101 protein-coding genes (2 of these 101 running past the window's edge) are annotated in these 115,343 nt (G+C 48.7%); 80 read left to right on the top strand and 21 right to left on the bottom strand.

Going from position 1 to position 115,343, the window contains the following annotated elements; translation table 11 throughout:
- Both QP794_RS09855 and QP794_RS09850 read left to right on the top strand, forming a co-directional pair.
- A protein-coding gene (locus tag QP794_RS09855) for a rhamnogalacturonan lyase family protein (RefSeq protein WP_285076043.1) crosses the window boundary here: on the top strand, positions 1–1,565 show its 3' portion. It extends 3,631 nt beyond the left edge of the window; only the last 1,565 of its 5,196 coding nucleotides appear in the window; its start codon lies off the left edge, out of view; the stop codon is at positions 1,563–1,565.
- Positions 1,566–1,909: 344 nt separating this feature from the next.
- Positions 1,910–2,086 (top strand): aspartyl-phosphate phosphatase Spo0E family protein, encoded by a 177-nt coding sequence (locus tag QP794_RS09850; protein WP_024629767.1) that lies wholly within the window; start codon positions 1,910–1,912, stop codon positions 2,084–2,086.
- Positions 2,087–2,205: 119 nt separating this feature from the next.
- On the opposite strand, the gene QP794_RS09845 is transcribed toward QP794_RS09850, so the two are convergent.
- On the bottom strand, positions 2,206–3,135 hold the full coding sequence (locus tag QP794_RS09845; RefSeq protein WP_285076041.1) for a response regulator: 930 nt from the start codon (positions 3,133–3,135) through the stop codon (positions 2,206–2,208).
- A 384-nt stretch (positions 3,136–3,519) separates the two neighbouring features.
- Here QP794_RS09845 and QP794_RS09840 point away from each other — a divergent pair, with 384 nt between their 5' ends.
- Positions 3,520–4,938: an alanine/glycine:cation symporter family protein gene (locus tag QP794_RS09840; protein WP_285076039.1), complete on the top strand. Its 1,419-nt coding sequence runs from the start codon at positions 3,520–3,522 to the stop codon at positions 4,936–4,938.
- Positions 4,939–5,185: 247 nt separating this feature from the next.
- A complete protein-coding gene (locus QP794_RS09835) occupies positions 5,186–5,878 on the top strand; it encodes a Crp/Fnr family transcriptional regulator (RefSeq protein WP_285076038.1) in 693 nt (230 codons plus the stop codon).
- A 118-nt stretch (positions 5,879–5,996) separates the two neighbouring features.
- On the opposite strand, the gene pepT is transcribed toward QP794_RS09835, so the two are convergent.
- Positions 5,997–7,235, bottom strand: coding sequence for a peptidase T (gene pepT, locus QP794_RS09830; protein ID WP_285076037.1), 1,239 nt, complete (start codon positions 7,233–7,235; stop codon positions 5,997–5,999).
- Positions 7,236–7,543: 308 nt separating this feature from the next.
- Here pepT and QP794_RS09825 point away from each other — a divergent pair, with 308 nt between their 5' ends.
- From QP794_RS09825 to QP794_RS09775, 10 genes are all read left to right on the top strand, one after another.
- Positions 7,544–7,738: a tautomerase family protein gene (locus tag QP794_RS09825; protein WP_079348050.1), complete on the top strand. Its 195-nt coding sequence runs from the start codon at positions 7,544–7,546 to the stop codon at positions 7,736–7,738.
- A gap of 42 nt (positions 7,739–7,780) precedes the next feature.
- Positions 7,781–8,815, top strand: coding sequence for an NADH:flavin oxidoreductase/NADH oxidase (locus tag QP794_RS09820; protein ID WP_285076034.1), 1,035 nt, complete (start codon positions 7,781–7,783; stop codon positions 8,813–8,815).
- Between the two features lie 422 nt (positions 8,816–9,237).
- Positions 9,238–9,660 carry an SRPBCC family protein gene (locus tag QP794_RS09815; protein ID WP_459279690.1) on the top strand — a complete coding sequence of 141 codons (423 nt, stop codon included), beginning with the start codon at positions 9,238–9,240 and terminating at the stop codon, positions 9,658–9,660.
- Positions 9,661–9,889: 229 nt separating this feature from the next.
- Positions 9,890–12,985 (top strand): ATP-binding protein, encoded by a 3,096-nt coding sequence (locus QP794_RS09810; protein ID WP_285076032.1) that lies wholly within the window; start codon positions 9,890–9,892, stop codon positions 12,983–12,985.
- Between the two features lie 99 nt (positions 12,986–13,084).
- Complete coding sequence (locus tag QP794_RS09805) at positions 13,085–14,245, top strand: response regulator (protein WP_285076030.1); 1,161 nt, start codon at positions 13,085–13,087, stop codon at positions 14,243–14,245.
- 27 nt (positions 14,246–14,272) lie between these two features.
- Positions 14,273–15,625 carry a cryptochrome/photolyase family protein gene (locus tag QP794_RS09800; protein ID WP_285076027.1) on the top strand — a complete coding sequence of 451 codons (1,353 nt, stop codon included), beginning with the start codon at positions 14,273–14,275 and terminating at the stop codon, positions 15,623–15,625.
- A gap of 301 nt (positions 15,626–15,926) precedes the next feature.
- On the top strand, positions 15,927–17,102 hold the full coding sequence (locus QP794_RS09795; protein WP_024629778.1) for an acyltransferase: 1,176 nt from the start codon (positions 15,927–15,929) through the stop codon (positions 17,100–17,102).
- A 402-nt stretch (positions 17,103–17,504) separates the two neighbouring features.
- The gene (locus QP794_RS33310; protein WP_483311889.1) at positions 17,505–19,184 is read left to right on the top strand and encodes an HNH endonuclease; all 1,680 of its coding nucleotides are present in this window, start codon (positions 17,505–17,507) and stop codon (positions 19,182–19,184) included.
- A 277-nt stretch (positions 19,185–19,461) separates the two neighbouring features.
- Positions 19,462–20,121 carry a TVP38/TMEM64 family protein gene (locus QP794_RS09780; RefSeq protein ID WP_285076025.1) on the top strand — a complete coding sequence of 220 codons (660 nt, stop codon included), beginning with the start codon at positions 19,462–19,464 and terminating at the stop codon, positions 20,119–20,121.
- A gap of 88 nt (positions 20,122–20,209) precedes the next feature.
- Positions 20,210–21,283, top strand: a complete 1,074-nt coding sequence (locus QP794_RS09775) for a DUF1835 domain-containing protein (RefSeq protein WP_285076023.1) — start codon at positions 20,210–20,212, stop codon at positions 21,281–21,283.
- A 54-nt stretch (positions 21,284–21,337) separates the two neighbouring features.
- Here the strand turns inward: QP794_RS09775 and QP794_RS09770 are convergent, their stop codons facing one another.
- Positions 21,338–21,856, bottom strand: a complete 519-nt coding sequence (locus QP794_RS09770; RefSeq protein WP_285076021.1) for a cupin domain-containing protein — start codon at positions 21,854–21,856, stop codon at positions 21,338–21,340.
- A gap of 149 nt (positions 21,857–22,005) precedes the next feature.
- Between QP794_RS09770 and QP794_RS09765 the strand changes: the two genes are divergently transcribed.
- On the top strand, positions 22,006–23,013 hold the full coding sequence (locus QP794_RS09765) for an NAD-dependent epimerase/dehydratase family protein (RefSeq protein ID WP_094938761.1): 1,008 nt from the start codon (positions 22,006–22,008) through the stop codon (positions 23,011–23,013).
- A 161-nt stretch (positions 23,014–23,174) separates the two neighbouring features.
- Here QP794_RS09765 and QP794_RS09760 read toward each other — a convergent pair whose 3' ends face one another.
- Positions 23,175–23,348: a CsbD family protein gene (locus QP794_RS09760; RefSeq protein WP_285076017.1), complete on the bottom strand. Its 174-nt coding sequence runs from the start codon at positions 23,346–23,348 to the stop codon at positions 23,175–23,177.
- 855 nt (positions 23,349–24,203) lie between these two features.
- On the opposite strand from QP794_RS09760, the gene QP794_RS09755 reads away from it, so the two are divergent.
- The 6 genes from QP794_RS09755 to QP794_RS09730 all read left to right on the top strand — a co-directional run bounded on the left by QP794_RS09755 (position 24,204) and on the right by QP794_RS09730 (position 31,449).
- Complete coding sequence (locus QP794_RS09755) at positions 24,204–24,650, top strand: DUF1641 domain-containing protein (protein ID WP_024629786.1); 447 nt, start codon at positions 24,204–24,206, stop codon at positions 24,648–24,650.
- A 23-nt stretch (positions 24,651–24,673) separates the two neighbouring features.
- The gene (locus QP794_RS09750) at positions 24,674–25,855 is read left to right on the top strand and encodes an NAD(P)/FAD-dependent oxidoreductase (RefSeq protein ID WP_024629787.1); all 1,182 of its coding nucleotides are present in this window, start codon (positions 24,674–24,676) and stop codon (positions 25,853–25,855) included.
- 348 nt (positions 25,856–26,203) lie between these two features.
- Positions 26,204–26,848 carry an SDR family oxidoreductase gene (locus QP794_RS09745; protein WP_094938757.1) on the top strand — a complete coding sequence of 215 codons (645 nt, stop codon included), beginning with the start codon at positions 26,204–26,206 and terminating at the stop codon, positions 26,846–26,848.
- Between the two features lie 389 nt (positions 26,849–27,237).
- Positions 27,238–28,740 (top strand): RICIN domain-containing protein, encoded by a 1,503-nt coding sequence (locus QP794_RS09740; protein ID WP_285076010.1) that lies wholly within the window; start codon positions 27,238–27,240, stop codon positions 28,738–28,740.
- Positions 28,741–28,994: 254 nt separating this feature from the next.
- Positions 28,995–29,780, top strand: a complete 786-nt coding sequence (locus tag QP794_RS09735) for an ABC transporter ATP-binding protein (protein ID WP_285076008.1) — start codon at positions 28,995–28,997, stop codon at positions 29,778–29,780.
- Position 29,781: 1 nt separating this feature from the next.
- Positions 29,782–31,449 (top strand): hypothetical protein, encoded by a 1,668-nt coding sequence (locus tag QP794_RS09730; RefSeq protein ID WP_285076006.1) that lies wholly within the window; start codon positions 29,782–29,784, stop codon positions 31,447–31,449.
- Positions 31,450–31,708: 259 nt separating this feature from the next.
- On the opposite strand, the gene QP794_RS09725 is transcribed toward QP794_RS09730, so the two are convergent.
- Positions 31,709–32,992: a Leu/Phe/Val dehydrogenase gene (locus QP794_RS09725; RefSeq protein ID WP_285076004.1), complete on the bottom strand. Its 1,284-nt coding sequence runs from the start codon at positions 32,990–32,992 to the stop codon at positions 31,709–31,711.
- A gap of 340 nt (positions 32,993–33,332) precedes the next feature.
- Here QP794_RS09725 and QP794_RS09720 point away from each other — a divergent pair, with 340 nt between their 5' ends.
- Positions 33,333–33,848, top strand: a complete 516-nt coding sequence (locus QP794_RS09720) for a DUF2179 domain-containing protein (RefSeq protein ID WP_079348022.1) — start codon at positions 33,333–33,335, stop codon at positions 33,846–33,848.
- Positions 33,849–34,094: 246 nt separating this feature from the next.
- The gene (locus tag QP794_RS09715) at positions 34,095–35,522 is read left to right on the top strand and encodes a pectate lyase family protein (RefSeq protein WP_285076002.1); all 1,428 of its coding nucleotides are present in this window, start codon (positions 34,095–34,097) and stop codon (positions 35,520–35,522) included.
- Positions 35,523–35,673: 151 nt separating this feature from the next.
- Here QP794_RS09715 and QP794_RS09710 read toward each other — a convergent pair whose 3' ends face one another.
- From QP794_RS09710 to QP794_RS09700, 3 genes are all read right to left on the bottom strand, one after another.
- A complete protein-coding gene (locus QP794_RS09710; protein WP_285076000.1) occupies positions 35,674–36,687 on the bottom strand; it encodes a LacI family DNA-binding transcriptional regulator in 1,014 nt (337 codons plus the stop codon).
- A 203-nt stretch (positions 36,688–36,890) separates the two neighbouring features.
- Positions 36,891–38,075, bottom strand: a complete 1,185-nt coding sequence (locus QP794_RS09705) for a glycoside hydrolase family 130 protein (RefSeq protein WP_285075998.1) — start codon at positions 38,073–38,075, stop codon at positions 36,891–36,893.
- 2 nt (positions 38,076–38,077) lie between these two features.
- Positions 38,078–39,259 (bottom strand): AGE family epimerase/isomerase, encoded by a 1,182-nt coding sequence (locus tag QP794_RS09700; RefSeq protein WP_285075997.1) that lies wholly within the window; start codon positions 39,257–39,259, stop codon positions 38,078–38,080.
- Positions 39,260–39,482: 223 nt separating this feature from the next.
- Here QP794_RS09700 and QP794_RS09695 point away from each other — a divergent pair, with 223 nt between their 5' ends.
- The 10 genes from QP794_RS09695 (at position 39,483) to nikE (ending at position 50,359) form a co-directional block, all read left to right on the top strand.
- Positions 39,483–40,796: an extracellular solute-binding protein gene (locus QP794_RS09695; RefSeq protein ID WP_094938747.1), complete on the top strand. Its 1,314-nt coding sequence runs from the start codon at positions 39,483–39,485 to the stop codon at positions 40,794–40,796.
- 141 nt (positions 40,797–40,937) lie between these two features.
- On the top strand, positions 40,938–41,825 hold the full coding sequence (locus QP794_RS09690) for a carbohydrate ABC transporter permease (RefSeq protein ID WP_285075993.1): 888 nt from the start codon (positions 40,938–40,940) through the stop codon (positions 41,823–41,825).
- Positions 41,822–42,661, top strand: coding sequence for a carbohydrate ABC transporter permease (locus tag QP794_RS09685; RefSeq protein ID WP_379437339.1), 840 nt, complete (start codon positions 41,822–41,824; stop codon positions 42,659–42,661). Before QP794_RS09690 ends, QP794_RS09685 begins: the two co-directional genes overlap by 4 nt.
- A 23-nt stretch (positions 42,662–42,684) precedes the next feature.
- The gene (locus QP794_RS09680) at positions 42,685–43,722 is read left to right on the top strand and encodes a glycoside hydrolase family 130 protein (protein WP_285075992.1); all 1,038 of its coding nucleotides are present in this window, start codon (positions 42,685–42,687) and stop codon (positions 43,720–43,722) included.
- A 236-nt stretch (positions 43,723–43,958) separates the two neighbouring features.
- Positions 43,959–44,900 carry a glycoside hydrolase family 113 gene (locus tag QP794_RS09675; RefSeq protein ID WP_285076479.1) on the top strand — a complete coding sequence of 314 codons (942 nt, stop codon included), beginning with the start codon at positions 43,959–43,961 and terminating at the stop codon, positions 44,898–44,900.
- Between the two features lie 227 nt (positions 44,901–45,127).
- Complete coding sequence (gene nikA / locus QP794_RS09670) at positions 45,128–46,765, top strand: nickel ABC transporter substrate-binding protein (RefSeq protein WP_285075991.1); 1,638 nt, start codon at positions 45,128–45,130, stop codon at positions 46,763–46,765.
- Positions 46,766–46,834: 69 nt separating this feature from the next.
- Complete coding sequence (gene nikB / locus QP794_RS09665; protein ID WP_079348002.1) at positions 46,835–47,779, top strand: nickel ABC transporter permease subunit NikB; 945 nt, start codon at positions 46,835–46,837, stop codon at positions 47,777–47,779.
- A complete protein-coding gene (nikC, locus tag QP794_RS09660; protein WP_079348000.1) occupies positions 47,776–48,606 on the top strand; it encodes a nickel ABC transporter permease subunit NikC in 831 nt (276 codons plus the stop codon). The genes nikB and nikC overlap by 4 nt, the downstream gene beginning before the upstream one ends.
- Before the next feature lie 39 nt (positions 48,607–48,645).
- The gene (nikD, locus tag QP794_RS09655) at positions 48,646–49,449 is read left to right on the top strand and encodes a nickel import ATP-binding protein NikD (RefSeq protein WP_285076477.1); all 804 of its coding nucleotides are present in this window, start codon (positions 48,646–48,648) and stop codon (positions 49,447–49,449) included.
- 109 nt (positions 49,450–49,558) lie between these two features.
- Positions 49,559–50,359, top strand: a complete 801-nt coding sequence (gene nikE, locus QP794_RS09650; RefSeq protein WP_285075990.1) for a nickel import ATP-binding protein NikE — start codon at positions 49,559–49,561, stop codon at positions 50,357–50,359.
- 152 nt (positions 50,360–50,511) lie between these two features.
- On the opposite strand, the gene QP794_RS09645 is transcribed toward nikE, so the two are convergent.
- Positions 50,512–51,093 (bottom strand): NAD(P)H-dependent oxidoreductase, encoded by a 582-nt coding sequence (locus tag QP794_RS09645; RefSeq protein ID WP_285076475.1) that lies wholly within the window; start codon positions 51,091–51,093, stop codon positions 50,512–50,514.
- A gap of 224 nt (positions 51,094–51,317) precedes the next feature.
- The gene (locus tag QP794_RS09640; RefSeq protein ID WP_285075989.1) at positions 51,318–51,914 is read right to left on the bottom strand and encodes a TetR/AcrR family transcriptional regulator; all 597 of its coding nucleotides are present in this window, start codon (positions 51,912–51,914) and stop codon (positions 51,318–51,320) included.
- A 284-nt stretch (positions 51,915–52,198) separates the two neighbouring features.
- Here QP794_RS09640 and QP794_RS09635 point away from each other — a divergent pair, with 284 nt between their 5' ends.
- From QP794_RS09635 to QP794_RS09520, 24 genes are all read left to right on the top strand, one after another.
- Positions 52,199–53,182 (top strand): phosphotransferase family protein, encoded by a 984-nt coding sequence (locus QP794_RS09635; RefSeq protein WP_285075988.1) that lies wholly within the window; start codon positions 52,199–52,201, stop codon positions 53,180–53,182.
- Positions 53,183–53,200: 18 nt separating this feature from the next.
- Entirely contained in the window at positions 53,201–54,199 is a 999-nt protein-coding gene (locus QP794_RS09630) for a glycosyltransferase (protein WP_285075987.1), read from the top strand.
- Between the two features lie 295 nt (positions 54,200–54,494).
- The gene (locus tag QP794_RS09625; RefSeq protein WP_285075986.1) at positions 54,495–56,519 is read left to right on the top strand and encodes a BglG family transcription antiterminator; all 2,025 of its coding nucleotides are present in this window, start codon (positions 54,495–54,497) and stop codon (positions 56,517–56,519) included.
- Entirely contained in the window at positions 56,482–56,946 is a 465-nt protein-coding gene (locus tag QP794_RS09620; protein WP_285075985.1) for a PTS sugar transporter subunit IIA, read from the top strand. The genes QP794_RS09625 and QP794_RS09620 overlap by 38 nt, the downstream gene beginning before the upstream one ends.
- 63 nt (positions 56,947–57,009) lie before the next feature.
- Positions 57,010–57,327: a PTS fructose transporter subunit IIB gene (locus QP794_RS09615; RefSeq protein ID WP_192271675.1), complete on the top strand. Its 318-nt coding sequence runs from the start codon at positions 57,010–57,012 to the stop codon at positions 57,325–57,327.
- Positions 57,328–57,343: 16 nt separating this feature from the next.
- Entirely contained in the window at positions 57,344–58,435 is a 1,092-nt protein-coding gene (locus tag QP794_RS09610) for a PTS fructose transporter subunit IIC (protein WP_285075984.1), read from the top strand.
- 64 nt (positions 58,436–58,499) lie between these two features.
- Entirely contained in the window at positions 58,500–59,408 is a 909-nt protein-coding gene (locus QP794_RS09605) for a ketose-bisphosphate aldolase (protein ID WP_285075983.1), read from the top strand.
- A 193-nt stretch (positions 59,409–59,601) separates the two neighbouring features.
- A complete protein-coding gene (locus QP794_RS09600; RefSeq protein WP_285075982.1) occupies positions 59,602–59,889 on the top strand; it encodes a YesK family protein in 288 nt (95 codons plus the stop codon).
- Positions 59,890–59,998: 109 nt separating this feature from the next.
- On the top strand, positions 59,999–60,160 hold the full coding sequence (locus QP794_RS09595) for a hypothetical protein (RefSeq protein WP_173405214.1): 162 nt from the start codon (positions 59,999–60,001) through the stop codon (positions 60,158–60,160).
- A gap of 98 nt (positions 60,161–60,258) precedes the next feature.
- Positions 60,259–62,193 carry a ribosomal protection-like ABC-F family protein gene (gene abc-f, locus QP794_RS09590; protein WP_285075981.1) on the top strand — a complete coding sequence of 645 codons (1,935 nt, stop codon included), beginning with the start codon at positions 60,259–60,261 and terminating at the stop codon, positions 62,191–62,193.
- 299 nt (positions 62,194–62,492) lie between these two features.
- The gene (locus QP794_RS09585) at positions 62,493–63,041 is read left to right on the top strand and encodes a hypothetical protein (protein ID WP_285075980.1); all 549 of its coding nucleotides are present in this window, start codon (positions 62,493–62,495) and stop codon (positions 63,039–63,041) included.
- The gene (locus QP794_RS09580; protein ID WP_285075979.1) at positions 63,041–63,316 is read left to right on the top strand and encodes a hypothetical protein; all 276 of its coding nucleotides are present in this window, start codon (positions 63,041–63,043) and stop codon (positions 63,314–63,316) included. Before QP794_RS09585 ends, QP794_RS09580 begins: the two co-directional genes overlap by 1 nt.
- Before the next feature lie 6 nt (positions 63,317–63,322).
- Complete coding sequence (locus QP794_RS09575) at positions 63,323–64,726, top strand: glutathionylspermidine synthase family protein (RefSeq protein WP_285075978.1); 1,404 nt, start codon at positions 63,323–63,325, stop codon at positions 64,724–64,726.
- Positions 64,708–65,112, top strand: coding sequence for a DUF350 domain-containing protein (locus QP794_RS09570; RefSeq protein ID WP_285075977.1), 405 nt, complete (start codon positions 64,708–64,710; stop codon positions 65,110–65,112). Before QP794_RS09575 ends, QP794_RS09570 begins: the two co-directional genes overlap by 19 nt.
- 63 nt (positions 65,113–65,175) lie before the next feature.
- Complete coding sequence (locus tag QP794_RS09565; protein WP_285075976.1) at positions 65,176–66,123, top strand: nucleoside hydrolase; 948 nt, start codon at positions 65,176–65,178, stop codon at positions 66,121–66,123.
- Between the two features lie 226 nt (positions 66,124–66,349).
- Entirely contained in the window at positions 66,350–66,841 is a 492-nt protein-coding gene (gene lspA / locus QP794_RS09560; RefSeq protein WP_285075975.1) for a signal peptidase II, read from the top strand.
- Positions 66,842–67,104: 263 nt separating this feature from the next.
- Positions 67,105–68,343 (top strand): ABC transporter substrate-binding protein, encoded by a 1,239-nt coding sequence (locus tag QP794_RS09555; protein ID WP_483311888.1) that lies wholly within the window; start codon positions 67,105–67,107, stop codon positions 68,341–68,343.
- Between the two features lie 25 nt (positions 68,344–68,368).
- Positions 68,369–69,235, top strand: coding sequence for a carbohydrate ABC transporter permease (locus QP794_RS09550; protein ID WP_024629816.1), 867 nt, complete (start codon positions 68,369–68,371; stop codon positions 69,233–69,235).
- The gene (locus QP794_RS09545) at positions 69,235–70,062 is read left to right on the top strand and encodes a carbohydrate ABC transporter permease (RefSeq protein WP_024629817.1); all 828 of its coding nucleotides are present in this window, start codon (positions 69,235–69,237) and stop codon (positions 70,060–70,062) included. The genes QP794_RS09550 and QP794_RS09545 overlap by 1 nt, the downstream gene beginning before the upstream one ends.
- 287 nt (positions 70,063–70,349) lie before the next feature.
- Positions 70,350–72,140, top strand: a complete 1,791-nt coding sequence (locus tag QP794_RS09540) for a cache domain-containing sensor histidine kinase (protein ID WP_350338856.1) — start codon at positions 70,350–70,352, stop codon at positions 72,138–72,140.
- Complete coding sequence (locus QP794_RS09535; protein WP_024629819.1) at positions 72,106–72,900, top strand: response regulator transcription factor; 795 nt, start codon at positions 72,106–72,108, stop codon at positions 72,898–72,900. The genes QP794_RS09540 and QP794_RS09535 overlap by 35 nt, the downstream gene beginning before the upstream one ends.
- A 118-nt stretch (positions 72,901–73,018) precedes the next feature.
- On the top strand, positions 73,019–74,338 hold the full coding sequence (locus QP794_RS09530) for an extracellular solute-binding protein (protein WP_285075973.1): 1,320 nt from the start codon (positions 73,019–73,021) through the stop codon (positions 74,336–74,338).
- Positions 74,339–74,368: 30 nt separating this feature from the next.
- Positions 74,369–75,250 (top strand): carbohydrate ABC transporter permease, encoded by an 882-nt coding sequence (locus QP794_RS09525; RefSeq protein ID WP_024629821.1) that lies wholly within the window; start codon positions 74,369–74,371, stop codon positions 75,248–75,250.
- 45 nt (positions 75,251–75,295) lie between these two features.
- Positions 75,296–76,168: a carbohydrate ABC transporter permease gene (locus QP794_RS09520; RefSeq protein WP_483311896.1), complete on the top strand. Its 873-nt coding sequence runs from the start codon at positions 75,296–75,298 to the stop codon at positions 76,166–76,168.
- A gap of 48 nt (positions 76,169–76,216) precedes the next feature.
- Here the strand turns inward: QP794_RS09520 and QP794_RS09515 are convergent, their stop codons facing one another.
- Positions 76,217–76,426, bottom strand: a complete 210-nt coding sequence (locus QP794_RS09515) for a hypothetical protein (RefSeq protein ID WP_285075972.1) — start codon at positions 76,424–76,426, stop codon at positions 76,217–76,219.
- A gap of 174 nt (positions 76,427–76,600) precedes the next feature.
- On the opposite strand from QP794_RS09515, the gene QP794_RS09510 reads away from it, so the two are divergent.
- The 17 genes from QP794_RS09510 to QP794_RS09430 all read left to right on the top strand — a co-directional run bounded on the left by QP794_RS09510 (position 76,601) and on the right by QP794_RS09430 (position 96,514).
- Complete coding sequence (locus QP794_RS09510; protein ID WP_285075971.1) at positions 76,601–78,007, top strand: MATE family efflux transporter; 1,407 nt, start codon at positions 76,601–76,603, stop codon at positions 78,005–78,007.
- A 140-nt stretch (positions 78,008–78,147) separates the two neighbouring features.
- Positions 78,148–79,044, top strand: coding sequence for a helix-turn-helix transcriptional regulator (locus QP794_RS09505; RefSeq protein WP_285075970.1), 897 nt, complete (start codon positions 78,148–78,150; stop codon positions 79,042–79,044).
- Between the two features lie 86 nt (positions 79,045–79,130).
- Positions 79,131–79,994 (top strand): Rpn family recombination-promoting nuclease/putative transposase, encoded by an 864-nt coding sequence (locus QP794_RS09500; RefSeq protein ID WP_285075969.1) that lies wholly within the window; start codon positions 79,131–79,133, stop codon positions 79,992–79,994.
- 217 nt (positions 79,995–80,211) lie between these two features.
- Positions 80,212–80,922, top strand: coding sequence for a response regulator transcription factor (locus QP794_RS09495; protein ID WP_285075968.1), 711 nt, complete (start codon positions 80,212–80,214; stop codon positions 80,920–80,922).
- Positions 80,919–82,424 (top strand): sensor histidine kinase, encoded by a 1,506-nt coding sequence (locus QP794_RS09490; protein ID WP_285075967.1) that lies wholly within the window; start codon positions 80,919–80,921, stop codon positions 82,422–82,424. The genes QP794_RS09495 and QP794_RS09490 overlap by 4 nt, the downstream gene beginning before the upstream one ends.
- 55 nt (positions 82,425–82,479) lie before the next feature.
- Positions 82,480–83,589, top strand: a complete 1,110-nt coding sequence (locus QP794_RS09485) for a hypothetical protein (RefSeq protein ID WP_285075966.1) — start codon at positions 82,480–82,482, stop codon at positions 83,587–83,589.
- A gap of 125 nt (positions 83,590–83,714) precedes the next feature.
- Positions 83,715–84,623 carry a LysR family transcriptional regulator gene (locus tag QP794_RS09480; protein ID WP_285075965.1) on the top strand — a complete coding sequence of 303 codons (909 nt, stop codon included), beginning with the start codon at positions 83,715–83,717 and terminating at the stop codon, positions 84,621–84,623.
- A 394-nt stretch (positions 84,624–85,017) separates the two neighbouring features.
- On the top strand, positions 85,018–86,190 hold the full coding sequence (locus QP794_RS09475; protein ID WP_285075964.1) for a M20 family metallopeptidase: 1,173 nt from the start codon (positions 85,018–85,020) through the stop codon (positions 86,188–86,190).
- A 4-nt stretch (positions 86,191–86,194) separates the two neighbouring features.
- Positions 86,195–87,619 (top strand): YfcC family protein, encoded by a 1,425-nt coding sequence (locus tag QP794_RS09470; protein ID WP_285075963.1) that lies wholly within the window; start codon positions 86,195–86,197, stop codon positions 87,617–87,619.
- Between the two features lie 252 nt (positions 87,620–87,871).
- Positions 87,872–88,759, top strand: a complete 888-nt coding sequence (gene trhO, locus QP794_RS09465) for an oxygen-dependent tRNA uridine(34) hydroxylase TrhO (protein WP_285075962.1) — start codon at positions 87,872–87,874, stop codon at positions 88,757–88,759.
- Positions 88,760–88,772: 13 nt separating this feature from the next.
- Positions 88,773–89,420 carry a helix-turn-helix transcriptional regulator gene (locus tag QP794_RS09460; RefSeq protein WP_144424559.1) on the top strand — a complete coding sequence of 216 codons (648 nt, stop codon included), beginning with the start codon at positions 88,773–88,775 and terminating at the stop codon, positions 89,418–89,420.
- Between the two features lie 196 nt (positions 89,421–89,616).
- Positions 89,617–90,558, top strand: a complete 942-nt coding sequence (locus tag QP794_RS09455; RefSeq protein ID WP_285076471.1) for an Rpn family recombination-promoting nuclease/putative transposase — start codon at positions 89,617–89,619, stop codon at positions 90,556–90,558.
- Positions 90,559–90,915: 357 nt separating this feature from the next.
- A complete protein-coding gene (locus QP794_RS09450; RefSeq protein WP_285075961.1) occupies positions 90,916–91,965 on the top strand; it encodes an ABC transporter substrate-binding protein in 1,050 nt (349 codons plus the stop codon).
- 151 nt (positions 91,966–92,116) lie between these two features.
- A complete protein-coding gene (locus QP794_RS09445) occupies positions 92,117–92,977 on the top strand; it encodes an ABC transporter permease (RefSeq protein ID WP_483311895.1) in 861 nt (286 codons plus the stop codon).
- Between the two features lie 2 nt (positions 92,978–92,979).
- Entirely contained in the window at positions 92,980–93,774 is a 795-nt protein-coding gene (locus QP794_RS09440; protein ID WP_024629838.1) for an ABC transporter ATP-binding protein, read from the top strand.
- Positions 93,775–93,918: 144 nt separating this feature from the next.
- A complete protein-coding gene (locus tag QP794_RS09435) occupies positions 93,919–95,097 on the top strand; it encodes a winged helix-turn-helix domain-containing protein (RefSeq protein WP_285075959.1) in 1,179 nt (392 codons plus the stop codon).
- A gap of 73 nt (positions 95,098–95,170) precedes the next feature.
- The gene (locus QP794_RS09430) at positions 95,171–96,514 is read left to right on the top strand and encodes an MFS transporter (RefSeq protein ID WP_285075958.1); all 1,344 of its coding nucleotides are present in this window, start codon (positions 95,171–95,173) and stop codon (positions 96,512–96,514) included.
- Positions 96,515–96,783: 269 nt separating this feature from the next.
- Here QP794_RS09430 and QP794_RS09425 read toward each other — a convergent pair whose 3' ends face one another.
- The 4 genes from QP794_RS09425 to QP794_RS09410 are packed head-to-tail and all read right to left on the bottom strand — an operon-like array spanning position 96,784 to position 101,177.
- A complete protein-coding gene (locus QP794_RS09425; protein WP_285075957.1) occupies positions 96,784–97,455 on the bottom strand; it encodes a class I SAM-dependent methyltransferase in 672 nt (223 codons plus the stop codon).
- On the bottom strand, positions 97,452–98,885 hold the full coding sequence (locus QP794_RS09420; protein WP_285075956.1) for a glycosyltransferase family 4 protein: 1,434 nt from the start codon (positions 98,883–98,885) through the stop codon (positions 97,452–97,454). Before QP794_RS09420 ends, QP794_RS09425 begins: the two co-directional genes overlap by 4 nt.
- 1 nt (position 98,886) lies before the next feature.
- Complete coding sequence (locus QP794_RS09415) at positions 98,887–99,879, bottom strand: glycosyltransferase (protein ID WP_285075955.1); 993 nt, start codon at positions 99,877–99,879, stop codon at positions 98,887–98,889.
- Positions 99,879–101,177 carry a tetratricopeptide repeat protein gene (locus QP794_RS09410; RefSeq protein ID WP_285075954.1) on the bottom strand — a complete coding sequence of 433 codons (1,299 nt, stop codon included), beginning with the start codon at positions 101,175–101,177 and terminating at the stop codon, positions 99,879–99,881. The genes QP794_RS09415 and QP794_RS09410 overlap by 1 nt, the downstream gene beginning before the upstream one ends.
- Before the next feature lie 424 nt (positions 101,178–101,601).
- Here QP794_RS09410 and QP794_RS09405 point away from each other — a divergent pair, with 424 nt between their 5' ends.
- Genes QP794_RS09405 through cydC form a run of 4 tightly spaced genes read left to right on the top strand, consistent with a single transcriptional unit; the run spans position 101,602 to position 107,844 of the window.
- Positions 101,602–103,017, top strand: a complete 1,416-nt coding sequence (locus tag QP794_RS09405; protein WP_285075953.1) for a cytochrome ubiquinol oxidase subunit I — start codon at positions 101,602–101,604, stop codon at positions 103,015–103,017.
- Positions 103,001–104,017, top strand: coding sequence for a cytochrome d ubiquinol oxidase subunit II (gene cydB, locus QP794_RS09400; RefSeq protein WP_285076469.1), 1,017 nt, complete (start codon positions 103,001–103,003; stop codon positions 104,015–104,017). The genes QP794_RS09405 and cydB overlap by 17 nt, the downstream gene beginning before the upstream one ends.
- 1 nt (position 104,018) lies before the next feature.
- A complete protein-coding gene (gene cydD / locus QP794_RS09395) occupies positions 104,019–105,893 on the top strand; it encodes a thiol reductant ABC exporter subunit CydD (protein WP_285075952.1) in 1,875 nt (624 codons plus the stop codon).
- Between the two features lies 1 nt (position 105,894).
- Entirely contained in the window at positions 105,895–107,844 is a 1,950-nt protein-coding gene (gene cydC, locus QP794_RS09390) for a thiol reductant ABC exporter subunit CydC (protein ID WP_285075951.1), read from the top strand.
- Positions 107,845–108,046: 202 nt separating this feature from the next.
- Here the strand turns inward: cydC and QP794_RS09385 are convergent, their stop codons facing one another.
- Positions 108,047–109,006, bottom strand: coding sequence for an MraY family glycosyltransferase (locus QP794_RS09385; RefSeq protein WP_053782675.1), 960 nt, complete (start codon positions 109,004–109,006; stop codon positions 108,047–108,049).
- A gap of 169 nt (positions 109,007–109,175) precedes the next feature.
- Positions 109,176–109,484, bottom strand: a complete 309-nt coding sequence (locus QP794_RS09380) for an ArsR/SmtB family transcription factor (protein ID WP_285075950.1) — start codon at positions 109,482–109,484, stop codon at positions 109,176–109,178.
- 168 nt (positions 109,485–109,652) lie between these two features.
- Here QP794_RS09380 and QP794_RS09375 point away from each other — a divergent pair, with 168 nt between their 5' ends.
- Positions 109,653–110,042, top strand: coding sequence for a nuclear transport factor 2 family protein (locus QP794_RS09375; protein ID WP_285075949.1), 390 nt, complete (start codon positions 109,653–109,655; stop codon positions 110,040–110,042).
- 122 nt (positions 110,043–110,164) lie between these two features.
- Here the strand turns inward: QP794_RS09375 and gntK are convergent, their stop codons facing one another.
- The 4 genes from gntK to QP794_RS09355 all read right to left on the bottom strand — a co-directional run bounded on the left by gntK (position 110,165) and on the right by QP794_RS09355 (position 114,968).
- Positions 110,165–111,715 carry a gluconokinase gene (gene gntK / locus QP794_RS09370; protein ID WP_285075948.1) on the bottom strand — a complete coding sequence of 517 codons (1,551 nt, stop codon included), beginning with the start codon at positions 111,713–111,715 and terminating at the stop codon, positions 110,165–110,167.
- Between the two features lie 133 nt (positions 111,716–111,848).
- Positions 111,849–112,676, bottom strand: a complete 828-nt coding sequence (locus tag QP794_RS09365) for a carbohydrate ABC transporter permease (protein ID WP_285075947.1) — start codon at positions 112,674–112,676, stop codon at positions 111,849–111,851.
- A gap of 21 nt (positions 112,677–112,697) precedes the next feature.
- Positions 112,698–113,564, bottom strand: coding sequence for a carbohydrate ABC transporter permease (locus QP794_RS09360; protein WP_053782902.1), 867 nt, complete (start codon positions 113,562–113,564; stop codon positions 112,698–112,700).
- A 129-nt stretch (positions 113,565–113,693) separates the two neighbouring features.
- Entirely contained in the window at positions 113,694–114,968 is a 1,275-nt protein-coding gene (locus QP794_RS09355; RefSeq protein WP_285075946.1) for an ABC transporter substrate-binding protein, read from the bottom strand.
- 323 nt (positions 114,969–115,291) lie between these two features.
- On the opposite strand from QP794_RS09355, the gene QP794_RS09350 reads away from it, so the two are divergent.
- Positions 115,292–115,343 carry the beginning of a GTP cyclohydrolase II gene (locus QP794_RS09350; RefSeq protein ID WP_285075945.1) on the top strand. The gene runs 716 nt beyond the window's last position, so only the first 52 of its 768 coding nucleotides appear in the window; its start codon is at positions 115,292–115,294; its stop codon lies beyond the right edge, outside the window.

Here is a 115,343-nt window from a genome sequence, read left to right as displayed (position 1 = left end):
ATGGCGATGCCATGCATCTGAGCGATCTGGACCCGACTCGTCCAGGATTGGAAGTGTTCGACGTACATGAACATAAAGATTCGCAGTACGGTATGGAAATGCGTGATGCTGCTACAGGAGAGATTCTCTGGGGTGTGTTCACAGGCATCGATACCGGACGCGGCATGGCCGCCGATGTTGATCCAAATTATCCGGGATCTGAGGTGTGGGCTGCAACGATCACCAATGCTGAGCATATTCCAATCACCGGGCTTTACAGTGCTCAGGGTGAACTGATCACGACGAAGATTCCATCGTCCACGAACTTCGGCATCTGGTGGGACGGTGATCTGCTGCGTGAGCTTCAGGACGATATTCGTATCGACAAGTGGGATTATGCGAACCAAACGACAGTGAATTTGCTGACAGCAACAGGTTCGGCTTCGAACAATGGCACCAAAGCCAACCCGAGTTTGCAGGCTGACCTGTTTGGCGACTGGCGTGAAGAAGTGATGTGGCGCAGTCAGGACAGCTCGGAATTACGCATCTATACGACGACAGATGAGACGGATGTACGTATTCGCACGTTGATGCATGATCCGGTCTACCGACTTGGCGTAGCTTGGCAAAATGTAGCCTATAACCAGCCGCCACATACCTGCTTCCATCTGGGAGTAGGCATGGAGCAGCCAGCAGCACCGAATATTCGTTATGTAGGTGCTCCGCAAGAACCCGAAGATACGACACCTCCGGTCATTACCGGCATGCCTGCGGAACAGATGAGCGAAGAGGATATACTCCAAGTTGATGTGAAGGCAGAAGATCCGGAGTCCGGAATCACTCTTCTGGAATTGACTTGGGACGGTGAGGCCGTAGAACAGGGTGATGAGATTGCACTGACGGGTCTGGTGGGAAAACACATCTTTACAGCTAAGGCGGTTAATGGTGCGGGGCTCATCACCGAGCTTTCCGTGGAAGTGACAGTCATTTCCGCAGACCATGCCACAGGTGCACCAGGTGAACCGTCCTTGTCCGACGATAACCAGCATGGCGATGGTTTGGCGGATGGAACATACACTATCACGATGAATATGTGGTGGGGGAATAACGGTACACAGTATAAATTGTATGAGAACGGTGAACTGATCGATACCCAGAAGCTCACCGTCTCAAGCCCTTCCGCCCAAAAGGCATCTACCAATATTTCGGGCCGGGTAAACGGTACGTATGTATATACTTGCGAATTGATCAATTCAAAGGGAACAACTGAATGTGCTCCCCATACCGTAACCGTGCGTGATGCAGCGCCGGCAAAACCGGTGCTCTCTCATGACAATTGGGATGGAGATGGAAACTATATCATTACGATGAATATGTGGTGGGGCACAAATGCCACTTCCTATCGCCTGTATGAGAATGGTCAAGAGATCGACAGCCAACCGTTGACTGCTGCATCCCCGAATGCACAGACAGCAACAGTGGCGGTCAACGACCGCGCACCTGGAGAGTATAAATACATTGTGGAATGGAGCAATGAAAGTGGATCAGTTTCAAGTGAATTGATTACAGTGAAGGTCACGCATTAATTAAACGGATCAAATGATGAAGCACCTCTCTATCGATATAGGATAACCCCTTGGGTAGCCTGTATATTGAGAGGTGCTTTTTTGTTTTTTTAACATACACAATAATGACACAACTGTTTGATTGTGAAGGTAGTGGGGGAAATTTGCTTGTAAACTTACAATCTTACCATCAATAAGGCGCTCCAGAGCCATTTGTGGATCGCCCTCTAGAGATGGTATCAGTGACTATCAAAATTTGGAGAAGCATACAAAACATCCATGCCAACTATGCCATATGTTAATCCAACTATAGATTGACAGGAAAACCTAAAATGTAACACAGAAATAAGGAGGGATCAGACGCGATGGTTATGAGTTTGGAATTGAAAAATCAAATAGAGAAAGCCAGACATAACCTTCATATGTTGGTAGAGCATAACGAGGGTAGATTTGGACATCCCGATGTGCTACAGCAGTCCATGGTACTGGATGAATTGATTAATGAGTATAATCGAATGAACCTAAGCAAGCCAAGGGCTTGATGGATATAGATGCACTTTTAGGCAATTATGCGCGCATGATAATAGCTGGAATAGACAGCAGGAAGAACGAATGCTGAATCATTCCAGTACGATCATGCGCGCATATTTTTTGTTACTATTTAATGCAACAGCCGCTTGGCTTCCAGATACAGCACCTGAACGAACTTTTTCGTATTAATGCGGGTCTGGGACAAGGAGGGCTCCACATTGTTCTGCAGTTCCAGCATTTTTTTGCGAATTTCCGTAAAATCAAAGAACTTTGACGCATAGTTCTCAAACTTCGGATGTGTATAATCCGTGAGCCCGAGCGATACGACATGGCTTAATGTTTGGAAAATGGCACGGCGTACGCGCTGTTCGGATGCTTTGATCTCCTTTGTCACTTCTGCTGATGAAGCATCGGAGCCCAATTTGCGCAGGGCTACATTCTGGAAGATATCCTTAAGTGACGGGAACGTATATGGAGAGAGCTTATGTTCCTCGGTTTCAATCTGCTCCAGGTATTCCAGCATGTCCAGCAGATCTCTGCTGCCTGCTTCCCCGATCATGCCCATCTCGGATAGCAGGAAATGTCCTGCCGTCGTAATTGTTTTGTCGGGCACCGGTGTTGCATTACGATCGGAAGATTGCAGTCTGGAGAGTCCCTGCAGTGTACGTTGAATATCTGCGATGGATTGCTGCATACGCAGACGTTCGTCCACCAGACGCAAAACAGACAGAATCTCCAACCGATTGATCGGCTTCGTAATATAATATTCAATGCCAAGAGAATAGGCTTCCCCAATCATATTTTTCGATTCTATCTGGGAGATCATCACGATCTTGCCATTGAACCTTCCTTCAAGAGCACGTATGGTCTGAATCCCGTCTCGCTGCGGCATGAGCAGATCAATTAGCAGTACATCCACCTTGTGCAGCTCCAGCAGTTCGGCAGTAATATGAGCTCCATCCTCTGCTTCTCCCGCAATGTCTCCAAGCCCCTCATCTTCAATGATATCCATTAGCATAGATCGAACGCCAGGATCATCATCCACAATAAAATAACGCATTTCAGTGACCTCCTTTCTGATGAAGTAGTCGTTATGAGAAAAATGTATGGGTGAAGACGATTTATCCTGCTTTTAATGTCCTCTATTATCATACTTGGTTGTATATCCCGATGTGAAGACCCGTGTATGCGACCAATATGTCAGATAAAGTAACAGTGAATGGATAAACGTTGCTTATTTATAAAAAAATTTAAATGATTCTGTGTAGGTATTTGTCGATTTCCGTAGATGCCCCTGTAGTATAAGTAACATCCGAAAATGTGGATTCCGAGATGTGCAGAATGGTACAAACGATGCTCTATGAAGTAGTATAAGAATTTTTCGCTTAGTCATACAGCTGGGAAACACTTTTTAATGAACCATCTACGAAAAGGGGCATTGCCAATGGAGCAAACAATACAAGATATTATTGCAGTTTTCAATGATTTTCTGTGGTCCAAGCTGTTAATCATATTGTTGGTGGTATGCGGTCTGTACTTTACGACCAAGACCCGGTTCATGCAATTTCGCATGATTGGAGATATGGTGAAAGTGCTTAGGGAGCCGAGAAGTAAGGAGCCCGGCAAAATTTCGCCGTTTCAGGCATTTTGTATCAGTATGGCAGCCCGCGTAGGTACCGGGAATATTACCGGTATTGCACTGGCAATTGCACTGGGGGGACCCGGGGCTGTATTCTGGATGTGGGTCATCGCGATCTTTGGTTCAGCCTCCAGTTTTGTAGAGAGTACACTTGCTCAAATTTATAAAATCAAAGATAAGGGCGGATTCCGCGGGGGGCCGGCTTATTATATGGAGCGTGGCCTTGGGAAACGCTGGATGGGAATTTTGTTTGCGATTCTTATCACATTGTCGTTCGGTTTGGTCTTTAATGCGGTGCAGTCCAACACGATTACGGTGGCATTCAAAAATTCATTCGGCATCGATCGGTTGACTGTGGGTATTATTATGGCCGTTGTGTTTGCTGGAATCATTATGGGCGGTGTTAAACGGATTGCCAAGGCGTCCGAATACATCGTCGTTGTTCTTGCTGTGCTATACATTGGCGTGGCTGCATTTGTTGTTCTGTCGAACATCACCCAGCTCCCGGCCATGATTGCGCTGATTGTGAAAAATGCCTTCGGCATTGAACAAGTCGCTGGCGGTACACTTGGAGCTGCGCTGATGAATGGTGTCAAACGTGGTTTGTTCTCCAATGAAGCAGGTATGGGTAGTGCACCGAACGCTGCGGCTACGGCGCATACTACACATCCGGTCAAACAAGGACTTATTCAGGCATTGGGCGTGTTGACCGATACGTTGGTCATTTGTACAAGCACAGCTATGATTATTTTGTTATCAGGCGTTTACAAAGGCTCGAATTTGGGTGGAATTGAATTGACCCAGGCGGCATTAAGTGTGCATATTGGTTCATGGGCGTCCGGATTTTTGGCAGTTATGGTGTTTCTGTTTGCCTTTAGTACGCTTATCGGGAATTATTACTATGGGGAAACCAATATTGAGTTTATCAAATCTAATAAAATATGGCTATGGGTATACCGTGTCTGTGTCATCGCAATGGTTCTTTTCGGTGCTGTTGCCAAGGTACAGCTGGTATGGGACCTGGCCGACCTGTTTATGGGGCTGATGGTGGTGGTGAATCTGATTGCCATTCTGATGCTGTCCAAGGTGACATTTGAAGCGCTGAAGGATTATAAGAAGCAAAAGGCCGAAGGGCGTGATCCGATCTTTACGCGGGACCGTATTCACATTCCGGGTGAGGTGGAGTGCTGGGAGTCTGAGGCCGAGGTAGTAGGAAGAAAATGAAATAAAGCTGCCAAATAATAAAGGAATAACAGATTTAGATGATTTAGATAAAACACAAGATACACTTACAGCACGATAAAAAGATATAAAAAGAGGGCTTGGAATTTCCATCATGGGACTTCCAAGTCCTCTTTGTTATATGAGCATTTGGTATAATACGCAGAAGGCCGCTCAGGCTTCTTCTTTATCGGATAAAAGGACCTAGGTCCATTAGTAGACGGTTAAATTTCATTGGGGGTAATCCGAGATGAGAGAAATCATGGACTTTGAATTGCTGCGTCAGCTTGCGCGGGAGCATGGCCTGGATCAGGTGCTCGATGAGCCTGCGCTTGCTGAATTAAGGTTACTTGAAGCCTCCAAAGGCGAGATTATATGTGCCAAAGGTGAACGCCCCGAGCGCTTGTATTTTCTCGTTCAGGGCAAACTCAAGATTTATACAACGCTGCCAAACGGTAAGTCACTGTTGCTACGTTTCAGTATGCCGCCTGCACTCATAGGTGATCTGGAGCTGGTGAATGGCAAGGAAGCCAAAAATACGGTTGAGTCCGTCAACAAGAGCCTGCTGCTCGGTGTAAGCTATCGCTATCTCCAAAATACATATGCGGAGAACCCGAAGTTCCTCCATTTTATGCTCAGTCATGTGACCCACAAGTTGTATACCTTCTCGAATCTGTCGAGTCTCAATCTGCTATATCCGGTCGAGAGCCGCTTTGCGAGTTATCTGTTGTCCACGATGGAACAAGGGGAGCAAGTCACCGAAGAAATCCAGACCTCCAATCTGACAGAGCTCGCCGATATGCTTGGCACGAGCTATAGACACTTGAACCGGGTCATCCATGATCTCTGCGACCGTGAAATCATTCGCAAAGAACAGCGCAACATGGTCATCTGCAATCTGGATCAGCTGCGTGAAATTGCGGGAGGCAATATGTACGAATAAATAAGGGGCACGGGACGGCAAAGACACCCTCAGCTTGTCATATGAAAGAGGGTGCCCGTGCCTTCACCTGTTGGTGAATGATCCATTTTAATTGCTGTGCTGCAGCTTTATGCTTCGATTAAACTTCTCCGCGCTGTTCGAATAATTGAGCAATTTCCACGATGACTTGTGTGGCTTTCACCATATTATCAACCGATACATATTCAAACTTGCCGTGATAGTTCTCTCCGCCAGTGAAAATGTTGGGTGTAGGCATACCCATGTACGAGAGCTGGGAACCGTCTGTTCCTCCACGAATCGGACGGATGACAGGTTCGATATCCAGGCGGGTCATCGCTTCATGTGCAATATCGACGATCTGACGTACAGGTTCGATTTTCTCACGCATGTTATAGTACTGATCATTCAATTCAATGGAGATGCTTTTCTCGCCATATTTGCTCTTTAACTCGTCCACGACACTCAACAAATACGCTTTGCGTTCCTCAAACTTCTCCCGATCGAAATCCCGGATGATGTAGCTCATCTTGGTCAATTCGACGTCTCCCTCGATGGATAACAGATGATAGAATCCTTCATACCCCTCTGTGAACTCGGGAGCTTCCTCCGCAGGCAGACGGCGGTTCAGCTCCATCGCAATTTTGGCGGAATTGACCATCTTATTTTTGGCTGTTCCCGGGTGCACGTTGGTGCCCCGTACCGTGATTTTGGCAGCAGCCGCGTTGAAGCTTTCGTATTCCAGCTCGCCGAGCGGTCCGCCGTCCACCGTATAGGCATATTTGGCTCCAAAAACAGGAACATCGAACTTATGCGGCCCGCGGCCAATCTCTTCATCCGGGGTAAAAGCGACGCGAATCTTCCCGTGTTTCACTTCCGGGTGTTCAATCAGATAAGCCATTGCCGTCATGATCTCGGTAATGCCTGCTTTGTTATCCGCACCAAGCAGTGTTGTGCCGTCTGTTGTGATCAAGGTGTGGCCTTTATATTCACGCAGTTCCGGGAAATCGGTGGTGGATAACACCACATCCAGTTCCTGATTCAGTACAATATCTTGTCCATCATAGTTGTCGATCACCTGTGGTTTTACATCTTTGCCTGTAAAGTCGGTCGCTGTATCCAGGTGAGCGAGAAAACCGATCACAGGAACATCCTTGTCTGTATTGGATGGCAGTGTAGCCATCACATAGCCGTTCTCATCCATCGTCACTTCCTGCAAACCAATGGATTTGCATTCTTCAACAAGGTATTTTCCCAAGACCAGTTGGCCTGGTGTGGAAGGACAAGTTTCACTGTTTTCATCGGATTGCGTATCCATTTGAGCATAGGTTGTGAGTCTTTGAATTAAAATATCTTTCACCAGTAATCGCTCCTTTGGCTTCGGTTTATTATATAAGTTGAATTACTTATTTTACACTGAAACACTATGAGGTCCGTTTTCGTGTAACGCTTAGATACAACTTATATAAAGTGGGTATATTATTTCCAGTATGTCTGTATGGCTATCATATCATGTTTTGGGTCCATTTCGAGTTGTGCCGGACGCATCGGAGGAAAGAAAGGACCAACTAGGTATAAAAAAGGGTACTATCTCACAAAAAAGTACGTACTTGTTTTTCTGTAGGTAAAGTTCATAATAATCAATGATAAAAGGATGTGAATTTAGCCATGCCATTTATAACCGTTAAAGTGCTGGAAGGCAAGACGACGGAGCAGAAACGCCAGCTGATTGAACGGATGACCCAAGTGGCTTGTGAGACACTGGACGTCGATCCGAGCAATGTATTCATTTTCATTGAGGATCTGGAGAAGAGTAACTACGGCAAGAATGGAAAGCTATTTTCCGATCAGCAAAACAAGTAAACGCCTTAACATATACCATATTGAATAGGAGATGTACCTGAAATGACAGAGAAATTATTTTCCCCGTTTCAAATTAAGGGGCTTCAATTAAATAACCGTGTCGTCATGGCGCCAATGTGCCAATATTCCGTAACTGCCAAAGATGGTATTCCGAATGATTGGCACCAGGTTCACTATGTAAGCCGTGCCGTTGGGGGTACTGGATTGATTATAATTGAGATGACGGATGTTGATCCGGACGGACGCATCACCGATAATGACCTGGGCATCTGGTCGGACGATCACATTCCTGCCTTTGCCAAAGTGGTGGATGGCATTCACGCTCATGGCTCCAAAGTGGCGATTCAGATCGCGCATGCAGGACGTAAAGCAGAGGATGCGGCTCGGCCTGTAGCTCCGTCGGTGGTTACCTTCCCTGGAGAAAGCTTCAATACGCCACACGCTTTAACAACAGAGGAAGCACAAGCCATGGTACAGAAGTTCGCGGACGGGGTACGCCGTGCAGTAGCTGCCGGGGTCGACGCCATTGAGCTGCATGGTGCGCATGGTTATCTCATTCACCAATTCCATTCTCCGTTGATGAATCATCGTGAGGATGTGTATGGACAGGATCTTTCCCGTTTTGGCGTTGAGATTATCCGTGCGGCGAAGAAAGAAATGCCGGAAGATATGCCGTTGATTATGCGGATTTCGGCCATAGAATACGCCGATGGCGGATATGATATCGATCATACCATTGAAGTGTCCCGTGCCTATCAGGCAGCCGGCGTGGACATGTTCCACATCAGCTCCGGTGGTGAAGGATCTTCCGGACAACGTAAACCGGGGAACTACCCTGGTTACCAGGTTCCATTTGCCCGTCGTTTCCGTGAAGAATTGAATGTTCCTGTCATCGCGGTGGGAATGCTTGAGGATTCAGCTTTGGCTCAAGCAGTTATCGGCAACGGTGACGCTGATCTGGTTGCCGTTGGCAGAGGCATGCTGCGCGATCCGTACTGGGCTACTCATGCAGCTCTGGAACTCGGCGTCAGCAAAGATAAAGCGGCTATTGCAGAGCAATATTCACGCGGATATTAATCTTGATTTAGAACATTTATATAAATGCAATTGAAAAGGGATGCCCCACAAGTCATGAACATGACGGAGGGCATCCTTTTTTAGTGTAATTTGTAACGAGCCGAGCAAACGCTAATTCGTTAAACTTTGCAGTCCACCCGAATGCTCCTATTGAGGTGATATACTGTTTATCCCTTCCGGCAACGGTTGGAATTGGATTTTTCGGAGCAGACTAACATAGGAATCACGCACCTTTATGTAATATGTTCCAATTATAGATTTGGTTTGAAGGGTTGGTCAACAGAATACCTGTTGTTAGCTGAATATATTTGACACGCATTATTGAATCTTGAACAATAAGTGAAAAGGGCGTTTTGCATAATCCCATGAGCGATCAAATGGAAAGATGAAAAATGCTGATATAGATCTAGGAGGCGATTCGAATGGAATCTTCAAGTGCATTGCCGGATATTAGGGAACAATTGGTGCTTCACGCACCTGTGGAGAACGTATGGGGAATTGTATCGACGTCCAAAGGCTTGGAATCATGGTTTATGCCGAGCAATCTGGAGCCGGTGGAAGGGCATGAATTTATATTGGAGGCAGGACCCTTCGGAAAATCACCATGCAAGGTCACAGAGGTCCAACCGCCACACAAGCTGTCATTCCAATGGGGTAAGGACTGGACACTAACATTTGAACTGACGGAGCAAGGACAAGATACAGATTTTACATTGATTCACAGTGGCTGGGATGCCGACAAACTGACTGAATTTGGACAAGCTCATGCCATGGTTCGTGAACGGATGGAACAGGGCTGGGCCGGAATTGTACAGAAACTGGCCCAAGTGGTTGGGCAAGCGTAAGAAAAAGGGAGAAGTACAACAGAGAAGTAAAGCAGATGGTCAGCAAATTCATATAAGTCACAGGTCTTACTCCGGTCTGCATTCCGGTAGTTAAGCCTGTGGCTTTTTTGGTGTTAAAATATCATAGAAGAACTATTTCCGTCCGCAACAGAAACGTGTAACATGGAGTTATAGATATAAAACGACAAAATTAGACGTCTCTCGCGATGGAGGCGGAAGGATTACATAGATGAGAAAACACTGGATTATGCTCACCATTAGCTTTATATGTATTGTTGTCTTTCCTCTAGGATCCATTCTACAAACGTTATTTTCCGAGCGCGGCAATCCTCATGGGAGGGACGGGGTCCTGGACCTGACCCGCTGGGATTTCGACAGGAAGGGGGCTGCATCCCTGAATGGTAACTGGGATTTCTATCCGGGGCAATTGTTGGCACCCGTTGACTTTGAGGCGCATTTATCTGGACGCAAGCCCCTCTCCGAGCCTTTACCTATCCATGTCCCATCCCGATGGAATGGGACTATGGGAGAGGCGCACGGGTATGGGACCTATCATTTGCGTGTTCGAATTCCCCCGAGAGCAGAGAAGAATGATTATGGGATACGTACCCAAAATATTCGTATGGCCCATCGGATATTTATAGATGGCAAAGAGATTGGCGGCAAAGGGCTGCCAGGCACAACGCAAAATACGGATATTCAGCTCAATTTGCCTTTTACGGGATTTACCTCCATAGAAGGCAACGTTGCAGATATTATCATTCAGGTATCCAATTACAGCTACTCGTCTGGCGGCATCATTGCATCCGTTTTGTTCGGGGACGAGCACAGCATTCTGAAAAGCCAACAGCAGGACTGGCTCCAGGACCTGATGACCCTGTTCGGATTTATACTGCCAGCTGCCTTCTTCCTGATGCTTTTCCGGCTCCGACGCAGTGAAAAAGAGCTTCGGTATCTGGGATTATTCAGCCTGTCCGGTGCGATGTACGCTTTGACTCATGGAGAGAAGTTGCTGGGGACACTGTTACCATTCCTGCCGAATAATGAATTTCTGCGGATTCAATTAATTAGCGCGGCTCTTGCGTATTATTACTTGCTTCGTTATATGGATGCGCTTGTACCTGGCGCGATCCATTCATGGTTTGTTCGCTTGGGTGTGGTTCTGGTACTAGTCCAATGCGCGGTGGGTCTTATATTGTCTCCTATTCTGTTCTCTATGCTGGAGCTGCCTATGCTGCTGATTTCAATTGTGGTCATTGGTTACACGTTGCGAGCCATGCTCCATTGGCTGAAAAAGCGACCGAATGATGGTCATTTTGTCCTGATGAGCATGATGAGTATATTTATGGTGGTTGTGCTGCACACCGTGGGTGCTTTCACCACTGTGGATACGACATTTCTTGCGCTGTACGAGCTGCTGTTATTTGTTTTTGCACAGATGATTCTAACAGCGATCCGGTTCGCACAATCATTTCGTGAAGTTGAAGCGTTGTCTGAACGTTTGCTTGCTATCGACAGTCTCAAGGATGAGTTTATGGCGAATACGTCACATGAACTGAGAACTCCCCTGCATGGCATCATTAATATTGCTCAATCGATGTTGGAAGGGGCGGCCGGGGCGGTAACACCCAAGCAGGCCAAAAATCTGTCCATGATCACGTCAACTGGAAAGCGGCTTTCGCTGCTGGTAAACGATATTCTGGATTTTTCCAAGCTCAAAAATGGTGAAATTGAATTAAAACGGAGTGCTGTTGATCTCGAATCGGTTGCTCGAACAGTCGTTGAAGTCTCTGGTTTCACCTTTGAGGATAAACCGATTGTGCTGATTCAGCAATGGCCTCCAGCGTTACCGTTGGTTGAGGCCGACGAGGATCGACTAAGACAGATTCTGTACAATCTGCTGGGCAATGCGTATAAGTATACGAAGCAAGGGGAAATTCGGCTGTATGCCCGAGTGGATGGAGCTCTGGTGACGGTATCTGTTGCGGATACGGGGGTTGGAATTACTGCGGATAAACTGGAAGACATATTTCAGTCTTACGAACAGGGCAACGGAACAAGTGAGAGGGTTAACGGGGGAACTGGCCTTGGGCTGAGTATTACTCGCAAACTGGTCGAGCTTGGCGGAGGGACCATCTGGGTAGAATCGAAGCCGGGTGAAGGTTCGACCTTTCATTTCACTCTGCCCATTGTGCAATTCCCGCTGCTCCAGGCAAGTTCGAGACCTGTTGCAGCCCAATATGTAGTGGCTCAAGAAATAAAAGCACAGGATACGCCTGCAATCGACTGGGATGAGACAGATGAGATTCTGGAAGCTGAACATACCATTCTAATTGTAGATGATGATCCCGTGAACCGACAGGTCCTGTTCAACCTGTTATCGACGGAACGATATCGTGTCATTGCAGCGGATAGTGGGGCCGCGGCATTAAAACTGCGTGAAGAACACCCATCCATTGATCTAGTCATTACCGATTGGATGATGCCGCAAATGTCCGGGCTTGAACTATGTCGCAAGCTGCGGGAGAACAGTTCCCTGTCTGAACTGCCGATTCTGATGCTGACGGCTCGCGGGATGCCTGAGGATATCAAAATGGGATTCCAGGCAGGAGCAAATGATTTTCTGAGCAAACCTGTAGATGCGGGTGAACTGCGTGCCCGGGTACGGACGTTAATTGAGATGCGTACCTCGGTACAGGAGGTTGTTCGTACGGAAATGGCTTTTTTGCAGGCTCAAATCAAACCGCACTTTCTATATAATGCGCTCAACGTCATTATTGCAACATGCGCTGTCAATCCGGACAAAGCGACCGATCTGCTTATTGAACTGAGCCAATACTTGCGGGGAAGTTTCGACTTCCAGAACCGCGACCAACTGGTTCCGCTTGCCAAGGAACTGGAATTGGTGGAGTCCTATGTACATCTGGAACAGGCGAGGTTTGAGGAGCGTTTGGTAGTCCGTTATGATGTAGACCCGGATGTGCGTCTGTACCTGCCACCGCTCAGTATTCAACCGCTTGTGGAGAATGCAATTCGACATGGGGTGATGGCGCGTGCTGCAGGCGGTACGGTTAACCTTGGCATTCTAAGGGAAGGTGAGCACATCGTCATTCAGGTTCAGGATGATGGAGTGGGCATACCCCCTGAACGTTTGGCTCAGGTACACTCCGGGCGAACGGAAGGTCCTGGAGGTGTAGGGCTGCAGAATATAAATCGGCGTCTGTTGTCCTTGTACGGTCACGGACTGGAGATTCAGAGCCATTCGGGAAAAGGAACGATAATACGGTTCCGCATACCTGTGAAGGAGGGGCTCATCTCCAAATAATGAGCCTGTTGAGTTGAATCTGGTTAAAAAACGAATAAGCGGATGCCAGTATACGCGGTATTCCCATTGAATATATCATGGCAGGAGGCTGGAAGAGCGATGAAAGCCATTGTAATCGATGACGAGAAACCGGCGCAGCTTCATCTGGAGCGCCTGTTAAGATCGGATGGGCGGATTACCCCCGTGCAGTGTTTTTCGACAGCCCGTGCCGGTCTGGATTTTCTGGCAAATGAGCGTGTGGACGTTGTGTTTCTCGACATTGGCATGCCGGAAATGAATGGACTGGAAGCGGCTGAATATATACAGCAATTGGACAGCAGTATTCGCATAATATTTGTAACGGCTTACGCCGATTATGCGGTTGAGGCCTTTGAGCTTGAGGCGCTGGATTATGTGCTGAAGCCGGTAAGTTCAGTGCGACTTGCCAAAACGATTGATCGCATTGCTGCAGGAATGATATCGTCATCCTCTCAGGTTGCTGCGACTGCTGAGGATCAGGAATCTGAGGCCGTGGGAGTGGATACCCATGTACCTGGATTGCTTACTTTCAAACATCTGGATATCTATAGAAGTTTGGAGCCGGAAGCACAGAAGCACAAGTGGCGCACAGCCAAATCGCAGGAACTGTTTGCGTTTTTGTTTCACCATAGAGGGGATTGGGTAAGCAAAGAGATTCTGCTCGATCAGTTGTGGGCAGATGTCTCACAAGAGAAAGGACTAACGCATCTGCATACTTCCGTATATCAGATCCGCAAGCTGCTGAAGGAATGGAGCATGACGGGCAAGCTGGAATACAACATGAACCGTTATCGTCTGTTATCGGGTAATCTGGTCAGTGATGTAGAGCAATTCGAGCAAAGGACGGCATACGCTGCCGTTACGTCAGACAATGTGGATCAGTTGAGGGATATTATCCCGCTCTATCGTGGTGATTATCTGGAGGAGCATGATTATCGCTGGGCTCAATCCAAAGCGAGAGATCTGAGACGTAAATATGTGGGACTGGTTATGGATATCGCCGAATGGGACATGAAGCATGGACGTGGCAAGGAAGCGATAGAGCAATTGAGCGAACTTCAGGAACGGGAGCCCTATGCCGAGGAGATCTGCCGATTAATGATGAGAGTATATGCATCCATGGATGATCAACAAGCCATACTCAGAATATATCATTCATTTACGCTGACCCTGCTTGAGGAACTGGGACATCAACCGGAGTCGGAGACAAGCAGACTATATGAAGAATTAACGGCAAAGTAGGCTGAAGTTCACGCAGGAGGATGAAGCATGAAGTTATTCATACATCGCAAAGATTTGCGTACAGATGATCTGGTCGCATTCGATTATCTGCGGAATCAGGATGCGGAGAGTCTGCATGTGCTCATTTATGATCCTTTCCTGGTGCGGCAGGGGCGTGATCAGGAACATAGCGGAGTGAACTTTCTACAGCATGCTGTAGAGCTTGGTAAGCGGTATCGGGAGTCAGGCCGCAAGCTGCACGTGGCTTATGGCAAACCAGCTGAGGTGACTGATTACATCCTCGAACAAATGCAAAGTCGTGTAGATGAAGTTATTGTTCATCGGGATATGACCCCGTATGCAATCGAACGGGATCGTGGAATACGTAAGGTAACCGAGGAACGAGATGTCACATTTACGCAGCTGACGGATCATTTGCTGATGGATCTGCCGGGGTTCGCTGATTTTACGGGCAAGTCCGAGCCATATAAAGTTTTTGCCGCTTTCCATCGGCGCTGGGTGGAATTCATGAATGAGCATCCCAATCCAGCATCAACCACTACGATTGCGGATGTGAAGGTCAGTGACCAGCAGATAGAATGGCCGGAGACCTTTCAGGTACCTCCACATTTGCTGGCATTTAATAGTTCAGATTTGAATGATCCTCATCTCGTATTGGACTGCTTTTTGTCCGACAGGATTGCTGATTACGGAGACCATCGGGATGAATATGAAGCTTATGAACCGAGCCGTCTCAGTTCTTATGTAGCTGTGGGGGCTGTATCCATCCGCAAGATGTATGATGCTGCGAAACGCACGGACTATTCAAATGAATGGATCAGACAATTATGCTTCCGTGACTTCTACCTGTATCGGGCAGTGTATGAGAGTCATTATTTTACATATGAGAAAAGTTACGATCTGTCGCCGCTCAGTGATTACTACTTCGAACGGTGGTGCAAGGGCGAAACGGGTATTCCGATTATCGACGCAGCGATGACGGAACTGAATGAGACGGGACATATGCCGAATCGGCTTCGTATTCTGACCGCGATGTTTCTTACCAAAAACCTGCAATGCCCGTTTACACTGGGTGAAGCGTATTTCAGACGCAAGCTCAGTGACTATGACAACATTCAAAACCGGGGCAACTGGTTGTGGTGTGCATCACTTGGAGAGAATGCAGCTCCATACTTTCGGGTGAACAACCCCGTGACACAGTCAGAGAAGTATGATCCTCAAGGGGATTATATCCGCAAATGGCTGCCTGACCTGAAGGATTTGCATAGCAAAGAGATTCATCAGCCCCGCCAGGGTGCGATTGTTGATCTGAAAACATCCCGTCAGTCGGCTATTGATGTTTATAAACAAATTCTGGCGAGTCGTCAGACCAATGGTTAAGAAGCTCACCTTAACATATAGGTTGATATAGGAAAGATCCATTTTAGTAGTGGAGTTTACCATTTTCATCCCTGTGACCCAACATTATTTTGGACCCACAGGAACATGCTCACAGGCCGCGTCATAGCGGTCTTTTTTACATATATAGACATGAGAGGACTGTGAAAATTGTTGAAAATTTAGGAACTTTTAAGAAATTGGACTACCCTTCTTAAGCATTATGCTTTTTAATAGATAGTGAGCTTAACGTACTAAGTCACATTAGACATATCAACGAACATAGTAAGGAGAAACGCTAATTATGAGTGAAACCATCAAAAGAGAGCGAATTCCAGAGCTGAATCTCGTACGGGCAATGGCCATCATCGGCGTGCTGTGTGTGCATTCCACTTCATACGCTACGGTGGACATGACAGGTTCAGGGTATTACTGGCTGTACAATTTTATTAATATTTTTATGAAATATGGTACACCCACGTTTATTTTCATGAGCAGTTTTGTGCTGTTCTATAACTATTATTCTCGCCCGCTCGATAAGAAGCTGGTTAGTAACTTTTACAAAAAAAGATTTGTTTATATTTTGCTGCCCTATTTCATATTTTCATTAATGTATTTTGTGATTCTGCACTTCACGCATTATCAGGGCCGTCCATTCGGTGAATCAGCCGTAAGTTTCATAACGAAATTGTTCACGGGCAAGGCGTATACGCATCTGTACTTTGTATTTATTAATATGCAATTTTATCTGTTATTCCCACTGGTCTTGTGGCTGCTCAAGAAATATCCCTCAGTCGTCAAATGGTCAGTACCGATTGGGCTGCTCATTCAGTGGGCATTTATCGTAAGTAACAAATATGGATTCCAGGTGCCGAACAAGGGAAGTTGGGCTTTCTCGTACTTTTCCTACTTCATGCTGGGTGCTTTTATCGGGGTTTATTTTCCGAAGATTAAACAATGGTTTGTCATTAGTCGGGCCAATGCAACCAAAGCTCGTGTAGTTTCATGGATTGTGCTATGGGCAGTATGGATTTTTGCCGGACTCGGTCATGTGTACATTTATTATCTGCTGCGTATGAAGATTGCGACCTATAACACGCTGTGGTATGAGTTCTTCTGGAACTTGCATACGTTCGCCTGTGCACTGGTGCTCATTCAGATCGCGTACCTGCTCTATCGCAAAGGACCATCGCTTATCGTCAAGCCGCTCAATCGGCTGGGGGCACTGTCCTTCGGTATTTATCTGATTCATCCATTTTTCCTGCTGGTCTATCGGAACTTCCCACCACAAACCGGGGTTTCCTGGTTGATTCACCTGTGGTACGCCGGAGGTTTTGGTGTGGCGCTGATTGCATCGTGGATTGTGGTTGGACTCACGGCAAGATTCATTCCGTTTGCATGGGTGATTTTCGGCAATTTGCCCAAACCCAAGCCGCGTCTGGTACCGCAACAAAACTCGGGACAACTCGACGTTCGTTAAAAAAATATTTATGCCAATAAAGGAATAATAAACCGTTTCTTGGTCGACCATTAGGGTTGAGCGGGGAACGGTTTTTTGATTGCCGGTTGGAATCTTATATGGGGAACGGATGTTTCTTTTTCATACTCGAAGGGTAATGAGAAGGCGGAACACCATTTAAATAATTTGATAAGCAGAGAACTTTAAGAACAGGATTAAGGTGAGAACAATGACAACATGTGAACAATGCGGGAAACCGATGCAAGATATATTGGAATACGTGGAACATATCCTTCACGAATGCGTGGGGCAGACGCAGGAGTACAAGACAAAAGACTACGAGACATCTGGCTATGAGTGTGTTAGCGAGCAGATGTGATACAATAGAAAGAAACCGGATTCATACGGAACCGAGGTGACAACATGGAGACGGGCTTGGCCCCTTTCCGGCAGGAAATGACGGAACATGAAGCGCAACTGACCAAGACATGTATGTATTGCGGGCAAAAGCGACCTTTGTCCGAATTTCGACGAAGAACCGGAAAGCGGGCTGGCCCCGGAGCCAGACGCGGCGCTTGTCGCCGCTGTCGTCAGCTCGGTGGACAAGCAGATAACAATAGTGCCCATAACGTCTCAATTCGGCAGACGGATGAGCGTACGGGAAATCAAAATAGTGTAGCACCAGCCCGGCGGCATATAGCTGCCGATGCTTCTTCGTCTGTAAACCACGCAGCAGACCTGATCACAGATGCAGTGGACAGGGGTTCAGGTTCTGTGTCTGTGTCTGCGTCAGACAGACGTATGGATGCTCAGCCTTCAGTGAATTCAACTTCTCCGAGAGAGCGGGACTCTGCTGACTATGGAGAAAATGTTGTCGCAGCTTCTGCTATTACCCCTTCGTCTCCTTCAGGCAACAGGAAGAAGCGGAGAAGAAGGAGGAAAGCGAAGCGTACTGACGTGCATCCGGGTCATGAGCCGACGGAAATGATTTCGCAGACGAACCCCACGAGCGACATTGCAGATCTTCCACAGACCGATGTGCTTCAACAACAAGACAGGGATTCGCAGGTGCATACAGCGAGTGCTGATCCATCTGCGAAGCGTGCCCGCGCGCGCATAGCCGCTGGCACGGATCAGGCCGCCGAGCAGGAAATGGCGGCGGCCAAGAAGGCTCTGCTGCCAGCCAAGCCGCAAGGCCCGGCAGCAGAGCTAGGGGCTGCGGATCAGCCGACCGCAGCCAAGCGCAAACGCAAGCGGCGCCGCAAACGTGCTGCCGCGCTGCCGTCCGGCGCAGAACAGGCCCGCAGCATAGCTGAGGCCAGTGCGCCGGACCTGAGCGACCGTGGCGATGCCAATACGGTCGCTGGACCCACAGCGGCAGTGCAGCCCGCCGCTGCTGCACGGCTCGCGCCCGGCCAAGCATCGGGCGCGGCGATGGAGGCTGCGCCTCCTGCACCCGTGCGCCAGCCAGGCTCGCCCGGGTCGAAGCCGCGCCCGGCACGCAAGGAGCGTGCGCCCAAGGCGGGCAGCGAAGACACCGCCCGTGCCGGAACATCCGGGCAGCGGGCGCCTGCACATTCCAGCCGCAGTCACGGGGCTGGAACAGAAAGCCGTCCCCGCCGTCATACTCCGGCGGCTCCTGTAGCGATTGACCCGGAAGATCCGTCATCGCTTCGGACTAACCGGCAAGGCATGGTGCGCATGCGTGGCAAGACAGACAAAGGGCGGCGCTGGCATCAAGAAGTGGATATGGAGCTGGCGGTCACGCTGGTCAAGGAAAAGGCCGCTGTTGTGGTTAATCGGTACACGATCCGCCGATTGTTCAGTAACAAGGACTTCAAGCGGTTTATTCTGACTCGCGATAACTATACCTGTTATTTCTGTGGCTCGTACGGAGACACGATTGACCATCTTCTGCCGCGAGCCAAGGGTGGACATACCACTCCGCTCAATTGTGTCTGCGCCTGCAATCTGTGCAACCAGTCCAAAGCAGCAATGGATGCCGAGGAATTCATGCGTTCCGGTATTCCCGAGTGGAATGCTGCGCATCAGGAAGAGCTTAATGAATTGGAATTGGATATACAGGAAGCTCAGCTAGAATAAGGGTTAAGCGATATACTGCTCTGAGCTTGTTCCACAATCCGTTTCAGGCGGGGCATTTGATAAGGAGAGCACACCAAGACCGAACAGGTCCGGGTGTGCTTTTTTGTTTTTCAGCGAAGCGGGTGAAATTTCTTCAAATTGACAACGGTACAGCGTTCATATGTACGTTATACTGGGGGGAGTGAGTAGAGATATTTCGGCATCCTTATATTCGAAAGCGGATTTGTTAACAAACATCATAGAAGAAATATCGGACTTATAGATTGGAGGGAAGCAGATGACCCCGGCATCTTTGGACATCATGTCCTATATTACGGAAGAGAATATTCGTTTTTGGCTGGAGAAGTTTCGCTCCCTGGGCCCTTTACCGGGAATTTTGCTTACCTTTATGAAATCGTTCGTGCCCCCGCTGCCTACATTGCTGATTGTTGGCGTTAACGGTGCGGTGTACGGGCTATGGGCAGGGTTTCTATATTCATGGATCGGGATGGTACTCGGCTGTACCGTTACGTTCCTGATTGTCAGGGAGATTGGGAAATCGGCTTTTGTGGAACGTTGGGCGAGTAAACCTCGTGTGCAGCGCAGTATGGTATGGATTCGGCGGAATGCGTTTAGTTATGTGTTTTTGTTGAGTATATTCCCGGTCGGTCCGTTCGTCATTATCAATGTAGCGGCAGGTATCGCGCGGATGAGATTCATGTCTTTCCTGCTTGCGGTAAGCTTTGGTAAAGCCATTATGATCTTCTGTGTGACGTATATCGGTTCCAATGTTGCTCAGTTTATGGAGCATCCTGTGCGGTGGGGCGGCGTTTTGTTGTTTATTGCTGCATCCCTGTGGGCAAGTCGGAAGCTGGAGCGTCATTTTACCCGTTCGTCCTCAAATCGTGAGGAAATGGATGATCTGAGTCACTCCTCTGGAAAGTCTATTTCGTCGTAAACTTACGGAAATGCAAATGCGTACGTTTGATTTTGAATGGTTTAATCGGAGTTGTCCATCTGTTTAGACTGTTTATAGGGGGATAAGCATGATTGACAATGTCTTTGATTTTGAAAAAGAGCTGCACCTTATGAATGAGGATGAGCTGCGTTCGCTATTGCGTATGCTTTATCTTATTGCAGAAAGGGAAGCCAGTGTTCAGCCAGCGGAAGAACATTCTGATCATTTTGCAACGAAAATTCAGTCGATATTTAATACATTGGACGAGAATCGGAACCGGGAGAAAGCTGAGAAACAGGCGTTGATGGCACAGAAACCACGTGAAATTCACATTGCGGTTGGAGAATCGCCGCTAGGCAGCATTAAGGTTGCGATGGGCAAGGTTCCAGGGCGCTCGGAGCGGCGGTTTTTCTCTATGAATGACTACTATGCCATCGGTCCATTGGGCGATTTGACGAACAAGGCGGATTTACACCGCAGGCACCTCTGGCTGCTCGATAAGCTCTATTTGAGTGAACATGGAAGTTATGCCATCCAAGGCATGGATGAGCTGCTTCGATTAAACAGCGTAGTGAGCTCGATTGATGAAGATACGCGAATAACGATCTGGTATGCGAATAATGCTCATGAGAAAACGGGACTTTTATATGCCATGCATTTGCTGCGTAACCGGCTTGGCCCTGTCTATTTGATCGAGACAAGTGCTTTATATCAGGAATTATTTAATAATTCTGAAGTTCAGCATGATGTTCTTAGAACAGGTGGAATTTCTTCTGAGAAGTTGCTAGCGATGTGGGAACACTGCGTGAATGCTGAACCGTTGTCTTTGGAGGAACGCAGACACATGGAGCAAGAGTGGGTGGATTTGGCTGTACAGCCTGGGCTTTTGCGCTTAATGAAGGATGGCGAGATTCAAAGCCTGCCCGAAGACGCGATTGATGAATACATTATGCAAAAAGCCAGAGAGCTTACGTTAATCAGACAGCCTGGTGAATTCATAAAATCAGCCCGTATTGTTGGTGAGGTGCTGGGCCATCTCGAACAAGCTGTCGGAGACGCCTTTATTGAATACCGTATCCGACAGTTGATCATACAGAGACGACTAGAGATGGAAGGAAATCCACATGCCATGCGATTCTACAGTGTACGGCTCCCACAGTGACCGAAATGGACTGTTCACGGTAGTCTTTCATCCGAGAACAGTCCATGCAGTCTTTCAATTCTTTTTCTCATTCCATAACTCCAATAGTGGTCCCTCTTGTCCATATACCGGATCGGTATCCGGGATGGGTACATCTTGAATCTCACGCAGAACCTTGGGTCGCTCTCCCGGTTCACCAGTTCGGGTATTGTAACTTATGCCACCCGGATAGGCCCCGGCTATGCGGAAATCAAGGCTCGCACTCAGCCGCTTATGTCCGGTCCCCGCAGGAAGTACAACGACATCTCCAGCCTGAAGGCGAACGGTCTGTCCATGCTCCCCGCCAAGAATGAGCTGAACCCAGCCGCTGACTACGGCAAGTACTTCATGAGCATTGCTGTGGTAATGATGATAATCAAATACACCGTTAATCCAGCTATTTCCCCATCCGTTACGGTTCAGTAACGACTCCGCACGAGAGGTATCTTTTACCCAAATCCCTTTATACAGAAGTACAGGCAGGCTCGGATGATTGGGTATCACACCATCGTCTTGAAATAACATCGTCTGTACATCATTCATTCGATCCTTCATCGTAAATATCACCTCTCTATGACATTACCCGTTTATTTCTGGAGAAGAACAAAAAACAATGGTAAAATGATACAAAATGTATCACTTTAAGGTTATACTCAGAACATAGACTCTCTTTAGTGAACTTGTTGTATAAATCGCAAGGGGGAATGTGCTTGAACATTGTCATTACAGGGGCTTCTGGATTTGTAGGCTTTAACCTTTCGCAGTATTTAGCGCAAAAAGGACATCGAATCACCCTGGTGGATCAGGATGATTATTGTCAGAGGCTTGTTCACAGCTCCCCACTTCATGACATGGCCTTCATCTGTTGTGACCTCGCTACAGACAGATTCAGCTTGCCACACGAAACAGATTATATTATTCATCTGGCAGCGATGCCACACGTAGACTATTCGTATCATCACCCCGGAGAAGTGTTTCGTAACAACACCCTCAGTACACAGGCCATTCTGCAATATGCATCCGATCATCATATTCCCGTCGTACTGGCTTCATCCGTGGAGGTATATGGAGGGGAGATGGGCAGAGTGTATCATGAAACGGATGATTATGCTCCGGTATCCCCGTATTCCGCGTCAAAGGTAGCCTGTGAGATGCTTGCGCTATCCTATGCTCAATGTTATCAACTTCCTGTCAAAATATTTCGGTTGACCAACCTCTATGGTCCCTGGCAGCTGCCGGATCGGATTATTCCGCGTAATTTTGGGCGAATCATGGACGGCCTGCCGCTGGATATTCAGGGATCGGCGGTACGTGATTTTCTGTATGTGGATGATGCGCTGCGAGCGATTGAACAGATTATGCTGAATGGACAAGATCAGCAGATCTATAACATTTCAACGGGGCAAGGAACGACCATGCAAGAGATAGGGGCGCTTTTGCAAACCATACATGGTTCCCATGGAACGGCGCAGATTCGGGAGCAGGAACCTACCCAATCCAGGGGCTCGAGCCTAGTCGTTCACTCTGGAAAGCTGCGAGCAGAGCTCGGATGGTTCCCCAAGACAACGCTGGAACAGGGGCTAGAGCAGACCTTTCGATGGTATCAGGAACATCCCGATTGGGTAAGGCAATTCAGCCGGGAATATCATACGACAAGGGAGACACGCAGTTTTATTATTGATATGGCCAGATACGCAGTTCCGGCTGTATAAACCAGAACAAAAAAAGCCAGGGAAGGGTGTAGGGAATAACACCTTCCTTGGCTTTTTTGCGCCCCCGTACAATTCCGAATGTTCATTCGGCTTGAACGGTAGGCTGCTTACCTATATCTACTGCACGAATCGTCGTGCGTTTTCACGTTAAACGAATGGATCTAGTGATGCTCTTTCACATCGGCAATTTTATCCTGTACAGCACCTTTGGCCTTATCTTTCTTGCCTTCAGCCTGAAGAGATCTGTTGTTAGTTGCATTACCGACCTGATCCTTCACTTCGCCTTTGGCTTTGTTTACGCCTGCTTTGATTTTATCGCTAGTTGAATTACTCATAATCGAACATCTCCTTCGTTTCTGGTGTAGTCCTTATTAACCGGGATATCCATAGTCTAAACGTTCGCTTTTGGACAGGGGGCAAAAATTCTGCTGGCCATCAGCAAAGCGATGAGCATTCTGGAATTCAGTGTGCGCGAGCGTGTGCAATCACGGGGGACAGAGATGCCTGTAGATGATTTGAAAAACGATCGGGCGAACAGTGAAATAAACCTCAGGAGGCAGGGCGACTCGTCAGGCCTTCTTTGTGTCTTTTTTGCTTTCAAGCCACGATAGGTTCATACTAAGGTAAGAAATGATGTCAATTCAGGAATAAGGCTGTACCCCTAGCTGCATAATAACGACAGTGACCAATTTCGTTGCATGAAATTCATGGTTTTGGAAAACAATTCCTGAAAAATTAAGTTGAAAAATCCTCCCTTGTGTACATATCGCGCATATAGCCATATGGGATCTTGTCTTCATACCACATATGGTAGGATTACGGATCTGGGACAGGATGAAGAACGATTGTAATTCAATTGCAATGCTTGACAAAAAAATCGATTTTGTTACAATGTTCACAATATCTTCACAAGTGTAAAAAATTTCTTTTTCATGTTCATGTGTAAGAGGTGTAATATAGGGGTATAGAGTTCGGTTTCGGCCTGCTTGTCGTTTTGCGTCAACACATGTTGTCCGCAATAGACCCAAGATACAATACATGATGTGGGAGCGGCCCATGGGCTATGCTCATTCTATTGTGTGAAATTTGGTACATTTAGTTGTATTGGATGTATTTGTGGTTCGGCTCTGCATGACAGGCATCATGAAAGTCGCGGACTTCTATCCCAAAGTAAAGGAGGACTTTCTCTTATGTCACAATCGCCTACTCAACAAGAGGTGCCGGTTACAGAAGGTGCCGACGTTTCCCAACGCCAGTCCTTGGACGTACTGGATCAACTGATGAAGCCTGAGGTACAGGAGTCTTTGACCGTTCTGGTGGAGAACCTGCCTAAACTGGCTGAAATGGTCACTGCAATGACCAAAGCTTATGACTTTGCACAAAGCGTAGCTACAGACAAAGTTCTGATCAGCGACACAATGAGCGCAATGGGTGAGTTTGCTAAACCTGTTGTAGACAAAGCTAAAGGTGTAGCTTCTGCTGCCATCGAAGCGAGTGATCGTGCGCAAGCCGAGCAAACTTCGGTTGGTTTGTTCGCTATGCTCAAAATGCTTAAAGATCCAAACGTACAACAAACGCTGCGTTTTGCTCAATCATTCTTGAGCATCCTGAACGAGCGTCAACAACAGCAACGTTAAGATTAGAAGAACGGAGGATGGATATGTCGAAGCAAATTTTGATCTTGGGCGGAGGTTACGGCGGTCTGTTGACTGCGCTGACTGCGCGTCAATACCTGACACCGGAAGAAGCGACTATTACAGTCGTGAACCGTTACCCTACGCACCAAATTATTACGGAACTGCACCGTCTTGCAGCGGGAAGCATTGCTGAAAAAGCAGTGGCCCTTCCACTCGAAAAATTGCTGAGTGGTAAAAACGTGAACTTGAAAATCGATACGGTGGATACAATCAAGCCGGACGAGAAAAAAGTTCTCATGACAAGTGGTTCTACTTACTCTTACGATGCACTCGTTGTTGCCTTGGGCAGTGAAACGGCATTCTTCGGAATTCCAGGATTGCAGGAGTACAGCTTCACGCTGAAATCCGTTAGCGATGCTAACCGCATTCGTGCACACGTGGAAGCTCGTCTGGATGCTTACAAACAATCCGGCAACAAAGCAGACGCTACGTTTGTTATTGGTGGCGGTGGTTTGACAGGTATCGAGCTTGTTGGTGAATTCGCTGACCTTCTTCCGGCTGTATGCCAAGAAAAAGGTATCGACTTCAAAGAAGTTTCCCTGTACACGGTTGAAGCAGGTCCTTCCATCCTGGCAGGATTCCCGCCAGAACTGGTTGAGCGTGCTAAATCAAGTCTGGAAAAACGTGGCGTTAACTTCATCGTTGGCGTAGCGATTACCGAAATGAAAGAAAATGAAGTTCTGCTGAAAGACGGAAGCTCCATCCCTACGAACACACTCGTATGGACTGGCGGCGTTCAAGGTAATGCAGTTGTTGCGGGCAGCGGAATTGAAGTGGATCGTGGCCGTGCGAAAGTTACGGAAGTACTGCAATCCACATCCCATAAAGACGTGTTTGTTGCTGGTGACAGCGCAGTGGTCTTCCCTAGCGAAGGCGCTCGTCCATACCCTCCAACAGCACAATTGGCTTGGCAAATGGGTGAAACCATTGGTCACAACCTGGGCGTAATGTTCAAAGGTGGCGCAATGGAATCCTTCACACCAGTATTCTCCGGTACACTGGGAAGTCTGGGTCGTAAGGATGCTGTCGGCATGATCGGTGGCAACCAGACTCGTCTGAAAGGTCTGCCTGCAACCATGATGAAAGAAGCAAGTAACATCCGTTACCTTGCTCATATTCACGGATTGTTTGCACTGGCTTACTAAGATCTGTTCGCCATGCAGCACACAAAGGTACCCCTCTGGGGGTGCCTTTTTTGTTGTATCCATGCCATGAATACCTTATGGGCATGTAAAAGCATTTTTTAAAGGTAAGGGAGATATATCATATCTATGTTGCTTATCGTAATTATCGAGGACCAAAGGTGCTCAGTATAACTGTATTGGGAGTATGGTATATTAAAGGAGTGCGTGTTATACGCATCACAGGATGCATTGAATGGTAGTAATACATAGCAGCCGGCGCTTAGAAGCGTCGGCTTTCGTTTAAATGAAAGAGAAGTCTGATTTATAAAAAGCTGGTTACAAAAAGGAAAACCGAGAGGAGAATAATATATGAACGTATTAGTTATTGGAGCGAACGGACAAATCGGCAAATTTCTGGTGCAGCAGCTGGCGCAGGAAGGGAAACATCAGGTCACTGCGATGATTCGCAAACCGGAGCAGGCTGATGCATTGAAGCAGCTCGGTGCCAAAGTCGTGATTGGTGATTTGGAAGGCAGCGTGGAAGATCTGGCCGAGGCGATGAAGGATCACAATGCCATCGTGTTTACAGCGGGTTCTGGCGGATCTACAGGCGCGGACAAAACGCTGCTCATTGATCTGGATGGTGCGGTGAAAACGATGGAGGCCGCACAGCAGCAGGGGATTACCAGATATATTCTGGTCAGTGCCTTTGGGGCCGATCAACGGGAGAAATGGTCGGATGCCATTAAGCCGTATTACGTGGCGAAGCATTATGCCGATCGGGCGTTGTTCGCAAGTGATCTGAATTACACCATTATCCGTCCTGGTGGTTTGAAAAATGAGCCAGGCACTGGCAAAATCTCTGTAGGAACAGATCTAAAACCGGGAAGTATTCCACGTGAAGATGTGGCCCGTGTAATCGCTGCTTCCCTTCAGGAGGAGAAGACGTATCGCATGGCTTTTGATCTGATCGCCGGGGATGACTTGGTAGAAGATGCCTTAGGTAATTTGTAATTCGTCTTGTAATAGAACGGGAGAATGGAATGGCTGAATGAAGGAGAGCTCAGCAGGATTGATTCCGTACAGGTGATCAAGGGTGAGCGCAAAGCTCAACTAAAGAGAGAGTTTACATGATAGAGTTAAGCCATGTGTAGCAGGGGCGCTTCGAATGAAGCGTCTTATTTGCTTTTCACTCGCAAGTTCAGTGTGTAATCGTACATGTTCCGCCGTATTGTTCACTATTCGAGCAGGGGCTTGGCGGATACAATCGTAACGAGGAGGTGAGTGCCGATCCAGTCTGAGAAGTAAGTATTTGATGAAATGCATCATCGATCGGAGGAAGAAGAGACGTATCGATTTTAATGTAAGCGCTCTACAAATAAAGTGTGGAGGTGTATTGTTCTATGAATGAGGATTGGTTGAAAAAGAAAACAAATTCACATCGGTTCACTCGTCGCCTTTGTTATCTGCTTGCTCTGATCTTGGCGCTACAATCGCTAGCTATGCTGGTCGCTCCAGGACAACAGGCTTCCGCTGCTCCACTCAGTGTGACCAACGGGGTACAGTTCAAGGATACAAGCGGTAATGTCATTCATGCTCATGGGGGAGGGATGATTAAGGCTAACGGATATTACTACTGGTTTGGAGAGAACCGCAATCCGAATGGAACGTTCAAGGCGGTGTCCGTGTATCGTTCAGCGGATCTGAAAAATTGGGAGTATCGCAATGATGTGCTCACCAGCAGCTCAGCTGTCGAGCTGAACATTTCCAACATCGAACGCCCGAAAGTCATCTATAACAGTACAACAGGTAAATATGTTCTTTGGATGCACAAGGAAAACGGAGTCGATTATGGTGAAGCCCGAGTGGCTGTAGCAACCTCCAGTACAGTGGATGGCAATTATACGTATGTGGGCAGCTATCGTCCGCTTGGCTACGATTCGAGAGACATGACGGTCTACAACGACAATGGCACGGCTTATCTCATCTCAGCGACCAAAGTAAATGCCGACCTGAATATCTACAAGCTGACTCCGGATTTTCTCGGGGTGGAATCACTCGTAACGACGCTGTGGCCGGGGCAATATCGTGAAGCACCTGCCATGTTCAAAAAGGGCGGCGTCTACTTTCTGATCACATCCGGGGCTACGGGATGGAATCCGAATCAGGCCAAATATGCGACTGCCTCCAGCATAACTGGCACGTGGAGCGGCCTGAGCAACTTTGGGGATAGTACAACCTATGGTTCCCAATCGGCATACGTGCTTCCGGTGGAAGGAGCACAGACCACATCCTATCTCTATATGGGTGATCGCTGGGCTGGCGCCTGGAGCGGGCCAGTGCAGGACTCCAAATATGTGTGGCTGCCACTCTCTTTCCCAAGTGCAACCAGTCTGGCGATGAACTGGGCAAGCAGTGTTACCATTGATGCAGCTACAGGTTCTGTAACAGGAGTGGATACGCCTGACGTATGGGATCCCAATGCTTCATATCAGTTGATTAGTCGTAAAAGCAATAAACTGCTTAATGTCATCGGCGGTTCTTCGGATAACGGTGCCGATCTGGAGCAGCGGGCAGATGGCGGCACGACCAGTCAGCAGTGGCAGATCACGGATGCAGGTGGCGGTTATGTCAAAATCATCAACCGATCCAGCAGCAAGCTGATCGGTGTGGAAAATGGCTCCACAGCAGATGGAGCTGTGATTGAGCAGTGGAACGATGGCGGCTGGGCCAGTCAGCAATGGCAGCTCGTTAGTGTGGGCGGAGGTTACTATAAATTGAAAAACCGCAGCACCGGCAAGCTACTTGATATTTCTGGACAATCCCTGGCAGACGGGGCCGCCGCAATCCAGTGGACAGATAATGGCGGTACGAATCAGCATTTTCAGATTGTTAAGGTTCAATAAGGATTTATGTTGAGGTATATGTGTATTCATTAAAAAGATCTTGCGAAGCCCTTGTCCCGCACCTACCTATAGGCGGGACAAGGGCTTTGTGATGTTGTTACCATTGTGCGTGATGCGAGCACAGGGACGATGTCCAGACGATTTTTCGCATCGTGATGTATTTTCAATTATTCTTTAATCATTCTTATTCCAAACTGTGGTAAACTAGTAGAATTGTAGAAATATATACATAGAGACAGGAGCTGGATAACGAAGTGAGTGATAACCAAGTGCTGTCAATTGAAGGCTTGCGGATGAGGTATAACGGCCGTTATGTGCTGAATGGTATTGATCTGGAAGTGAATCGGGGCGAAATGATCGGATATATCGGTCCGAACGGTGCGGGTAAAAGCACGACGGTCAAAATTTTGCTCGGACTGGTTGAGGGATATGTGGGTACGGTTCGCATTTTTGGCAAGGATATCGCGGACGGTGACGTGGAATATAAGCGCAGAATCGGTTATGTGCCTGAAGTGGCGGAATTATACGAACAATTAACCCCGGCAGAGTATCTGACGTTTACAGGAGAATTGTATGGGTTGTCCTATGAAGATGCCGATTATAAGGCGAAATTGCTGATGGACTGTTTTGGACTGGAAAAATCATATCATTCCCGCATCGCTTCCTTCTCCAAAGGCATGCGTCAGAAAGTGCTGCTGATCTCCGCGTTGCTGCATGACCCGGATCTGTTGTTTCTGGATGAACCGCTCAGTGGACTGGATGCTAACAGCGTGATGGTCGTGAAGGAGATTTTGACGCAGCTGTCTGCCAAAGGCACAACCATATTCTATTCGTCACACATCATGGATGTGGTGGAGAAGATCAGCAGCCGAATCGTCCTGATTGCCGAAGGTCGCGTGATGGCGGATGGTACGTTCAGGCAGCTTCAGCAGCAATCCATGGAGGGTTCACTGGAGGAAGTATTCAATCAACTGACGGGTTTCAATGAGCATCAGGCGATTGCGGAACGCTTTGTGTCCATCGTGCAGGAGGTGTACTGATATGGCGGAATCCTCCGACTTCCGCACGCTGAAGATTCTGGATCGTTTTCGACATATCATCGCCAGAACAGGCGCGGATTATGATGTGCTGCGTCTTATTCTACGGGTGAAATTTCAGATGGATCAGCGCAGGGTGCCGACGGTATTGTCAGCGCGCAATGGCAACAAGGAGCAGAAAGAAGGCAATCTGTATTTGCGTTCCCTCTGGTTATACGCACTGATGGGGCTGATTATGGTTCCTTTTGTTGTCTGGGATACGGGACACTATATGCTTCAGATGGGTTTAGTGACCGCCATGCTGATGTTTATGATCATGACATCCATGATCTCTGACTTTTCTTCGGTACTGCTCGATATTCGAGATCGTAATATCATCATGACCAAGCCGGTAAACGGACGTACCGTTGGTATGGCTCGTGCCATCCACGCAGGCGTCTATCTGCTGCTGCTGACAGGTTCCCTGACGGCTGCACCGCTGGTAGCGGGATTGATTGCCCACGGGATCGGATTTTTCCTGCTATTTCTGGTGGAGCTGTTGCTGATGAATATGTTGATTCTGGTGACTACGTCCCTGATCTATCTATTCATGATGAAGTTTCTGGATGGCGAGAAGCTGAAGGACATGATTAATATGGTGCAGATCCTGCTCTCCATCGGGATTGCCGTAGGTTATCAGCTGGTTATACGATCGTTCAGCATTATCGATTTTAATATGGTGTTCACACCTGCCTGGTGGCAGTTGTTGCTGCCTCCGGTATGGTATGCAGCGGCATTTGAGCTGCTGTTCGGCGGTGGTGGAGGCCCCTGGCTGTATGTTTTCTCGGCGCTTGCATTGATTGTGCCAATGGTAAGTCTGTTGGTGTACGTGAAGCTGATGCCTTCCTTTGAATTGTATTTGGAGAAAATGGCACATGCAGGTCAAGCCTCTGGACGAAGACGTGGGGGATGGGATCGCATCATGGCGAAGGTCTTCTCTCGTTCGAGAGAAGAACAGGCGTGTTTTCGGTTGTCTGCCAGTATGATGCGAAATGAGCGGGAATTCAAGCTCAAGGTGTATCCGTCCATGGGATTATCCTTCGTATTGCCGTATGTGTTCTGGTTCACCGAACTACAGAATTCCACATGGGCAGAGTTCAGAGAAAGCTCTTTCTTTTACACGCTGTATATTGTTCTCTTACTGATTGTGACGGTGGTAACCATGCTGAAGTACTCTGGACAATACAAGGCGTTTTGGACGTTCCGGGCGGCTCCTCTGGCTAATGAGGGCGTGCTATATAGCGGAGCGCTGAAGGCTTTCTTATGCAATATGTTTCTGCCCGTATTTATATTAAACGTTATTGTATTTGTGTGGACCTTTGGTCTACGGATTCTCCCTGATCTGGTCATTATATTGTTGGTAGCAACTGCACTTATTCCGTTGTCTGGAAGGCTGTTGCTGCGAAAACCGCCGTTTTCCCAATCCTTCAGTGTGGCCGGGCAGAGTGACGGCTGGCTCATATTTGCTTTCTTTCCGCTCATGGCATTGTTATGGGGATTACATGTATTCATCCACACCATACCAGCAGGTATCTGGATCTATGTAGCGCTTCTGGTGGTGACCAATGTGCTGTTCTGGACGAAGCTGCATCGGCATCGGGTGAAGCGAGAACCTGTAACGGTTGAAGGGTAATGCAGTAGCGGTTGAGGTTCCATGATGAAGGTTGGAAGATGAACGCGTTAAGATAAAGTTGCTTTAAGCCACTCCGGGTCATTGAACCGGAGTGGCTTTTTTACGGTTTTCAAATTCTTTCAGGTTCTCTGGGGCGAGATATGCTGGATCTTAATGCTTGAGAAAATGATAGGGCCAGGGTAACCGTAATCTCCATTTAGGAATATGGATCGCTGGAGACATTGGAGTGTAGTGTTCAATTAGTTGATCAATCGGTATGTTAAGCGTGGGATTTCCCGCTTTGCAGGACAGCTTCTGCGAGTTGATCGGCTGCATCTGCTGTAGACATGGTAGACTGCTTCGCTCTCGCATAGACCTTGGATAGCGTGCCCGCAATCCCCGCCACCTTTTGGCGGATCAGGTCGGGCCCCGCGCCCTCCAGCTCGCAGGCGGTGCTGATGATTCCGCCTGCGTTGAGCACATAGTCAGGCGCGTACAGTATGCCGCGCGCCTGCATGCGGCGAACAACCAGCTCCCGCTCACTGAGCTGGTTGTTCGCCGCCCCGGCAACGATGGAGCAGCGCAGCTCCTCCACTGTTGCCGGGGTCAGTACGCCCCCCAGGGCACAGGGGGCGAACACCTTGCAGTCAGCGGCGTGAATATGGGCCGGATCGGCCGAAATGGCGCCGCTGAACTGCACAAGGGCACGTTGTACACGTTCGGGTACAACGTCTGCCACGATGAGCCGTGCCCCGGCTGCATGCAGGTAACGGCACAGGGCATACCCGACCTTGCCCAGTCCCTGGACGGCAACGGAAATGCCCTGCAAGGCGCCGATGCCCTGGTGACACAGCGATGTCACAATGCCGGTGTACACCCCATAGGCGGTCATCTCGGCTGTGAAGTCATCCTTTGCGCCAAGCGATCCGGTCGTATCCGTCACATGGGCCGTTTCCAGCCGGATCTGATCCATGTCTGCCGCCGTAGTGCCCAGATCAAGCCCAGTGACATAGCGGCCGTTCAGTCTTTCCAGAGAACGACCAAGCGCACGGAAAATCGCTGCACGTTTGGAGGCCTGTAAGCTCAAGGCGATGCTATCCGAAGGTTCCGGATCTCTATTTGTACGTATCACGGAAGTATTTAACGGTCCGTCATTTATGTTGTTTCCGATATCTTTTTTCGTTTCTGCTTCGATTCCCGCAGCTTCTCGATCCCCGTGTGTTTGCCCCTTGGTTTTCTCGTTATTTTTCTTGAGGATTTCGCTGCCTGGACTGTTGCCACCTGTTATACCTCTCAGCTCGGTTGGCACATCCCATACCACAGCTTTACCACCACCATATGGCAGGCCGGATACCGCCGATTTGTAGGTCATGCCTTTGGCGAGTTTGATGGCGTCCCGAACAGCGTCCTCTTCCGATGCATACGTCCAGCAGCGACATCCTCCAAGTGCTGGACCCAGTACCGTACTATGAATGGCAATGACGGCTTTGAGCCCGCTGCGTGGATCATGGCAAAATATGAGTTCTTCCATAGCTTCCCGTTCCATCTCGTGCCACAACTGCATGGCATTTCCCCCTTTTAGTAGCCGTCGTTTCCCGAACCTGCTGCCTAACATTTCGTTCTCATTACTGATGACTCAGCATATTCAGTCCCGCAGGTTTTCGCCCCTGGGTCTCAGGCCGGGTTGATAATGAGCAGAAAGGGCTCTATAATGGCAGTTCCGGCATGCCCGTGGGCAGAAAATGCAGCCGATTGTTATTCAACCGTTTAAAATGACCGTATAACGTCCAATGATGGAGATAGAGTAGACGTACAGACGCGTAAATGACGTGCAAAGGAAACGGAATGAAGGCGCACAACAAACAGCCCGTTCCGGTGTGAAAGTCAGGAAAGAGGGATGGCGATTGTTTAAAATACTGGTATTTATCTTTTTAATCCAGATTGTGTATGTATCCGCGTATACACTTCGGATGATTTTGACGCTCAAAGGACAGAAATATATTGCTGCGCTCATCAGTATGGGCGAGATTGTAATCTATGTACTTGGCCTGAATTTGGTACTCAAATATCTGACTCAGCCTTCTGCGTTGATTGTGTATGCCGTTGGTTATGGGCTAGGGGTACTGCTGGGTGCCTGGATTGAAGAGAAGATTGCGCTCGGTTACGTTACCGTTAAGGTGATTTGTAACCAGATGGGCGGGGATGTGGCGAATGCCTTGCGGGATAAAGGTTACGGTGTTACCGCCTGGGTTGGCAGTGGGCGTGACGGAGATCGACTGGTTATGGAGATTTTGGCGAAACGCAAAAACCAGAAACTGCTGTATCAGACGATTCTGGCGCTGGATCCCAAAGCATTTGTCATTACCGTCGAACCCAAACAGTTCCATGGCGGGTTCTGGACACGTTCGATCAAAAGATAATTAAGGAATATTCCAGATAATAGTAAGCCCCTTCGGGGGCTTTTTCTCATGTACATAAGTTGAAATTGGAATGCTCCAGGTTAAATTGGGTGTTGTATATCGGCTGATGTCAGGATCACGAAACGACCTGAGATAAGGATTATTGTCGTAATCGCTTCCAGCATTTACATTGAGGACATGTCCTTCGTGACATGCGATGGCAGAGATGGACGTGCGTAATCATTATCATTAGGGAGGAATGGTTTTATGAAAAGCAAGATTCGAACATGGTGCAGTGCAGCACTGGCTCTGACGTTGGGTTTTACCCTCCTGTCTGGACCGACAAGTGTACAGGCAGCTGGCAATGCAGATTACAATCTTACAGGTTTCTCCCAAGGGAATACGGGTGGAGGCACCATCAGCGAATCGGATACGTCCAAGTATAAGAAGGTGTACAATGCAACGGATCTGGCTGCCGCTCTGAAAAAGAACTCCGGGGTCAAAGTCGTCGAGATTATGAACGACCTGAACTTGGGATGGAATGAAATTCCGAGCGCTGCTCAGACCTCGCCTTTTGCCAAGCATAATGATGCACTGACTCACCCGGTGCTGAAACAAACGGGCGTCAGCAAGCTGACGATCGACAGCTTCAATGGCCTGACCATTTTCTCAGCCAATGGGGCCAAGATCAAACATGCAGCCTTCAGCGTCAAACGCAGCTCCAACGTCATCATCCGCAACCTTGAATTCGATGAATTATGGGAATGGGATGAATCAACCAAAGGCGATTATGACAAAAACGACTGGGATTACATTACCCTGGAAGAGAACAATAACGTATGGATTGACCACTGTACATTCAATAAAGCCTATGATGGGCTTGTCGACTCGAAAAAAGGAACCAGCGGTGTGACCATCTCCTGGTCCCTCTTCAAAGGAGATGACGGCAGCTCAAACAGCTGGGTCACCCAGCAGATTAACGAGTTGGAAGCGAATAGGGCTTCCTATCCCATGTACAACTACCTGCGCAGCAGCGCTGTTGGGCTCAGCAAAGCCGATATCATTGCCATTTCGTCTCCTCAGAAAAAAGGCCATCTGGTTGGTTCGACCAGCTTCGAATCAGCTAACGCGAATCTGTCCATGACCCTGCACCATAACCTGTACAAGGATATTCAGGATCGGATGCCGCGTCTGCGCGGAGGAAATGCACACGCCTACAATATCGTGATGGATGCGACCGGAGCACGTGCAGCCAAATCCAGAATTACCTCTGCAATGGCAACTGCGATTTCATCCAAAGGATATCATTTTGATATTATCGGTAATGGAGCGATCTCCACCGAAAGCGGCGCAGTGCTGGTCGAAAAGTCGGTGATCAAAGACGTGCAGTTCCCGGTCCGCAATAACCAGACAGATCCGGCCGATGCTACATATACCGGTAAAATTCAGGTGACGGACACGATGTATTCCCTGGATGGAAGCTCATTCCGTGGAAACAGTGATACGTCCGGCAGTCCGCTTAGCCCGGTTCCGGCCGCAGTGAAAGCTTTCTCCTGGAACGGATTCTCTTCCCTTCCTTACAGTTACACGACCGATGATCCAGCGACGCTGAATGCACGTCTTACCGGAACAAGTGGTGCGGGTGCAGGCAAATTAACCTGGTCCAAAGACAACTGGTTGAAGACGAGCTACTAAGTTACAACAAGAGTAGGGTGTTGAAACGAGTGGCCGTGATCTACAGGATTCCTGCTGCTGCTTCCTCGTTTTTTCATAAGCAAAGAGTGCTCCTGCAGCCATAATGGCCGGGAGCACTCTTTTTGTAGAAACAGGGGAACCCTGTTTCTTTTTAAATAGACGCTTCCTCCGAAAGGGCTGGTGCAGCACTCACCGAGTCACGATAAATGATGTTGCCCTTCACGTGTACGCGACCGAAGCTGCGACTCGGGTTATCAATCTTTTTGAGCATGGAATGAACCGCGGTCCGCGCCATCTGTTCCACATCCACCTCAACCGTAGTTAATTTGGGCTCGGAGAGCGTGGCATAGATATCATTATCGAATCCAACGACGGAGCATTGTGCAGGCACCTGGATACCCAGGGAAGTCAGTTTCTGAACAAGCAGATGAGCGACCTGATCGCAGTTGCATACAAAAGCTGTTGGCAGCTGCTCGGGCAGATCAATTTCAATAAACGTTCCTCGCTCATCGCGGTCATTAAGCACAAGATTTTGATCCATCGGCAACCGATGTTCCAGCAATGATTTGTAATAACCGAGGAATCGGTCCTGAATGCTGCTGGTAGAATAGAGATTCCCGACATAAGCGATACGGCGGTGTCCCTGTTGTACAAGAAAGTTTGTCAGCTCATAAGCAGCATAAAAGTTATCGGTGACGACAGAATCGATATCCGAATGCTCATCGTAGAAATCGAGAAACATTTTAGGAACGTCCATCGACTGGACCAGCTCGATATATTCTTTACTGATCTGTCCAAGCACAATGAAACCATCCACCTTGTTGTCACTGTACAGCTTGGGCAGCGTTAATTCCTCTTCGTCCTGAACATTCAGAATATGAAGAATACCGTAGTACCCCTGATCCTCCAGATGTTTGGTGATGCGCTGGAATACACGTACATAGAACGATTGGGTAGGTCCGGTAAAACGCTCCGGGATAATAACGCCAATATTATGAGTCAAGCCTTCCTTCATCGAACGGGCCGCGGCATTATACCGATAGCCCATCTGAACGGCAAGCACTTTGATTTTTTCCTTTAATTCGCCACTGACGCCATCTTTATCATTTAATGCTTTCGAGACCGTCACACTGCTAACTCCGAGCTTGTCGGCGATATCCCGCATGGTGATATTGTTCTTCAGCTTTGGTCGCCTCCTTCAAGCCGGTTTACGTACAATGTGCTGTCATTATGGTTAGCGCTTCCTTCAATCATAATAACAATCCATATTAGTATACATCGTTACCCACATGGAATAAAGAAATTCTGGTTAGCGCTCCGTTAATTTTTCAGCATGCTGCATTTTCCGTTGAAGGCTGTTCTTCGGATTTAAGCCATCTGCTTTTGGAGAAGCTTCTCATTCCGCTCAATCAGATCCCCGCGCTGGCTGGCGCAATCCAGGGAACGATACGGATCGGCCGGGGTATTAAAGGTATAATCGACCAGTTTATCAAGCGTTGTAGTGGCTACATGACAGCGGGTATCACTGGACGCGTAATAGATGAAGACCTCACCCTGTTCGTTGACTACTGCACCATTGCAAAAAATAACATTGGACACATCACCTACGCGCTCGTCGTCATAAGGAGCAATGAAGTGCCCGCCCGGCTTGGCGATGATGCGTGCCGGATCATTCAGATCCGTGGCGAACGTGTACAGCACATAACGCAGGCCAGCTGCAGTGTTGCGTACTCCGTGGGCAATGTGAATCCAGCCGCGATCCGTTTTGAGCGGAGCAGGACCCTGGCCATTTTTCACCTCGTATACCGTATGATATTTGCGTTCATCGATAATGGTTTCTTCATCAATAACTGGATTCATAATATCATCGCACAGACCAAAAGCGATCCCGCCACCGCTTCCAGTGGAGATGAATCCATCTTGTGGACGTGTGTAGAACGCATATTTGCCATCCACGAATTCCGGGTGCAATACAACATTCCGCTGTTGAGGGGAGTTGGTCGTGATGTTGGGCAGACGCTCCCAGCTGACCAGATCACGCGTCCGGACAAGTCCGGCCTGGGCTACGGCACTGGATGTATCAAAAGCCGGAGCTTCCGGGTCTTTACGTTCTGAACAGTAGATACCGTAGATCCAGCCATCCTCGTGCTGTACCAATCGCATATCATACTGGTTGGTCTCGTCGGCATCGATATCTTCCCATACTAATGGTTTGCCCGTGAAGCGGAATCCGTCGATGCCGTTATCACTCTCAGCCAGGGCAAAGATAGATTTGCGGTCCAAGCCCTCGGTTCGGATGACCATCACATATTTACCGTTGAAATAGATGGCCCCCGGATTAAGCGTAGCGTTAATGCCCAGACGCTCCATGAAGTGGGGATTTGTCGTTTCGTCCAGATCAAATCTCCAGTGCAGCGGCACATGATGGCGTGTGATTACCGGATAACGGTACCGATCGTATACGCCGTTGAAGAAGGTGGGATCAATTTCATTTTGACGCGTAAGCAGCTGCTCCTGTTGCTCCAATAATTCATTGTATTTGGGGTGTATCATCGTTATCCCATCCTCTCAATTAGTTCAATGCAGAATCGGCTATTGTGATACGGGCATTTCCACGGTCCGGCGATTTCACTTTGATCCGGTATGCCGTTCCCGTCTACTGACCAGTACCATTCCCCGCCAGCACGGTGATCGATAATATGTTCCTTCGTATACGTCCACAGGCGTTCCACTCTCTCCAGAAACAACGGATCACCTGTACGCTGATAGGCGTTGTAGAAGCCGACCATCGCCTCGGCCTGAACCCACCAAATGCGCGTCTCATCTACAAGGTCACCCTCTTGTTCATTCAACAGCGAACCATCTGTATTCACGGCCACATGGGAAATGTTATAGGCAATATCCGTAACCATTGCGGAATACTCCGGGTGTTGATCCAGACCCAATACTTTCAATGTTTCGTCAATCAGCCAGCTGGCTTCAATGTCATGTCCGAATGAGCGCAGATCGATAATGGAATTCCACTGTTTGTCGAAAAATACCCCGAGAAACTTCGTGTCTTTGTCATACACTCGTTCATACAAAATCCCAAGCAGGCGCTCCAGCGCCGCTTTCACCTGCGGATCAGGCCATACGCGGTAAAGCGTGGTGTAGGCCTCCAGCACATGAATATGCGTATTCATCGTGTAATCCGCAATCACGCCATTTTCGCTCAGCATCTCATTGGGCTGTTCATTCCAGAAGCGGTCGAATTGTTCCTTATATGCAGGTAATTCGGCATTCAGGCCTTGATCCTCAATCAGCGCAAAAAGCGTTTTCGCAAGTTCCAAAGCAGATTCATCCCCGGTTGCGCGATAATACTCGCTTAGTGAATACACCCCAAAGGATTGCGTATACACATGTTTACTTGTGTCCAGCGGTTCCCCTTTGGCATCCACCATCCAGTACAAGCCTCCGTGCTCGGCATCCAGTACATGATCCGCAAGAAAACGGTAGGCATGTTCGGCGTGATCGCGCCAAACTTCATTCCCGGTTACCCGGTAGGCGGCTGCAAAAGACCATAATTGTCGGGCTGTAGCAATTCCGCCTTTGGGAGCGAGGCGATCAACTTGAAGATCATTCCCGACCCGGCCATAGAAGCCGCCGTTGTTATGATCTTTGAGGGCAGACCAGAATGGCAATATATGTGCTTCCCAGTGTTCCTTTACTTCCGTTTTGATGTCATGGGTGTAAGTCATAAGTTAGGGCTCCTTCAAAGTACAGGATTTGAATCAATTTAAGTTATCGTTAACTTTATTAAATAATATTAGTGTCGGATAATAGCATTGTCAACGAGTCATCAAAGAAAAACTTTTTGTTAAGCAATAAATAATTTAATTGACAGGTAAGCGTTACCATAATAAAATTCATTTTGTAACCTTAACGATAACTTAAATTAACTTAGAAAAGGGGTAGAATCAATTGAGAAAAAACAAAGGTTGGATACTGCTGCTTACCATGCTACTCATTACTTCTCTGCTCGCAGCTTGCTCTTCCGGCGGTGGCTCTTCACAGGCAGGAGAGGAAATTAGCACAGATCCGGCGGACATCAAGGGTGAAATTACCGTCCTGACGCAGCGTACAGATATTGTGGATACCGTGTTCAAAGACTATGCCGCGGAATTCAATAAGGAATACCCGGATGTCAAAGTAAACTTTCAGGCACTGGCCGACTATGAGGGACAAGTGAAGATCCGTATGAGCACCAAGGATTACGGCGATGTGCTGATGATCCCCACTAGCGTACCAATTGCGGACATTCCGGATTTTTTTGAACCGCTGGGCACGTACGATGAGCTGAAAGATAAGTACACAGGCATTGAGGAACGTATGGTGGAAGGTCAGGTATATGGCATTCCAACGGTTATTACGTTCTCCGGTATCATTTATAACAAACAGGTATTCAAAGATGCTGGCATTGCGGAAGTTCCGAAAACACCCGAGCAATTCCAGGCTGCGCTTCAGTTGGTCAAAGATAATACAGATGCGGTTCCACTGTACACCAACTATGCATCCGGCTGGGCTTTGACACAATGGGAAGCGGATCTGCCGACGGTTGCAGGCAGTGTCGACTACGTTAACATTGATCAACCGAACACGGATGAGAACTTTGTGGCTGGCAAGCCGCACTACGAATTGTACAAAGTGCTTTATGATGCAGCCAAAAATGGCTTGATCGAGAAAGATCCAACGACAACCGACTGGGAAAGCTCCAAGGCGGATCTGGCGAATGGCAAAATTGCAACGATGGCACTAGGATCATGGGCAATTACACAAATTCAAGGTTTGACGGATACACCGGATAACATCGGATTTTTACCATTCCCTACGAATGCAAGTGATGTGGTCGTTCCGCTGGCGGCAGACTATAACATTGGCATGAACGTAAACAGCGAGAACAAACCTGCTGCAAAAGCCTGGATTGACTGGTTCCTGGCCAAATCGAACTACGCGGTTGAGCAAGGTGGAGGCATGAGCGCAGACAAAAATGCTGAATTGCCACCCATTCTGGACCAGTACAAAGATGTTCAATTCTCCACACTGACTCCAGCCAAAGAAGGACAGGAAGGTCTGGTTGACAAAATCGACAACGAAGGCGAGATCGGTCTCTGGCAGCCTGACTTTAAGAAACGCATTATCGAAGCAGGCATCGGTAACCGCAGCGAATCGTATGACGACATCATGAAGGACCTGAATGACAAATGGGTGAAAGCTCGGGCAGAACTCGCAAAATAAGCCAGTTGCGGCGGATGAGTCGGCCAATAAAAGCGCGATGTATATGGCCGACCACCGTTGACATGCAGCGAAGTACCGCATACTGGATGGGAGTCTTCTTTTGATATAAAAGCGGTAGAACCGCTTGGAGGTGTGGAGAGCGTGAAATACTTAAAGATTTCGAATTGGGGCTATTCAGCGCAACGTATATTTATTATCTGTGCCTTCTCAATCATTCCGCTGGCACTGCTGTTCACGTTTGCTTATTTACCGGTCATTAACATGTTCAAATACAGCTTCACGGATTGGAACGGATACAGCAAAAGGTTCGATTATGTTGGGTTTGAGAACTACACGCGGATATTCAGTGACCCTGAGTATTTTAAAGTGTTTATTGTCAGTTTGTATTATTTTGTGGCTACCTTCGTACAAATGGGTCTGGCCCTCTACTTTGCAACGATTCTGAGCTTCAAAATCCGAGGGAAAAACTTTTTCAAAGGCATATTGTTCTTCCCTTATCTGCTGAATGGCGTAGCCATCGGATTTATCTTCCTCTTTTTCTTTAAACCGGATGGTACCCTCGATACACTCATGCAGGCTGTAGGGCTTGGACAATACACTCAGCTTTGGCTGGGGAATCCGAACATTATTAATGTGTCGCTCGCAGGCGCGTCGGTATGGAGGTACATGGGCTTTAACTTCATCATCTTCCTGGGTGCAATCTCTTCCATTCAGAAGGATGTGTATGAAGCGTCGGATATTGACGGGGCCAATCGCTGGCAGCAGTTCCGGCATATCATTCTGCCGAGTATTACGCGCATCCTGCAGCTCAACCTGATTTTGGCGATTAGCGGCGCAATCAGTGCGTTCGATATTCCATATATTATGACCGATGGTTCCAACGGCAGTGAGACATTTGTCATTCAGACCGTTCACTTGGCATTCAAGTACGGCAAGCTGGGCTTGGCGTCAGCGATGGCTGTTGTGCTGCTGTTTATTGTCATTCTTGTTACGCTGGTTCAGCGTGTCACCATAAAAGGGGAGGAATGAACGTGCACCAATTCAAATACACCCTTGCGAGCATATTTAAATATGCTTCACTCATTCTCGCCGCGTTCATTGCGTTGGTACCCATCGTTGTGGTGCTGTTTGCATCGCTCAAAACCAATGCCGAATATGCGACCAGCAGTCCGCTTGCCCCACCTGCCAACTGGCTGAACTTTGCGAACTATACGAAGGCTTTTGTGGACGGCAACATGCTGGTCGGTTTCAAAAATACAATTATCATCCTGATCATCTCCATCGTGGGCGCCACCCTGACGGGTTCCATGATTGCGTATGTGCTGGATCGTTTCAAATTTAAGGGCAAAAAAATCATGGTCGCAGCATTCCTGCTTGCTACTCTGATTCCGAGTGTGACAACGCAGGTTGCTACCTTCCAGATCATCAACGCACTTGACCTGTTCAACACCCGCTGGGCAGCCATTGTAATGTACCTGGGCACAGATATCATTGCGGTGTATATTTTCCTGCAATTTCTGGGCTCCATCTCCAACGCACTGGATGAATCCGCCATGTTGGACGGTGCCTCCTACTTCACGATCTATTGGAGAATCATTCTGCCACTGCTGAAACCGGCGATTGTAACGGTCATTATCGTGAAGGGCGTCAACATCTACAACGACTTCTACACGCCGTTCCTGTACATGCCCAAGACAGACTTGCAGGTCATATCCACGGCCCTTTTCAAATTCAAGGGACCGTTCGGATCACAGTGGGAGGTTATCAGCGCAGGGATTATGATCGCCATCATTCCAACGATGATCATCTTCCTGCTGTTACAGAAGTACATTTACAACGGCTTCGCACAAGGCTCCGTTAAATAATAAACGAAGGGAGAAATGAAACGATGACAGTTGTCGATACGAAACACGTACACATTGTTGGGGATGCATTGCTGAATATACCTTGGGAGGATAAACCGGAGGGAACAGACGGACCGGTCTGGAGACACTCAGCCAATCCAGTCGTGCCGCGTAACCCGGTCAAGGGAGTTGCCCGTATTTTCAACAGTGCAGTCGTTCCTTATGAAGGGAAATTCATCGGGGTATTCCGTGCCGAAACGATTAACGGACGTCCGCACCTTCATATGGGATCGAGTGAGGATGGTTTGAAGTGGAATATCGAAGAGGAACGTATTGCCTTTGTGGATGAGAATGGCGATCCTTTCATGCCGAATTATGCATATGACCCACGTCTGGTAAAAGTGGATGATACGTATTATATCATCTGGTGTACCGATTTCTATGGTGCTGCTCTGGGCTTGGCGAAAACCGATGATTTCAAAACGTTTGTGCGTCTCGAAAACCCAATGCTGCCGTTTAACCGCAATGGCGTGTTGTTTCCGCGTAAAATCAATGACAATTATGTGATGTTATCCAGACCAAGCGACAGCGGACATACACCGTTCGGAGACATTTTCCTCAGTGAAAGCCCGGATCTTGTGTATTGGGGCAAACACCGTCATGTCATGAGCAAAGGTGGTCAAGGCTGGTGGCAATCGGTCAAAATTGGCGGTGGTCCTGCTCCGATTGAAACGTCCGAAGGCTGGCTGATGTTCTACCACGGTGTAACCGGTACGTGCAATGGTTTTGTTTATAGTATGGGTGCGGTCATTCTGGATCTGGATGAGCCATCAAAAGTAAAATATCGTTCCTCCAACTTCGTGCTGACACCGGAAAAATGGTATGAGGAGCAAGGCTTTGTGGACAATGTCATCTTCCCTTGTGCCACATTGCATGATGCGGAGACAGGACGGATCGCCATCTATTATGGAGCAGCCGACACCTATGTTGGTGTGGCGTATACAACCGTCGAAGAGATCGTGAACTACATCATTGAGACCGACGAAGTTATCGCCGGAGACCGTGAGGAAGGAAAGCTATAAATTGAAGTGAAACAATTTTAAATAAAGCTGAAATTTACACAAAAACGGAGAGTGCAGAACCGATCTGAAGAAACGAAGTGTTCGCATTTATCCTCGGATTTTCCCTTTCATCAGGGAATCAAAAAAATCTGGGGATAACGGCGATCGGAAGATGGTACTGCAATCGTAGTTGGACGTGTAACATTCGGTCATTCATTTTACATTAAGTGAAAAAGGAGCATTGCGGAACAATGCATATGGAATACATCAAGGGATTTACATTTGGCTGGATGAGCGGCAGGGGAGACTTCCGCAAGCTGGAAGCGAAAGAATCCTTGCGTCTGATGGCTAAACGCACAGGCAGTTCGCATGTTATTTTTGCGCTGGCGGCGCAGCAGGATCATCCGCAGGCGGTAGAGGTCAAATATGAGGGTGAACATATGGTGGAAGATGATGAATTGGTGGACATGATACGCTACGCCCGTACGCTCGGACTGCGGGTCATTCTGAAACCGACTGTCAATTGCGCCGATGGCACATGGCGTGCACACATTAACTTCTTTGATATCGATGTACCGTGTGAGCCGAAATGGAAAGACTGGTTCCGCAGTTATACCACGTTTCAGAAGCACTATGCAGCCATTGCAGAGCGCGAGAATTGCGAGATGTTTATTGTAGGCTGTGAGATGGTGCAGTCTGAGCGCCGGGATCAGGAATGGCGTGAAGTGATTGCGGGAGTACGTGAAGTGTACACGGGGCTCGTATCGTACAACACCGACAAGTACCAGGAAGGGCATGTGAAATGGTGGGATGCCGTGGACGTCATCTCGTCAAGCGGGTACTATCCCATCGGAGACTGGGAAGCGCAGCTGGATCGGATTGAACAGGTCATTGCACCCTACGGCAAACCTTTCTTCTTCGCGGAAGCGGGTTGCCCTAGCCGCAGCGGATCGGCGCAGGTACCGAACGACTGGGGCTTGGAAGGTGAAGTGAACGTGGACGAACAGGAGCAGTTCTATGAAGCCATGTTCCGTCATGCCAGTCAGCGGGAGTGGGTACGTGGCTTTGGTCTGTGGGACTGGAGTGCCCATCTGCATCAGGAGCAGGATGCCCTGAGCGACGATGGATACGGCGTTTATGGTAAACCAGCGGAGAAAATCATTCGCCGTTTCTATGAAGGCATTGCGGTGGAAGTTTAAACTGACTGACAAGGTGTTTCAAGAATCGATAAATAAAATTCCATTGAAAAGGTACTCTTCTTTCTTATAATAGGAAGGGTATCTTTTTTAGTATTCACCACCAGGTGTTAAAGTTGACTGTCGAACTGTCGAATTATATTGACAAAAAGTAAGCTCCTGCCTATTCTTAATAGATGAGTATGAGAATCATTATCAAATATAATATAGAGAAAAGGGGTTCCACATCCATGTTTGCATCACATCGAAAATCGTCTGCCTTCCTGCTGGCAACCGCATTATTGCTGCTGCTGGTTATGGTGGGCTGCAGCAATACAGAAAACAAGAAGGCCTCCTCATCGTCTGCCTCGGATCAAGCATCCTCAAGCAAGTCCATTACAATGTCTTGGCCGCGTGATATCGGTACGATGAATCCGCACACATATAATCCTTCACAACTTTTTGCCCAATCCATGATCTATGAGCCGCTGATCAGTTATCAGAAGGATGGGAAGCTCGAGCCTGCACTGGCTGAATCATGGACCATCTCTGAGGACGGTAAAGTGTATACCTTCAAGCTTCGTCAGAACGTTACATTCTCTGATGGCACGCCTTTTAATGCGGAGATTGTGAAGAAGAACTTTGATGCTGTCATGAAAAATAAAGAAACACACAGCTGGCTGGGCGTTGTGAGTGTGCTGGATAAGACGGAGGTGCTGGACGACCATACCTTCCGCATGACTCTCACAGAGCCTTACTACCCTGTGCTTCAGGACTTGTCTGTTGTCCGTCCGTTCCGCTTCCTGGGAGAGGCCGGATTCCCCGATGATGGCGATACGTCCAAAGGCATCAAGGAGCCGGTGGGTACTGGCCCATGGATGCTGGCTGAATACAAACAGGATGAATATGCCGTCTTTAAGCGTAATCCGAATTACTGGGGAACTGCACCGAAGATCGATCAGGTCACGGTCAAAATTATTCCTGATGCAGAAACCCGTGTGCTTGCCTTTGAAAAAGGGGATCTCGACTTGATCTACGGTGAAGGTGTCATCAGTTTGGATGCATTCCAACAGCTTCGCGACAATGACGAATATGTGACTCAATTGTCTGAGCCGGTGGGAACTCGCGATCTGCTGCTGAATTCTTCAAATCCAAAGTTGTCTGATGTGAGAGTGCGGATGGCGCTTCAGCAAGGATTCAACAAAAAAGCAATGGTCGAAGGGATTACTTCCGGTCTGGAAGAACCGGCGGATACTGTGTTGTCCAAAAACTATCCTTACACCAATGTGGACCTGAAACCGGTCGAATATGACGTGGAGCAGGCCAAAGCTTTGCTGGATGAAGCGGGCTGGAAGCAGTCTGCGGGGAATTCAGTGCGTGAGAAGGATGGTCAGCAGCTTGAATTCGAGATGATTTTTGATAAAACAGACCCGATTCAAAAAGCGATGGCGGAGACCATTCAGGCGGAATGGAGCGAGCTGGGGGTCAAAGTGAACCTTACCGGGCTTGAGCTGACTGTGCAGATCAAGCGTTTGAAGGCCAACGACTTCGACCTGTACTTCTGGTATAATTACGGAGCTCCGTATGATCCACATTCCTTTATTAATGTTGTGGCTAGTCCTGGATTTGGAATCTCCGAGACGCTGAGTGCGCTGCCCATGAAAAAGGAACTGGACGAGCAGGTACACGCCGCTCTGTCCTCGACAGACGAGACAAAGCGCCAGGAGCTGTATAGTGCGATCCTGACAACACTTCAGGAGCAATCGGCGATTGTCCCGATCTCCTATATCAAGAAAACGGCAGTATATCAGAAGAGTATTACCAACTTTGTTTTCCCGGCCAATCGTGATGAAAATCCGTTTCCGGGCATTGAAGTGGGAAAACAATAAATAAACACATCAATATGATTTTATACAGGCAGACGATGTAGCTTGATAAAAAAAGGGAGGAACGTTTTAGTGATCAGCTATATTGGTAAACGGATGATCGCGATCATTCCTATCGTTTTTGTCGCTACGCTTGTTACGTTTGCGCTTATTCATATTTCACCGGTTGATCCGGCAGAGGCTTATCTGACTGCGGCACACATCTATCCAACACCGGAGCTGCTGGAGCAGAAACGTCATGAATTTGGTCTGGATCGACCACTGTTTACTCAATATATCGATACGCTTGGGAAGATTTCCAGGATGGATTTTGGTACTTCGTATCTCACAAACAAACCTGTCATTGATGAAGTGAAATCAAAGCTCCCCGCGACGGCTGAATTGGCCTTGTGGAGCATATTGTTTTCCGCACTGGTGAGCATTCCCCTGGGAATACTGGCGGCGGTGTACAAAAATAGCTGGATTGATATGGTCAGCCGGGGGATTTCCTATTTTGGGGCGTCCATCCCGCAATTTTGGCTCGGTTATCTGCTTATCTTTTTTTTCTCGGTGAAGCTGGACTGGCTGCCTGTGGAAGGACGCGGATCGTGGGAGAATCTGGTGCTGCCTACAGTAACACTCTCCTTAATTCTGATTGCCTTATATACTCGGTTATTACGTTCCAGCGTACTGGAGCAATTACAGGAGACATATGTACAGTACGCGAGAACACGCGGGATACGGGAACGGGTGATTATGCTGAAGCATGTCCTGAAAATCGCGATATCCCCCCTTATTACGGGAATGGGGATGAGTATGGGCAAGCTGCTCACAGGAACCATTATTGTGGAGCAGGTATTTTCCTGGCCCGGGTTCGGACGTTACTTTGTCGATGCGATATTTAACCGGGATATTCCGGTTATCCAATGTTACGTCTTTCTTGCGGCATGCCTGTTCATCGTATGTAATTTGCTCGTTGATCTGGTGCAGTTGGCTATGGACCCACGAATTTCAGCGAAAGGACGGGCAGAGCATTGATAAACAAATGGCGTACAGTGTTCAAAGGGCAGAGAGCCATCCTGGTCTGCTCGATTATTATTTTGCTGTTCTTCGTGGTGACGCTCCTGGCCCCGTGGATTGCTCCACATGATCCGGTCAAGGTGAATCTGTTGCAAAAGCTCAAGAGTCCATCTGTGGAGCATTGGCTGGGAACGGACCACCTGGGCCGGGATACCCTATCCCGACTAATCTATGGAGCGAGAGTGTCACTTGGTTTTGCTACTCTTATTTTCCTCTCCTCTCTAATTATTGGTGTGATTGTAGGCTCTGTCTCCGGGTATGTTGGCGGCTGGGTTGACAGTATGCTCATGCGTCTCTGTGAAGGGATTATGGCATTTCCGAATCTGGTATTGGTGCTGGGTATCGTTGGTATTTTTGGCCCTGGATTGATGCAGGTTCTGCTCGCTCTGATGATGGTGCAGTGGGTGTATTATGCCCGGATATGCCGGAATATGGTCGTGAGTCTGAAGGAGCGGAACTTCATCACCGCTGCGCGCATTAGCGGGTCATCCTCCTGGAAGATTATCCGTAAACATATCATCCCGAACGTACAGCGCCCCATCGTTGTGATGGGCACACTGGAGATGGGTTGGGCGATTATGGACATATCCGCGCTTTCCTTTCTGGGGCTTGGTATACAGCCTCCCAATGCGGAATGGGGCGCGATGATTCATGAGGGAACGGGTTACATCCGAAGTCATCCAGAGCTGATGATTTATCCGGGCGTGTTGATTTTGCTGGTGGTTATGACGTTCAATATTCTGGGTGAAGCATTGTCCGAGCGATATGGCATTGCAAAACGTTAGTTGAAATGGGCTGGCAGCCTTACGGGGGTGAACGTGAGTATGGTGGATACAGACAAGGTGCTTGAGGTTCGTGGTCTGCAAGTAAAGCTTAAAACCGGGGATGGTCCGGTCTCGCTGCTTGCTCCGATTGATTTTGAATTGAGAAAAGGCTGTGTGTTTGGTCTGGTCGGCGAGAGTGGCAGTGGCAAAACCATCACTTGTAATGCATTGCTACAGATGCTTGACCCGCGCAGCATGGAAGTATCCGGCAGCATACGTCTACATGGGCGGGAGCTTGGTTCGTTGCCCCGTGAGGAGATGCGCCGCATCCGGGGCAAGGAAATTGGATTCATTATGCAGAATCCGATGAATGCTTTTACACCGGTACATACGGTAGGTTCGCAGTTCATTGAAACCTTGCGTACACATACAGGGATGAACAAGAAACAGGCCCGGGAACAGGCGATTTCAGCAATGGCCGATATGAATTTACCGGAGCCTGCCAAGCTAATGAAGCGTTATCCGTTCCAACTCAGCGGAGGCATGCTGCAACGGGTCATGATTGCCATCTCCATGTGTTTGCGACCGGCCCTGGTTATTGCCGATGAGCCTACTACAGCGCTGGATGTCGTGAATCAGAGTCGAGTGCTGCAAGAGCTCGACCGGCTTCGTTCGGAACACGGGACGTCTATTTTACTTATCTCGCATGATCTGGGCGTTATCTCGCAGATGGCGGATGAAGTGGCTGTCATGCAGAAGGGACGAATCGTGGAGCAGGCAGATATTCACCAGCTCTTCGATCATCCCCGGCATGAATATACACGAATGCTGCTTCATGCCCGGCCGAGGCTGGCTTTGGGCTGATGAGGTATTATCTACGGGCTGCAACGGTATGGAGTGTGTGCAGACTCCGAGAAGTATGGGTAAGGGACAAAGCGGTGTAAGGCCAAGGAATGTGAGAGGATGATGACCTGTGCTTCAAGTATGTGAAGTAAGCCATAGCTATGGCCGACGTAACTGGCTGGATCGCTCGGGTACACCGGCTCCAGTAGTGGCGGATATTTCACTCATGATCGAGCAGGGAGTTTGCCTGGGTCTGCTGGGTACAAGCGGTGCGGGCAAAAGTACGCTGGGCAAAATTATACTGGGTCTGGAGAGACCCCGACAAGGGCGGGTGTTGTTCCAGGGGCAGGATATTTATCAATCAAGCAAGCGTGCCCTCAAGAGTCTGAGACGTGACCTGCAAGTCGTGTTTCAGGATTGCTATTCTGCTGTGAATCCGCTGATGACGGCAGCGCAAATTATTGGCGAGCCGTTGGATAATTATGAGCGAATGTCAACGAAGGAACAGCAGCGGAAGATTAGTCAGCTGCTTGAACAGGTGGGGCTTGCACCTGAGGACAGCAGCAAGCTCCCACATCAGTTCAGTGGTGGACAGCTGCAACGTGTTAACATTGCGAGAGCGATTGCTCTCAAGCCCAAGCTGATTGTCCTGGACGAGTCGGTCAGCAGCCTGGATATGGTGCATCAGACTCAAATTTTATCGCTGCTGGCAGAGCTGCGCGCTTCCTATGGGTTGTCCTACCTGTTTATCACACATGACATTCGAGCGGCGATGACGATATGTGACAGGGTGGCGGTGATGGATCAGGGGCGACTGGTGTTTTGTGGAGACGAAAAGGAATCGATTCTTCAGTCCCAGCATCCGGCTGTACAGCAGTTGGTTTCGTCCATCTTGCCCGAGCATCCGTCTGGACGCCTCGTGTATAGCTAAATAATGTTTTGGTCAGCTTAGAATAAGTTGCTGTTGAACAGATGAATATATGATAAGGTTGCACGCGGGTGCAACCTTATTTTTTGTTCGATCCAATCTTACGTATTAAACGACGCTGTATCCACCTAAAGGAGTCTGGTAATCTGGCCTTTCTACCCCATTTTCCGCCCGAGATGCTCAATCTTCTCCAACCATTTCTTTCTCTGTTCCTCGGACTGTTTTCCCACCAGATCTACAGGTGTTATGCGCACAGGTTTGATGCCTGTCAGAGCAAAGGTGGAGATCTTCATCATTTTGTGTGCGGGCTCACCTTGGAACCATTTGTAGTACCAGTTCGGACCATCCATGGTGGTGATCATGCGAGCCGTACGGCCATTGAGCAGCTGATCCGGGAAAAGTTTACCTTTGTGATATTTGAAGGCATAACCTGGCATGAAGATGCGGTCGATGAATCCTTTGAACAAAGCTGGCGGTCCTCCCCACCAAATCGGGAATATCCATACGAGATGCTCTGCCCATTTAATAGCCTCTTGGGCTTCTAGCAAGTCCGGTTCAAGCGGCAGTTTATTACGATAGCCTCCCTCTAAATTCATGTTGAATTCCAGTTCGTTTAGGGTGATCATGCGAACCTCGGCACCTGCCTGCACAGCACCTTTACGATAAGCTTCGGCGATTGCGCCATTGTAACTTGGGGAAACGGGATTGCCTTGGATGATTAATATTTTTTTCATGATGACGACACGTCCTGTCTATTTTAGTTAATGAACACTAACCTCATGTGCAAAAAGAAAAGGTCACGAATGACCCGGTAATCGTTCAGGAATTTCCTTGAAGGTAGTTGAAGCTGGTTTGCCTATAATTTAAACGAATGATATTACAACGGAACCCATCTTGATCAGAGCCATCTTTTAAAGACTGCGAGATCGGAACGGCTTCAAAATGCCTGTAGTCGTCGGTTCTATCCCAATTCAGCCGATACCTGCCCCAACATCGACGACAGGCGATGAACGGTTTCCCCGGTGTAGGGAACAAGCAGCTCGGGCAGCTCACCTTGCATACTGGAGACGCCCATGCGTGTAATGGCGCCAATAACCAGAACAGCCGTGAGCCGTGAATCTTGATCTGGCAGCTCCCCCCGCATAATTCCTTGATCGACCAGGTCAATTAACGCATCCAGCGGCTGACGGTAATCTTCGCTGCTTCCAGCTTCAATGAAAATCTCATGATTCTGTGAGATCAACAGTAGTCCGTAAGGATCTTCATCATGCAATTGAAGAACCTCGGTAATCAGTTGCCGGAAGCGTTCCAGCACCGGACCTTCCCGGTGAACATAACCGTCAATCAAGGCGGTATAGTCCGCGCAATATTGGGTGAAGGCTTCGAGAGCAACAGCATCTTTGTTCTTAAAATGTTTGTAAATCGCCGCATCGGTTACACCAGCGGCGTCACCGATCTCTTTGACGGAAATGCCGTCAACGCCTTTGGTTGCGAACAAGCGCATTGCCGCTTGTAAGATGTCTTTCTTTTTGCTGTCTACATGAGGTTTGTTCTTCATGATTGTATAGTAAGTGATCACTAACTAAATTGCAAGAGTAATTTATGAATTGCTTGATATTCTGCATCCAGAGTGCTTCTGTTCAAAAGCTTGCAGCTTGGTAGGTGTCAACGTATGATGAATAGAAATAAGCACTTTACATCATTACCGATTACGTTTTACAAACTGCAAGATATAGAGGGATACGCCTGTTCAACGGGAGCTTTGTCCCTGCGGGTGTGGCGGAAGCTAATGATGCAAAATGCCGGCGTTTTCATTCGGACGAATTACGGAGGGTACGGAGTATGGGGGACCAGGGGAATGCAGAATTACATGTTTCTTGCTGGGTGACCCCGCAAGGAATGTTGAATGACCATTATGTATGCAAACGTGAACGGCTGTACAAAGGCATGAACGGCAGATATGTCGAGCGATTCACAGCCCCGGGCGGAGAGAGCTATATTTTTAAGCCGTTGACCCATCAAGGGCAGCATGGGCGTGAACAATGGATGGCAGAGCATGTGCTAATGCATTTACCGCCGATCTATCCCCGGCTCATCGCTGCATCAGTCAGAGACGCTACACCGGATCAGAGCTGGCTGATCTACGAGGATCTGGGGCAACTGGTGCATGATTCGCGGGAAAATACGCTGTCAGCTGCTGCTGTAAACATGGCCGAATGGCACACGATACCTGTTTCCGGCTGGGACGAAATGCCTCATGAAGGTCAGAAACCACCCATTCGGAACATGCTGGACGAGATGCTCGGGCAGGCGAGAGCTACCGAGGATCTGCTATTCAAACTGGGAATGACGCTGTCTCCAATCGATTGGAACAGCATCATCACGTTAATTTGCAAGGCAGACGAAGAACTTCCACGAGTTCTGTGTCATGGTGACCTGCATCCCGGCAACATGGCGGATGTGAATGGCAGACTGGTCATCATCGATTGGGAGCATGCCCATCTCAACACGCCGCTTTGGGACATATATCATCTGGTGGATCTATCGCATCCGCTGTACCCGAGAACCGTTACGCCTGAGCTGCGGGAGCGAATCATTAATGTTTATCTGGACGGGCTGGAGCGCCATAGCGTTCAGGTTGATCGGGTTACTTTTAAAAGCTGGTACAGTGCATATGCCATTGTATTCTCGCTCTGGATGCTGCGTCTGATCGATGGGGATCTGAGAACTGCAGACTGTGTATGGCCCGAGGAACAGCTGCGGAACCAGTGGCATGAGACGGCAATGACGCTGGAACAGTGCATGAACCGATTGTTCACGGAATAGAAATGAGGGGTGCAGAACATGCGTAAAGTAGGACTCGTTATGCGTAAAATTCAATTCACCGAGGCGCAGGGCCCGCGCGTATTTGCGGATCGGCTGAAGCAAATTGGGCTGGAGCTGGGTGTGGAGATTGTGTTCATCTCGCCGGAGCGCCATGTGAGCGGGTATGACTGGTTGCTGGGTTATGAGCATGAGAAAGGCGACCTGGTGAACTATGATATCGTACTGGACCAGATATATAGCCAAAATATAGAGCATGTCATCTACACCGTATCCGGGTTTACGTTTTTGAAGATGTTTTTACCGAAAAGCGTGTTGTTCCCGCACAGCTTTCCCGACCCGGCGCTGACGGGTTACGAAATGATGAAGCCATTCTATACAATGGTGGATAAAGCGATTGTGCAGACGGAGTTTTTGAAAACAGAGCTGGGCCGCAATTTCGGGGTACATGACGTGAACGTCATTCCGATTGGCTTTAGTGAAGAGCTGGCACAGCGCCACTACGACCCGAGTCAGGTCGTGCATAATCGCGTGCTCTGGATCGGTCGGGATGAGGCGAATCGCCGTCCGGATCTGGTGCTGGAATATGCCCGGCAGAACCCGGACAAGGAAGTATATATGGTATTTGGCGGACGCCGCTATGAGGAAAGCATGAAGAAATACAACATTCCGGACAACGTAAAACTGCAATTTGCGCTGACGCAGGATGAAGTGTTCACCCTGATGAACTCGTCCAAGGTATATTGGAGTTGCTCGGCCTTTGATACGTTTGCGATGCCGCTGACCGAAGCGATGGCGATGGGCAAAATGGTTGTGAAGCCGGAGCATGCCTGCTACGGCCACATTCGCTCCACGCATGCCTTTGCAGGCAATGAGGATAACTGGTTTGAATTGGTGAACATGGCGGCTGCCGCGCCGCGCAGTGTGTCGGAAGACAACCGGGAGTATGCGTTCGGTGCTTTCTCACGCACGATCATGAAAGAGGGATACCGGAACTTTTTCGCTAACTGGTTGAAGTGACCCATATAGATGCAGGTATAAACGGTGTGAGGTTTCGATGGGTTAATCTGAGCAATAACCGCAGGACGCGCAGCCATAGCATCCAGTCGGTAGATCGAAAACGGAGAGCAAAAGGCTTCTAATCGGGTAGGGAATCCGATCGGGAGCCTTTTCTTTGTGCCTGAATCAACGGGTGTTCCGCTAGCGCTGAACAGGAGGTATATTAATTTGACCCCAATGAAATGGACATATTTTAGTATTTATCAAAAAAAATAGGGGTGTTATGCTGTGAGCGTAAGGAAGGAGTGATCCCTTAATGAAGGCGCTGTCTGCGAGAGAATATCAGATTTTGCATTTTCTATTGGAGCGTAGGGATTTTGTTCCGGTCAAAGAAATAGCCAATCACATGAACTGGTCTGAAAAAACCATTTACAGGGAGCTAAACGCCCTGGAGCACAATTTGGATACTCGCGGAATTCGCCTTGAACGGAAGCCGGGAACAGGTATTGCGCTGGCTTTAACCCAGGAACAGACGATGGAACTGAGGAGCACGCAATGGATTCCGGGAAAAAAGGTGGTGACGACCCTTTCTGTTGAAGCGAGGAGAATCAAAATATTGACGAATTTATTATATGATTCTCCTGAGGAAACCTCGATTAACAAGTTGTCAGAAGAATACTTTATTGGCAAGGCATCGATTGTGAACGATCTCAAGGCCATTGAAGAACGAATTGAACCTTTTCATCTGCGACTGGAAAAAAGCCAGCTCGGCACCCGTCTGATTGGTTCGGAGATTGACATCCGCAAAGCCATGGCTTCTCTCATTCATGAACTTGTGAGTGAAGACCGGAAGGAACAAGAGCATCAGTCCCGGATCGATGGTAACACACTGGGTGAATTGATTGAACATTTTGGCTCCGATTCGGTAGAAGGGATTCAACGGATTCTGGAAGAAACCGAGCAGCATTTAGGATATACCATAGGCGATCCATATTACATTAACATGCTGACTCACCTGCTGATTTGTATCCGCAGACTGAAGAGTGGCAAGGTAATTCGCTTGGCCGACGGAATTTCCGATCATCCAGTAACCGACCCAAATGTGCATTCTATTGCGAAAGCCATGGCCAACAGGATCAAGGAACAATATGGATTGGAATTGCCAAGTGAAGAGATTTATTTCATCTATCAATATCTAATTTCGTCAGGAATGAGTATCCCGTCCCTTAACCTTGAGTTGTCAGGTCTGATGGACAAAGCTTGTCCGGAGTCCAAAGCGATGGTCAAGGAATTGATTCAGAACGTATCTGGTATGATCCGGCGTGACCTTACAAGAGACGAACAATTGTACAAGGGTCTGATTATTCATTTTAAACCGATGCTGAACCGTCTAAAATACAACATTTCTATTAATAATCCTCTGCTGGAGGATATACGCAAGGAGTATGCCGAGATCTTCTCCCTCGTCTCTTTGGGGATGCTGCCCATTGCCCAAGCCTGTGGGTTGAATTCGTTTAGTGATGATGAGATAAGTTACCTGGTACTTTATTTTCAGGCATCCATTGAGAAAAGCAGTAAAAAGAAAAGAGTTATTCTGGTCTGCTCTACTGGAATAGGCACCTCTCATTTGCTGAAAAACCGGATCAACCGTACATTTCCCGAATGGGAAGTCGTTGATGTCATTTCGACAAGCTGGTTCAAGCGCATGGAGGATTGGACGGAAATTGATCTGATCATATCTACCGTTAAACTGGAGCATCAGGATCTGCCGGTTGTGTATGTCTCGGCGCTCTTAAATGATACGGATGTCAGCTTAATCAAGGCCAAGTTTAACGAGGAGAAGTTGAATCAGCATCCAAACAAGGTGTTTTCATTTCCGCTGATCGGGGCGTACTTTCACCCATCTTGTTTGCAGATTGAAACGAATACGAAGGAACCGTTTGCAGAAGGAAAAGCATCCCGTCTGAAGTTGTTTACATCCATACTCAAACATGTAGGCGCTAACATGGAGAATCGGACATTTGCCGAAGCCAAGCTGAACAATCATTTGTCGATTTTCCTGATCCGCAGTGATGTGAATGTTAATCCAGTCGTCGGTTTTAATGTTGTTCAAGGCAAATCGGCAAATAGCAAACTAGAAATTGTAATCGCTTTCTTTGAAGGCGAACCAATAACTGAATTGCTGATCGAAATACAGAGCTTGTTGATGTGCAGGCGAATGTTTGAACAGATTATGAGAGTAACTACACCACTGGAGCTTGTCGAAATATTACAGTCCAAGCACGGCCAGGAGGAGGACCATTATGGATATAACCAAGATTATCAACGAACGGTTGATTAAGCTGGACCTACAAGCTCGAACCAAGGATGAAGCCATCGAGGAACTGGCAGATTTGCTTGAAAAGGATGGTGCTCTTTCCTCCAAGGAAGAGTTTATCAAGGACGTTTATGCAAGAGAGGAAGAAGGTCAGACTGGTCTGGAGAATCATGTTGCGATTCCTCATGGCAAGTCGGCTGCTGTCCTCAAAACCTCGCTCACCATCGGGCGGACAGAGCACCCGCTTGAATGGGAAACCCTGGACGACAAACCTGTCCATGTCGTTATCTTGTTTGCCGTACGACTTGTGGACCGGAATACAACCCACATGAAACTATTGGTCCAGGTTGCCAGTATGCTTGCTGATGAGGAGGTATTGGAACGTTTGATGCATGAGCCTGATCCGGCCCGGATTATGGACCTGTTTGCCCGTAGGGAAAGCGTATCGTAGGAATAAGGCAATTTTCTGGCTTCAATAAAATGGAGCACACTTACATCATTTGGAGGGATACTGATGAACATTGTAGCCGTAGCCGCTTGCACTGCTGGTATTGCCCACACGTATATTGCCAAAGAAAAATTGATCAAAGGTGCGAAAGCCCGCGGACATGAGATTAAAGTGGAGACCCAAGGCACCATAGGAACTGAAAACGAGCTTTCCAGGGAAGAGATAAGAGCTGCTGATGTTGTCATTGTGGCCGCAGATATCAAGATCGGCGGAGAAGAAAGGTTCAAAGGCAAGCGCATCATCCGGGTGAAAACCGAAACGGTTATTAAAGCGCCGATTAAATTCATTGAAAAGGTGGAGCAGTCTTTAGGGGTATCCTCATAAAAAGGGAGGCGAGACGATGAGCGCTAAATCCAATAACGCAGGTTCAGTGATCAAAGGCCATTTGTTAACCGGAATTTCCTATATGATTCCTTTGATCGTTGCTTCAGGGTTGTGTATCGCGCTGGGTCAAATATTAGGAGGAGCCGATGTGGGCAAGGCTGAAGGAACCATTCCGTATATGATTAACCAAATTGGCGGTTGGGGAATGGGACTGGTTGTACCTTTAATTTGCGCAGCGATTGCTTATTCGATCTCCGACCGCCCCGGAATTGCCCCAGGATTAATTGTTGGTTTTATATGCAGTCAGATTCAGGCGGGGTTCATCGGTGGGATGTTGGGAGGATTCCTCGTGGGTTATGTCGTTCTCGGCATCCGAAAATATGTGAAGCTGCCCAAGTCCATGCAGGGATTAATGCCCGTCCTCGTTATTCCATTTCTGGCCACATTGATTTCCGGTTTGTGTATCTTCCTTGTTATTGGGCAGCCGATTGTCTGGCTGCAGGACAGCCTCACCCATGTGCTTGAATCCATGCAGGGCGGTTCCAAATTTGCACTTGGGGCCATTCTGGGCTTGATGGCTACCTTTGACTTTGGAGGACCTGTCAATAAAACGATGTCGCTGTTTGCCGATGGAATGCTGGTCCAAGGTATCTATGGGCCTGAGGCTGTCAAGTTTGTCGGCTCGATTATTCCACCACTGGGGATCACCCTATCGTATTTTCTGACAAGAAACAAATACACAGCAGCGGAAAAGGAATCGTTAAAGGCCGCATTTCCGATGGGAATCTGTATGGTTACAGAGGGAGTAATTCCGATTGCAGCAAGGGATCTGGTCCGGGTGGTGACTTCCTGTGTCATCGGCTCAGCGATAGCAGGTGGGCTGATTATGATCTGGGGCGTTGAGGCTCCGGTGCCGCACGGCGGATTGTTCGTTGTTCCCCTTTTTACGCATCCGTGGCTGTTTATGTTGTCTCTTCTCATTGGTACCGGAATCTGCGGAATAACCTTATCCCTATTAAAGAAGCCAGTAACGGCCATGGATGAAGAATTCGACGACACGGAAGATGAAAGCGTAAGCTTTGATGACATTGTGTTCAAAGTGGAGTAAGGCCCACCAATATGATGGCGCTTACTACTAAATCTATACACTAATCCAAAGGAGATGTGAACTTATGTTGATTACGATGAAGGACTTGCTACAGGTAGCCAAGGAACACAAATTCGCGGTAGGCGCATTTAACGTGGCAGACAGTACTTTTTTGAGAGCGGTGATTGAGGAGGCCGAACATTCCAATTCACCGGCCATCATCGCCATCCACCCCACGGAACTTGAATTTTTGACGGATGAATTTTTTGAGTATGCCCGCCAGCGTGCACATGCCAGCCATGTTCCGCTGGTGATCCATCTTGATCATGGCGGGTCCATTGCTGATATCATCCGGGCGATCAAGTGTGGATTCACTTCCGTCATGATTGACGGTTCCCTGCTCCCTTATGAAGACAATGTGGCTATTACCAAACAGGCGGTGGAAATTGCACACGCCGTCGGCGTGTCTGTGGAAGGGGAATTGGGGACGATTGGGCAGACCGGTAACTCTATCGAAGGCGGCGTATCGGTGGTAACTTACACGGACCCGGTTCAGGCGGAAGATTTTGTGGCACGTACGGGGATCGACACGTTAGCAGTAGCCATCGGTACAGCCCATGGCATATATCCCAAGCATATTAAACCGGAGCTGCAAATGGATATTCTGAGAGAAATCAATCAATTGGTAGACATCCCTCTCGTTCTTCACGGGGGGTCCGCTAACCCCGATCAAGAGGTCTCCGACTCCGTTCAGCTGGGCATATGTAAAATCAATATTTCCAGCGATATGAAATATTCATACTTCAAAAAAGCTCGTGAAATTTTAAGTACAACAGAATTATGGGACCCTAATGCCATTTATCCGGAATGCATTGCCGAGGCCCAAAGCGTCATTCGCTATAAAATGAATCTGTTCCATTCGGTTGATAAAGCGGATTTATACAAGGGACTGCGTTATGAACAACGCCAGACTGAAAGTGTAAGCCTTTACTGAGCCTGCTGGCGGGAACAAGGCATCATAAGAAATATGCCAATTTCATATCATGAAACCTCTTTGAAGCCCTCATTCACGAATTCGATTTATCGTGAATGGAGGGCTTCAATATGTGATAAACTCTACACGTATCCAGAATGCTTAGTGTCAGTGGTCATTCGGAGGAATGTATGGAGGAGAAGGGGGCGTATAAGTGAAAGGTCTTATTATATTGATACTCCTTATTTGGCTCGCATTGCTGCTTATTGAATGGCTCATCTATCGATTGCAAGGTCGGCAGATGACAAGGGCTCAATTTATTCTGCCTTGTGTGGTCTTGCTGGGTGGAGCCGTCGTTATCATGATCAGCGTCAATATTGGCGGCTGGAACGGGATCGGCTATGCTCTGCTGGGGGTATCGATTGCAACTTCCGGCTTGCTCACCCTGATCACGGTCATTATTGTGGATCTGGTCATGCGGCGGCGCAGAAGGAATGAATAGAACGAATGGGGCTTACGCTACAAAGAGTGAATTGGGCGATCAGACGGTTGCAGTAAAGCATTCGTCTGTGATATATTGGCATTAATTATGACAAGGGAGGTGAAGACAGGTGAATCACGCGATGCTTAACAACCGTATTAGCCAGCTGCCGATTGCTATGGCTGGCATTGTTCATACTTTTTCAACTAACGGGAGAAGTCTGTCCAAATTTGAATATACGGAAATTAACATATGCGAGAAGATGCCTGCCTTGACCTCATTCGGACGATAAGCAATTTTGCTTGAATTCTGAAGAGCCGCGGAGCTAACCTCCTGCGGCTCTTTTTGTGTTGCGGTCAGGATCTTCCAATCCATAGGAGGAACCTTATTATGATGATTATTAGCGCACAACAACTTACTCAATACCACGGAGCACATCTGGTGCTGGACGGCATTACGTTTGAAATTATGGAAGGCGACAAGGTCGCCCTGATCGGCCGCAACGGAAGCGGAAAAACAACATTGATGCGCCTGATGGCACGACTGAACCAACCGGATGAAGGACAATTGATGATTAAGAAGGATACACGTATTGGGTATGTGGCTCAGGTGCCGGAAGGAATGGATGATTACACGGTGCTGGATGTGCTGAGTCTTGGATTCAGGGAGCTTATGGCGTGCCGGAGCCAAATGAAGGAAATGGAGCAGCAGATGTCCGATCCGGACTGTGCAGTCAATCCGAACCAATTGGAGCGCCTGTTGAAGCGGTATGCGGCGTTGCAGGAACAGTTTGAGCGTGAGGGCGGATATGAGATGGATGCCCGGATCGATCAGGTCGCGGACGGTCTGGATATTGCGAAGGAGCATTACGGATGGCGTTTTGGTTCGTTGTCTGGTGGTGAACAGACCCGGGTTGTGCTGGCTTCACAGCTGATTGTAAGGCCTGATCTGTTATTGCTGGATGAGCCGACCAACCATCTTGATCTGGAGCGGGTGGAATGGCTGGAAGGATTTTTGCGCGAGTATACAGGTACGATTATCCTGATCTCACATGATCGCTACTTTTTGGACCGTGTGGCATCCAGGACGTTGGAGCTGGAGGATGGAGAAGCGCAAACGTCTGCTGGCGGTTATACGGAATATATGAAGGTGAAGGAACAACGACTGCTGCAGCAATTTGAGGAGTTCAAGGAGCAGCAGAAGGTGATCAAAAAAATGAAGGAAACGATCCGCCAATTGGAAGAATGGGGCCGAGTCGGGGGCAATGAAAAGTTCTTCCGGCGTGCGGCTTCCATGCGCAAGGCTATTGAGCGGATGGAGCAGGTAAAGCGGCCAGTACTGGAGCGGCGTAACGCTGACTTCGATGTACGTCCTACGGATCGTACGGGAAAACGGGTGGCCGTTATGGAACAGGTCGAAAAGGCTTATGGAGAACGCCCAATTCTGCGAGGTGTCTCGGGATTACTCGAATATGGCGACAAAATTGCCCTGATTGGACGCAATGGTTCAGGCAAAACGACGTTGTTCAAGCTCTTGTTGGGCGAGGAGCAGCCGAGTGCAGGCAGCCTGGAGTGGGGTGCACGAGTGGATGTCGGCTATCTGGCCCAGCAGGAGGAGCCTTCCAATCCAAAGCTGAACGTGCTGGAATACTTCCGGTTGGAAGCGGGCGTGGAAGAAGGAGAAGCGCGCGGCATTTTGGCCCGATATCTGTTCTATGGAGCAGATGTGTTCCGCTCGGTAGGGCAGCTGTCTGGAGGGGAGTGGACACGGCTAAGGCTGGCTCTTCTGGTTCAGCGCAAGCCGAATGTGCTTTTGCTGGATGAACCGACCAACCATCTGGATATCGCTTCAAGGGAAGCGCTCGAAGAGTCGCTCGTTGATTTTGAAGGAACGGTGCTTGCCATCTCACATGACCGCTACTTCGTCAATCGACTCGCTTCCCGTGTATGGGAACTGGAGAATGGGCGGATGATCGCCTATCTGGGAGACTATGAAGCCTATCGCGAGAAGAAGCTTGATCTGCAAGCACGTGCAGCGGCGACAAATCAACGTATAGCAGGTGTAGCGACTCCAGCACGTGGGAGTGCAAAACCGCCACAGGAGACGAAGTCCGCTGCAACGCCTGATACAACGTCCACATCCAAGAAGCTTTCCGCTGAACAATTGGAGCAAAGACTGGCTCGACTGGAAGAGCAAATTCAGGTGCTGGATCATCAGCTTGAATCTGCGGAGAACACGCCAGATGAGCTGGAGCAAATATGGAACGAACGCGAGCGACTTTCTGGCGAATACAATGAAATGTTGGCCCAGTGGGCAGAGCTGTGAGACAGTCGATATGGAGCTGATCTCAAGGTAGATCTTGAAGTAGATTTGAAATAGATGAAGAAAGGAAGAAGGCTGGAGAATATCCTCTGGCCTTTTTGCTTGTCAAAACTAACATACGATTAGATTCATTTCGATCTCTATAAATTGAACTAAACATTTACACGATAACAGCGATCGGAAGGTTGTTCTGTCATCGGAGTGGCAATTGTACATATTCTTTAGTTTGAAAAACGTTCTTGGGATTTATATAAAATGCTTTTTTACATGTCAGCGGGAATAGTGTAACTTTTTTCCTTCTCATGCGTTTAATACGTTTGTGTGTATTGAAACGGCTCCTCTTAGAGCTTACGGAAAGGCAGGTTATCGTTATTTATTATTCATTGACTTATCGGAACTGGTCGGATGATCGGCAGGTGGAGACGGGGGTATTGGAGCAGGTTTCGGTCACTCGTGATGAACTGTTCATGCGCAAGTTGGTTGATGCCACCCTGATGAAAAATAAGCTTTGGGCGCATCTGTCCAATGAATGCGAGGATCGTCGGGAGCATGCAGTCTACTTGACCGAGTACAACAATCAAAAGCCTGCGGAACACGGTACAGCGATTGCGGACGCTGCACTGTCGATGTGCAAAATGTCCTCCATGTACAGCGCGGAATACATGCTGTGGAATGGGAGTGCATTTCAGGAATTGGACTTGGCAGAATCCTCCTCGTACACGATGGAGCTTGCCGAGCAGCTACTGGACCATTACATGGTCCGTGGCGGTATAACCTATGAATTTGTGTATTCCGTGCTGGATGCGGATCGCAACAAAGTGTTGTTTTTTATGAAGGAGGTGGATCTGTAATGGCCGAAAATCTCACACCCAAACCCGGCTCACGTGCCAAGCTGGTTGCCTTCTCGCTCATGCTTGCAGTGCCTGCCGTATTATCCGGTTGTGGCAGCAATAGCGATGATTGCGACCCGGAATACGATACCGGATGTGAGTATGACTCCAGCAGCGGGCACTATTACTATGGTGGCGGATCGTCCTATCGGAGCAACAAGGACAGCAGTTCCTACAGCAAATCCAGTTCCAAATCGAGCGGCTTTGGCAGCTTCTTCCGCAGTTCAGGAGGTTAGAACCTGATGAGGCATATATACGAGCTGCCGTTCAGCCATGAAGAAGTATTCAGGGGCGAAGCAGGGCAACAAGTCCCGTATCACCGAATGTATGGCAAGCAATATTGTGTGCCTGCATTAACGGTTTATACCCCTGCGGAGATGCAGGAATTGCGTGCAGCAGTTGAGGCTGTAGACGGGATTTATTGCAAGGTGATGCGTTTTATCCAGCAATACATGCCCGACTCTTTTCTGGAGCATCAATTGGGTATTCACCCCGGCCTTATTCCAGCGGCTCGTATGGAGATGGTGACCGGCGGGATCACTCGGCAGGACTGGATTATTGGGGAAACGGGTCCCAAATGCATTGAAAATAACACCGATACCCCAACAGGCATACCGGAAGCAGCTGCATTGGAAAGTATTTTGGTGGGGATGGCTGAAAAAACATCGTTCTATCCTCCGTCCAAAGGCATGGATGAGTGTATCCGAGAATGCTTTCGCAGCTGGCTGGGTGCTTATGCACAGCAGGGACTGAAAGGCGCGGTGACCTTTACTTCGTTCGGAGATCATGTGGAGGATCGGACCAATACGGAGTATCTGATGAAGCTGTGTCAGGAAGCGGGATATGAAACGTTTTACGCTCCACTGGAGGAATTGGAGATTATCCCCGGGGATTCACTCTACCATCAAGGGCGCGAGATCAACCTGCTGTACCGTCTCTATCCCCTGGAGTATCTGATTGATGATCGAGACGAGACGACGGGGGTGGACATCGGCGCTGCGCTGCTTGAGCTGGTACAGGAAGGACGACTCGGTCTGATGAATCCCGTACAACATGTGCTGATGCAGAGCAAAGGCTTCATGGCCGCCATCTGGTCGCTCTATGAACGCAATGAACAGACCCCGGAATATTGCGGATTTCGGCTGTTTAACGATGCAGAGCTGAGAACCATTTCGCGGTATTTGCTGCCAACTTATTTCGAAGCAGGACCCTTTGAGCAGGATGCCATTCCCTATGTAGCCAAAAGCTATTGGGGACGCGAAGGCCGAGGGACCTCACTGCTAGGTGACGATACGGAGCAGACTATGGGCAAGCCGAATACGTATCCACCTGTGAGCGTTCAGACGCCATCAAACTCGAACGAAACAGGCACAGTGGATGAAGAAGAGGAGCTTGCCGCCTATTATAACAATCAGCCCAAGATTTATCAGCAGCTCGTTCCAATGGAACAGGCCTTGATTCAGACAGAGGATGGGGAATACAGTGGTTATTTGCTTACAGGAGTATTTGTCATTAATGGACGTTTTGCCGGTGTACTGCCGCGAATCGGGGAGAAAGTGACAGGGGATATGGCCTATTATTGTGCGGCCACGGTCAATGAACGGATGGATGATGAGGAGGAGAAGGAATGGACAATTTGGGATTGAACCTGCTGAATGTAGCGGTAGGTGTGGGCATTTTACTGGTTGTATTGGTATGCGGGTATTTCGCTTTTAGCCAACTGACCCGGTATAACGATAGTGAGGAAATTGCGAAAGGCAACGAGGCGGCAGGCATATACATGGGGAGCAAATTGCTGGGCCTGTGTATTATTGTGGGCATGGTGTCCTTCTCCACGCACTCGTGGCTGGATATGCTGCTTTGGTCGGCACTGGGAATCATTATTTTGTGTCTGGTCTATATTATATTTGACTTCCTGACCCCCAAGATGCGGGTATGTGATGAAATTGCACGAGGGAATATGGCCGTGGCACAGCTGCTGCGTTCCATTATCATCGGCGTTTCCATCGTCATCGGTACATTTTTGATGTAAAATAAATGCTAGCGATAAACGATAATTTAGAATAAATATTTAGCCAAGAAGGAGCGCAGCATCATGAGAAAAGTCATCATTGATACAGATACAGCAGGAGACGATACGATTGCGATCCTGACGGCACTGCACCATTTCCAGGTGGAGGGCATCACGATTACAGGTGGGAACGTGCAGTTTGACCAAGAGGTGGAAAATGCACTGTACACCGTGCAGGTTGCGGGTCATGGCGGTAAGGTACCTGTGTACAAAGGATGCGAACGCCCGTTAATGGCCTACGGAAAGGCCCAGCACCGTACAGTGGAAGACGTACATGGCGATGACGGCATGGGCGGGGCCCATTTCCCGAAGGCGGACCAGCGTCCCGAGGCAGCGCATGCGGTTGATTTTATCATTGAAAAGGTACACGCACATCCGGGCGAGATCTCACTTCTGGCGATTGCACCGCTGACCAACATTGCGATGGCCATTCATAAGGACCCGACCATTATTCCAGAGATTGCACATCTCTACATCATGGGTGGAACGAATAATGCACTGGGCAATATTACGCCAGCCGCGGAGTATAACTTCTATGTTGATCCGGAAGCAGCCAAAATTGTATTACACGCGGGCATTCCCATAACCATGGTTGGCTGGGAGATGTGTACTCAGTATTCCGTTATGGATGATGACGATCATGCGGAGATTGCAGCGCTAGGTACATCTGGTGCAGATTTCTTCACGGCCATCAACAAAGTGGTTATGCAGTTCAACAAATCGGTACATAAACTGAACGGAACCACTCATCCGGATACGTTGCTAATGGCTGTTGCCGCAGATGAGTCGCTCATGACCAAATCCGGTCAGTATTACGTGGATGTGGAAGCAGCAGGAGAATTAACGCGCGGATATAGCGTGGTGGATATCAACGGACGTTTCGGCAAAGAACCGAACGTACGCGTCTGCGAGGCCATTGACCGTCCGAAATTCAAATCGATGCTGCTGGATGTGCTCTCCGCTATTCGATAATTTTGAGAATCGCCCCTCATTCCGTATAAGACGGCTGGGGGCTTTTTTTTCATTTGAAACGGAAACGAGAGAAGGTGTGAGCACAGGTTCTACAGCTCATATGGATTCAATACAGCGGCTGTGTTAAAGTGGAGGAAACATTACGTTAAACCCAATGGTACGGTAGAAGACTGAGGGGTTAACATAGGCTAGGCAGCTATAGCAGTCTGGCAGGAGGAGAGGCAACATGTTGTTTTATTTTATAGCACTGCTGGTTACCCTGGTGGATCAGGGCACCAAAATGGCGGTGAGGATGTATATGGAAGTTGGCGACACGATGAGACTTGGCGATTCGGGTATGCAGCTGCAGCATTATGAGAACAGTGGGATGGCTGGCAGCCTGTTTCAGGGGAACGCGCGTCTGTTCGGCGTGGTCGCCATTCTATTTATCGCAGGCATGATGTATTATCGGAGAAAAGGTGAAATTCGCGGTTTCTGGATGCAGGCAGGTGCCGGCTTCATGGTCGGTGGTGCTTTGGGGAATGCAATCGATCGCTTTATTTACGCACGCGTAACGGATTTTCTCGTGTTTCCGTCGGGACGCGGAATACTCAATTTGGCGGATGTCGCAATAAACGTTGGTGTGGTGCTGCTGGTCATCGGCATGCTGATCCGTGCATTTCAGAGTTACCGAGCCAAGCGTTTACGTAATGCATTGCCCAAAATTGAGCGTTCATAATGAAACAACAACCGCTTTGCTGTAGGCCATTATAAGTGAATAAATAAGAGGCATTGGATACCATCCGATGTCTTTTTTTGTTATGTCGATGACCGGACTCACGCTCAGTGGGCCTGATTCAATTTTACCGAAACCGTTTTAGGAATAATAGGACACATTATAGTCAACGCTCATAGTAGGAATCAGTGGAAGGATTAACCACGTGGTTACTTCACTAATTTAATGGGTAAATCTTAACGTATATAAGCTGAGGGAGGTACAACATGAGAACATCGCTTACCAAGGCACTCGGGATAATGCTGCTTTGTGGAATAACAGCTGTACTGCTGTCTTCCTGCACCAGCGGGAATCATGCCAACGGCAAAGTGCAGGTTGAATTTTTTCAGAACAAACCCGAAGCCAAAGGAACCTTTGATGAATTAATCAAAACATTTAACGCCGAACACTCCGATATTCAGGTCACTCAGGTGAATCCACCAGATGCGGAGACGGTACTGAAGACACGTGTGGTGAAGAACGATGTGCCAGATATTATGGCGATGGGGGCGACGGATACCTATTCCATTCTTGCACAGAGTGATATTTTCGCCGATCTGACCGATAGTCCACTGTTAAAAACAATCGATCCCAACTACATACAGATGCTGAAGGATGTCACGGGCATGGATGAAGTAACAGGCGTTCCTTACGCAACGAATGCAAACGGCATCATGTACAACAAAACGTTGTTTAAAGAAATGGGTCTGGACGTACCTAAGACCTGGGACGAGCTGATTGCTACAGCCCAAAAAATTAAGGATGCAGGTAAAATTCCGTTTTACTTCACATACAAGGATGACTGGCAGACGAATCTGCCGTTCAATGCACTCGGACCTAACTTGGTTGGTATTGATTTCTATCTGGAGCGTCGCGAGAACAAGGTGACCTTCAAGGAGAAATACCGCGAGGTCGCGGAGAAGCAGTTGGAACTGATGAATTACGGTCACGGCGACAACTTCGGTAAAGCATATTCCGATGGTAACCGGGCCTTTGCTAATGGAGAAGCTTATATGTACATCCAGGGTACCTGGGCGATCTCCGAGATTCGCAAAGCGAACCCGAATGTGGACATTGGTTTCTTCCCATTCCCGACAGGCAATGACCCAAGCCAGATTAAGCTGGTGAACGGAATCGACTCCCTGTTTACCATTGCAGCGGATACACCAAACAAGGAACAGGCCGAGCAGTTCATCGCATTTCTGCTGAAGCCTGAAAATATAGGCAAGTACATTAAGGAACAAACGCTGTTCTCTGCGGTGGAAGGTGTAAAACAAGATGATCCTGCTGTACAGGAACTGACACCTTACATTGAGCAGGGCAAGGTTATCGACTTTGCCGATCACTATATTCCGGCTGCGGTGCAGCTGAATTCCATCGTACAGTCCTTTTTGCAGAACAAGAACATCGACAACTATCTGGATACACTCGACAAAGAATGGGACAAGGTAGCGAATCGGCGATAAGGCCTTGTCCGAAGGAGGATGGAGTATGAACAAGCGCATCGCGCCCTATTACTGGATGACGGTTCCGGCGGTAGTATTGTTCTTCGTATTTATGACGCTGCCGGCCCTCCAGGGGATCTATTATTCTTTTACGAACTACAACGGATTTGGTAATGGTTATGATTTTGTTGGATTCAAAAACTATTTCAATCTGTTTCAGGATGACAATGTAGGCAATGCCTACTGGTTTACCTTCAAGTTTGCGATCGTTGTAACGATCCTGACGAATATTCTAAGTCTGCTCATTGCACTCGGGCTGAATGCCAAGATCAAGTTCCGTAACTTTTTCCGGGGCATCTACTTCTTGCCGAATATCCTGAGTGTATTGATCGTAGGTTACATATTTAACTACCTGTTCTCCAACGTATTTCCGATCTGGGGACAAAACCTCGGGATCAACGCCCTATCCACCAACATTCTGGGCAGCGAAAGCCTGGCATGGATCGGGATCGTGATTGTGGCCGTGTGGCAATCCGTTGCATTGAATACGATTCTGTATCTGGCGGGATTGCAAACGATCCCTACGACATTATATGAAGCATCAAATCTGGACGGCGCTGGCAAATGGCGTGAGTTCTGGAGCATTACATTCCCGCTCATTGCTCCATTCTTCACGATTAACATGGTGCTGGCGATGAAAAACTCATTGATGGTCTTTGACCAAATCGTGGCCTTGACCAATGGTGGACCGGGACGGGCAACACAGTCCATCTCCCATCTGATCTATACGGGTGGATTTGAAGGCGGCGAATATGCATATCAATCTGCGAACTCGGTTATCTATTTCATCGTTATTGCGGTGATTTCGATTCTGCAAATCCGGTTCCTGCAAAGAAGGGAGACGGATCTGTAATGAGAAGCCGTTTACGTACCAACTGGCCTGTTATGTTGTTGATTGTTCTGGGTACCTTGTTCATCCTGTTCCCTTTATATATGACGGTTACCATCGCATTGAAAAATCCGGAGCAAATGGCCCAATCGGTATTTGCCATTCCGACAACGCTTCACTGGGAGAACTTTGCAAGTGCAATAGACATGACTAACTTCTTTCAATCGTTCCGTAACAGTGCGATCGTTACTGCATCAACAGTTATACTGACCTTGCTCAGTAACTCCATGGTGGCTTATGCGATTGCGCGAAATATGGAGAAACGGAAGTTTTTCAAAGGGCTGTACTACTACTTCGTCAGCGCGATGTTCATTCCGTTTCCAATCATCATGCTGCCGATTGTTAAGCTGACTGCATCACTGGACATGACGAATCTGTTGGGTCTTATCCTGTTGCACACGGTATATGGACTCGCCTTTAACGTATTTGTATACGTCGGATACATTCGGTCCATTCCGGTAGCACTGGAGGAAGCGGCCTTTGTCGATGGAGCGACAACCTGGGGCACGTTCTGGAAAATCATTTTCCCATTGATGGCGCCGATTAGTGCCACAGTCGGTATTCTGACCTGTCTGTCCACTTACAATGACTTCCTGCTGCCACTCATTATCATTAGTGATCCGGCACAATACACGCTGCCGCTTGTGCAGTATGTATTCCAGGGTCAATTCAATACCGACTTTAACCTGGCGTTTGCGTCCTATTTGCTGGCTTTGCTGCCGATGATCATCATCTATCTGTTCGCGCAGAAGTGGATTATCAACGGGGTGACACAAGGCTCGGTAAAATAATAAAGGAGAGGTTGGGCTCATGGAGCCCAGCCTTTTTTTGTTTTTATGGCTCTTTTGCTTGCTTGGACAGGGTGATAGATATAAGTGATTGATTAACAAGGGGAACTGTGCTATTTTTTAGTCGTTAGTTTAATCGATAAACAAAGCGTAGAGAAAGGGAATAATCAACCGTTATGTAAACGCTTTAATTATTGCTGATGCTGGATTCGGCATAGCTTGTACACCATCGTCACCCAGCATGAGATTCGGGTGGCGATTTCTTTTACATGCAGCGAGGAGGAAGGGTCTTGCGAGGGAAAATGGGCAGATGGAATTCATTACGCAATCAGATCTTTGTTGGTTTTGTAATGGTGATGCTGATGGTCTTGTTCATTGCAGGCATTGTTGCCTATGATCGGGTATCCGGTCTGCTTAAGACCAATGCGGAGAAGCATATTTATCAGACGGCTGTTCAAGCCAACGGCAGATTGGATGCCCTTATTTCACAGGTGAACTCCCTGACAGCCCAAGTGGCGGATGATCCTTACGTTCAGCGTTTGCTGAGCAATGAAAAAAGCGGAGAATCGGCTACATTCAATCAGCGTCAGGCCCTTCTGCAGATTGTGGGCAGCTATCAATCCTTTATGAATGGCGTACAGAGCATGGAAATCTACACCACCAATTACAGCCGGATTTTCCCCATGGATGACCGCTCCCTGGATGTGAGGCTGGACCGGAACTGGATTACGGAAGCGGACAAGGAAAAAGGAAGGCTGATCTGGACTGGCCCCGATCCGGAAGATCCCGGCGTGATTATGGCTATTCGGCGTGTCAGCTTGATGGACCGGGCCTTTGAACATGGAGGCTACGTTGTAGTGCGGATGCAGCGCAGTTTCTTTCAGTTGAATGATCTGGATGATGCAGACGATACGCTGGACTCGATTCTGTTGGCGGATGCCAACGGGAGCGTTGTGACTTCCAATCTGGAAGCAGACCTGAATGTGGAGGCATTGTTGAGCAGTGATCGCTCCATCGTTCAGACCCGGGATGAGCCCTATATTGTGGTCAGACAGCATTCCGAAATTACGGGGTGGACCCTGGCTGTCCTTACTGCTGTGAGTGAAACAACCGAAGGAGTATCCATCCTTCGTACGGCGCTGCTCATATCCGGATTATTTGGCGTCGTTTTGTTTCTAATCATGTCCTTCCTCTTGTCGACCATGATTACACGTCCGATCAGGCGACTAATGAGGGCCATGCGCAGTGCGCGTCCGGGAGCGATGGAGCCGAATATTATGGTGAGCTCAACAATGGAGATACATAAGCTCAATGAAGTATACAATCAGATGGTATACAGGCTGAACGAGTTGACCCAGGAAGTGTATGAGAAGGAAATTATGCAGTCTCGAACAGAACTAAAGGCACTTCAGTCGCAGATTAATCCTCATTTTCTGTTCAACACGCTGGAGGCGTTCTATTGGTCACTTGAGGACAAAGGAGATGAGGAAATGGCACGTATGGTTGTCGCGATGTCCCGTTTATTTCGCTATATTATCTCCAGTCCGAATCAGAATGAATGGGTTACGCTTGCCGATGAATTGGAACACGCCGAACGTTATCTTCGGATTATGGAGATGAGACTTGGCGACAGATTGACATGGGAGATTCAACTAAGTGATAGCATGCGAATGGTGAAAATCCCCAAACTGCTCATCCAACCGCTGGTGGAAAACGCCATTCTTCACGGAGTGGAGAGCAGAATCGGACCTGGAAAGGTAAGTGTTCGTGTCGATGCATCGACAAAGGAGGGGCTTGTTCACATAGAGGTTCGGGATGACGGACCTGGTATGGATGATCAAAGGCTTCAATCTGTCGTCCACGCATTGAATGGGGGACCTGCAGTTTCCGACAAAGGGACAGGCGTGGGTCTGATTAACGTCGATCGTCGGCTGAAGCTCTATTTTGGCAATCAGCTCGGTAAAGCTTGCGGGTTGTCCGTAAAAAGTGAAATGGGTGAAGGAACCATCATTGGCTTTAATATTCCGAAGGATACGGAGGGCGCATATGATTCATGGCAAAACGATTCTAATCGTCGATGATGAGCCGCGCACACGAGAGGGCATCCGCAAGACGCTGGAAGGCTGGTCGGCTGGCCGCAATGAGATCAGAACGGCAGCTAGTGGAGTCGAGGCAGCTGAATGGCTCAAGGAACAGTCAGCGGACCTGCTGATCACAGACGTTCGAATGCCGGAGTTCTCCGGCCTGTCTCTGGTTGAAGCGGTACAGGATTATCCGAGTAAGCCTGTCGTACTGATCATGTCCGGACATGCTGATTTTCAATATGCCCAGCAGGCCATCAAGCTCGGGGTGGTGGATTATCTGCTCAAACCGATTGAGAAGGAGCAGCTGATCCAGACGGTTGAGAAAGCCCTGGAACTTGGTGAACAGCAGCGGCGCATTCAAACAATGCAGAAGCTCGTTGATCCCAAGCTGCTGGATGCCAGGGAGCGAGGAGATCAGCGACTTAATCCCCAGATCAGCGAAGCTATTGCTTATGTGGAGGCCCATCTGGGCGAGCCAGTCACCATGCGGGAAATCGCTGAGCTTTTGCATTTGAACTCAAGTTATTTCAGCGTGCTGTTCAAGGAGCAGATGGGAATTAATTTCAGTGAATATCTGACCCGCAAACGTGTTCAGCGAGCCAAGGAATTGCTCGTTCAGACCGCCATGCCCATCTCGGAGATCGCCGAGCAGGTAGGGTATCAGACGGATAAATATTTTATTAAAGTGTTTAAGAGCCTCGAAGCGATCAGCCCAAGCAAATATCGTCATTCCATTACCAATCAAGAGAATAAATAACCATAAAATAGTGGAGTTTTTCCAAATCATCCTGGTCTTATGGGGTCGGTGTACCCATGTTAGAATTTAATTAAAGCGGTTACATCAACCGAAAAAACGAATACAGGGGGTTGGGAAAATGAATAAAAAGCCCATAGCAATGCTTCTGACATTGACGCTTATCCTCACCATATTTTTAACCGGATGCAGCAGTTCGGATTCCGATGAAAAGGGTGAAGCAAGCGGTAGCGGCTCCGATGGAAAGGTGACCCTCAAGTTTATGCACCTCTGGCCAGCGGGCAGTTCAGCACAGCAGAACAAGCTGGTTAACGACATCATCAAGCAGTATCAGACTGATAACCCGAACGTAACGATCAAGCAGGAAGTGCTGGAGAATGAGCAATATAAAAACAAGCTTAAAATTTTATCCGCTTCCAATGAACTTCCCGATGTAGGGGTAACCTGGGCCGCGGGATTTCTCGAGCCTTATGTAAAGGGGAACCTGTTCGCGCCGGTGGATGACCTTATGAGTGGTCCCCTTGAAGGCAAGTTCATTGCCGGAACGACCGAGGCGTATGCCATAGAGGGCAAAACCTACGCGCTCCCGATTGAGTTGAATATATCTCCGATCTATTATAATAAGGCCATTTTCGCCAAGTATAATTTGCAGCCGCCAACAACATATGATGAGTTCCTGAATGTGGTGAAAACGCTGACAGATAATGGGGAAGTCCCCATCGCTCTTGGCAACAAGGACCGCTGGACCGGCTCGCTCTGGTATATGTATCTGGCGAATCGTCTGGGCGGGGATGCACTGGAAAAGGCTATCCAGGGCACGGGCAAGTTTGATGATCCCGCACTGATCAATGCCGCTGCTGAAGTACAGAAGCTGGTGGACATGAACGCGTTCAACAAAGGCTTCAACGGTTTGTCCAACGATGAAGGCAAATCGGAATTCATGAATGAGAAGGCAGCGATGTATCTGATGGGCACCTGGGAACTGCCGAACTATACAACCAACCCGGATGTACCACAGGAGTTCAAGGATAAGATTGGATTTTTCAAATTCCCGACGATGGAGGGTGGCAAAAGCGACATTAACAGCTGGGTCGGCGGTCCAGGTGTAGGTCTGTTCGTTGCACAGAACTCCAAGGTGAAGGATGAAGCGCAGAAGTTCGTGCAATATTTCGTGGAAAAATGGGGTGAGAGCTCCGTAACTGAGGCAGGCGTCATTCCGGCAACAAAAGTGGATACTGCGGAAGTCCAACTGCCGCAGCTCTATACTGATCTGCTGAATGAATTAAATCAGGCCAGCAGCCTGACACTGTTCGCGGATGTACAGATGAAACCAGCGGCAGCTCAGGTCCATCTGGACATGATTCAGGCCCTGTTTGGAAAAGCAGTGACTCCAGAGGAGTTTGTGAAGAATCATCAGGCAGCCATTGATAAAGGCAATTAACGGTACTACGCACAAAGGGAGGATATTCTGATGGACAAAGTCATGTCCAACCGTTTAGTCGCTGCGTTGTACGTGCTTCCCGCGCTGCTGCTGTTATTGGTCCTGATCTATGTACCGATCGTACTGACCGGATATTACGGATTGATGCAGTGGGACGGGATTGGCGCAATGACCTTTATCGGTTTAGAAAATTACACACGATTGCTTCACGACGCAACGTTCTGGCAGAGTGCCTATCATACTTTTTTGCTGGCGCTGTTCTCCGCACTGAGTCTAATCGGCTATCTTGCGATTGCACTTGTGCTGTCAGGCAAAATCAAGGGAGCCAACCTGTTTCGCAAAATATATCTTATTCCGATGCTGCTGTCATCGGTGGCTATAGCCCAGCTATGGCTTAAGATTTATCACCCAAGCAATGGCGTGCTTAACTCCTTTCTGGAAGGAATCGGGATTGCCAATCCGCCAGCCTGGCTGGCGGAGCCATCGCTGGTGTTGTATGCGCTGTTCGTGCCGATCTTGTGGCAGTATGCCGGATTTTATATTTTGATTTATTATGCTGCGCTTAAAAATATCCCGGAATCGCTGGTGGAAGCCGCCCGGATTGATGGAGCGAACCCTTGGCAAATTGCTTTTCGCATCAAGCTGCCCCTGATCACGGAAGTGATCAAAGTGACGATTGTGCTGGCAGTTGTCGGCTCGCTGAAATACTTTGATCTGATCTATGTGATGACGGATGGTGGACCGAATGGCTCCAGTGAAGTGATGGCCTCCTATATGTATCATCAGGCTTTCCGGGGATTCGACTTTGGTTATGGAAGTGCTGTCGGTTTCTTCCTGTTGGTCATCTGTCTGGTCGTCACCTGGCTGTTACGGAAAGCTACGGCATCCAAGGACACCATTCAGTACTCTTGATACAAGTGAAATGAAAGGAGGTCCATCCCTGTGAAGACGGAAACCGTGGTTCGGTTGCCAGCCTATCCGGGAACAGGTCCGGGCTCGACATTGCTGAGAAGGATCGGATATTTTCTGCTCTACAGCCTGTTGATTCTGGTCGCATTGCTGCAGATTCTGCCCTTGATTTGGCTGATGCTGTTCTCGCTGAAAAACAATCAGGAAGTATTTGATATGGCTCCGTTCGCCCTCCCCGCAACGCCGCGATGGGAGAATTATGTGAAAGTGTGGACGGAAGGCAACATTAGTCTATATTTTTTCAATAGCGTCTGGATGACGGTTGTGTCTGTCGTGTTTACCGTGTTGTTCGCGAGTCTGGTTACCTTTGCTATCACTCGTATGCGCTGGAAAGGACGTTCACTGGTGTTGGGGTTGTTCATGGTGGGTCTGATGATCCCTGTGCATTCAACGCTGATCCCGCTGTTTAGTCTGTTCCTGAAGCTTCATCTTACGGATCATCCATTGTCAGTCATTCTGTCCTACATCGCGTTTAACATGCCGATTACCATCATGATTTTGCTAGGCTTCTATTACGCCCTTCCACGGGAAGTCGAGGAAGCCGCCGTGATGGACGGATGCTCGGTCCATCGGATTTTCTTCCGTATCGTCTTACCGATGACCGCTTCGGTGATCGCTACGACGGCGATTATCAACATGATTTATGACTGGAACGAGTTTATTTTCGTGAATACGTTCATCAGCACAGACTCGTATAAGACTCTGACCGTTGGGGTACAGAACTTTATTGGGCAGTACACCACGGATTGGGGCGCGATTGGTGCAACGCTGATGATCAGCATTCTGCCTATCCTGATCGCTTTCCTCGTCCTGAGCAATCGAATCGTGGAGGGCATCGCTGCCGGATCGGTAAAAGGTTAGAACCTATGTATGTGATATGAGTCAATGGCTACCATAACCCGTGAACCCTTATATTTCCCAATCAAAGAGGGAGGTGTAAGGGTTTTTACTCATCACCCTGGGGCTAGATAAATTGAACCAAACATTTACACGATAACGGAGAGGACAGAAATAACCAGAAGAAGCGGAGCGTTCGCCTTTATCCCCAGATTTTCTCCTTTGAAAAAGGAAATCAAAAAAATCTGGGGGGTAACAGCGATCGGAAGGTTGTTCTGGCATCGGAGTAGCAAGTGTAAATAATCTTTAGTTCAATTCATATAAATGAAAGAGTTGAAAATACCTATTATTGGAATTTCAAAAAACTTTCAAGTTTTTTCGCAAAACTACTGCATTTTCAAACTACCTGTGCTAACATACCCTAAGAATTAAAGCCCACACGGGAAAGGTGAGAAAATGACAGCAATATCCTCAACCCAAGAGTCCCTGCGTTCGGATGCCAAGGATCTGAATCTGATTCGGCTAACATGGCCTATCTTCCTGGAACTCTTCTTGTTTATGTTGATGGGGAGCGTGGATACGTTCATGCTCAGTTCGGTGTCCGATAATGCAGTATCCGGGGTCGGAGCAGCCAACCAGATTATTTCCATTGCGATTCTTGTGCTGGAAGTCATTGGACATGGCGCTGCTATTGTTGTGGCACAATATATTGGTTCGAAGAAGTTAAGTGAGGCGGCACAGGTCACGGGTAATGCGATTACACTGAATCTGATTGTCGGACTGATCCTGAGCGGAGGCTTTCTTCTGTTCGGAGGACATCTGTTGACACTGCTGCATATTCAAGGTGAAATATACGATTTTGCCCGTTCTTATATAAGTATCGTCGGAGGCGGGATCTTCCTTCAGGCGCTGATTAACGCGCTGGCCGCGACGATTCGTACGCATGGTTACACCAAAGAAACGATGTATGTTTCCGTTCTGATGAACGTGATTCACGTCATTGGTAACTACGCCCTTATTTTTGGCCATTTTGGCCTGCCGAAGCTTGGTGTGGAAGGGGCAGCGATCTCCACAGTCGGCAGCCGTCTGATCTGCCTGATCATTTTCTTCTGGCTGCTCTATCGCGTCATGGAAGTCAGAGTGGAGTTTGGTTATTACATCAACCTGTCGAAGAAATTTATTGGCAAAATATTGCGGATTGGGATTCCGTCTGCGATGGAATCCATGGTATATCATTCCTGCCAGCTCGTGTTCACGCTGTATGTGACCTATCTGGGTGCAGAAGCCATGGCAACCAAGCAGTATGCGGGTAATATCTCCAGCTATATCTACTTGTTCAGCATGGCGATTGGTATGGGGACATCGATCATTGTGGGCCGGCTTGTGGGTGCGCGGCGCAAAGACGATGCGTACAAACGTGTTTTTAACAGTGTGAAATGGGCCCTTCTGGCTACGGTTATCATTGACGTGATCATCATTCTGTTCCGCGTACCGCTGATGAGCATATTTACGGATAATCCGGAAATTATCAAGCTGGGAGCTCAAGTGATTCTGCTCAGTCTTTTGCTCGAAACCGGACGTACCTGCAATATTGTGATAATTGGTTCCCTGCGTGCGGCAGGGGATGCAAAGTTCCCGGTATACATGGGTCTGATCTCCATGGTCTGCATGAGTCTGCCTCTGGGATACCTGCTCATATTCCAACTTCATCTGGGGCTCGCTGGTGTGTGGCTTGCCATTGCGGCTGATGAGTGGACCCGTGCGGTCATTATGTACTTCCGCTGGAAGAGTAGAGCTTGGGAGAAACATGAACTGGTGGAGCATGATGAGGAAGTTGGAGCTCAACCAGTGCCGGCAGTCTGATTGCTGGCAGGGAACGATAGACTTATTTGGAAAGCCGATCAAGGGATATATTCCTTGATCGGCTTTTTTTAGCAAAAATGATCAAAATGTGATGTGCAGCCTTACGTATAGTAAGGATATGGAAGGGGGCTTTACCTCAGTTGAGCCGTTACCGTGCAATGATTCAGCAAAGTTTGTTCTATATTGAAACCCATCTGCATGAGGAGATCGGGCTGGAAGAAGTGGCGTACAAGGCGTTGTTGTCGCCGTATCACTACCACCGGGTTTTCCGTAATGAGGTTGGCATGACCGTGGTGGATTATATCCGAAACCGTCGGATGAGTCTGGCGTCCACGGCCCTGCGATCGACGGATGCAGGCATTCTAGACATCTCCCTGGCTTGTGGATTTGAGAGTCAGGAAGCCTTCACCCGCGCATTCCGCAAATTATATGGCATGCCACCAGGACGTTTTCGCAAATTGTTCGATCTGAAATTATTCGAAGGAAGAACCAGAGGAGGAGAATTACAGATGAATCAGACGTCAACGATTACAGGTTGGATGTTAACCGGAAGTCATCCGCAAAATTATGAGATGGGTATTGATCCTGCCGAAGTGCACCAGGGGAAAGCTTCAGGATATTTGAAGGCAGTTACGCCGATGGATAGCAATGAGTTTGCCACAATGATGCAGCAGTTCAGGGCAGATAAGTATGTAGGCAAGCGATTGAAGTTATCGGGATTTGTGAAGACCGAACGTGTTGAAGCATTCTGTGGATTATGGATGCGAGTGGATAACAATGTCCATGACGTGCTTCAATTCGATAATATGCACGATCGGCCGATTACTGGATCGCAGCCATGGAATCAGTACAATATTGTACTCGATGTTCCACAGGACAGTGCGGTCATCTCATTCGGGGTTATTTTGAACGGCAAAGGCAAAGTATGGGTGGATAGTTTCCGGTTCGAAGAGGTTGATCTGAATACACCGCTGACACATATGGAGACAGAGTACGAGATGTCGGATGAGCCAATGAATTTGTCATTTGAGGAGTGATCAGATATGAATGCAGGTTCAACGTTAAGCTGAAGGAAGTATGGGAATTATGATATAATGCTGGTGAAGAATGGAGCTGATGCTGGATGACGGATTTGCTCGATCCACGAGTGGATTTTGTATTCAAACGTATTTTTGGAAGTGAGCAAAGTAAAGATGTTTTGTTAGCCTTCCTTAACAGCACGTTTATTGAAACCGGTGAGTCGCCTCTTACGGAAATTACACTTATTAACACGTTTACGGACAAAGATAGTCCGGAAGATAAACAATCCATTTTGGATATCAAAGCACGTACGGTGGAAGGCAAGTTAATCAACATTGAGATGCAGCTGTTTAATCCGTATAATATGGAAAAAAGAACGCTATTCTACTGGAGCGAAATGTACTCTCACCAGATCAAGAAGGGTGAAAATTATAATCTTTTGAAAAAATGCGTGACGATCAATATTTTAAATTACTCATGTCTGGACAATGAACGATATCACAATGTTTTTCATTTACGTGAAGATCATACAGGTATTGGTTTGACAGATGATATAGAAATTCATGTAATGGAATTGACCAAACTGGATCAACACCCTGTCCCTATGGACAAGGGCGGACTGGTGAACTGGCTTTTATTCTTAAAAGGAATTGATCCATCAAACTGGGAGGTGCTGGCGATGAATGAACCGATGCTAAAAAAGGCAATGGACACGCTGGAATTTCTGAGTCAGGATGCAGCTACGAGAATGGCTTATGATGCGCGGATGAAAGCACTAAGCGATGAAAAGTCGATGATAGAAGGTGCCCGTGCTGAAGGAGAAGCCATTGGGAAGGTAGAAGGTAGATTAGAAGGTAAAGCGGAAATGGCTCGTGAGCTTCTTGCACTTGGCGTAGATATGTCTGCTGTGGTGAAAGCCTCCGGGCTCTCCGCAGAGGAAATCAAAAAACTGCTGCCCAAGCAGTAACTAAATCAACACGATCCAGAGCTGATCCAAATACGGATTGGCTCTTTTTTGTTATATTTGGGGTATACAAAAAGTAGAGCGAAGTCCAAGCTGAGAAGAGGATACAGGCTTTTTTTCTATAAATCCCGTTGTTCTCGATAGCTAATTAGGCCATACCTTGTTAACATATATCCAAAGAATACTATAACTCATGACATAGATATAGAGGATGATTCCGATGAATAAAAAAGTGCTGGTCGTGGATGACGAATCAAGTATCGTTAGTGCCATTGCTTACGCGCTGCGGCGCGAAGGATATGAAGTAGAGACAGCCAATGATGGTGAGGAAGCGCTGGTGAAGGTGGCGTCATTCCATCCCCAGGTCATAATTCTGGATGTGATGATGCCCAAGCTGGACGGATACGGCGTATGCCGCAGGCTGGAGGATCGGGAAGATATCGGGATTATTTTGCTGACCGTCAAAAATGATATCGTGGATAAGATCGTCGGCCTGGAAATGGGTGCGGATGATTATATGACCAAACCGTTTGAGATCCGCGAGCTGCTCGCCCGGGTAAAGGCGCTGATGCGGCGCGTGGAAAAAAGCAGCCCATCTCCTGACGATCCTAAGAATCAGGCCATTGTCAATGGAACACTGCGCATCCATATCGCTCACCGCACGGTCATGGTGAATGAGGAGAAGCTGGATCTGACCCCAAAAGAGTTCGACTTACTCACCATTCTGATGTCCAATCCTGAGCGTGTATACACGCGGGATGATCTGCTGGACCGGGTGTGGGGCATGGAATATGCCGGGGGCACACGCACGGTGGATATTCATATTCAGCGCCTGCGCAAAAAAATCGGCGATACCGACCAGCAAAAATTGCAGACGGTATATGGAATTGGCTATAAAGCATCAGCCCCTGGTCCAGGCCTTTCGGTATGAGAGTCAGTATAAAACTGAAGTTCAGCGTCTTTCTGGCGGCGCTGCTGATCCTGACCGTAGTTGTACTCAGTTCCCTTGTATTGCGCGGGATTGAGCGCAATCAACAGACACAGATTGAGACCATTCTGTCCCAGCAGACCCGTTTGGTCAATCTGAATGTGCGGCAGTCTTATTATACCGAGTCAGTTCGTCTGGAGCAGGAGGTTTTTTTACAGCAAAATGGCCGCAGGCTGGCTCAGGAGCTAGCGAGCTCCACAGGTTTGCCCATCGCGCTTTATGATATGAAGGGGCAGCAGGTCGGCTCATCCATTGCGTCTGAGGAAAGTGCAGATATCAAAGAGACGCTAAGCTATGCGTTGCAAAATAAAATTGCTTATCACGAACAGGGGGATACGCTGCTGTATGCTGCGCCCCTGGACGGACCGGATGGGCAGATGGGTGCTGTGCGTATGCAATATCCGGTTCAGAGCTATCATGAGTTCTATGCCCGTATCTTTCAGCTGTTCATGTGGGCGGGTATTGCCGTGGTAGGGCTTAGCTTCTTTCTGGGATACCTCTTCTACAATCGTTTTGCCGTCGCCATAACTCGCTTGAAGAAATCCGCCGATTCCATCCGTGAGGGGCATTATATTGCCGAATCGCCTGTGAGAGGCAAGGATGAATTAGGTGAGCTGGGACAGGGCATTTATTATATGAGCACATCCATTCAGCAGAATATTGAAGCCATGCATGATGAGCAGCAGAAGCTCCAGCTCGCGATTGAGAAGCTTCAGGCACTGGAGCAGCAGCAGAAACAATATATCGGCAATATTAGCCATGAGTTCAAAACGCCGCTTACAGCGATCAAGGCGTATGTGGAACTGCTGGACATGTATAAGGATGATCCGCAATTGCTGGATGATGCCACGAACAACATCGGCAAAGAAACCGAGCGGTTATACGAAATGGTTGAAAAGGTTCTTCATCTGTCTGCTCTGGAAAAATATGATTTTGAGAATCAGGCGGAGGATGTGGAGGTACGCGCTTTGCTGGAAGACGCCTGTGGCCGAATGCGGGGCAAAGCCGAGAAGTTTGCGCTCACGATGGAGCTGAACCTGCAGCCTGCGATCATTCGCAGCGATCGGGAGAGCCTGATGCAGATTTTCATTAACCTGCTGGATAATGCCATTAAATATAACGTGCCGGGAGGTGTTATCAGGGTAAGCAATGAACTGCGAATGCAGGAGCATCAAGCGGTTATTCGCATCTTTAACTCTGGTACGCCGATCCCGGATGAGGCGCGGGAGAAAATCTTTGAACCCTTTTACACCGTCAACAAAGACAGGGCCAGAAAAACCGGGGGAACCGGGCTGGGACTATCACTCGTCAAGCAATTTGTAGAGAAGCAGGGCGGTACGATTACATTGCTGTCTAACGATCCGAAGCATAGGGAAGGTACGACGTTCCAGTTGATTTTTCCTCTGGCCGATTCGAGTTTACAAGTTGGAAACAAGTCTGAATAACTTTGGAAGTATGCGGTGTGTATGCTTGGTCTATAGAAAGCAATCAGGAGGGACCATGATGAATTGGAAACAGGCGGCTATGGGCACACTCGGGGCAATCGTCCTATTGTCGGCAACAGCATGCGGGGGAACAACGGAGCCAGGGGGCAACCCACAGAACGGGAAATCAGGCACGGATATTACGGTGAAGGATAATACAAATACGTCGGTGTACCAGAGCTTTAAGTTGGAGAAAATCGATAAACTGCCGAATATGCGCGGGGTAGCGTGGCTAAGCAATGACTGGATTTTGTCGGATAAAGTAAACGAGTCCATGAAGCCTGTCACAGTAGAGGGTGAGAAACGTTATCCGCATAACTTATACATGTATGATTTGACGAAGGGCACCGATTCACCTGTAAAAGAAAGTGAAGTCAGTCTGGGTTCACCACTCGTGTCCCCGGATAGTCAGTATATTTTCTACAGAGAACCGGAGGAATCGACAGGCAAAGGCTTCATTCTGAATCTGAACAACGGGGAAGTGATACCGGCTGGTCAGGACGACGGTTTTGTATTCGAAGGTGCATGGCTGGATAAGGAGCATGTCGTTTTCCCAAACATGAATGGGGATATCGTATCAGCGAGTGTGGATGGAACGACGAAAGTGATGGTCAAGACGGGGAACTTCAATGTAAGGAGCGTCCGCGTTTCGGGTAATGTGATTTACTACATCACAGGCACAGACGGGCAGCTGAACGCCTACGATACGAAGACCGGTGAAGAGAAGCAGGTGCTAAAAAGTGTGGAATGGGTCATTCCATCCAATGATGGTTCAAGACTGGCGATTGTGAAAAAAACAGCCGATACCAAACGGGCGCTGGTGCTGACCGATCTCGATGGAAATGAGAAAGCTACACTCGCCAGAGGCACGCAAATCTTCGGTACGAGTTGGTCTGGTGACGATTCCAAAATCGCCTATACAATTAATTCGGAGAGTGATGATGAGAAGGGGCTGTTCGTCTCCAATACGGAATCGGCGGAGCAGTTCCAGATCTCGGCTGATATGGATAACGCATCTGATCCGCTGAGCTGGAGTCCGGAAGGCAATCGGATTTTGCTGTCACAGTCCGTGCAGGAAAATGAATCCTACCACTTTGTTACCTCGGTCATTACGATTTCGCAGTAAATTCATTGAACAGAAGCAGATCAGCAGAGCGAGCCTGACTCATAAGGAGTTGGGCTTTTTCTGTACCTTTAACAAAGGTGTTCTGGGTTATAATGAGGAGACGAGAAGTGAAGGGGGACATGATCATGGATGAAAAAGACTGCCGTTTGCTGTTGAGCATTTCGGAAGAGAGTAGTCTGACCAAGGCTGCGGAGCGCATGTTTATGACCCAGCCGGCTTTGACATACCGTTTGCAGCAATTGGAGAAGGCATTTGGGGTACCACTCATCGATAAAACGTTAAAAGGTGCCAGATTTACTCCCGAAGGAGAGCATCTGGCCAGCTATGCTCGTAAAATGCTCCATGAACTTAATCAAGTCAAGGAACAGCTATCGAACATTCGTAATGAGGTTAAGGGGACGCTGCGCCTGGGGATTGCCAATCATTATTCATTGTACAAGCTTCCTCCGTTGTTAAAGCAGTTCAAGGAGCTGTACCCTGAGGTTCAGTTTGCGGTAACCTGTGCTCTGAGTGTAGAGGTTATGGAATTGTTGATGCGGGATGAAATTCAGGTGGGTGTCATTCGGGGGGAGCATCCATGGTATGAAGGGAAACATCTGCTGCACGATGAACCAGTCTGCATTGTATCCCGTGAACCCATTGACTTGGATCAGCTTCCAGAGCTTCCGCAAATTGCATTTCAGGAACCCTTGACGAAAACAGGCGGTTCTCCCGTGAGCCCATTCCGAGAAGGCGTAGCGGCCTGGTGGTATGAACGCTATGAATGTGCACCAACCGTAGCGATGCGTGTAGACAGCTATGAGACCTGCAAGGAGATGGTGCGGTATGGCCTTGGCTATGCGATTATCCCGGGCATCTTCGTGTCAGCTTCGGATGGCCTCCATCAGCAGGAACTGATCCGTCGAAACGGACAGGCAGTGAGGCGGAATACGTGGCTTGTGTATAAGGAAAGTGCGCTGCAACAGGCAACGGTGAGCCGCTTTGTGGACTTGATGAGAACGGCAGGAACACAGCATGTTGTGGATGGAGGTTAGATGCAGGCATAGGAAGTAAATGGATTGCTTTATGCATAATTATCCGTTATTTTCTCGTTACAAAAGGCATCTTACTGTTCTTGGACAGTATCAATCTCGTGACGAATATCCATTTGAAGGATGTACATATATTCAAAATGTTTAAATACGTAGTCTTATTTTATGTGCAAATAAACCAGTAATTTACTGACATCTGATGATATCCATATGTTAATTTCAAGCAAGCCCATAAAATTTTTTATGGGCTATTCCTTAATTTTTTTGAATTTACTTATGGCTCGGTCAAACATACAATATATCCAATCTGATTGTATATTTATTCGATTAAATTGAATATAGAAATGCTGTATTTGGAGAAAGGCGGCAAAATAATATGTATCCTGACCCTGCTCATATGAAGCAAAAGATCAAAGAAACCGTAGATCGGCTGGATCCCGACTTGCGGGAATTATCCCTGCGTATTCACGCTAACCCTGAGCTTAGCTTTCAGGAAGTCCAAGCCCAACAATGGTTAACCGAGCCGCTGGAAGCAGCCGGATTTCAGGTGGAAAAAGGTATATCCGGCCTTGATACCTCGTTCCGCGCTGTATGGGAAGGCCAACCTGGCGGACCCACGATTGCACTGCTCGCCGAGTATGATGCGCTGCCCCGCATCGGACATGCCTGCGGACACAATCTGATCGGAACCTCTGCTGTAGGTGCAGCACTGGCGCTCAAGGAAGCATGTCCTGAACTTCCGGGACGGATCATCGTTCTTGGCACACCGGCTGAAGAAGAGGGCGGCGGCAAAATCATTATGGTGAACGATGGCGTATTTGATGAGATTGATGCCGTCATGATGTGTCACCCGCAGCAAAAAACGATGGTACTGAGAGGTGCGCTGGCTTGTGTGGACGCAACCTTTACGTTCCACGGTAAACAGGCTCATGCGGCCTCGTCTCCTGAGAAAGGCATTAGTGCACTGGATGCCTTGGTCAATGCGTATGCGGGAATTAACTCGCTGCGTCCTTATTTGAAGGATGATGTTCGGGTGAACGGGATTATCACCAAGGGTGGGGATGCGCCTAATGTGGTGCCTGAGCTGGCTGAAGCTGTATATATCATTCGGGCGAAGACCGTCGAAGAGCTGAAAGTCGTCATGGACAAAGTATATCGTGTCGTACGCCATGCTGCGGAAGGCGTTGGAGCTGAGGTAGATATTACGGAAGGCCTCATCTATGCTGAGCGAAATAATAACAAGTCTCTGGCAGATCTGTTCCAGCAAAATTTGGAGGACATGGGCATTGAAGTGCATGATCCACCGCAAACGGGCGGTGTCGGTTCCTCGGATATTGGTAACGTAAGCCAAATCACTGCCGCGATCCATCCGTATATTCGTTTAGGTGACGCGACAACACACACGCCTGAATTTGCCCGGCTTGCCGGAGCAGAGGAAGGCATGATCGAGCTGAACCGTGCTGCGAAGGCACTTGCACTTACGGCGTTCGATCTGTACGCAGACAAGACAGCATTGCAGCAGGTACGGGATGAGTTTGAAGCGTGGAAACAACAGAAGGGCGAGGGATGATGAATTGGAAAACATAACAAAACAACCACAACAACGGCGTAAATGGTTCAAGATGCCTCATACCTTCGTCATTTTGTTCATTTTGGTACTGGTCGCTACGGTTCTTACCTACATCATTCCCGCCGGGGAATTCGATCGTGTGAAGGATGAAGCCACAGGCAAATCATTGCTTGTCCCGGGTTCGTACCATCATGTAGAAGCTAATCCAACGGGATTATGGGATATTCCCAAGTCCATTGTTCGCGGACTGGTGGATTCCGCTGACGTTGTATTCTTTATTTTTATCATCGGCGGAGCGTTTCAGATCATTACGAGCACGGGCACGATTGAAGCTCTAACAGGCCGGGTAGCCCGTTCGTTCTCGAATAAGGGGTTATGGGTCATCCCGGTGTTTATCACCTTGTTCTCTGTGGGCGGGTTTACGATGGGCATGTCCACAGAGGTGATGGTCTTTGTACCGATAGGTATCGCCATCGCGCGTGCGCTGGGGTATGACGCTCTGACCGGTACGGCGATGATCTCATTGGGAGCCTCATGTGGTTTTACCGCCGGACTGCTTAATCCGTTCAACGTAGGACTGGCTCAGGCTATTGCAGAAGTTCCGATTTTCTCGGGCATGTGGCTGCGCGCAATTATTCTGGTGTGTCTTATCGCCGTTACCAGTATCTATATTATGCGTTATGCGTCCAAAGTGAAATCTGATCCCGCCCGCGGTTTGGTGCATGAACTGGAGCAGGAGCAGGCAGCAGATGCGCCTGCAGTAGATTTGAACAAGCTGCCAACGATCCGCATCACACATATCCTGACCATCATTACCATTGTAGCCGGATTTGCCCTGTTGATCTGGGGTGTATCGAAAGAAGGCTGGTGGATGGAGGAGCTGGCGGCTCTGTTCCTAAGCATGGGTGTGATCGCTGGTCTTGTCTCCGGGTTCGGTCCTAGTCGGATTGCAAGTGAATTCGTCAAAGGGGCAAGCGGAATTGCCTATGGTGCCTTTATCATCGGTCTGGCGAGAGGCATTATGGTTGTGCTCGACCAGGGGAACGTGATTGATTCCGTTGTATACGGAATGTCTACGCTGGTTGGCGAGCTGCCGTCATCCGTGCAGGTGCTGGGCATGTACTTCTTCCAAAATGTGATGAACGTGTTCATCACATCGGGTACAGGCATGGCCGTGACTACGATGCCGATCATGGTTCCATTATCTGATCTGCTTGGGGTTACCCGTCAGACTGCCGTACTGGCGTTCCAGTTCGGGGACGGATTCACCAACATGATTTTGCCAACCTCTTCTGCGTTAATGGGCAGTCTGGCTGTATCGGGCATTCCGTATCAGAAATGGGTTAGATTTTTCTGGCCGTTGATGGTGATGTGGATTGCTATGGGAATCGTATTTATGCTTATCGCCAATGCCATTCAGTATTCTTAATTCTTCAATATAAGACGAGTGGCGAAAAATGTATTCCATAACTTTCATCCCTTTCTATACATTTATATTGACTAAGCTATTCCGCTTCCGATAAACTAGAATGCAGGAATAAAAGTCGAATGTTCAAAGCAGCAGTTCGAGACATTGTTTCGGACGGCTGTTTCTTTTCTTTTTCATAAGCAAGGTTGCAACGTTGTAGTCTTGCCGGATGATCCGGCCAATAACAACATGGAATAGGAACAGGTGATACACATGTGTAACAGCGCGTACCGCGTGCTTTTATATTATAAGTTCGTGAAGATTGAAGACCCTGAGACGTTTACGCAAGAACATCTGCAATATTGCAAAGATTTGGGTGTGAAAGGCCGTATTCTGATTGCAGCGGAAGGCATTAACGGCACTGTATCCGGTACGCCGGAGCAAACGGAGCAATACATGAAGGATATGCACGCCAATCCGCTGTTCAGCGATATGGTGTTCAAGATTGATAATGTCGAAGAGCATGCGTTCAAAAAAATATTTGTTCGTCACAAAGCCGAGCTGGTTACGTTCCGCGTGGAGGACGATTTGGACCCTAACGTAACTAGCGGTAAACGGTTGTCGCCAAAAGAATTTTACGAGCATCTTCAACAGGAGGATGTCATTGTAATTGACGGGCGTAATGACTACGAGTACGAGATTGGTCATTTCAGGGGAGCGATCCGTCCTGACGTGGAATCGTTCCGTGAATTCCCAGAGTGGATTCGGGAGAACCTGGGTAACATGAAGGACAAAAAGATCATTACCTACTGTACTGGCGGTATCCGTTGTGAGAAGCTGACCGGGTTCATGATTAACGAAGGTTTCCAGGACGTGGCACAACTTGAGGGCGGAATCGTGACCTACGGCAAGGATGATGAAGTACAAGGTCGTTTGTTTGATGGCAAATGTTATGTATTTGACGAGCGTATTTCCGTGCCGATTAACCGGACGGATGAAGATATCGTGATTGCCAGCTGTTATCACTGTGGTACGACGCATGACCGTTACATTAACTGTCCAACCTGCAACCTGCAGCATGTATGCTGTGAGGATTGCGAAGAGACGCATAACCGCTTTTGCTCGGATGCCTGCCGGGAGGCAGCACCGGTAACCGCATAAGCAGGGAGAGCAGGTGCTGATCGTGAAGCGCGAAGAGGAACGAACGACGCGTGAACGGATTTTGTTCATGCTGAAGCAGCAAGGCACAATGACCGCAAGGGAAATGACAGCCGAGCTTGGTCTGACCGGCATGGCGATTCGCCGTCATCTGACGGCACTGGAGCAGGATGGATGGATTGAGGTTCGGGAAGCAAGAGCCACAGCCGGACGCCCATCTTCCGTATACCATTTGACGGTACGCGGGGATAATTTTTTTCCAAAATCATATTCATCACTGACGTTGGAACTGCTGGAGGAACTGTCCGATTCAGCGGGTAGCGGTGTCGTGGATGCATTGTTTGAGAGCCGCCGGGACAAGCTGCTTCGTAGTGGATTGCCGCAGATGAAAGGCCAGGACCTGGCAGGACGTGTCGAGGAACTCGCGCGCATTCAGAATGCAAACGGATATATGGCCGATGCTTCCACGGAAGAGGATGGCACCTATGTACTGACCGAGCTGAACTGCCCTATTGTGCAGGTAGCGAGTGTTTATAAACAGGCTTGCCGCTGTGAGCTGGAGCTGTTTCGTTCATTGCTGCAGGCGGATGTGGAGCGCACTGAATGCTATGCGGACGGTGGTAAGAAGTGTACGTACCAGATTCGCGAAGCGGCTGGGAATTAATAGGTTTGAGAGAAAAGGGATTGTTTCGATTCGTCGAAGCAGTCTTTTTTTTGTTAAAAAATGACGTAATAACGTTATATTAAGTATTAGTTACGTGTTATAATTGAATTAACATCCGGTGCAGTCTACATCCTTATATTTGTTTGGAAATTCAACAAATATATATTGTTAATTTTGCGCATAGGAGTGAACAATGATGAATGAACTGCTTGATCCCAAGAACGATTATGTCTTCAAACGAATCTTTGGAAGCGAAGAGAACAAGGATGTGCTTCTGGCTTTTCTGAATCATACCTTCAAAAATGCAGGTGAATCCTTACTGACCGAGATTGTGTTGATCAACCCTTATCTGGACAAGGATACCCCGAGAGATAAACAGTCCATTCTTGACATACGGGCCAAAACAGATCAAGGTGAGCTAATTAATGTTGAAATGCAGTTGTTTAATCAGTATGATTTAGAGAAGAGGACTTTGTTCTATTGGGGTAAACAATACTCCGGACAATTACTTGAGGGACAGAGATATAGCCAACTCAAAAAATGTGTTGTGATTAATATTGTTAATTTCAAAATGCTCGATAATGACCAGTACCACAACGTATTTCATTTAAGAGAAGATCATACCGATATTCCACTGACGGATGTTATAGAGATTCATTTTATGGAAATACCAAAGCTGAATGATGAAAATATTCAAATGAAGGATGGACTGGTGCGTTGGCTGTTATTTCTGAAAGGAATGACTAAATCAAGCTGGGAGGCGTTAATGATGCACGAACCGGAACCGGCTTTGAAAAAAGCCATGAGTGTATTGGAGTTTCTGAGCCAGGATGAGCAAGCACGTCAACGATACATCGACCGTCAGAAATTTCTATGGGATGAAGCTTCCATGATTGAGGGCGCACGAGAAGAAGGTCTCAAGAAAGGCCTGGAGGAAGGCATCCAAAAAGGAATTGAAGAAGGCATCAAAGAAGGAATCAAAGAAGGCATCAAAGAAGGAATCAAAGAAGGAGAAGCAGAGAGTAAACGAAAAATTGCACTCAATATGCTGTCTCTGGGCATTGAGTTGGACATCATCATCAAAGCTACCGGGTTAACACCTGTTGAAATTGAAGAATTACAGACAGAACAAAAATAAGCTGAGGCCAGTATTCATCGGGAGAGATGGACAGTGGCCGTTCCCCTAAGACTTTCCGCTTGATTTGCGGAGGTCTTTTTTTGTTTTATGTAATGTTTTCTCTCACGTATCTGTAATGAAACCAAATTGGAAGCGGTTCTACCATTGACGGGAATCAGGTCGCACCTTAATATTAGGGAAACAATAAAATATCAACACAGGTCATGGACTTCAGTCGCATGAGGAAAGTCTATATTTGTCTGCTTTTGTCGATCAAAGCAACAATGCGTTGAAGCGTTCGTTTTGTCTCGCCCTATCGTGTCACTTGGATAACGACGAGGGTATCAATATTTTAGTAGATGGAGAGGGGTTTCACACATGAAAAAGAAATTCTGGATGTCCTTAATGATGGTTACATCAATGATCGTAGCGGCTGGTTGCGGAAATAACAGCGGCGGTAGCACAACGACCGAGGGATCAGGCAGCACAACAAGTGAAGGCACTGCGGAGAAATCGTATCGCATCGCGATCTCGCAGATCGTTGAGCATCCATCGCTGGATGCCACACGTGAAGGATTTATTGCAGCGCTGAAGGATGCGGGCCTTGAAGAGAACAAAAACCTGACGATTGATTACAATAACGCGCAAGGGGATTCAACAAACAACCTGTCCATTGCCCAGAAGATTGCGGGAGATTCCAAAAATGACCTGGTCCTTGGGATTGCAACACCATCTGCACTGGCTCTGGCTCAGCAAGTAAAGGACAAGCCATTGCTGTTCGCAGCGGTGACGGACCCGCTGGGTGCCAAGCTGGTGAGTGACATGGATAAGCCAGGTGGTAACGTAACGGGTGCATCGGATACGAATCCGGAAGCTATCGTGCAGTTGGCTGATTTTATCGCCAAATATTTGCCGGATGTGAAGACGGTAGGTCTGGTTATCAACGAGGGCGAACCGAATGCGGTTGTAATGGCGAACAATGCGGAGAAAGCGCTGGCGACACATAATATCAAGCTGGTCAAAGCACCCGTAACAAACACATCCGAAGTTAAACAGGCAACCGATTCTCTGGTTGGAAAAGTGGATGCCTTCTATATCACGCTGGATAACTCGGTGGTTAGTGCAGTGGATACAATCATCCAGACAGCGAACAAAAATAAAATTCCGTTCTTCTCCAGTGACCGCGATACCGTGGAAAAAGGGGCTTTCGCAACCGTAGGCTTCAAATACTACGATCACGGATATCAGGTTGGTGAAATGGCTGCGGACATTTTGAAAAATGGTACAAAACCGGGTGACATGAAAGTCACCGTACCGGACAAGCTGGATCTGATCCTGAACCTGAAGGCTGCTGAAGCTCAAGGCATCACCGTTACCGATGAGATGAAGGCAGAAGTGAAGGATCAGGACAACAACATTATTCAATAACCTGACCGGAGGATCCTCCGGCAGTACGGATGCGAGGCGGACGTGCAGGCGGGTTCGCCTCATTCTTTTCGATAGACAGGGAGGAAGCAATGTGAATTTGACTTGGGGTTCAATTGAAGGGGCAATCGAGCTTGGATTGTTGTATGCACTGATGGCACTGGGTGTATATATTACGTTCCGTATACTGGACTTCCCCGATCTCACCGTAGACGGAAGTTTTACAACAGGAGGCGCAATCGCGGCGGTCATGATATCCAACGACTTCTCTCCTTGGCTCGCTTGCTTGGCAGCAATGGCTGGAGGTATGTTGGCTGGAGCTTGTACAGGTCTGCTGCACACCAAAGGCAAAATTAACGGGCTGTTATCCGGTATTTTGATGATGATTGCCTTATATTCGATTAATATGCGTATTCTTGGCGCACCGAATAAATCCATTATGGGCATGGACAACCCCTTCTCGGGTGAGCATGTCATGATCATCATTATTGTGGTTGTGCTGGTGTTCAAAATCATGCTGGATCTGTTCATGAAAACAGATATTGGTCTGGCCCTGCGCGCAACAGGTGACAACAAACGCATGATCCGCAGCTTTGGTGCAAATACGGATGTCACCACCATTGTTGGTGTCAGTCTGTCCAACGGACTTGTTGCCCTGTCTGGAGCATTTATTGCACAGCAATCCGGTTTTGCAGACATTACGATGGGGATTGGGATGATTGTCATCGGACTGGCCTCCGTTATTATCGGGGAAGCCATTCTGGGTGCAAGAACCGTATTTTGGGCCACACTGGCGGCCGTCGTCGGTTCAATTATTTACCGGATTGTGGTCGCGATCGCACTCCAGGTGGAATGGTTCGACACATCCGATCTGAAGCTGATTACCGCGGTGATTGTTATTATCGCACTTGTTTTCCCAACTATGCAGCGCTCCATGAAGCAGAAAAGTTTGGCTCGCAAACGAACTGAAGAGCTTATGGGCTCGGCGGGCCAACAGGCGAAGGGAGGCATGTGATCATGCTTGAGATTACACAAGTGACCAAGCTGTTTAATCCGGGAACTACGGACGAGAAAACTGCGCTGGTCGGCGTGAACCTGACGATGAATCCGGGAGACTTTGTGACGGTGATTGGCAGTAACGGCGCGGGTAAATCAACGTTGATGAACATTATCTCAGGGGTGATGAAGCCCGACATGGGTGATGTGCTGATCAATGACCGTTCCATCAAAAGCCTGCCTGAGCATAAGCGCAGCAGCTGGATTGGCCGCGTCTTTCAGGACCCGATGGCGGGTACGGCACCGCATATGTCCATTGAGGAGAACATGGCGATGGCGTACAAACGTGGCAAAGGCCGCGGACTGGGCTTTGGAGTTACCCGCGCCAGACGGGAGATTTTCAACGCCCAGTTGGAGAAGCTCGGTATTGGGCTCGACAAACGCCCCAATGCCAAGGTTGGTCTGCTATCCGGTGGTGAACGCCAGGCGCTCAGCCTGCTGATGGCGACATTTACCCAGCCGCAGATTCTGCTGTTGGATGAGCACACGGCTGCGCTTGACCCCTCCCGTGCGGAGCTGATTACTGCATTGACCGAAACGCTTGTACGTGAGATGAGACTCACTACCCTGATGGTCACACACAATATGGAACAGGCCATTCGTCTGGGCAATCGTCTAATTATGATGGATAAAGGCCGGATTATTCTGGACGTTAGCGAGGAGCGAAAGCGCACGCTGACTGTACCGGAGCTGTTGGGTGAATTTGAACGTATCAGCGGCAAAAAAATGGCGGATGATCGCGTAGTGCTGGGTTAAATTCTGGGATCACCTTGCTTGCGATCAGCGAAGAGAGCCCGTCCATCTCAATACAAAACCTTTTGCGTTCTCGCAAAGGGTTTTTGTGGTATGTTGAAATAGAATAAGGACTACAATTAGTTAGCATACATAGGAGGGCCAAGCATGTCGTTACAATTCGATGAAGGAACATACACCGTAACCCGGCGTACCGATTCCATTCGCCTGCTCGCAAAGGAATTTGCGCTGCTGCATTTTCTGTATGAGAACAAGGAAAAAGCCTTTACTCGCAGTCAACTGCTGGACCGGGTATGGCCCTTGGAATATCCGGTCGAACGTACTGTGGATGATCACGTGTACCGTCTGCGCAAGAAACTGAAGCGTTGGGAAGAAATTGCAGTGGAGACCGTGCGCGGTTATGGTTACAGGCTTAATATTCGAGCTAATATGGCGATACTGCCCTCTAACCCTTCCGCACAAGATCAGGAGATGCGAGAAGTAATCCATGGCTTGTTCCGCAAATATCATCTGTACGGGCAGGGGAAATCAATGCTCACGCTGCTGGATCAGCAAGAAGCGCTGGGCATTGAGGTTGATTCATTCTATCAGCTGTACATCCATTTTATTGTGGGAGATCTGGAATGGCTGATTACAACGACGGAAATTCCTTTGGAGGAACGTTTGTATTGGCTGCTGATTTTTATACATGCCCTGATTGAACCCTCGGAGAGTTTGCTATTGTACGAAAAGGCTCTGAATTCATCCGCATTGTCTGCGGATCAGCATCGTGAACTTCGTATTCTGAACATTGTTGAAGTCTACGCAGAGGTGGGTCAGTATGAACGAGCCAAAGCCCGACTCATGGAAACATATCATGTAATGGAGAAAGATGAACTGGTCCATTTCATACTTCCGGTAAAGCTCTCAGAATTGTATGTGGAATTGTGGGGTGGCAGCGGCGAAGCGGTAGAGGATCAGATGGCTGTCCTGCGTTCCGGGTTGAAAGATGCGCCATACTTGCGGGAAATCGGACGTTTTCAGATTATGGAAGGCCTATGGTTGCTCAGACAGGGTCGAATACGTGAGGCAGAGCCAAGAATGGACGATGGTCTCGACGTATTGAAAATGACACTGAACGCACCACTATATCTTAATTCCGCTTACCAGATATTGTTGTTCATGGCACATCACCGGATAGAGGGGCGCCTTCAAAGCAAATACCGTCAAGTCCATGCGGAAATCTCCAAAAGTTACGGTGTGCCTGCTTATGGGCAGCAAATTTTGACCGAAATCTCCACTTTTTTATCCCCCTTTCCTCCAGCCTCTGATCTTCCTCTGATATAACGCCCTTATGATTACAGCCAAGGAACATACAAGCCAGCTAACAAGGCTGTAATCAAGGGAGGAAGCATAACGTATGACCGTCATTTCAAATGACCCCAATTCATCATCCATTCCGTCCAATGGTTCATCGAGAAGCCTATGGGCCAACTTCCGCTTCATGCGGATGTTTATTGCGTATGCGCTCGCGACCTTTGGAGATTGGTTTGACGCACTAGCCATCCAAGTAATGGTCGCTTATCGTTGGGGTGCTGATCCGCTGATCATTGCCCTTATTCCGGTATGTATGGCTGTTCCGGGTATATTGTTAGGTTCTGTTGCAGGGGCACTCGCCGATCGGCTGCATAAGGTGAAAATCATGATGATATGTGATGTGATCACCGTTCTGCTAACGATTGCTATTCTCTTCGCGCCAAGTGCGGGCTGGCTACTGCCACTGCTTGCTCTTCGGGCCATGATGGGCGTATTCCATGTGCCAGCCCAGCAGGCGTTGACACGTCAGGTAGTGGCAGAGGAACATCTGTTTCAGGCATCGTCGCTGAATGGTTTTGTGAACCAATGCTCCAAAGTGGCGGGACCGCTGCTGGGTGCAGTCATTCTGGCCGTATTTTCACCGCAAGTCTGTATTTTAATCAATGCTTGTACACGTTTGTTGTCCGGAGCTGTGTTATGGCCATTACGGCGTTTAACAGAGGAATCGGAACCATCTGAATCTGACGGAATTCCTTTGGGGTCGGCCGAGACCACGGAATCCCTGTTCACTCAATGGCAGAAAGGCTGGCGTTTTATCCATAAGAGTCGTACCCTTCTGAGTACAATTCTGTTTGGTTGTTTTGGATTAATGGCGATCCTCATGATCGATTATCAGTTTACAACACTATTTCGGGAGATCAAGCCGGGCAACGAAGCCCTGATCGGCTGGCTGGGATCATCTGCTGGAGCAGGTGCGGTTGTCATTATTCTATTGTTGAATCGGCTTCCTCGAATCGGGTATGGCTGGGGGCTGGGTGGAGGATATATGCTGATTGGTGCCGGAATTGGTGCGCTGGGCTGGATCGGTCCACACACGTCTGAGATCTGGGTCATCATATGGGGGCTCTGCATCGGGCTGGGCAATGGCCTGTTTATGGTGACGTTGAATTACCTGCTGCAAAAAGAAACCCCTCCTGCCTATGTAGGCCGTGTATTCGGTATTCAAAACTCGCTTTCCAGTGTCGTGCTGGTCGTTGCTCCACTTGCTGGCGGTGCCTTGATTCGGAGTGTGGGACCCAGTCCCACATTTCAATATATCGGCATGGCGACACTGGCCATTGGTGTGGCAGGCATGCTGCTGCAACGTATCTTATGGGAGGGGAAACAGCCGCATCCAGCAGAGTCGACTGGAGGAGAGCTTGGGCAAAAATCCGTCCGACAGCCGTGATATCGTTGTTGCGGTAAAAAGAAGAGGAACGATGAATAGCCGCTTTCGGACTTAACCGGAAGCGGCTGTTCCCATGGAATAGGGCAGTATATCATGCTTCCCACCAGGAGAAATAGGAAGTTGAGGCCATGAGTCCCCCCACAGTAAGAGAGCCGCTAACGGATAAATTAATGGACTGGCCTGGAGGAACCACGTAACGTCCTAACTCATTAGATAGAAATGGACCTACATGCGGCGAGTTGCTGTGCCGTGATTTGGGCCCATTCGAATCATTCCTTACGAATAACAGCACGAAAACAACGAATCGGCGTGCCGTACATGTCAGACCAGATGGCATCCTCGGGTTCATTCACACTGAGCTTGCCCTCGATTGTCAGCCCGGTGACAGCCATAATCGTCTCCAGCAGATCCGGGCGCATCTCGGGCACATCAAACGTGGCAATCAACCGTCCGTCCGGCTTCAGCACCCTGGCGAATTCGCGAAAGGCCCGCAGCATCGTGCCTGTATCCAGATGCTCCAACACGGAGATGCAGAATACGCTGTCAAACTTCTCGGATTCATACGGAAGCTGGGCCAGGTTGGCCTGCGCAAGATGTAATCTGTCCAGGCTCGATTCTGGCAGGTCACGTGCTGCCTGCTCGCCAAAATCAGAAGCGATATCCAGCCGGATTGCTTCTCTGGACAAAATGCGTTCATCCCAATCACAGGCATGGACTTCCCGGCAGTACTCTGCCAGCCAAAATTTGAAGGGATGGGATATACCACAGGCGGCGTCGAGTACGACGTGCTCCTGACGTGCAAACTGGCGCGCCCATTCGTATTCATACGGACGGCTCCACCACGCAGGATGCAGTTGAAAGACCAATGTATCCGTTTTGGGGTCACCCTCCCGAATGTATCTTGATTCCATGAAATCCGTTGCATTTGGCGTATCCATCATCCCCGAATTCCCTCCTTTAATCCTGCTTCTGCCAGAAAAGATTCCAATACCGTACTCCACCTGCTCCGCCAATGGGATATGTCGTAAGACAGCGCCGTCTCACGGGCATAGATACCCAGCCGCTCCCGCTCGGCTCTGTCCTGAACGAGACGCACCAGCGCGGCGGTCAGCGCTTCTTCACCTGGAGGTACCAGCAGCCCGTTGAAGCCGTCCTGAATCAGATCATTCAGCCCGCCAACATTGGAAGCAACGACCGGAAGCCCGCAGCTCATCGCCTCCAGACAAGCGTAGGATGTTCCTTCCGAGAAGACGGTCGGAATCACAGCGATATCTGCCTGATGGTAGGCCTCGCGGATATCCCGAAAATCATACGTGCGATGTTTGATTCGGTCTGCATGAGGGTGCGTACGATGCCAATAACGGAAGGATCTACCTACCGTGCTGCCTTCAATCAGTTCTCCGGCAAATTCGACCTCCAGGTCGGGAAAAGCACCGAGTAGTCGGTCAGCTGCCAGCATCATTGGAATAATGCCCCGATCCATACTGATGCGGCGTGGATACAGAATGCGCAGGGGACGCGGAGGGTTCCCATGAATTGCAGCGGTTGTATCTTCGGCCTGCTTCTTCAAATATTCATCCGTCAGCTCATTAGGCTGCCGACCAGCCCCGTTCTGTCTGATATCCCCCGAGTCCAGTTCCTCAGCGATTACGGTCACCTCGGATCGATCCGTCCGTAATACGCCGTCTCCATCGTTTCTTTTCCTGACGAATGATGCAGCATTCAACCCGGAGATGATGGCTCCAGCATGATCTTCATAGCTCGCAAGATCTTTCTTCCATGCAGCCAGCCACTCCTCTTCCTGTTCATGCTCGAACGTACGCCTTGGCGGAGCAGGCGTGAAGTAGGAGGTATCCACTGCATTGGGAATGAGTACAACCTGACCAGGATCGGTAAACGTACAAGCAGCACGGCAAAAGGTCTGAAAATGCGAATCCACCGACACAATGCGTACAAGCCCATCCAGTGCCAGCTGGATATGCTCAGCAACTTGCTGCTTGGTTTCGAGCGGCAGCGCAGGACGATCCCAGTTAATCCCGTGGCAGATGCCGAGGCTGCCCGGCTTGTAAGCAATGGGCTGCCACAGGCAGCTTGCATAGATTACAGGTCCCCGTGCTGCTGCGGCCATTCGGGCAAAAGCTTCAGGCACATCATTCATATCGTAGGCATATCCATATACATCAATCTGTTCCGTGCGAGTCTGGAATTCTTCAAAATAGGACAACTGATGAACCTCGGGAATGTGTCCCAATCCGCGGATTACGCTGCACAAATCAAGGACGTATCGCTCCAGCCCGCCCCCGAACACCCGGCTGAACTCACGGTTATATCCATCGGTGAAGCTGTGTGTCAATATGCTGACCACGCCCATCTCACCGCTCCTCCTTCCACGGAATCAGTCGGGGCTCCGGATCAAGAATCGATTCATAGTGCTCCAGGCTGCCCCACTCGCCGTGTGGATCCATTCGTTTATAACGCAAGTATTTCCGAACCCGATCCTCCAGACTTCCTGCCCAGCCAAGATGCTGAACCTTCAACTCCGTGCTGATTCCGGGCAATACGGTGCAGGGCAAGGGAAGGCGAGGTACATGATGATTTTGCTGCGGATAAAAGTAGGGATAACCCGGCATATAACGGACCAAGGAAGCGGTATGCCGTCGGTGAAGCCCCCAAAGATCATCTTCCCGATAGTGGGTTCGGCCGCCCCACATATCGTAGAAACGGAAAGCAATCCAGTCCGAATGATCCTGGTTAATCAGAGCGCGTATCGCTTTCTTGGCTTCCGCACTGTACAGCTCATCGGCATCGACCGAGAGCAACCAGTCCGGCGAGGTTCCTGCCGCTGCCTGCCACAGAGCGTTACGTAAGCGCCATTCCTCCGCAAATAACGGCTTTTCCAATACTTCCAGGCGAACGACCTTTGGATAGGCGCTGCATATATCTGGTGTTCCATCTGTGCTGGCATCGTCCACAATGACGATCTCATCCACGAATTCACTCAGATCATCCAGCACTTCCTCCAGATATCGTCCGCGCTCGTTACGCACCTGTAGCATGGCGGTCAGTTTATTGTCTTGACTTTTACGAACCCGACGAACGGAAAACGGCTCTCTGAATAGGCCTGTATCCTTGTGCTTTACAGCATCCTGATTTCCTGGGTGCTCTGTGCTATATCTTTGATGGGTTTCACTTCGGATATCCAACGGACTCAGCGCATTTTCCAGATGGTTATCGCCAGTTTCCAGTGGCTCAGCGTGTAGCGATTCCTGCGTTTCAGTTGGAGTATGCCTTATTTCGGATCGTATATCCCTATGCACCATCGGTCCATTCACATGTTGTCTTCGTTTCTTCGGGTCCAGCATCATTATGGCACCTCCCCCAGCAATTGCTGGACGGCATGATCCAGCAGCTCCATCTCGACGATCCGGGCAAGAGCATCTTCATCCTCCAGCGCCATCTCCAAAAATTGTCTCACCGCTCCGTGCCGTTCTCCGCCCAGAGCCAGTGCTAGACCCGATAACTGCCGATAGTCCTGTCGGCTGGCATTATCCTGAATATCCACTGTGTGCACCAAATCCAATGCATCTTCCACACGCCCAGTCTCCTGATAGATACGAAATTTCCAATGTCGTGCCGTTTCGCCGCCAAGTTCATCCAAAATGTGCAATGCGTTTCCGTAATCATCATTCAGACGCAGCAGTTCAGCCTGGACGAGCTGGTTCTCCCCGGCCTCCAGCCAGCGGCAGAGCTGTTCATAATGGTGTCGTTCCTGCTCGTTGCCAGCGCTGATTCCATACACCTGCAACGCATTCTCGATTTCCCCGGTCCTCGCATGAATAGCGGATAGGAATCGATAGTGGGAGCTCACACAATCATTGCGGCCGTTTAATACTGCGTGGGAGAAGGCCTCCTTGAGCGAAGCGGCCGCTCTGGAATCTTCGAGCACATATTCATAGGCGGCCAGCAAAAAGGAAATCGTCTCATGCGCTCCTGCTTTGGATCGAAGCTGACGATAGAAGTCGGCGCGCACACTGCATTGCAGCTGGGTAACCGTATCCTGAACACCCGAGAGGGTCTGTCGCAGCGCATGCAAGAATAGCAGTTCATAGTCCCGGAGAGGCACTTCGAGATCATCCTTTTGCATGACACCAGCAGGAGAGGTATCTTCTCCATTTAGCCAGATAGCACGTACACCCTGGAATACCAGCTTCATATAGCGTGTTTCTGAAGTGGTGCCCACCAGATCGGCGATTCCGACCAGTCTTGAAATGCAGCTTTCCCACAAGGGGGACTCCGCTTCTTCACCAACCGGCTCGGGAAGAAGTACAATACAAAGCTCCGGATTGAGCGAGGCTGTGGCGGTCAGCCAGTAGGGATGAGCAACCACTGCAACCGTTCGGGGCTCCTGCAACAATTGTTCAGCTTCGGGAAGTGTGATGACAGTTATACTCGCAGGCATATCCTCGGAGCGCTCCAGGCTGCTGACATAGTAGACAGGCCCTTCCGCGACCATCAGAGCAGCGATGTCTGGATAGGGAAAAGCAGACCACCCGCCCTTTCGGGGGAAAAAAACATAACGAAAGGCAGGCAGAGCCGTACTTGATTCTGCATCTACCCCGTGATACGGCTCCGCGTCCGGGATTGAAGACAACTCTTCCATCAATAAATCACCTCACTTGAATTGCATTTTTGTCCGTTCAAGAATTGAAGCAACGTCATCGGAGATTTTTGGATCGTCGTTGCTTTGAATAATATCAATGAAACCAATGGTTCAATATGTAATGCCTTTTTTGCACAGTGTATTTTATGCCTGACACTAACATATGGGCGTTGCGTCCCAAACATGAGCATCTTCCGCGAATAGAGGAAGCTGGCAAGCCCAAAGATTAGGCTTAATTTTTTCTATTGTGTGACCATCGTCACTTTTTTTTGCTGTCATGGCAGGGTTTGTGATAATTGTCACATGTATAAAATAGTCTATCTGGCACAATACGTTCATCAATACGTGTTTGGCTGACAGAAACTGAAGAAGGGGCTTCAATGCCAAATACGAAAACTGCGAAGGAACAGAAAGAAGGGGTAACGGTATGGATCCGATCATGTTATCGCGTATCCAATATGCGCTCACAACGATTTTCCATTTCTTTTTTGTGCCGCTGTCCATCGGTCTTGTGCTGCTGGTAGCGATTATGGAGACGTTGTACGTAGTGAAGGGTAAGGAAGTTTACAAAACGATGGCCAAATTCTGGGGCAAATTGTTCCTGATTAACTTTGCTGTCGGTGTGGTCACAGGCATTCTGCAAGAATTCCAGTTCGGCATGAACTGGTCGGAGTACTCCCGCTTTGTTGGGGACGTATTTGGTGCGCCACTGGCTGTGGAAGCCCTGCTGGCGTTTTTTATGGAGTCTACCTTTATTGGACTCTGGATTTTCGGATGGGATCGTTTGTCCAAAAAAGTGCACTTGGCCTGTATCTGGCTGGTATTTGTCGGCACATTCCTGTCTGCGCTCTGGATTCTGGCAGCCAATTCATTCATGCAGCATCCGGTTGGCTTCGAGATTAATAATGGCCGTGCCGAGATGAATGATTTCTTTGCACTGATTACCAATGGTCAACTGCTGGTGGAGTTCCCGCACACGATTTTTGGTGCCTTGATGACAGGTGCATTTGTGGTAACCGGCATTAGTGCATACAAGCTGATGAAGAAGCAGGATGTGGAGATTTTCCGCAAATCATTTAACATTGCCATTATTATTGGCCTGGTTTCCTCGTTGGGGGTTGCTTTCTCGGGTCACTTCCAGGCGCAATATTTGGTGGAGACGCAGCCGATGAAAATGGCTGCCAGTGAAGGAACATGGACGACGACGGAAGACCCTGCACCATGGACGGTGGTAGCCTTTATCGATCCGAACAAACAGGAGAATTCCGGCGAGATCAAGATCCCTGGATTACTCAGTTATCTGTCCTATAGTAAGTTCTCCGGCAGTGTCAAAGGCATGAAAGAACTGCAAGCGGAGTACGAGCAAACGTATGGACCAGGCGACTATATTCCACCAGTCCGGACGACATTCTGGAGCTTCCGTATCATGATTGCTGCGGGTGGATTGATGATTTTGCTGGCTATATACGGTACATTCCTGACGATGCGCCGGAGGTTGGAGGGAGCAGGCAAGTGGTTTATGCGTCTGATGGTGTTCGCCATCTCCCTGCCGTTTATCGCCAATACGTCAGGCTGGATTATGACTGAGGTAGGAAGGCAGCCTTGGACGGTATTCGGCTACATGACGACTGCAGCCGGGGTATCCCCGAACGTAAGCGCAGGACAGATTTTGTTCTCCACCATTGCGTTTACAGCAGCTTATACGGTTCTCGGCATTGTGATGGTTTATCTGTTCGTTCGTGAAATCAAGGCCGGGCCATATGCAGTCGAAAAGCCGGAGGAGCATGATGAATCGGCCGATCCGTTCGGCGTGGATGGGGGTTATTCTGTTGTCACTAAGTGAGTTGTGGTTTTTACTGATTGCCGTCTTGTTTGTTGGTTTTTTCTTTCTGGAAGGTTTTGATTTTGGTGTGGGCATGTCTACTGCAATAATCGGCAAAACGGATCGTGAACGTCGTACGCTGATCAACTCGATCGGTCCGTTCTGGGATGGCAATGAGGTTTGGCTGATTACGGCGGGGGGTGCAATGTTTGCTGCCTTCCCGCACTGGTATGCCACGCTGTTCAGCGGTTTTTATCTGCCGCTGGTGGTGGTGCTGCTGGCCTTGATCGGCCGCGGAGTTGCCTTTGAATTCCGCAGCAAGATGAGACATGAACGCTGGCGCAAAACTTGGGACATCATCATCGTAGTCTCCAGTGCGTTACTACCGTTCTTGTTCGGGGTTGTTTTCGCTACCTTAATGAAAGGCCTGCCTATTGATGCGCAGATGCAGCTTCGCCCCGGCTTCCTGGACATCGTCAATCCGTATACGGTGGTAGGTGGGTTGAGCGTGACGTTGTTATGTCTGGTCCATGGTCTGCTGTTTGCTTCATTACGAACCGTTGGAGATCTCAGAGAACGTGCCCTGAATACAGCTAAAAAGTTGATGCTGCCGCTGGCCGCGATCCTCGCGATCTACGCTGTGATGACATACTTCATGACGGATGTGTTCGCTGTGCGCGGCTGGGCACTCTGGATTATGGTTGTCCTGGGTGCTGCTTCATTGGGTTTGGCGGCTTACTTCGTGCGCCAGAAACGTGAAGCCTGGGCCTTCGGCATGACGGGAGCCGTGATTGCAATCGCGTTTGCTTCCGTATTCATCGGTCTGTTCCCAAGAGTCATGGTGAGTTCAATGGGTTCGGCGTTTGACCTGACGGTCTACAATGCTTCATCCGGTGCATATTCGCTGAAAGTGATGACAATTGTAGCTTGTACGCTGCTTCCGTTTGTACTCGGCTATCAGATCTGGAGTTATTACATTTTCCGCAAACGTCTGAACGATCAGCATCACCTGGAGTACTGAGATGGGACGGGGGCTGCTGAAGCTGCCGGGTATCCGGCCGGTACTCGCGTTGGCCTCAATGCTGGTGCTGTTGCAGGCGATGACGATTATTATGCAGGCCAAATGGCTGGCACAGGCCATCACGGCATTATTTGAAGGTTCAACCGTAACGGAGCAGTACCCAGTGCTGCTGTGGTTCCTGGCCGCTTTTGCCGCCCGCTATGCCATCTCTTTCTGGTTGCAGCTCATCGCTTCGCGATATGCGGAGAAGACAGGAAACGATCTGCGCCAGCAGATGGTGCAGCAGTGGTTTCGGCTGGGGCCGCGTTTTGCCAAAACGGAGGGAACAGGGCACCTGGTAACGCTGGCGCGCGAAGGAACAGCCCAGTATAAGACGTATCTGGAACTGTTTATTCCTCGAATGCTGGGGATGGGATTCACGCCAATCGTTATTCTGTTGTACGTCTTCAAGCTGGATATGATGTCCGGGGTGATTTTGACGCTGACGCTGCCCATCCTGATCGTGTTTATGATTCTGGTGGGTTTGGCTGCACAGCGGAAGATGGATGGACAGTTCAAGTCCTACAAAGCGCTGGCGAACCATTTTGTGGATACGCTGCGTGGATTGGAGACACTGAAAACACTGGGACAGAGCGGCAGACATGGAGAGACAATTATTCGGGTCAGCCAGCGTTATCGTAAGGCTACGATGTCTACCCTGCGCATGGCTTTTCTGTCCTCTTTCGCACTCGATTTCTTCACCATGCTGTCGGTGGCTTCGGTGGCGGTTGGGTTGGGGCTGCGGCTGACGGAAGGGCATATGCTCCTTGGGCCGGCGCTGACTGTACTTATTCTCGCACCCGAATACTTCCTGCCTGTACGAATGGTAGGGGCAGATTACCACGCCACATTGGATGGCAAAGAGGCCGGGGAAGCGATCAGTCAGATGATTGAACGAGGGAAATTGGCCGAACGTAAGCAAAAGGAAGAATACACGAGTGCTGTTCTGCATGATGTGTCAGAAAAGAACGGGAAATCCTCTTTGCCTGAGCCTTTTTCTGGCCTAAGCGATGTGCCTCCATCCACCATACGGGTGGTTTTGCGTGAGGTAAGTGCTCGGAGCGGCGTCGCTCCTTCCTCATCCAAACCGTTCTGGGAGGCGACTTGTAGAGTAGCGCTCACCAACGTACAGGTGCGGCATGAGGAAGATGGGCCATGCTCGCTGAATGATGTTACATTTCAGGTTTCCGGTCTTGGCAAAGTAGGCATTATTGGAGCCAGCGGAGCAGGGAAATCAACCTTGATTGATGTATTGGCAGGCTTCCAGCCACTTACTTCAGGCCAAATCTTATACAACGGCCAGCCCTTATCTCCAGAGATGATGGAGGATTGGCGCAAACAAACGGCTGCTATCCCGCAGCATCCATACATTTTCAGTGGCAGTCTGGCGGATAACATTCGATTCTATATGCCGGAAGCTTCGGATGCGGAGGTGGCAGAAGCCATTCACGCAGCTGGTTTGCATAAGCTTGCTTCCTCATTGCCGAATGGGTTGCAGGAGCTGATTGGGGCCGGGGGAAGGCAGCTCAGCGGCGGGCAGGAACAGCGGGTGGCTTTGGCGAGAGCCCTGCTTAGTGCGCGCCCGATTCTCCTACTGGATGAGCCGACCGCTCATCTGGATGTGGAGACCGAGTATGAACTGAAACAGACGATGCTGCCGCTGTTTGAGGGCAAGCTGGTGTTTCTGGCAACACATCGACTGCACTGGATGCCCCATATGGACAGGATAATCGTAATGGATGGCGGCACGGTTGCAGAGACAGGAACACATGAGGAATTGTTGGCACGACAAGGCGTATATTACCAGATGATTCAGGCCCAGATGGAGGCGGTATGAGATGAAAGCCGGATACGAGCAGACAGAAACAGCCCATAGCGGGAGCGAAAAGAATAGTTGGATCACTCCGTACGTGGCACAGTACCGCTGGAGATTGGTGGCAGTCATTGCGCTGGGGTTATGCGCTACGCTATGTGCTGTCATGCTGCTCTTCACCTCCGGGTTTCTGATCTCCAAGTCAGCGCTCCGTCCTGAAAATATTTTGATGGTATATGTACCGATTGTGGGTGTTCGTGCATTTGGGATTTTCCGTGCCGTATTCCGGTATGTCGAACGTCTGGCCGGACATGATGCCGTTTTGCGTGTGCTTGCGGATCAGCGCGTGAAGCTGTATCGGATTTTGGAGCCGCAAGCACTGTTTCTGCGCTCCCGCATGCAGACAGGAGACGTACTTGGTGCTCTCGCAGAGGACGTGGAACGACTGCAGGATATTTACCTGCGTACGGTGTTTCCGGCGGTTACGGCGCTCGTGATGTACGGTGGAGCTGTTGTAGCTTTTGGCAGCGTTGATCTGGGGTTTGCACTGTGGATGGGTTTATATATGCTTTTTCTGGTGGCCGTGCTGCCTGACATCTCACTCCGTGTGACGTGGAAATTGCGGGTGCGACTGAAGCGGGAGAATGCTAAATTGTACACTCGGCTGACAGATGGTGTGCTTGGCCTTGGGGATTGGGTAGCGAGTGGACGAGCCGCTGAATTTGTACGTCGGCAGGGAGAGGCAGAAGGACAGGCAGATATTATTCAGCTCCGATTACGGCAATGGACGCGCTGGCGTGATCTGTTAGCTCAGTGCGTGATTGGATTAATGGTCGTATCCGTGACGTTATGGGCGGGAAGTTCGGCTTCTGCCGGGCAGCTGCCTGCGGTCATGATTGCTGCATTTGTGTTGGTGCTGTTTCCACTCACGGAAGCATTGCTGCCCGTAGGCGATGCCGTAGAGCATATCCCGCAGTATCGTGAATCGCTGGAACGATTGCAGCACTTGGAAGGTGAAGAGCATACGCCAGAACAGTCTGGAATTGAAGAAGTGAATGCAGCAGCCAGAGTGAAAGAGGATATGACCTCAGGTGTATCAGGCAGCAATTCGGTAGCTGGACAGCAGCCGGGTTCTCTGGAGCACACGGAGAGTGTATCGGATCGACGTATTCGCTTGCGTATTCCGCCCAGGCTGCGAGCTGATATTCAGATCGATCGGGTGAGTTATCGTTATACGGCAGATGCCCCTATTGCGGTGCAGGATGTATCTCTTCATCTTCCTCAGGGCAAACGCTTGGCTATTCTCGGTCGAAGTGGCGGAGGGAAGTCGACCCTTCTGAAGCTGATTCAGGGCGCGTTGCTTCCATCCGCCGGGAACGTGTTAATCAATGATCTTCCGGTACAAACGCTAGGCGAGAATGTACCGGATGTCATTGCGGTGCTGAATCAAAGCCCACATTTATTTGATACGACGGTAGCCAACAACTTGCGAATTGGCCGTCCGCATGCAACAGACGAGGAGATCCAGCGAGTGGCCGCGCAAGTAGGTCTATCCGATCTCATTGAATCTTTACCGCAGGGGTACGATACTCCGATGCTGGAGACCGGTCTTCGTTTCTCAGGTGGAGAAAGACAGCGGATTGCGCTGGCCCGGGTACTGCTTCGCGAAACGCCTGTCGTTATTTTCGATGAACCGACCGTAGGCCTTGATCCTGTGACGGAACGAGCGCTCATGCGAACCATTCTGGACAGCATGCAGGGCAAAACGATGATCTGGGTCACCCATCACCTGATGGGAGCGGAACGGATGGATGAAGTTATTTTTATGGAAAATGGACAGATTACCATGCAGGGTTCTCACGAACAATTGCTGGCTCGGGAAGAGCGCTACCGCCGTCTGATCGAACTCGATCGACCGGGATGGGTAGATGGACAGAAACCTGCGGTTCCACTGTCATCTGTAGCCTCAAGATAAGAGCGAATATAACGCCCAGGTGAAGACAGGGGCGGGTATCTGATAGGGTAGAGTGCGTAGACAGAGGTTTGTGCACGACAAGATAGCTACTCCGTTAGAAGGTTAATTCGCTTCGTTAGTGACATAGTAAGAGACGAGCCACAGAATCAGGGGCTCGTCTCTTTTGTTTGCAACCTTATGTTGTAACGTTTGTTTCTAACATTTACATCTCCACCAGCATCAAAATAATGGACGAGAGGCAAAGGCAGGTGCTGATGAGATACAGGACCCCAACTACCTGTTTGTGATTCAGACCAGCACGCAGCAAGCGATAATGTGCTTGACTCGCATCTGCCTGATAGATGGCTTTGCCTTGGATGAAACGTTTGATGACCACGAAAATATTGTCGAAGATCGGCACGCCGAGTGCCAAAATCGGGATGAAAATGGACAGCATGGTCGCTTGTTTGAATGCACCGTCCAGGGCGATTACCGCCAGGATAAAGCCGAGAAACGTAGCCCCTGCATCTCCCATGAACACCTTAGCGGGAGCTTTGTTATATTTCAGATAACCAAGGGTTACACCAACCAGCGTAATGGCCATGAGGGCAGAATCCGTTTGTCCTTTGGTCATTGCAACGATGAACAATGTAATGGCCGAGATAGCGGACAAACCGCCTGCCAGCCCATCCATGCCATCCGTGAAGTTAATGACTGTCGTCACACCGAAGATCCACAGGATCGTCAGAATGAATTGCAGCCAGATCGGGAGCATGATGTATTCGGAGTTGAAGGGATTCACGAATCCCGTGAATGCAATGCCGGAAGCAAATACGAGCACGGCCGCCGAGACCTGAATAATCATCTTGGGCAGGGCAGGGAAGTCTTTGCCTTTGGTTTTGTACCAGTCATCGACTGTGCCAATCGTTAACAGCAGCATACCGCCAGCGACCAAGGCCGCCGTTTCCCATGAAATTTCTTTCGTCAGAACAATGTATGTCAGGAAGAATCCAGTAAATATCGCGTAACTCGCCGTCAGTGGAATGGGCTGCCTGTGCAGCTTGCGCTCCACGTCTTGCCGGGGCTTGTCCACAAAATCGAGCCGATGTGCCAGTCGACCAAGCGGCGGAATAAGCAGAACCACGACAGCAAAAGACAGCATAAAAGCCAGTATGTATACCATAAATTCGCTTGATTCACTCCTATCTAGCAATTTCCCCCTATTATACGAGCTAAACAGGAAATCTGTCGATGTCATTATTGTAACCTAAGCTTGATTCAAACTTGTACGAGAGCCAAATTTAGCTTAGAGTCTCTGTGGCAGATAGGAGCCGAAGATAGCAATTGTGGTATCATTCCTCGTTACTATTCAGAATCAGTTCAACAAGACCGGGAAAACGGGTGTTCAAATCGTCCTTACGCAAAGAGTAAAAATGTTGTTTGCCTTCAATGCGAGGCTGGATAAGGCCTGCTTCACGCAGGATTTTAATGTGATGAGACAACGTTGATTTGGAAATATGGTCTACTTCGAAGGCGGAGCAGTTTTTCTCGCCAGAGCTGGCCAGACAGTGTGCAATTTTCATCCGTACCGGATCACCGAGTGCGTTGCAGACCGTGGTCAGATTCAATTCCGAAGCCATAGGTATCGTTGGAGTTTTCATATCTATGACGGTAGCATATTCGACAATCTCTTTCAATGTTAGATTTTTTTCGAACTGAGGGTTGTTCTGGGAATGGAAAGTGTGATACATTTCATCTCAGTTGTTAGTTTGAAATTTTTCGAACTATATAATGCAAAAGCGGATTGTATACTTTTAGGAGGACTATAAATGAGCACAACAAGCACAACGACAATGTTAAACAACTATTTCCGTTTATTTGACGCTTCCCGTACGGACGAACGTGCAATGCAGGATCTGTTATCCCTGTTTACACCGGATGCAGAGATTGTGCTGAACGGCACCAGCAGAACAGGTTTCGATGGTTTTATGAAGGCATTTTACGAATACAATAGCGATGTGAAACACATGTGGGATCGTTGGGAGCTTCAACCGGACGGCAGCTACCAGACGAACTGGGCCGTATGTGGGCAAGCGGCAGATGGTACCGTATATGCCAAAACAGGCATCGATATTGCTCGTGTGGATGAGGCGGGGCAGATTGTATATTTGGAAAATGTGCAGTCCGATAAGGATGCATTCAGTAAATATAACCAGTAATGCTTATATCTAATTATAGAACAACAGGTGCCCTCTAAATGTTCAGAGGACACCTGTTCTTTTTCCTTAATTCCTGTAGTGATAAGTGTAATCTTGATTCATTCGTTTCAATTTCCAGCAGCTCACTTCTGCATCGTTTTGTTCTGAAAAGCAGCGATATCAGCATACTCCTCTTCAAACTTACGGGAGATGCGGATGAAGATCGGGAGCAGCTCGCGATAGACGCGAACGCTATCCGGGTCTGGCTGATGCCGATGGGTCGATCCAATCATGCCTGAGACGGCACTGAGGGAATCGATGCGGCCAAGGGCATAAAGCCCCAGTACGGCTGCCCCGAGGCAGGAGCTCTCGATACTTTCGGGAATGATGACATCCTGATCGAAAATATCAGCCATCATCTGGCGCCATAGCTCAGAGCGGGCGAAGCCGCCTGTGGCCTGGATCTTTTTCGGACGACCGATTTTTTCTTCAATCGCTAACATGACGGTGTACAGATTAAACAAGACACCTTCCAGAGCAGCGCGGATCATGTGCTCCTTCTTGTGATGCAGCGTCAGGCCGAAGAACGAGCCGCGAGCATTAGGGTTCCAGAGTGGGGCCCGCTCACCCGTCATGTATGGATGGAACAACAGGCCTTCTGAGCCTGGCGGTACATTTTCGGCAACACGGGTCAATACCTCATATGGATCAATCCCAAGGCGTTTCGCGGTCTCTACCTCGGATGCTGCAAACTCATCCCGAATCCAGCGGAATATAACCCCGCCATTATTCACTGGACCTCCAATCACCCACGCATCCTCGGTGAGCGCATAACAGAAGAAGCGTCCTTTCGGATCGGTGACCGGCTTGTCCACAACGGTACGAATCGCTCCGCTGGTCCCGATGGTAACGGCTACGACGCCTGGATCAATGGCGTTTACGCCCAGATTGGAGAGCACGCCGTCACTTGCTCCGATGACAAATGGCGTCGTATCCGCAATACCCATCTCCTTGGCATATTCGGGATTTAAGCCTTTCTTGAGCAGATGAGTCGTCGGCACAAGGCGGGACAGGTGATTCGGAGTGATGCCTGCGACATGTAGTGCTTCCTCGTCCCAGTCGAGCTTTTCGAGATTCATTAATCCAGTGGCGGAGGCCATGGAATGGTCAATCACATATTCGGAAAATAGCTTATAAAATACGTATTCTTTCATTGAAATGAACTTGTGCGTCTGTTTGGACAGTTCCGGTTGATCTCGGGTCAACCACATGATTTTGGTCAGGGGTGACATCGGATGAATCGGTGTGCCTGTTCTCAAATAAATTTCGTGACCGTTCATTTCGGTTTTGAGTGCTTCCGTCCACTCGGCACTGCGATTGTCTGCCCATGTCATCGCCCTCATCAGCGGTTTGCCATGTTCATCGACAGGCAGAATGCTGTGCATGGCTGAACTGAACGAGACAAACAGAATTTCATCCGGTTTGATGCCCGCCTTGGAGGTCGCCTGTTTAACCGATTCGACGACGGCTTTGAAAATATCTTCCGCATCCTGCTCTGCAATCGCAGGAGTAGGGGTATACAGCGGGTAATCGGCACCGCCTTGAGCCACGATGGTTCCGTTCTCTTCAAACAGGACGGCCTTCGTGGAAGTGGTGCCGATATCTACGCCGATCATATAGGGTGAAGAAGCCATTTTGTCATCCCTCTTTCTTGAATATATAAGTTAAATGAATGCTGCTGTCTATTCATCCAACTTATATGGCATCTGTTATTTATCTATAGATAAGAATATCAGACTTAAGGGATGGATCAAAATGCGGCTGTCCCTAGTCCTTCACCGCCCCTGCGGCAATATCGGAGATAAACTGGCGGCTGATGAACAGGAACATCACGATCAGCGGAATAACAGCCAACAGTGTACCCGCGATAACCATCGCATAATCCGTATTGTACAGTCCATTCAATTGAGACAACGCAATCTGCAGTGTATACTTTCGCGCATCCGTCAAGACAATCAGGGGCCAGAGATAATCATTCCATACGCCAATAAACGTGAACGCCCCAAGGAAGGCAAAGGCAGGCCGCAGAATGGGCAATGCCACGTTCCAATAGAGCCGGAAGAAATTACAGCCATCGATTCGTCCGGCATCCAGCAGGTCATTCGGTATGGACTCCGTGGCATACTGGCGAATCCAGAAGATGCCGAAGGCGTTAACCATGCCCGGGATAATAAGGGCTTTGAAGGAACCGACCCAACCGAACGTCGCCATAAGCACGAAGGAAGGCACCAGCGACAGCTGGGAAGGCACCATCATGGTGGCGAGCAGCAGGACGAAGAGCCATTTTTTACCCGGAAACTCAAACTTCGCAAACGCAAACCCCGCCAATGAATCAAAAAACAGCACCAGTATCGTCACCAAGCCCGCCACAAACAACGTATTCATGAATGCGCCCCAGAAGTCAATCTGCTGTAGCACCCGACTAACATTGTTCCACAGTTCACCTCCGAACCAGAGCTGAGGTGGGAACTTGTAAATATCGGACGTCGTCCGGGTCGACATTACAATCAGCCAATAGAACGGGAACATGGAAATGAGCATGCCCCCGATAAGACCGGTATACAACACCAGCGATTTGAGAGATTTGGACGTCATGAGCGCTCCCCCCTTGTCACATCAGGATGACTTGCCTTGAACGAGCTTCCAGTTCACGATCGAGAACAGGGCGATGATGAGGAACATGCCCCAGCCAACCGCAGCACCATAGCCAAAGTAATTGTTAATGAACGATTCGCGGTAAAGGTACAATACAATGGTCATCCCGGCTGCACCTGCGCCGCCATCGTTGCCCACGAGAATTTGTGGTTCGGTGAATAGCTGCATGCCGCCGATTGTCGATGTGATGACGGTGAACAGAATGACGGGACGCAGCATCGGAATTGTAATGCGGAAAAAGGACTGTATCCCGGATGCGCCGTCAATCTTGGCAGCCTCGTACAATGTCTGGGGGATGCTCTGAAGTCCGGCCAGATAGATGACTGCGTTGTATCCCGTCCAGCGCCAGACAACCATGGAGGAGATCGCTACCTTAATGCCCCATGGTGCATTAAGCCATTCCACTACGGGAAGTCCGACGGACTGTAACAGGTAGTTGAGAAACCCGTAGTTGTTGGCAAAAAGGGCACCGAAGATAATGGCGACGGCCACGATGGACGTCACGTTTGGTAGGAAATAGCCCACGCGAAACAGGGTGCGGAATTTTACAAAAGGTGCATGCAGCAAGAATGCCACAATTAGGGCAAAGAACAGCATAGGAATGGTGGAGTAAATCCAGATCATGAACGTGTTGCCCACCGCTTGCCAGAATTCTGCATCAGTCAGCATATATTTAAAGTTGTTTAGTCCGTTATAGGTCATTACGCCAATGCCATCCCATTTGTGGAAGGCCAGATATAAGGAGAATCCGATAGGAAACAGTCCAAATACGGCAAACAGAATGTAAAACGGGGAGATCGCCACATAGAGTGCACGATGTTCCCACATCCGGGACAAGAGTGATTTCTGCCGATCCAAATCTGGATGTACCTTTCCGGGATCTGGGGTGAGGCGAGGTTCCGTTACAGCCATATGAATTCCTCCTTTGCAGATTGCCATCTCGTAAGAGTGTCTGAATTAACGCTGTAACTCCCGCTCAACACGGTGGACCGTATCGGGCCAGACCTGCTCCGGGTTGGCATTTTGCTTCGCAATATCATTCAGCCGCCGAGTTATGATGTTGTGTACCGAAGGGTATCGTTCGCCAAAGAACGCTTCTGGCACATGCTGTGCCGATTCGGCAAATACAGGCCCTGTCGCCTGTCCGCCGAAGAAGGGCTCTTCTTCTTTCATCGCCGGTGTATCAAATACACCCGGTGCCGATGGAAACAGGTTCAACGTTGTATACTGTTCAAGCTGGTTTTCCGGGCTTTGCAGCCACTGGATGACTTCGAACGCTTCTTTTGGATGTTTGCTCGACTTCAAAATGGACAGAAATGACCCGCCGTTATTGCCGTCTCCCCCAGGAGCGCGAGTGACTCGCCACTTGCCCGATGTATCCGGTGCGGCTTCCTGCAATACCTGCTTCATCCAGACCGCTCCCACAAAGGAAGCAATCTCACCATTATTCATCGCTGCATTCCAGCCTGGGGTCCAGCCGTCTGCATTGGCGAGCAGCCCTTTTTGTTTGAAGGATACGGCGGTATCCCAGCTCTGCTTGACGAGTGGTGAATCCATGCCGATAAACGAGCCGTCCGGACGGAAATACCGTTCGGTTCCTTGCGACAATACTTGATTGTAAACGGTTCCAATATTATCGGTTAGAAATACCTTTCCTCCGAACTTCTCCTTAATCTGTTCTCCGGCAGCAGAATAGGCATCCCAATTGTTGATCTGACGAGCCACTTCTTCAGGCTCGGAAGGCAATCCGGCCTCCTTAAACAGATCTGCACGGTAGAAGAGAGCTGTAGGTCCCGTATCCATGGGGAAGCCGATCATCTGCCCGTCTGGCGTAACACCTTGCTTCCATTTCCAATCCAGATATTGGTCTTCGACGTCACCTGCGCCGAGATCATACAGATTATAGAAACGGTCCTCGCTGGGAAAGAGCTCCATGATCCAATCGTTCAATGCGACAATGTCGGGCTCACCGGAGCGCGCAGCGAGTGTCGTTTTGAGTTTTGCCTTGAAATCACCGCCGATTTTCTGGGCGGTCAGTTCAATATTGGGGAACTTTTCCTTGGCCTTGGCAATCAGCTTATCATCGATGGAACGGTTCCAGTACCATAATGTAAGCGCTACCTTTTTGTTGCTCGCTGAATCGTTCTGTCCCGGCCAGATGGAGCATCCGCTCACCAGCATGACACAGACTAGCAGAATGGCTGTCCAGCATGTTCTTTTCCGGCGGATCATGTGATAACCCCCTCATCGTTAAGTTCGAGGCATGAAGTGCGATGGACTACAACATAAGTGTATGAGCAGTTTATAAACTCATACCCAATATTCCTGAAATGAAACACAAATTTGTGTCGGTTACGTATCATGAATTTATTAGTTACTTTAAAAACAAAAGTTACTTGACACAACATAATTTTTATTTTAAACTTGCTTACATAAAGTAACTAATGATGATGACAATAATATAGATGCGTACGGTATGCCGTTCAGTGATCCATTTTCCGTCAAAATGCGAATCCATTCCTAACCAAAGATGGCTTAACAGGAGGAACTTACTAATGATTAATTCACATATTATTCAACTGCTTGCCCCCAAAATCCAGACTTTTC

This window comes from Paenibacillus sp. UMB7766-LJ446 (assembly GCF_030226665.1).
Taxonomy (GTDB): Bacteria; Bacillota; Bacilli; order Paenibacillales; family Paenibacillaceae; genus Paenibacillus; species Paenibacillus vandeheii.
This window is presented reverse-complemented; position numbering and strand designations above follow the sequence as displayed.

Excerpts from the sequence above, each read along its gene's own strand:
- QP794_RS09850 (WP_024629767.1), top strand. The coding sequence starts at position 1,910 with ATGGTTATGAGTTTGGAATTGAAAAATCAAATAGAGAAAGCCAGACAT.
- QP794_RS09845 (WP_285076041.1), bottom strand. The coding sequence starts at position 3,135 with ATGCGTTATTTTATTGTGGATGATGATCCTGGCGTTCGATCTATGCTA.
- QP794_RS09840 (WP_285076039.1), top strand. The coding sequence starts at position 3,520 with ATGGAGCAAACAATACAAGATATTATTGCAGTTTTCAATGATTTTCTG.
- QP794_RS09835 (WP_285076038.1), top strand. The coding sequence starts at position 5,186 with ATGAGAGAAATCATGGACTTTGAATTGCTGCGTCAGCTTGCGCGGGAG.
- QP794_RS09825 (WP_079348050.1), top strand. The coding sequence starts at position 7,544 with ATGCCATTTATAACCGTTAAAGTGCTGGAAGGCAAGACGACGGAGCAG.
- QP794_RS09820 (WP_285076034.1), top strand. The coding sequence starts at position 7,781 with ATGACAGAGAAATTATTTTCCCCGTTTCAAATTAAGGGGCTTCAATTA.
- QP794_RS09815 (WP_459279690.1), top strand. The coding sequence starts at position 9,238 with ATGGAATCTTCAAGTGCATTGCCGGATATTAGGGAACAATTGGTGCTT.
- QP794_RS09810 (WP_285076032.1), top strand. The coding sequence starts at position 9,890 with ATGAGAAAACACTGGATTATGCTCACCATTAGCTTTATATGTATTGTT.
- QP794_RS09805 (WP_285076030.1), top strand. The coding sequence starts at position 13,085 with ATGAAAGCCATTGTAATCGATGACGAGAAACCGGCGCAGCTTCATCTG.
- QP794_RS09800 (WP_285076027.1), top strand. The coding sequence starts at position 14,273 with ATGAAGTTATTCATACATCGCAAAGATTTGCGTACAGATGATCTGGTC.
- QP794_RS09795 (WP_024629778.1), top strand. The coding sequence starts at position 15,927 with ATGAGTGAAACCATCAAAAGAGAGCGAATTCCAGAGCTGAATCTCGTA.
- QP794_RS33310 (WP_483311889.1), top strand. The coding sequence starts at position 17,505 with ATGGAGACGGGCTTGGCCCCTTTCCGGCAGGAAATGACGGAACATGAA.
- QP794_RS09780 (WP_285076025.1), top strand. The coding sequence starts at position 19,462 with ATGACCCCGGCATCTTTGGACATCATGTCCTATATTACGGAAGAGAAT.
- QP794_RS09775 (WP_285076023.1), top strand. The coding sequence starts at position 20,210 with ATGATTGACAATGTCTTTGATTTTGAAAAAGAGCTGCACCTTATGAAT.
- QP794_RS09770 (WP_285076021.1), bottom strand. The coding sequence starts at position 21,856 with ATGAAGGATCGAATGAATGATGTACAGACGATGTTATTTCAAGACGAT.
- QP794_RS09765 (WP_094938761.1), top strand. The coding sequence starts at position 22,006 with ATGTGCTTGAACATTGTCATTACAGGGGCTTCTGGATTTGTAGGCTTT.
- QP794_RS09760 (WP_285076017.1), bottom strand. The coding sequence starts at position 23,348 with ATGAGTAATTCAACTAGCGATAAAATCAAAGCAGGCGTAAACAAAGCC.
- QP794_RS09755 (WP_024629786.1), top strand. The coding sequence starts at position 24,204 with ATGTCACAATCGCCTACTCAACAAGAGGTGCCGGTTACAGAAGGTGCC.
- QP794_RS09750 (WP_024629787.1), top strand. The coding sequence starts at position 24,674 with ATGTCGAAGCAAATTTTGATCTTGGGCGGAGGTTACGGCGGTCTGTTG.
- QP794_RS09745 (WP_094938757.1), top strand. The coding sequence starts at position 26,204 with ATGAACGTATTAGTTATTGGAGCGAACGGACAAATCGGCAAATTTCTG.
- QP794_RS09740 (WP_285076010.1), top strand. The coding sequence starts at position 27,238 with ATGAATGAGGATTGGTTGAAAAAGAAAACAAATTCACATCGGTTCACT.
- QP794_RS09730 (WP_285076006.1), top strand. The coding sequence starts at position 29,782 with ATGGCGGAATCCTCCGACTTCCGCACGCTGAAGATTCTGGATCGTTTT.
- QP794_RS09725 (WP_285076004.1), bottom strand. The coding sequence starts at position 32,992 with ATGCAGTTGTGGCACGAGATGGAACGGGAAGCTATGGAAGAACTCATA.
- QP794_RS09715 (WP_285076002.1), top strand. The coding sequence starts at position 34,095 with ATGAAAAGCAAGATTCGAACATGGTGCAGTGCAGCACTGGCTCTGACG.
- QP794_RS09710 (WP_285076000.1), bottom strand. The coding sequence starts at position 36,687 with ATGCGGGATATCGCCGACAAGCTCGGAGTTAGCAGTGTGACGGTCTCG.
- QP794_RS09705 (WP_285075998.1), bottom strand. The coding sequence starts at position 38,075 with ATGATACACCCCAAATACAATGAATTATTGGAGCAACAGGAGCAGCTG.
- QP794_RS09700 (WP_285075997.1), bottom strand. The coding sequence starts at position 39,259 with ATGACTTACACCCATGACATCAAAACGGAAGTAAAGGAACACTGGGAA.
- QP794_RS09685 (WP_379437339.1), top strand. The coding sequence starts at position 41,822 with ATGAACGTGCACCAATTCAAATACACCCTTGCGAGCATATTTAAATAT.
- QP794_RS09680 (WP_285075992.1), top strand. The coding sequence starts at position 42,685 with ATGACAGTTGTCGATACGAAACACGTACACATTGTTGGGGATGCATTG.
- QP794_RS09675 (WP_285076479.1), top strand. The coding sequence starts at position 43,959 with ATGGAATACATCAAGGGATTTACATTTGGCTGGATGAGCGGCAGGGGA.
- nikA (WP_285075991.1), top strand. The coding sequence starts at position 45,128 with ATGTTTGCATCACATCGAAAATCGTCTGCCTTCCTGCTGGCAACCGCA.
- nikD (WP_285076477.1), top strand. The coding sequence starts at position 48,646 with ATGGTGGATACAGACAAGGTGCTTGAGGTTCGTGGTCTGCAAGTAAAG.
- QP794_RS09640 (WP_285075989.1), bottom strand. The coding sequence starts at position 51,914 with ATGAAGAACAAACCTCATGTAGACAGCAAAAAGAAAGACATCTTACAA.
- QP794_RS09635 (WP_285075988.1), top strand. The coding sequence starts at position 52,199 with ATGGGGGACCAGGGGAATGCAGAATTACATGTTTCTTGCTGGGTGACC.
- QP794_RS09630 (WP_285075987.1), top strand. The coding sequence starts at position 53,201 with ATGCGTAAAGTAGGACTCGTTATGCGTAAAATTCAATTCACCGAGGCG.
- QP794_RS09625 (WP_285075986.1), top strand. The coding sequence starts at position 54,495 with ATGAAGGCGCTGTCTGCGAGAGAATATCAGATTTTGCATTTTCTATTG.
- QP794_RS09620 (WP_285075985.1), top strand. The coding sequence starts at position 56,482 with ATGGATATAACCAAGATTATCAACGAACGGTTGATTAAGCTGGACCTA.
- QP794_RS09615 (WP_192271675.1), top strand. The coding sequence starts at position 57,010 with ATGAACATTGTAGCCGTAGCCGCTTGCACTGCTGGTATTGCCCACACG.
- QP794_RS09610 (WP_285075984.1), top strand. The coding sequence starts at position 57,344 with ATGAGCGCTAAATCCAATAACGCAGGTTCAGTGATCAAAGGCCATTTG.
- QP794_RS09605 (WP_285075983.1), top strand. The coding sequence starts at position 58,500 with ATGTTGATTACGATGAAGGACTTGCTACAGGTAGCCAAGGAACACAAA.
- abc-f (WP_285075981.1), top strand. The coding sequence starts at position 60,259 with ATGATGATTATTAGCGCACAACAACTTACTCAATACCACGGAGCACAT.
- QP794_RS09585 (WP_285075980.1), top strand. The coding sequence starts at position 62,493 with ATGCGTTTAATACGTTTGTGTGTATTGAAACGGCTCCTCTTAGAGCTT.
- QP794_RS09580 (WP_285075979.1), top strand. The coding sequence starts at position 63,041 with ATGGCCGAAAATCTCACACCCAAACCCGGCTCACGTGCCAAGCTGGTT.
- QP794_RS09575 (WP_285075978.1), top strand. The coding sequence starts at position 63,323 with ATGAGGCATATATACGAGCTGCCGTTCAGCCATGAAGAAGTATTCAGG.
- QP794_RS09570 (WP_285075977.1), top strand. The coding sequence starts at position 64,708 with ATGGACAATTTGGGATTGAACCTGCTGAATGTAGCGGTAGGTGTGGGC.
- QP794_RS09565 (WP_285075976.1), top strand. The coding sequence starts at position 65,176 with ATGAGAAAAGTCATCATTGATACAGATACAGCAGGAGACGATACGATT.
- lspA (WP_285075975.1), top strand. The coding sequence starts at position 66,350 with ATGTTGTTTTATTTTATAGCACTGCTGGTTACCCTGGTGGATCAGGGC.
- QP794_RS09555 (WP_483311888.1), top strand. The coding sequence starts at position 67,105 with ATGAGAACATCGCTTACCAAGGCACTCGGGATAATGCTGCTTTGTGGA.
- QP794_RS09550 (WP_024629816.1), top strand. The coding sequence starts at position 68,369 with ATGAACAAGCGCATCGCGCCCTATTACTGGATGACGGTTCCGGCGGTA.
- QP794_RS09545 (WP_024629817.1), top strand. The coding sequence starts at position 69,235 with ATGAGAAGCCGTTTACGTACCAACTGGCCTGTTATGTTGTTGATTGTT.
- QP794_RS09535 (WP_024629819.1), top strand. The coding sequence starts at position 72,106 with ATGATTCATGGCAAAACGATTCTAATCGTCGATGATGAGCCGCGCACA.
- QP794_RS09530 (WP_285075973.1), top strand. The coding sequence starts at position 73,019 with ATGAATAAAAAGCCCATAGCAATGCTTCTGACATTGACGCTTATCCTC.
- QP794_RS09525 (WP_024629821.1), top strand. The coding sequence starts at position 74,369 with ATGGACAAAGTCATGTCCAACCGTTTAGTCGCTGCGTTGTACGTGCTT.
- QP794_RS09515 (WP_285075972.1), bottom strand. The coding sequence starts at position 76,426 with ATGCCAGAACAACCTTCCGATCGCTGTTACCCCCCAGATTTTTTTGAT.
- QP794_RS09510 (WP_285075971.1), top strand. The coding sequence starts at position 76,601 with ATGACAGCAATATCCTCAACCCAAGAGTCCCTGCGTTCGGATGCCAAG.
- QP794_RS09500 (WP_285075969.1), top strand. The coding sequence starts at position 79,131 with ATGACGGATTTGCTCGATCCACGAGTGGATTTTGTATTCAAACGTATT.
- QP794_RS09495 (WP_285075968.1), top strand. The coding sequence starts at position 80,212 with ATGAATAAAAAAGTGCTGGTCGTGGATGACGAATCAAGTATCGTTAGT.
- QP794_RS09490 (WP_285075967.1), top strand. The coding sequence starts at position 80,919 with ATGAGAGTCAGTATAAAACTGAAGTTCAGCGTCTTTCTGGCGGCGCTG.
- QP794_RS09485 (WP_285075966.1), top strand. The coding sequence starts at position 82,480 with ATGATGAATTGGAAACAGGCGGCTATGGGCACACTCGGGGCAATCGTC.
- QP794_RS09480 (WP_285075965.1), top strand. The coding sequence starts at position 83,715 with ATGGATGAAAAAGACTGCCGTTTGCTGTTGAGCATTTCGGAAGAGAGT.
- QP794_RS09475 (WP_285075964.1), top strand. The coding sequence starts at position 85,018 with ATGAAGCAAAAGATCAAAGAAACCGTAGATCGGCTGGATCCCGACTTG.
- trhO (WP_285075962.1), top strand. The coding sequence starts at position 87,872 with ATGTGTAACAGCGCGTACCGCGTGCTTTTATATTATAAGTTCGTGAAG.
- QP794_RS09455 (WP_285076471.1), top strand. The coding sequence starts at position 89,617 with ATGAATGAACTGCTTGATCCCAAGAACGATTATGTCTTCAAACGAATC.
- QP794_RS09450 (WP_285075961.1), top strand. The coding sequence starts at position 90,916 with ATGAAAAAGAAATTCTGGATGTCCTTAATGATGGTTACATCAATGATC.
- QP794_RS09445 (WP_483311895.1), top strand. The coding sequence starts at position 92,117 with ATGGCACTGGGTGTATATATTACGTTCCGTATACTGGACTTCCCCGAT.
- QP794_RS09440 (WP_024629838.1), top strand. The coding sequence starts at position 92,980 with ATGCTTGAGATTACACAAGTGACCAAGCTGTTTAATCCGGGAACTACG.
- QP794_RS09435 (WP_285075959.1), top strand. The coding sequence starts at position 93,919 with ATGTCGTTACAATTCGATGAAGGAACATACACCGTAACCCGGCGTACC.
- QP794_RS09430 (WP_285075958.1), top strand. The coding sequence starts at position 95,171 with ATGACCGTCATTTCAAATGACCCCAATTCATCATCCATTCCGTCCAAT.
- QP794_RS09425 (WP_285075957.1), bottom strand. The coding sequence starts at position 97,455 with ATGATGGATACGCCAAATGCAACGGATTTCATGGAATCAAGATACATT.
- QP794_RS09420 (WP_285075956.1), bottom strand. The coding sequence starts at position 98,885 with ATGGGCGTGGTCAGCATATTGACACACAGCTTCACCGATGGATATAAC.
- QP794_RS09415 (WP_285075955.1), bottom strand. The coding sequence starts at position 99,879 with ATGATGCTGGACCCGAAGAAACGAAGACAACATGTGAATGGACCGATG.
- QP794_RS09405 (WP_285075953.1), top strand. The coding sequence starts at position 101,602 with ATGGATCCGATCATGTTATCGCGTATCCAATATGCGCTCACAACGATT.
- cydD (WP_285075952.1), top strand. The coding sequence starts at position 104,019 with ATGGGACGGGGGCTGCTGAAGCTGCCGGGTATCCGGCCGGTACTCGCG.
- cydC (WP_285075951.1), top strand. The coding sequence starts at position 105,895 with ATGAAAGCCGGATACGAGCAGACAGAAACAGCCCATAGCGGGAGCGAA.
- QP794_RS09385 (WP_053782675.1), bottom strand. The coding sequence starts at position 109,006 with ATGGTATACATACTGGCTTTTATGCTGTCTTTTGCTGTCGTGGTTCTG.
- QP794_RS09380 (WP_285075950.1), bottom strand. The coding sequence starts at position 109,484 with ATGAAAACTCCAACGATACCTATGGCTTCGGAATTGAATCTGACCACG.
- QP794_RS09375 (WP_285075949.1), top strand. The coding sequence starts at position 109,653 with ATGAGCACAACAAGCACAACGACAATGTTAAACAACTATTTCCGTTTA.
- gntK (WP_285075948.1), bottom strand. The coding sequence starts at position 111,715 with ATGGCTTCTTCACCCTATATGATCGGCGTAGATATCGGCACCACTTCC.
- QP794_RS09365 (WP_285075947.1), bottom strand. The coding sequence starts at position 112,676 with ATGACGTCCAAATCTCTCAAATCGCTGGTGTTGTATACCGGTCTTATC.
- QP794_RS09360 (WP_053782902.1), bottom strand. The coding sequence starts at position 113,564 with ATGTGGGAACATCGTGCACTCTATGTGGCGATCTCCCCGTTTTACATT.
- QP794_RS09355 (WP_285075946.1), bottom strand. The coding sequence starts at position 114,968 with ATGATCCGCCGGAAAAGAACATGCTGGACAGCCATTCTGCTAGTCTGT.